Below are 113036 nucleotides of genomic sequence, written 5' to 3'. Positions count from 1 at the left end.
CGGACGGCGTCAACGACCAGTCGCAGATCCTCTACGACCGCGACCCGGTCCAGCGCGTCCAGAAGGTCGCGCCGTACCTGACGCTCGACTCGGACGCCTACCCGACCGTCGTCGACGGCCGCGTCGTCTGGGTGGTCGACGGCTACACCACCTCCGCGGACTACCCGTACTCGGAGGTGCAGAGCCTCTCGCAGGCGATCGCCGACACCAACACGCAGCAGCAGTTCCCGACCGACGACGTCAACTACATCCGCAACTCGGTCAAGGCGACGGTCGACGCCTACGACGGCAGCGTGACGCTCTACGCCTGGGACACCGAGGACCCGATCCTGCAGACCTGGCAGAAGATCTTTCCGAGCACCGTGGAGCCGATCAGCGAGATGTCGGCCGGCCTGCTCAGCCACGTCCGCTACCCGGAGGACCTCTTCAAGGTGCAGCGCGCCGTGCTCGGCACCTACCACGTGACCGACGCCGGCTCGTTCTACTCCCGCGAGGCCGCCTGGTCCACGCCGAACGACCCGACCTCCGGTGGAGCGAGCACGGCCGCCGTCGGCGGCGGGGACACGCTGCAGCCGCCGTACTACCTGACGCTGCAGACGCCCGACGTCGAGACGCCGTCGTACTCGCTGTACTCCACGTACATCCCGGCGAGCACACCCGGCAGCGCGGCGAGCCGCAACGTGCTCACCGGCTACCTCGTCGCCGACTCGGACGCGGGCTCGACGGAGGGCGCGGTGGCCGACGGCTACGGCACGCTCCGGCTGCTCGAGCTGCCGAGCGACGACACGGTGCCCGGCCCCGGTCAGGTGCAGAACGCGTTCAACACCGACCCGACCGTCGCGAACCAGCTGGCACTGCTCCAGCGCGGCGACACGACGGTGACCCGGGGCAACCTGCTCACCCTGCCCGTCGGCGGCGGTCTGCTCTACGTGCAGCCGATCTACGTCAGCTCGAACGGAGACACGAGCTTCCCGCTCCTGCAGAAGGTGCTCGTCGCCTTCGGGGACGACATCGCCTTCGAGGACACCCTCGACGCCGCCCTCGACAGCCTCTTCGGCGGCGACTCGGGAGCGGACGCGGGTGACACCGGCACGGTGGTCACTCCGACCCCGACGCCGACCGACACGGCGGATCCGGGCACGGGCGGCACCGGGACCGGCGACACGGGCACCGGCGGGACGGCTCCGACCGGCGACCAGACCGAGCTCCAGGCCGCGCTGAGCGACGCGAGCACGGCTCTCGCCGCCCGCGAGACCGCCCTGAAGGCCGGTGACCTGACCGCCTTCGCGGCGGCGGACGAGCAGCTCACCGAGGCGCTCCAGCGGGCGCTGGCGGCCGAGGGGCAGCAGTAGGCCGATGGTCCAGGTCGATCGTGGCGAGCACCTGCGTGCAGGGGAGTGGCTCGATCCGAACCGGGAGTACTGGGAGGGGCGTGCCGGCGACGGCGCGCCCCTCCGGGCGTTCGGGGCGACGGTGCCGACCGGGGCGCGGGTCCTGCACCTGCAGTGCGGTGTCGGGGGCGACGCGCTCCTGCTCGCCGAGCGGGGCGAGGACGTCATCGGCGTCGACTTCTCGATGCCGGCGATCCGGCTGGCCCGCGAGGCGGCGCGCGAGCGCGGTCTCGCCGAGCGGACCCGCTTCGTCTGCGCCAACCTCTACGAGCTGCGGCACATGCTGCCCGAGCCCGACGCCTTCGACGCCGTCGTGACGACCCTGGACGCGGTCGCCTGGCTCCCCGATCTCGAGGAGTGGGCGCGGATCGTCGAGTGGTTCGTCGCACCGGGTGGGACCGCGGTGATCGGCGCACAGGCGCGGCCGCGCGTCGACGACCCGGCGGTGCGCACCTGGGAGCGCTCGGCGGATCAGGTCGCGGAGGCTCTCCGGGCGACCGGTCTCGAGGTCGCCGCGAGCGCCCTCGACGGTGTCGCGTGGACGGCGACGAAGCCCGTCTGAGCCGCCGAGCACGGCACTGCCCGCTCCGGATGCCCGCTCGATTTGCATCGGTCCTGATCCCCGTGTAGTGTCTCTTCTTGTGCCGCGGGGTGGAGCAGTTCGGTAGCTCGCTGGGCTCATAACCCAGAGGTCGTAGGTTCAAATCCTGCCCCCGCAACAAGAAGACGGAAGCCGGTCGCGAAAGCGGCCGGCTTTCGTCGTTAACGGCGGCGTCCCACGGCGCTACGAGGCCGCGCCGATGACGCTCAGCACGTTGCCCGACGGGTCGCGGAACCAGGCGATCGTCGGTCCCCGCCCGCGCATCACGCCGTTCTCGTCGGTCGGCATCTCGCTGTCCGAGTAGATCTTGGTGACGACGCCGGAGTCGTTGAGCGCTGCGACCGCCGCGTCGACGTCCTCGACGGCGAAGTTGAGGATCGTGAACTCGGCCGGCACGTGGCTCGGCTTCGGGTAGGCGATGGCGCTCCCGCCGCCGGGCAGGGCGATGTCGAGGATCCCCATCGCGTTGACCGACACGTCCAGCCCGAGGACGTCGCCGTAGAACGCCCTCGCCGCCTCGACGTCCCGCACGCTGAACCCGCTGAAGGCCCGCTCGCTCCGGATCATGACCGCACTCCCGTCCGCGCAGCGCCGTCGCCGCGTCCTGCGCGCGACGCTACTCCGCCGGTCGGTGGATCACGAGGAGCACGCTGCACTGCGACTGCGACTGCATGCTGGTCGAATAGCCCCGCAGGGGCGTATCGAGACCCACCGTCGCCAGCAGTACAGCCCTGCAGACGCATCCTTCTGACGCCGGTGGATCTCGATACGCCCGCTCCGCGGGCTACTCGATCAGCATGAGGGGCCCGCTGCGCGGGCTACTCGATCAGCATGAGGGGCCCGCTGCGCGGGCTACTCGATCAGCATGAGGGGCCCGCTGCGCGGGCTACTCGATCAGCAGGAGCGGCCCGCTCCGCGGGCTGCTCGATCCGAGTGTGCCGGAGGCGCGTCCGCCCCGCATGCTGGTCGAGTAGCCCGCAGGGCGTATCGAGACCCACCATCGCCCCGCCGCCGCGTCGACCCCGAGTCGCTCGGTGTGTCGGCCCGGGGCGCACGCTATCCTCGTCCGGGATGCGAAGGGTGCTGGTGTGAGCGACGAACAGGTGGACGAGACCGCAGGAGCGACCCGGGACGGGTCCCCGAGCGAGGGGATCCACCTCACCCGCCGGAGCCGGCGGGACGCCGAATCCGCCGCACAAGCTCAGCGTCCGACCCCCCGCACCCGGCCGGTGCCCGTCGCCCCCGTCGCGGTGCGCACACCCGTCCTCGCGACGGTGGCGCCCGTCCGTCGGCGCCGCGGTCGCGTCCTCCGCACGACGGTCAGCACGGTCGCGGCCGCCGCCATCGCCGGCATGGTCGCCGTGATGGCCCTTCCCGCCTACTCCTTCGACCCCGCCCCCGACTCGCAGGCCGCGATCGAGGCCGCCGCCCGCATCCAGGCGCTCGGCAACCAGAAGCTCACGGTCGCGTCGACCGCCGTGCAGGAGCAGGTCATCCGCGACTCCTTCACCGCCCCCACCCAGGCGCAGCTCGACGAGGCCGCCGCGCAGGCGCGCGCCCTGGCCGCCGCCGCGGAGAAGGCCGCCGCCGATGCCGCGGCTGCCGCCGCCGCCGCAGCCGCCGAGGAGGCCTCCGGCACGTCCTCGGCCGCCGCTTCCCCGACCCGCTCGGGCGGCACCAGCAGCTCCGTCACCCCCCGCGAGGAGGGTGATGACTACCCCTGGCGCGACGCGCTGACCGACGACCAGGGCGGCGGCCTCTCGCCGCTGCGCTACTACTACCGCGAGTGCGTCGACTTCGTCGCCTGGCGCCTCAACCGCGACCAGGGCTCCACCGGCGCACCGTTCAAGTGGACCTGGGGCAATCTGACCCCCGGTGGCGGCAGCGCCTACGCCTGGGCCGGCCAGTGGGCCTCGCACGGCTGGGAGACCAGCACGACGCCCGTCCCCGGCGCCGTCGCCTGGTTCAACGGCAACCACGTCGCCTACGTGCAGTCCGTGAACGGCGACGGCACCGTCTCACTCGAGGAGTACAACTGGGGCAACGACCACGCGTACCACGCGCGGACGATCCCGGCCTCGAGCGTCCCGCTCTTCCTCTACCCGCCGAGCTGATGGCGGCGCAGCGCAGAGCCTCGACGCGCAAGGCCGCCCAGCCCGCGAGTGCGGCGGCCGTCGGCTTCGCCGTCGCGCAGTTCGCTCCGACCGACGACCGGGCGGCGAACCTCGCGGTGATCCGCCGCCTCGCCGGCGTCGCCGCTCAGCGCGGTGCGAGCGTCGTGGTCCTGCCCGAGTACAGCTCGTTCTTCGTCGATCCGCTCGGCCCCGAGCTCGTCGCCGCGGGCGAGGCGCTCGACGGCCCGTTCGTTCAGGGACTCGGCGAGATCGCGCGCGAGCTCGGCGTCCACCTGGTGGCGGGCATGGTCGAGTCCGTCGACCACGGCAAGCGGATCGCCAACACCCTCGTCGCGGTCGAGCCCGGGGGAACGGTCGTCGCCACCTACCGCAAGCTGCACCTCTACGACGCCTTCGGTCAGACCGAGTCCGACTGGGTCGCGCCGGGCGAGATCGGCGTGCCGCAGACCTTCGAGGTGGGCGGCCTCGTCGTCGGCCTGCAGACCTGCTACGACCTGCGCTTCCCGGAGGTGACCCGCTGGCTCGTCGACGCGGGCGCCGACGTGGTCGCAGCCCCCGCCGAATGGGTCCGCGGCCCGCTCAAGGAGGCGCACTGGCGCACCCTCGTCACCGCCCGCGCGCTGGAGAACACGATCTACCTCGTCGCGGCCGACCAGACCCCGCCGATCGGCGTCGGGACGAGCATGATCGTCGACCCCATGGGCGTCGAGATCGCCACGCTCGGCGAGGTCGAGGACGTCGCGGTCGCCTGGCTCTCGCAGGAGCGCATCGCCGCGGCCCGGGAGAGGAACCCCGCGCTCGCGCTGCGGCGCTTCGAGGTCCGCCCCGTCCGGGCCGGCCGCCGGTCAGCCGCGGCGCGCGAGTCCCGCTAGCCGCTCGGCCGCGCTGTCGAGCACCTCGAAGCGCTTGCAGAACGCGAATCGCACCAGCGAGCGGTAGGCGTCCGCGTCCTCGGCGCTGCAGAACGCCGAGACCGGCACCGCCACCACTCCGGCGAGCCCGGGCAGCGCCCGGCAGAAGGCGACCCCGTCGTCCCAGCCGAGCGGAGCCGCATCCGCGACGACGAAGTACGACCCCGCCGACGGCGACACCGTGAAGCCGGCCGCCGCGAGTCCGGCGGAGAGCACGTCGCGCTTGCGCTCCAGCGTCGCCGCGATGCCGGTGAAGAAGGAGTCGGGCAGCCCGAGGCCGACGGCGACCGCGCCCTGGAACGGCGACCCGCTGACATAGGTGAGGAACTGCTTCACCGCGAGCACCGCGGTGATCAGCGCGCGCGGCCCGGTGATCCAGCCGATCTTCCAGCCGGTGGTGCTGAAGGTCTTGCCCGCGGAGGAGACGGTGAGCGTGCGCTCCCGGGCGCCGGGCAGCGTCGCGATCGGCACATGGCCGCCGTCGAAGCGCAGGTGCTCGTAGACCTCGTCGGTGACGATCAGCGCGTCGTGCCGGTGCGCGAGCCGCACGATCAGCTCCCGGGTCTCGGCGGGCAGCACGGAGCCGGTCGGGTTGTGCGGGTCGTTGACGAGGACGACGCGGGTGCGGTCGGTGACGGCGGCCGTCAGCTCCTCGTGGTCGACGTGGAAATCCGTCCCCCGCAGCGGGACCGTGCGGTGCACACCGCCGGCCAGGGCGATCAGCGCGCCGTAGGCGTCGTAGTGCGGAGTGAAGGTGACGACCTCGTCACCGGGCTCGAGGAGCGCGAGCAGCGTCGCCGCGAGCGCCTCCGTGGCGCCGGTGGTGACCAGCACCTCGCCGTCCGGGTCGACCTCCAGCCCGTAGAAGCGGCGCTGGTGCGCGGAGACCGCCTCACGGAGCACCGGGAAGCCCGGCCCCGGCGGGTACTGGTTGAGGCCCGCGGAGATCGCCGCGCGCGCCGCCTCGAGCACCTCCTGCGGTCCGTCCTCGTCCGGGAAGCCCTGACCGAGGTTGATCGCCCCGGTGCGCGCGGCGAGCGCGCTCATCTCGCTGAAGACGGTGGCGGCGACCTCGCCGCTCGGGCCGAGAAGACCGGCGCCGGCGGCGGCGCGGGTCCAGGATCCGTGGATGCTCACCCCGCCAGTCTGGCGGCTGGAGCCCCCGCGGGCGCGTCGGCGGGCATTGGCGTGCCGCTCGCAGGCGCGTCATAAGGAACGCACAGGTTCTCTGGTCAAGCTATCCCCGCTTGGAAGGAGCACCACCCATGACCGAGAGTCACGACGGTCCTCGTCAGCCGGAGGATCCCCGCACGCCGGAGGATCGCCGCCACGAGGCGAACCAGCCCATCTCCGGCGAGCACACCCCCGGACAGCCCACCACCCCGCTGGGCACCGGAGAGCCGTCGTCGTCCACCGGGCCCACCGAGCCCCTCCCGTCCTACACGTCGAACTCGGCGGAGGGGAACCAGGCACAGCCGGTCCCGCCGACCCCGCGCTACGGCCAGTTCGCCCCTCCCGCCGCGCACACCGTGCAGAGCACCGAGCAGCCGCCCGTCGGCGAGCAGGGCTCGTTCGGCGGCGGCCAGCCCCCGGTCGGCCCACCCACCGCCACCAAGCGCCGCGCCGGTGTCGGCGTCGTCGCGGCCCTCGCCATCGGCGCGGTCGTCGGCGGAGTAGCCGGGGCCGGCGTCTTCGGCCTCTGGTCCGCCTCCAACGGAGCCGGCACCCGCGTCGTCTCCTCGAGCGGCTCGCAGACCATCACGGTGAACAACGCCGAGGACGCGACCACCGCGACCGCCGTTGCCGCGAAGGCCACCCCGAGCGTCGTGACGATCGCCGTCGCCGGCAGCTCCTCGTCCGGCACCGGCTCGGGCATCGTGCTCTCGAAGGACGGCTACGTCCTCACCAACACCCACGTCGTGACCCTCGACGGCCAGATCTCGGACGGCGCGGTCACCGTGACCACGCAGGACGGCCGCATCTTCACCGCGACCATCGTGGGCACCGACCCGACACTCGATCTCGCCGTCATCAAGCTGGCCGACGCGACCGACCTGGTCCCGATGACCTTCGCCGACTCGACCGAGGTCAACGTCGGCGACACGGCCGTCGCGATCGGCGCGCCGCTGGGTCTCTCCGGCACCGTCACCGACGGCATCGTGAGCGCGCTCAACCGGAGCATCCAGGTCGCCTCCTCCGCCGCCCCCGACGACTCGGGCGACAGCTCGAGCGGCAGCACCGAGAGCCCGTTCAACTTCGACATCCCCGGCCAGACCCAGCAGACGCCGGCGACCAGCACCATCTCGCTGCCCGTCATCCAGACGGACGCGGCGATCAACCCCGGCAACTCGGGCGGCGCGCTGCTCGACAGCGACGGCGAGCTGATCGGCGTCAACGTGGCGATCGCGAGCGCGGGGCAGTCCTCGAGCTCGAGCGGGCAGTCCGGCAACATCGGCGTCGGCTTCGCGATCCCGAGTGCCATCGCCGAGCGCGTCGCGAAGGAGATCATCGCGAACGGCTCCGCCACCCACGGCCTGCTCGGCGCGAGCGTCTCGGACTCCACCCAGGACGTCCTCGGCGCGAAGATCCAGGAGGTGACCAGCGGCGGTGCCGCGCAGGCCGCCGGCCTGGCCGCAGGCGACATCGTGACCGGAGTGGCCGGGACGCCGATCACGAGCGCCTCGGACCTCACCGCCCAGGTGCGCGCGCAGGCCGCGAACGCCGACGTGAAGCTGACCTACGTGCGCAACGGCAAGACCTTCGAGGTCGACGTCACGCTCGGCACCATGGCCACCAGCTGACTCCTTCCGCAGTGAGCGGCAGCCCCCGGGGATCCGTCCCCGGGGGCTGCTCCGCGTCCGCGGGGCGGTGCGCGACCCGCTGGTAGTGTGGGGCGCCCGCGTCCGGCCAGGACGCCCGGCCCCGCCTCACGAACTGGACCCATGCAGCCCGAGACCCCGACGGACGACCTCCCCGATCTGCCCGGCGTCTCCTACGTGATGCCCGTGCTCAACGAGGTCACACACGTGCGGGCAGCGGTCGACTCCCTGCTGGCTCAGGACTACACCGGGCCCTTCGACGTCGTCCTCGCGCTCGCGCCCAGCATCGACGGCACCGAGCGGCTCGTCGCCGAGCTCAGCGCGGCCGACGAGCGGATCCGCGTCGTGGCGAATCCCGTCGGCTCGACGCCGGCCGGACTGAACGCCGCGATCCGCGCCTCGCGGCACCCCGTCGTCGTCCGCGTCGACGCGCACTCCGTCCTGCCGCCCGAGTACGCGCGGATCGCCGTCGAGGCGCTGCAGCGCTCGGGCGCCGCGAACGTCGGCGGAGTGATGGCGGCCGAGGGGCTGACGCCGTTCCAGCGCGCCGTCGCCCGCGCCTACGGCTCGCGGATCGGCCTCGGCGGCACCCCGCACCACGTCGGCGGCGAGGAGGGCCCGGCCGACACGGTCTACCTCGGCGTCTTCCGCCGCTCCGCCCTCGAGCGCGCCGGGCTCTTCGACGAGCGCTTCAAGCGCGGCCAGGACTGGGAGCTCAACCGTCGGCTGCGCGAGGCGGGCGGACTCGTCTGGTTCACCCCGCGGCTCACCGTCACCTACCGGCCCCGGCCGTCGATGCGGGCGCTGCTGCGGCAGTTCCTCTCCACCGGGATGTGGCGGGGCGAGCTGACCCGGCTGTTCCCGGCCTCGCGGTCCCTGCGCTACTTCGCACCCCCCGTCCTCGTGGCGCTGCTCGCCCTCGGCCTGCTCGCCGGGGTCGCCGGAGCGCTGCAGGCGCTGCTCGGCGCAGCGCCGTGGCTCCTGCTCGGGCTCGTCGTCCCGGTCGGCTACCTCGCGCTCGTCGCGGCGGCCACGATCGCCGTCGCCCGCGTCGACGGACCGCGCGCCATGCTGTGGTTCCTCGTCGTGATCCCCGCCATCCACGTGGCCTGGGGCACCGGCTTCGTGCTCGGCTTCGCGGGCCTCACCAGCAACATCGCGGCGCACCGCCACCACCCCGCGGCCGACTCCGCCGCCGACTCCGCGAGGGACGCATGACCAGCACCGCCAGACCGCGATCGATCGCCGAGCTCCGCGCGGTCGCCCAGCCGCCCGAGGTCCGCGGACGGCGCAACGCCGAGCACTGGACGGCGTCGCTCTACCTGCGCCGCTTCTCGCCGTACCTGACCATGCAGCTGCTGCGCACCTCGATCTCGGCCAACGGCGTGACCGGGCTGATGATCCTCGTGGGCTGGAGCGCGGCCGCGGCGCTGCTGATCCCCGGGATCGGCGGCGCCGCCCTCGCGCTGATCCTCGGCCAGCTGCAGATGCTCGTCGACTGCTGCGACGGCGAGGTCGCGCGCTGGCGCCGCACCTCGTCGCCCGCCGGCGTCTTCCTCGACAAGGTCGGCCACTACACGACCGAGTCGCTGATCCCGATCGCGCTCGGGCTGCGCGCCGCCGGGATCCCCTTCGACGCCCCCGAGGACTTCCTCTGGACCTCGATCGGCCTCGCGCTCGCGCTGGTGATCGTGCTGAACAAGGCGCTCAACGACATGGTGCACGTCGCCCGGGCGAACGCCGGGCTGACGAAGCTCGCCGACACGAAGGGGGAGGCGACGCCGTCCTCCTCCGCTCTCGCACGCCTGCGCCGTGCCGCGCGGTTCGTGCCGTTCCACCGGCTGTACCACTCGGTCGAGCTGACCATGCTGGCCTTCGCCGCGAGCCTGGTCGGGCTGGTCGTCGGCGCCGGAACGGCCGACCGGGTGCTGGTGTCGGCGCTGCTGCCGCTCGCGCTCCTCGCGCTCGTCGGCCACTTCGTCGCGATCATGGCGTCCAAGCGTGTCCGGTCCTGAGCCGGGCGCGCTGCCGCGCGTCGGCGTCGTCGTCCTGACCCAGGGCACGCGGCCCGACGACCTCGCGGCCGGGCTCGCGAGCGTCCTCGCCCAGGAGGGCGTCGAGCTCGACGTCGTCTGCGTCGGCAACGGCTGGGCACCCGAGGGACTGCCCGAGGGGGTCCGCGCGCTCGCCCTCCCGGAGAACCTCGGCATCCCGGCCGGCCGCAACGCCGGCGTGCCGGCCGTCGCGGGGGAGTACCTGTTCTTCCTCGACGACGACGCGCGCGTGCCGTCGCCGAGCTTCCTCCGCGACGCGATCGCGCTGCTCGCCTCGCCCCGCCGGATCGGCATGGTGCAACCGCGGGTCGACAGCATCGACGGCACGCCCGCGCCCCGGCGCTGGACCCCGCGCATCCTCAAGGGCGACCCGCGCCGCTCCGGACCCGTCTTCTCGGTCTGGGAGGGCGCGGTGGTGCTGCGCCGCGACGTCTTCGAGCGGACCGGCGGCTGGGCCGCTCCCTTCTTCTACGCGCACGAGGGCATCGAGCTGGCCTGGCGGGTCTGGGACACCGGGCGCAGCACCTGGTACGCGGGCGAGCTCGTCGCCCAGCACCCGGTGATCCAGCCGACCCGGCACGCCGACTACTACCGGCTGAACGCCCGCAACCGGGTGTGGCTCGCCCGCCGCTCGCTGCCGGCTCCGCTCGCGCTCGCCTACGTCGGCTCGTGGACCGCGATCCAGTGCCTCCGCTGGCGGAACGACCGTCCGGCGCTCCGGTCCTGGTTCGCCGGCTGGCGCGAGGGCTGGACCGCCGACCCCGGGGAGCGCCGCATTCTGGCAGGCCGGACGCTGCTGCGCATGACGGTCGCCGGGCGTCCCCCGATCGTCTAGCATCGGGGAATCCGCCCCCCGCCGGGCGGACGCCCCTCGGAAGGACGACGGTGTTCGATTCGACGCAACTCCCCTCGACAGTTCTGCCCGGTGCAGTGCTGGCCGAGCCGGTACCCACCCCCGACGACCTGATCGCGGCCGTGCGCTCCCGCGTGGACGCCCTCGGCGGACCGGTCGAGGATCCGGAGTTCCAGTCTCGCCTGGACGCCCGCCTCCCGCGGCTGGTCGACCTGCTCGCCGCGGTCTACGCGCATCGCGACGACCTCGTCGAGCAGATCGTCGCCCTGGTCGAGCTCGCCGCGACCTCCTGGCAGGAGCGCCCGGAGGACCTGCGCGCGCTCGATCGTGCCCGCGGGCAGCACCCGGACTGGTTCCTCTCCAACAAGGCCCTCGGCGGCGTCTGCTACGTCGACCGCTTCGCCGGCGACCTCGCGGGTCTGCGCGCCGAGATCCCGTACTTCCGCCAGATCGGGCTCAACTACCTGCACCTGATGCCGGTCTTCGACGCTCCGGAGGGCGAGTCCGACGGCGGCTACGCGGTGTCCAGCTACCGCCGCGTGCGCCCGGACCTCGGCGACATGGACGATCTGCGCCTGCTCGCGGCCGAGCTGCGCGAGCACGGCATCGCGCTGGTCGTCGACTTCGTCTTCAACCACACCTCGAACGAGCACGAGTGGGCGCGGAAGGCGCTCGCGGGCGAGCAGCGCTACGAGGACTACTACTGGATCTACCCCGACCGCGAGCAGCCGGACGCCTTCGAGCGCACGACCCGAGAGATCTTCCCGGACGACCACCCCGGCTCCTTCGTGCAGCTCGAGGACGGCCGCTGGGTGTGGGCGACGTTCCACCGCTACCAGTGGGACCTCAACTACTCGAACCCCGAGGTCTTCCGCGCGATGGCCGGCGAGATGCTCTTCCTCGCCAACCAGGGCGTCGATGCGCTGCGGATGGACGCGGTCGCCTTCATCTGGAAGGAGCTCGGCACCACCTGCGAGTCCCAGCCCGAGGCGCACCTGCTGCTGCGCGCCTTCAACGAGGTCTGCCGGCTCGCCGCGCCGTCGCTGCTGTTCAAGTCCGAGGCGATCGTGCACCCCGACGAGGTGATCGAGTACATCGACCTCGAGGAGTGCCAGCTCTCCTACAACCCGCTGCAGATGGCGCTGACCTGGGAGGCGCTCGCGACCCGCGACGTCCGGCTGCTCGCCCAGGCGCTCGAGCGGCGGCACGCGCTGCCGGCCGGGACGGCGTGGGTCAACTACGTCCGCGGGCACGACGACATCGGCTGGACCTTCGCCGACGAGGACGCCGCCGAGCTCGGCATCGACGCGGCCGGGCACCGGCGCTTCCTCAACGACTTCTACACCGACCGCTTCGAGGGGACGTTCGCGCGCGGCGTGCCGTTCCAGGAGAACCCGCGTACGGGCGACCGGCGAGTGTCCGGGACGACGGCCTCGCTCGCGGGCGTCGAGGCGGGCGACCCCTACGGGATCGACCGGGTGCTGCTCGCGCACTCCCTCGCCCTCAGCACCGGCGGTCTGCCGCTGCTCTACCTCGGAGACGAGGTGGGACAGCTGAACGACCACGGCTATCTGGACGATCCGAGCACCGCGGGCGACTCCCGCTGGGTGAACCGCCCGCGGCGGCCCGCGGAGCGCTACGCCGAGCGCGAGACCCCGGGGGCCGACGCCGCCGAGATCTTCGGCGGGCTCCTGCACCTGATCGCGGTGCGCAAGCGGACCGACCTCTTCGCGGGCAACGCGCTCACGGTCTTCGACGCGGTCAACGACCACGTTCTCGGCTACCAGCGCCCCGGCGACGGCGAGGCCGTGCTCGTCCTGGCCAACGTCTCCGACGAGGCGCAGGAGGTCGCGCCGGAGCGCTTCGGCGGCTTCGCCCCCGAGGCGGTCGACCTGGTCACCGAGATCGCCGTCGACCTCCGCGAGGGCTTCCGCCTCGCCCCCCTGCAGTTCGTCTGGCTGCGCGTGACGCCGGCGTCCACCTCGCCGACCGAGTAGAGCGCAGAGCCGTGCTGGTCGAGCGGCCCCGCAGATCCACGCTGGTCGAGTAGCCCCGCAGGGGCGTATCGAGACCCACCGTCCGCCAGCTCGCGGTGCCATCCATGCTGGTCGAGTAGCCCCGCAGGGGCGTACCGAGACCCACGGTCGCACGGACTCCGGTGTGCAGAGCCGGCCTTCAGGCCACGGTGGATCTCGATACGCCCGCTGCGCGGGCTACTCGATCAGCATGGTGGTCGCTGCGCGGGCTGCACGATCAGCATGCTGGACACCGCTCCGGCTGCTCGATCGGCATGCTGAACCCCGGCTTGTAGCCTGGAGCGATGACACTCGCACCCCGCGCCGTCCTCTCCCGCCTGCTCCGGGACGCGACGCTGGCGCGCGGAGTGGCCCGCGATCTGCTCACCGCACGGCGGGCCCGCCGCGACGTCGCCCGCGAGCTCGCGGCCCGCGCGCCGCTGACACCCGGCGTGTTCGAGATCGGCGTCTACTTCGCCGACGGCGACATCAACCTCTACCAGCTGCGCCAGTGGTACGCGCCGCTGCAGGAGCTCGCGAAGACCCATCCGGTCGTCCTCCTCTCCCGGAACGCCACCGCCACCCGGGCGCTGCTGCGCGAGAGCCCGATCCCGGTCGCGCACGTGCGCTCCGTCGCCGACCTCGAGACCGCCATCGACGAGCAGCCGCTGCGGATCGTCCTCTACGTCAACCAGAACGCCCGCAACTTCCAGATGATGCGCTACGGGCGCCGCTGGCACGTCTTCGTCAACCACGGCGAGAGCGACAAGATGTACATGACGACCAACCAGTTCAAGGCCTACGACTACAGCTTCATCGCCGGCGACGCCGCGCTCGCGCGCCTGCGCCGCGTGCTCTGGGACTTCGACTTCGACAAGCGCGCCCTCGCCATCGGCCGCCCGCAGGCCGACCACGTCTCCGGCCGCACCCCGTACCCCGCGGACGAGCGGCGCGTCGTCCTCTACGCGCCCACCTGGGAGGGCGACCGCCCTGCCGCCGGCTACGGCTCGATCCGCACCCACGGCGTCGCGCTCACCCGCGCCCTGCTGGCCGACCCCGGCTACCGCCTGGTCTACCGGCCGCACCCGCGCAGCGGCGCCGTGGACCCGGCCTACGGGGCGGCCGACCGTGAGATCGTCGCGCTGATCGCGGCGGCGAACGCAGCGGATCCGGCGGCCCGGCACGTGCACGACACCTCCGCCGAGCTCGGCTGGCAGCTCACCGCCGACATCGCGGTGCTGGACGTCTCGGCCATGGTCTACGACCGGCTCGCGACCGGCCGCCCGCTGCTGGTCACCCGGCCGATCAGCCCGGCGGCCGAGGTCGACGAGTCCGGCTACCTCGGCGACGCGGAGTGGCTGCGCGCCGAGGACGCGACCGCGATCGTCGCCCGGCTCAAGAGCGTCGAGCACGACGAGGCGGCGGTCGAGCGCCTCGAGCGCTGGGTCGCCCACTACTTCGGCGACACGAGCCCCGGAGCCGCGACCGCCCGCTTCCACGCGGCGATCGAGCAGCTGCTCGCCGAGTGGGACCGGCACGCCGAGCTGCACCGCGACGACGCCGCCGTCGACGAGCACGATCCCGAGCGCTGAGCGGGCCGCCGGCCACCTCTCCGGCGCCCGTCCGTCAAGCCTTCTCCCGCGGCGCGGGCGGCCGTCCGCGCCCCGCTACGCTCGACGCATGATCACCCCGCGCGCCTTCGCCCGCTCCCGCCGGCGTGCCGCCGCGCCGGCCCAGCCCGTCGTCGAACCCGACATCGTGGTGTCGAGCGACCCGGAGCGACCGCAGTTCACCATCCGCTCGTTCCGGATCGGCCTGTTCGGCGGTCTCGGCGTGCTCGTCGCCCTCGTGGTCGGCGGGCTCGTCGTCTCGCTGAGCACGGTGCTCACCTACGTCTTCGTCGCGCTGTTCTTCGCCCTCGGCCTCGACCCGCTCGTCTCCTGGCTGGAGAGCAAGAGGATCCCGCGCGCGCTGGCGATCACGATCGTGCTGGCCTCGGTGCTGCTGATCTTCGCCGGGCTGCTCCTCTACATCATCCCGATCCTGATCGAGCAGCTCACCATCTTCGTGACGAGCGCTCCCCGGATCGTCTCCGACATCGCCTCGCAGCCGTGGGTGCTCGACCTGGAGCGGCAGCTCAGCGGCGTCGTCGACGTCGACTCGCTCATCGGCAACGTGCAGAGCTTCATCGGCAACCCGAACAACCTGCTCTCGCTCGGCGGCGGCATCCTCGCGGTCGGCAGCGGCATCGCGAGCGGCGTCACCGGCGCGATCATCGTGCTGATCCTCACCCTCTACTTCCTCGCCTCGCTGCGCTCGATGAAGTCGGTCGCGTACCGCTTCGCGCCCGCCTCCCACCGCCCGAAGGCGCGCGAGGTCGGCGAGGAGATCACCGGCGCGGTCGGCCGCTACGTCGTCGGCCAGGTCTCGCTCGCGGCGGTCAACGGCGTGCTGACCTTCATCCTGCTGCTGATCATCGGCGGCCCGGTGCCGGCGCTGCTGGCCTGCGTGGCCTTCCTCGGCTCGCTGATCCCGCTCGTCGGGACGATCTCGGGCGCCGTCATCATCTCGCTCGCCTGCCTGCTCGCCTCGCCGGTGACGGCGCTCGTCGCGGCGATCTACTATCTCGTCTACATGCAGGTCGAGGCGTACGTCCTCAGCCCGCGGATCATGAACCGCGCCGTGTCCGTGCCCGGCGCCGTCGTCGTCATCGCGGCGGTCGCGGGCGGCACGCTCGCGGGCGTGCTGGGGGCCCTCGTGGCGATCCCCGTGGCGGCGTCGGTGATCATCGTGGTGCAGAAGGTCGTGTTCCCGAGGCAGGACACCAAGTAGGTCCGTCCCGGGGCAGGACTGCGCGTCGCTTCGCGACGGCGCGGGGGCGGCTCGGGGCGCGTCGCTGCGCGACGGCGCGGGTGCGGTACCTCGTCGCGGCTCCTTCCCGCGCGCCTGCGGCGCGCCCGCCAGACCCGAGCCAGGAGCCGCGACGAGGCACCGCACCCGCGCCTCGTGCTCGGTCGGACGGGAGCGCAGCGTCGGCATGCCGGTCGGGCGGCCCCGCAGGGGCCCGTCCATGCTGGTCGAGCAGCCCCGGAGGGGCGTATCGAGACCCGCCGTCGTCAACCGGGAGGATCTGCAGACTCGCCTGCTAACGAAGGTGGATCTCGATAGGCCCGCTGCGCGGGCTACTCGATCAGCATGACGGCGCCGCATCCATGCTGGTCGAGTAGCCCCGGAGGGGCCCATCCATGCTGGTCGAGTAGCCCCGGAGGGGCGTATCGAGACCCGCCGTCCTCTGTGGCGCGGGTCTGCAGATTCGTCCTCCTATGTCGGTGCGGGGTCAGCGGAAGGGCGGCACCGTGCTGTCGACCGTGCTGGTGAAGGCGGTCGCCGACGCCGGGAGATCGGACACGGACCCGGGGGCCGGCACCGCGGGAAGGGTGCGGGTGACCAGGGGGACGGTGCCCGCCCAGACGCCGGGGGTCTGAGCGTCGTCGTCGGACGGGCCGGCGGCGCGGATCTTGAGGCTCGCCTCGGCGAGGGGAAGGCGGAGGACGAGGGTGGCGGCGATCTCGCGCGGGGTGCTCGGGCGGATCTCGGCGGAGCGGCCGGGGAGGAAGCGCTCGGTGAGCAGATCGAGGGCGCGAGCCTTGCCGGGGCCCTCGACGGCCTCGGCGCGGCCGAGGATCATCGCGGAGCGGTAGTTCATCGAGCTGTCGAAGGCGGAGCGGGCGACGACGAGGCCGTCGACCAGGGTCACGGCGACGGTGAGCATCGAGCCGCGCGCGGCCTCGCGCAGGAGGCCGCCGCCGCTGGAGCCGTGCAGGAGGAGGTCGTCGCCGTCGCGGGCGAAGAGGATCGGCAGCACGATCGCGGCGCCGTCGCGAACGACGGCGACGTGCGCGATCAGCGCTTCGTCGAGCAGGGCGTCCAGGGCGCCGCGGTCGAGGACCTGGCGGTCGCGGAGCCGGGTGACGCGGGTGCGGTCGGTGGTGTCGAGGGTGTCCATGGTCCGAGGATCGCGTCTGCACTGGATCTGCGAGAATGCCAGGGAGCCACGGGTCGAGTGGTCCAGAACGGGGGAGTCCATGGCGTCCGGTGATCTCGAGGTGCCGCTGCTGCTGCGGGCGCCGGAGCGCGGAGCGGTCCGCTCCGGGCTGGCCGAGGCGCTGCGGGCGGCGGTGCTCGACGGGCGCTACGGGGCCGGCGACGCCATCCCGTCCAGCCGAGTGCTGGCGCAGCAGCTCGGGGTCTCGCGCGGGTCGGTCGTCGCCGCGGTGGACCAGCTGGTCGGCGAGGGCTACCTCGTGGCGCACCCGCGCGCAGCGGTGACGGTGGCGGCCGACGGGGTGGTCGTGCCGATCCGGTCCCGGGTCGAGCGGGCGGAGGCGGCGGTGATGCCGGCGACGGTCCGGCTGGATCTGAGGCCGGGGCGCCCGGACACGCGCGATCTGGACGGGCCGGAGTGGCGGGCCGCCTGGCGGCCGGCGCTCTCGGCTCCGCCCTCGGAGCTGCCGTCGGCAGCGGGGCACGCGGGTCTGCGGAGGCGGATCGCCGAGCAGCTGCGGCGCTCGCGCGGGATCGACGTCGAGGCGGAGGACGTCCTCGTGACGAGCGGGACCGCGGACGCCGTCGCGCTGCTGGTGCGGGCGGCGGTCGCCGCGCTCGGCCGTCCGGTGCGGGTGGCGGTGGAGGACCCGGGCTACCCGGCGGTGCGGCGGCGGCTGCGCGCGGAGGGCCACGAGCTCGTGGGGGTGCCGGTCGATGCGGACGGCATCGATCTAGACGCGCTCGCGACGAGCGGCGCGGACGTCGTGGTCGTCACGCCCTCGCACCAGTACCCGACCGGAGGGCGTCTGGCGCTCGCCGCCCGGCTCGAGCTGGTGCGCCGCGCGGCGACGGAGCGGCTGCTGGTGATCGAGGACGACTACGACAGCGAGTTCCGCTACGTCGGCGCACCGCTGCCGGCGCTCGCGTCGCTCGATGGCGGCGGGGGAGTGGCGCACGTCGGCTCGTTCTCGAAGACGGTGTCGCCGTGGCTGCGGGTGGCGTACCTGGCGCTGCCGCCGTCGTCGTGGCTGCACGGGGCGGTGCGGGAGGTCGACGCCGAGCGCGACGCCTCGGTCTCGGGCCCCACGCAGGAGGCGCTCGCCGCGTTCATGGCGGGCGGCGGCTTCCGGCGGCACCTCACCCGCTCGCGGCGCCGCTACGCGCACCGTCGCGGGCTGGTCCGCGACTTCTCCGAGGCGATCGACTGGGGCTCGGCGCGCGGACTCGACGGCGGGCTGCACGTCGTGCTCGGGCTGCCCGCGCCGCTCACGGCGAGGGCGGTGGTGGCGGCGCTCACGGCGGAGGGGCTCCTCGTCGCTCCGCTCGACGACTACGCCCTGGCCGACCGCGCGGAGGAGGAGGCGCTGGTCCTCGGCTACGGCAGCGCGAGCGATCTCGAGCTGACCGCCGCGCTGAGCACGATCGACCGCACCGTCCGTGCACTGCTCGGCGGCGGTCCCGCCGTCCGTGGTATCCCTGGAGGATGACCGCCGACTCCGCCCTGCACATCACCGACGACGCCGACGCCGACGCGCTGCTCACCCGCGACCCGCTCGCCCTGCTGATCGGCATGCTGCTGGATCAGCAGGTCGCGATGGAGACGGCGTTCTCGGGGCCGCTGAAGCTCGAGCAGCGCCTGGCCGAGGAGGGGTCGTCCTTCGACGCGGCGGCGATCGCGGACTTCGACGAGGACCGCTTCTCGGAGCTGTCCCGGACGCCCCCGGCGATCCACCGCTACCCGGCGAACATGGCCGGCCGGGTGCAGACCCTCTGCCGCGCGATCGTCGACGACTGGGACGGCGACGCCTCGGCCATCTGGACCCGCGACGACCCCGACGGCCGCGAGGTGCTCGCCCGTCTCAAGGCGCTGCCCGGCTTCGGCGACCAGAAGGCCCGCATCTTCGTCGCCCTGCTCGGCAAGCGCCGCGGCTTCGAGGGCGCGGGCTGGCGCGAGGCCGCCGGCGCCTACGGCGAGGAGGACTCGTTCCGCTCGGTCGCCGACATCGTCTCCCCCGAGTCCCTGACCAAGGTCCGCGCCACGAAGCAGGCCGCCAAGGCCGCCGCCAAGGCCAAGAAGTAGAACGCGCGCGGCTCGCGGCTCGTGCTGGTCGAGTAGCCGTGCCGCGGCGAAGCCGCTTTGTGTCTCCGTGGTGGGGGAGAGGACGCGGCTGCGCCCCGTCATGCTGGTCGAGTAGCCCCGCAGGGGCGTATCGAGACCCACCATCACCAGCAGGACGGGTCTGCAGACTCGCCTTCCGACGACGGTGGATCTCGATACGCCCGCTGCGCGGGCTACTCGATCAGCAGGGCTTTCCCCATACGAACCAGGTGATGTCTTCTCGGAGACCCGCGATCGTCTGGAGGCTGAATCTCGAGACGCGCCCTGAGGCCGCTACTCGATCAGCAGGGATGCGGCGGCTCCGCGCTCTGCTGCCGGGCTCGACCGGTGAGATCGAGGACTCGACGTGATGCAGCTGCTCTCCGTGCCGATCCCCGCGCCCCCTGGTCCGAACCGCTCGGCGTTGGTTACCATGTCGTGTCTCCTTCCGGATCTCGCGATCCGGTCGGATGACTTCACCGGGCCGGGTGGACACGACTGAACGGTCGTCGGACAGTGTCCTTTCAGGTCACGTCCCCCACCCGGTCCGGCCCTCCGATCCCTCTGGACGCAGAGCGGAGCAGCCGCGGGCGGCGGCGTATCGAGACAGGCGGGAGCGTGCCGTGCCGGTAGCGTGGCGTTGATGCTGCCGTTCGACACCGCACGACTCCGGTTCCGCGAGATGACCGCGGCGGACGTCGATCTCCTGGCCGGATTGCTCGGCGACGCGGAAGTGATGCGCTACTACCCGGCCTCGAAGACCCGCGCTGAGGCCGCCGACTGGATCGCCTGGAACCGGCGCAACTACGAGCGCGACGGCTTCGGGCTGTGGGTCATCGAGACCATGGACCGCGAGTTCGTGGGGGACTGTGGCCTGACCTGGCAGAGCGTCAACGGCGTCCCCGAGCTGGAGGTCGGCTACCACGTCCGCTCCTCCCTGCAGGGGCGGGGCTACGCCACGGAGGCCGCGGCCGCCTGTCTCGAGCTGGCTCGACGGTGCGGCCTCGCGGAACGCCTCGTGGCGATCATCCATCCCGAGAACAGCGCCTCCCAGCGCGTCGCCGAGAAGATCGGGCTCCGCATCGCCGGTGAGGACCGTTGTCATGATCTGCCGGTCAGGACCGTCCTTACGACGCCTCTCCGCGGTGTTCGATCTGCGCTCGATCGAGGCTGAGCCGGTTCGAGTGAGTGAGGAGCCGCGAAGCGGCACGGCGAGCCCCTGCATCGTTCGGTGGGTGGATCTCGATACGCGCCCTGCGGGCGCTACTCGATCAGCATGTTGCGGAGGCGGACGCTCAGCCCCCCCCCATGCTGGTCGAGTAGCCGCGCAGCGGCGTATCGAGACCCGGGGAACCGGATCGCCTCGGCGATCCCGCTCGGCGGAGGTCGAGATCAGAGGCGGTCGGCGAGGGCCGCGATGAGGGCCGCGCGGTCGTCGCGGAGGATCGAGGCGCCCGCGCCGGGGACCGTGCGGACCTCCGCACCGTGGTCGGCGAGGACGTCGCCGAGCGAGGAGTGGCCCAGCGGGTCCTCCGGCAGCACGGCGAGCGTCGGCACCGGGAAGGCGTCGGGCGCGTCGGCCGCTCCGCGCGCCGTCAGTCCGGCCGCGGACTCCGGGTCCCAGAGCGCGTGGGCCGAGACGTCGAGCTCGATCTGCTCGTCGGTCCAGATCGGGTGGCGGTGGCGCAGGTCGTCGGCGTCGCCTTTCTCGACGTGCGCGATCGAGCCGCCGCGGCGCAGGGCGCTGCCGAGCCCCTTCGCGTCGGAGAAGGCGGGGTCGAGCAGGATCAGCCGCTCGGCGCGGTACTCCGGGGCGAGCCGCGCGGCGACGACGGCGCCGAGGCCGTGCCCGATCACCAGGTCGGGCGACTGCAGCACCGAGGCGCGCACGTCCTCCGCCCAGTGGTCGACGGAGTAGGCGGGCGACTTCGGCGAGCCGCCGTGCCCCGCGAGGTCCGGCGCGACGACGCGGTAGCCGTGCTCGTGCAGCGTCGGCACCAGCGCGTACCAGACGCGCGAGTCCGTGCCGAGCCCGTGCAGCAGCAGGGCGACCTTCTCGCCGGTTCCGCCGTAGTCGCGCACGTGCAGCTCGAGCGGCTCGGCACCGGCCGCGAGCGCCTTCCGCTCCGCCTTGGTCGGGGGGAGCACGAAGGTGTTGCCGAACTCGCGCGGGGCCGGCCCGAAGGCGTCGCGCGCGCTCTGCACGACCTTGCGGCCGAGCATCGCGTTGCCGACCCCGCCCAGCGCGGCGCCGATCCCGAACGGCATCGCCCGCCCCAGCAGCCCCGCACCCTGCTGCGCGAGGAAGTGCTTCGCGAACGACTTCTTCGCCCGGTCGGCCAGCTCGCCCACGAGGAACGACGGCAGCCCCTTGGTCACCACCGAGCCCCAGTACTGGTTCATCCCGGCGCTGGTCCCGGTCGCGTGCCCGGCGACCTGGCGCACCAGCTCGCTGCCGGAGGAGCCCATCATCAGCGTGAGCACCAGGGCGCGGGCGCGGTCCGGGTCCTCGAGGCGGATGCCGTGCACCTCGGTGACCGACTGCGCGAAGAGGGCGCTCGCCTCGAGGAAGCCGATCGCACCGGCGCCGGAGAGCGCGACGGACGCGGCGGTGCCGATCCCGGGGACGACCGCGGTCGCTCCGATGGCCGCGCCACCGGCGGCGACGCTCGAGAGGTACTGGCGCTCGAGCGAGGTGATCAGCTGCTCGGGAGTCGCGTTCGGCCGGCGGCGCCGCAGCGCGCGGATGTTCGCGAGGACCGCGGGCCGCTGGACGGCGAGGACGCGGTCCAGGACCCGGGCCAGCTGCGCGTTCTCGACGTCGGCGGTGCCGGCCTGCTCGAGCTCGTCGCGGTCCTTGCGGTCCTTCTTCGAGGACATGTCTGCACTCCTGCGTCGTGAGGACCCGCGCGTCGCGCTGTCGCGGCGAGCACCGGGCCGTGCGGCTCGGACTGCCGGTCACTCCGCGGCGGGCTGCGCTTTCGGCGCGTAGTCCTCAGAATACCGGGCGAGAACCTGATCGATCGGTGCGTCGAGCACCAGCGCGCCCTTGTCCAGGTAGAGCCCGCGGGTGCAGAAGCGGCGGAGGTCGCGCTCGTTGTGCGAGACGAAGAAGAGCGTCCGGCCGGCCGCGAGCAGCTCCTCGATCCGGGCGTAGCACTTCTCGCGGAAGGCCTTGTCGCCCACCGCGAGCACCTCGTCGACCAGGATGATCGGCTCCTCGAGCCGCGACACCACCGAGAACGCGATCCGCACCTTCATCCCGCTGGAGAGGTGCTTGTACGGGGTGTCCAGGAAGTCGCCGATCTCGGCGAAGTCGATGATCGAGTCGAACCGGTCGTCGACCTCGCGCTTGGACATGCCGTGCAGCCCCGCGGTCAGGTAGACGTTCTCCCGGACGCTGAGGTCGGCGACGAAGCCGCCGGTGATCTCGATCAGCGGAGCGACCCCGCCGTGGACCTCGACCACGCCCTCGTCCGGCAGCACGACGCCGGCGACGAGCTTCAGCAGCGTCGACTTGCCCTGGCCGTTCCGGCCGACGACCCCGATCGCCTCGCCCGCGTGCACCCGGACGTCGAGGCCGCGCAGCGCCCAGAACTCGCCGGGCCGCGAGCGCCGCGTCCCGCGCGAGAAGAGGTCCTTGAAGGAGCGACGGCCGCGGCGGTTCCGCCGGAACCGGATCCCGAGGCCCCGGCACTCGATCACGACGGGGGCGTCGCCGGCGGGGCGCTCGTCAGCGGAGGACACGCTCACAGCTCCTTCAGCACCGCGCGCTCGGAGCGGCGGAAGACGATCAGGCCGAGGCCGAGCACGAGGAACGAGATCAGCACGGAGGTGAGGATGAGCGGCAGGTCGAGCTCGCTCGCGAAGAAGGTGGAGCGGTAGAGCGCGAAGATCCCGCTGAGCGGGTTGAGCGCGGCCCACGGCCGGATCGCGTCGGGCAGGTTCGCCGTCGAGTAGATGATCGGCGAGGCGTAGAAGAGGAAGCGCAGCACCAGCTTGATCGCGCGCTCGAGGTCGCGGAAGAAGACCACGAGCGGGGCGACCAGCAGGCCGACGCCGAGGGTGAGCACGCCCTGCAGCAGGATCGCGAGCGGGAAGAGCAGGATCGCCGGCGTCACTCCCGCGCCCGCGACGACCGCGAAGAGCACGAGCACCGGCAGACTTGCCACGAACTCGATGCCCTTGGAGAGCACGATCCGGCCGACCCAGATGGTGCGCGGGATCGACGTGGAGCGCACGAGCTTCGCCTCGCGGAGGAAGGCCCGCGTCGCATCCGACGTCGCCTGGTTGAACCACATCCACGGCAGCAGGCCCGCGAGCAGGAAGACGATGTACGGGTCCTCGCCGACGGTGCGCTGGAACACCACGGTGAAGACGAAGTAGTAGATGCCCGACATCACCAGCGGGTCGAGCACCGACCAGACGTAGCCGAGCGCGCTGGTGGCGTAGCGGACCGTGAGGTCGCGCTTGGTCAGCAGCCAGAGCGAGTGCCGATAGCGCCAGGCCCGCGAGCGGTGCGGGCGCAGGGCGGTCGCGCCGGCGTCGACGCGTGCGGGACTGCTCACGGCAGGCGACTCCTCTCGACCGGCTCGGATCGAGCCGGACGAGACGCGAGCCTCAGACGAAGAGGTTCGCCCGCTCGAGATCCTCGGCGAAGTCCACCTCGACGGCGTAGAGGTCGGAGATGTCCATCGGCTCGACGAGCAGTCTGTCCTGCTCGATCGCCAACTCTATTCCACGCTCGAAGTAGTCCTGGGCGTCGACCCGGGCCAGCTGGCGGATGAGCGCCGGCTTGTCCGCGGCCGAGACGTAGTTGATCCCGACGGCCTCGCCGAGACCGCCCTTGACGGTCTTGGACAGCTCGTCGATGTAGCCCTCGGCGCTGGTCGTGTACTTGACCTCCTCGTCGGACACCTTCGCGGTGTTGACGGTGACGAAGGAGACGTCCTTCGCGATGAGGTCCGCGGTGCGGTCGAGGATGCGCGGGTCGAAGACGACGTCGCCGTTCATCCAGAGCACGCCGCCCTGGCCGGAGGCCTGCAGCGCGCGGAGGAGGCTCTTCGAGGTGTTGGTCTGGTCGTACTGCTCGTTGTAGACGAACGTCGCCGAGGGGAACGCCTCGATGATGTGCTCGAGCTTGTAGCCGACGACGATGCTCACCGGCACCTTCGTGCCGAAGGCGTGGTGGATGTTGTCGAACTGCTGCTGCATGATCGTGCGGCCGTCGCTCAGCGGCGTCAGCGGCTTCGGCAGGGAGCGGCCGAGCCGGCTGCCCATGCCTGCGGCGAGGATGACGACGGAGGCGGGCACACCGGTGGAGCCGCCGGTGGGGGCGGTCGGGAAGGGCTTGCTCGTCATGTGTTCTCCTCGCGTCGATCGCCGCGGAGCGATGAGTTCACCGCCGCGTAGCGATCATTAACCGGCGTGCAGCGACCTGATCGCTTCCTGGGTCGACACTTAGTGTACAGTGCACGCCTTCGAAGGCCAGGGGTTGCCAGGAGCCGTGTCGGCGAGACGGATCGGACGCTCCTCTCCACAGGCCCCGGCGCGCCCCGTCCCCGTCCTGAGCGACTTGGTACCGTAGCCGGATGACGTCCGCGACGAACGCCGAGGAATCCGAGCGCGACGGCGCTCCGCCCGCCGAGTCGCCGACTCCCGCAGAATCTGTCGCGACGGAGACCGCTAATCCGGCCGCTCCCGCGCAGACGGCCGACCCCGCGCAGACGGCCGACCCCGCGCAGACGGCCGACCCCGCGCAGCAGCCCGAGACCGCCCAGCCCGCCGACCCCGAGCACCCCGTCGTCTTCGAGCTGCACGCCCTCACCCGCACCTTCGGGCGCACGGTGGCGGTCGACCGCATCGACCTCGCCGTCCGCGCCGGCACCTTCTACGGGATCATCGGCCCGAACGGCGCGGGCAAGACCACGACCCTGTCGATGATGACCGGCCTCCTCCGCCCCGACACCGGCCGCGTGCTCGTGCACGGCGTCGACGTCTGGAAGGACCCGCGCGCCGCGAAGCCGCTGATCGGCGTGCTGCCCGACCGCCTGCGCCTGTTCGACCGCCTCACCGGCGCGCAGTTCCTCTACTACTCCGCCGCGCTGCGCGGGATCGACCGGAAGACCGCCAAGCAGCGCACCGTGGAGCTCGCCGAGGCGCTCGGCCTGACCGACGCGCTCGAGCGGCTGATCTCCGACTACTCGGCCGGCATGGCCAAGAAGGTCGCGCTCGCCGGCGCCATGATCCACGCGCCCCGCGTCCTGGTGCTCGACGAGCCGTTCGAGTCGGTCGACCCGGTCTCCTCGGCCGCCGTGATCACCGTCCTGCGCCGCTTCGTCGCGGGCGGCGGCACGGTCGTGCTCTCCAGCCACGGCCTCGACTTCATCGAGCGCGTCTGCGACGACGTCGCCGTGATCGTGGGCGGCAAGGTCCTCGCCGCCGGGTCCGTCGAGGAGGTCGCGGGCACCGCGACGCTCGAGGAGCGCTTCCTCGAGCTCGCGGGCGGCAAGCAGATCGCCGAGGGGCTGCAGTGGCTGCACGACTTCTCCGGCTGAGGCTCGACGTCCTGCTCGGCGCCTTCCGCTCGGGCGCCCGGCACACGGGCGGCGCCCTGCTCGGAGTGCTCGTCGTCGTCGTGGCGACCGCCGCGCTCCTGGCAGGTCTCGGCACGCTCGAGCCCGGCTCCTGGCTCGCGGACGACGCCGTCGTCGCCGGGGGAGCGGTCGTCACGCTCGGCTTCCTGGTGCTCCCGTTCCTGCTCGGACCGAAGGATCCGATGGACCCGCGGGCGTTCCGGCTCTTCGGCATCCCGAGCGGCCGGCTCGCGGCCGCCCTCGCGCTGGCCGGGCTCGTCTCCCTCCCCGTGCTCGCGCTCGTCGTCCTCGGCGCGGCGACGATCCGGCTGTTCCCCGCCGCCGGCCTCCTGGCCGTGGTCGGTCCGCTGCTCGGCGTCCTCACCGCGGCGCTCCTGGGCCGGATCGGCCTCGCCGCCTCGTCGGCGCTGGTGCCCTCCCGTACGGCGCGGGAGCTGCTCGCGGTGCTCGGCCTCGTCCTCCTGCTCACCGCGCCGGTCGCGCTCGTGCTGACCACCGGACTCGACTGGGGCGGCGAGGGCTCCGAGGCGCTGGAGCGGCTCGCCGCCGTCCTCGCGCCGACCCCCTTCGGCGCCGCCTGGGCGATCGCGCCGAGCGCGGCCTCCGGGGCGGTCGCCGGCCCGCTGCTGACCGCGCTGCTCACCCTCGTCGTCGCCGGGGCGCTCTGGTGGCTGGTCGTCCGCGCGCTGACCGTCCGCCCCGAGCGCACCTCCCGGCCGCCGCGCGGACTCCGCCTGGGCTGGTTCGACGTCCTCGGCGGCAGCCGCACCGGTGCCATCGCCGCGCGCAGCACGACCTACTGGCTCCGGGACCCCCGCTACCAGGCGTCGCTCGTCGCGGTCCCGCTGCTCCCGGTGCTCGCCGTGGTGCTCCTGGCGCTGGTGGGAGTGCCGTTCCCGCTGCTCTCGCTGCTGCCCGTCCCGCTCGTCGCGCTGTTCCTCGGCTGGTTCCTGCACAACGACGTCGCCTACGACGGCTCGGCCTTCTGGCTGCACGCCGCCGCCGGGGTGCGCGGCTGGTCGGACCGGCTCGGCCGCGCCTTCCCGACGCTGCTGCTCGGCCTGCCGGTCGTCGTGCTCGGCTCGCTCGTCAGCAGCGCCACCTCCGGCCTCGACGATGCGCTGCCGGTCCTGCTCGCGGTGAACGCCGCGCTGCTCCTGGTGCCCGCGGGGGTCGCGAGCGCCCTCTCCGCGCGGCTCGCCTACCCGGCGCCGCGTCCCGGCGACAGCGCCTTCGTCCAGCCGCAGGCACCGGGAGCGAGCGGGGCCGGCTCGCAGGCGCTCGCCTTCGGCCTCGGGCTGCTTCTGTCAGCGCCGGCCGTCGTGCTGGCGGTGCAGACCCTGTTCTTCGAGGGCGACCGGGACCAGGCGATCCTCGCGGGCCTCGGCAGCGCGGTCGGCGTCTTCTTCCTCGGCGTGCTGCTCGGCGGCGTCCTCTTCGACCGCCGCGCGGCCGAGCTGGTCTCTTTCACCAGCCGCTACTGAGCCTCACGGAGCCCCGCCCGCTCCCGCGCTCCGAGCGTAGGATCGGAGGCATGACGTCCCGATTCGAGAACAGCAGCACCGACCCCCTCGAGGGAGGCGGAGGAACCGCCACCCTCGACCGCGAACTCGAGGAGCTCCTCAACCAGGAGACGATCGAGCCGGGCGACCACGAGCGCTTCTCCCACTACGTCCCGAAGGACAAGATCCTCGAGAGCGCGATGACCGGCAAGCCCGTCCGCGCCCTCTGCGGCAAGAAGTGGCTGCCGGGCCGCGACCCGGAGAAGTTCCCGGTCTGCCCCTCCTGCAAGGAGATCTACGCCCGGATGAAGTAGGGCGCGCGGCCCGGCCCCCTCGGGAGCCGGGCCGGTCCCGTTCTGGGACCGTTCCGCTCAGGGACCGGTCCGCTCAGGCGTAGCGGGTCGGGATCACCGGGTCGCCGCGGCCGAGACGCAGCGCGTCCTGCGGCAGCTCGAGCACGGCGTTCGCCCGGTGCTCGCGCGCAGTGACGACACCCGCCGCACCCAAGTACTCCTCGCGGATCCGGCCGTCCTCGATCAGCGGGACCAGCAGCGCGCGCTCGTCCTCGCCGACCGCGCCCTCGGGCCCGGCGCCCACGTGCACGACCTCCTCGACGGCGACGCCGTCCTCGGTCAGACGCCGCCCTGCGGACTTGCGTCCGCCGATGGAGGCCTTCGCCGCCGACTTCTTGGCGACCGAGACCCACTCGCCCGCGTCGTCCTCGTGCGCGACGAGTTTGTAGACCATGCCCGCGGTGGGGTGGCCGGAGCCGGTCGCGACCGAGGTGCCCACGCCGTAGGAGTCGACGGGGGAGGCGGCCAGCGCCGCGATGCCGTACTCGTCCAGGTCGTTGGTGACGGTGATCTTCGTGCCGGTGGCACCGAGCCCGTCCAGCTGGGCGCGGACCGCGGCGACCTGCTGGGGGAGGTCGCCCGAGTCGATTCGCACGGCGCCGAGCGAGGTGCCCGCGACGCGGACCGCGAGGTCCACGGCGGCGGTGACGTCGTAGGTGTCGACGAGGAGGGTCGTGCCCGGTCCGAGCGCGGCGACCTGCGCGCGGAAGGCGTCCTCCTCGGAGTCGTGCAGCAGCGTGAACGCGTGCGCGGAGGTGCCCATCGTCGGCACGCCCCAGCTGCGGCCCGCCTCGAGGTTCGAGGTCGCGCCGAAGCCCGCGATGTGCGCCGCGCGCGCAGCGGCGACCGCCGAGCGCTCGCCGGCCCGGCGCGAGCCCATCTCGGCCAGCGGCCGGCCGTCGGCGGCCGAGACCATCCGGGCCGCGGCGCTCGCCACGGCGCTGTCGTGGTTGAGCACGCTCAGCACCAGCGTCTCGAGCAGCACGCCCTCGGCGAAGGGCGCCTCGACGATCAGCACGGGAGAGCCGGGGAGGTAGACCTCGCCCTCGCGGTAGCCCCACATGTCGCCCTGGAAGCGGTAGTCGGCCAGCCAGTCCAGCGTGCGGGCGTCGACGACGCGGTTCTCCCGCAGCCAGTCGAGCTCGGCGTCGCCGAAGCGGAAGCGGGAGATCAGCTCGAGCAGGCGGCCGGTGCCGGCGAGGATCCCGTAGCGGCGGCCCGGCGGGAGGCTCCGCGCGAACACCTCGAACATGCAGCGCCGGTCGGCGGTGCCGCTGCCGAGAGCGCCCTCGACCATCGTCAGCTCGTAGCGGTCGGTGAGGAAGGCCGTCGCGTCCATCCGACCAGTGTTCCATGCACCGTTCCCCGCACGGGGCACCCTCCCCGGGCGCGGGTAGGCTCTTCCTCCGTGACGGACGCACCCCTCGGCATCTTCGACTCCGGCGTCGGCGGACTCACCGTCGCCCGCGCCGTGATCGACCAGCTGCAGAACGAGTCGATCGTCTACCTCGGCGACACCGCGCACTCGCCCTACGGGCCCAAGCCCCTCGCCGACGTCCGCGCCTACGCCCTGGACACCCTCGACACGCTGGTCGACCAGGGCGCGAAGCTGCTGGTGATCGCCTGCAACACCGCCTCGGCCGCGATGATGCGGGACGCGCGCGAGCGCTACACGATCGGCCGCGGCATCCCGGTGATCGAGGTCATCCAGCCCGCCGTCCGCAGCGCCGTCCGCGACACCCGCAACCGCAGGGTCGGCGTGATCGGGACCGTCGGCACGATCCGCTCGCGCGCCTACGACGACGCGTTCGTCGCCGCACCGGACCTCGAGCTGGTCACCGCCGCCTGCCCGCGCTTCGTCGAATTCGTCGAGGCCGGCGTCACCTGGAGCGACGAGCTGCTGGCGCTCGCCGAGGAGTACCTCGCGCCGATGAAGCAGGCGGGCGTCGACACCCTCGTGCTCGGCTGCACGCACTACCCGCTGCTGCGTGGCGCCATCGCCTACGTGATGGGCCCCGACGTCCGGCTGGTCTCGAGCGCCGAGGAGACCGCGCTCGACGTCTACCGCACACTGGTGGCGCACGGCCTGCAGCGCACCGCCGCCGCCCCGCCGACCTACCGCTGGGAGGAGACCGGATCGAGCGATTTCGTCCGCCTCGCCCGGCGCTTCCTCGGCCCCGAGGTCTCGAGCGTCGACCTCGTCGAGACCGGCACGATCAACCTGCGCGAGCTCGACCGGGCCGCGCGCCGCACGACTCCAGGGAGACCCGAGTGACCGACAGCACCGCCGCCCAGCCCGCCGCCGCCCAGCCCACCGTCAAGCGCAAGGACGGCCGCGCGCCCGACGAGCTGCGCGCGATCACCATCGAGCGCGGCTGGAGCACCCAGGCCGAGGGCTCCGCGCTGATCTCCTACGGGAACACCAAGGTGCTCTGCACGGCGTCCTTCACCAACGGCGTCCCGCGCTGGCTGCAGGGCAAGGGCAAGGGCTGGGTCACCGCGGAGTACGCGATGCTGCCCCGCGCCACCAACTCCCGGATGGACCGCGAGGCCGTCAAGGGCAAGGTCGGCGGGCGCACCCACGAGATCTCCCGGCTGATCGGCCGCAGCCTGCGCGCCGTCGTCGACACCAAGGCCCTCGGCGAGAACACGATCGTGATCGACTGCGACGTCCTCCAGGCCGACGGCGGCACCCGCACCGCGGCGATCACCGGCGCCTACGTGGCGATGGTCGACGCGATCGAGTGGGCCCGCGGCAAGAAGTACGTCGGCCAGAAGGCGCAACCGCTGATCGACAGCCTGTCGGCCGTCTCCGTCGGCATCATCGACGGCGTCCCGATGCTCGACCTGGCCTACGTCGAGGACGTGCGCGCGGAGACCGACATGAACGTCGTCGTCACCGGCCGCGGCCTCTTCGTCGAGGTGCAGGGCACCGCCGAGGGCGCCCCCTTCGACCGCCGCGAGCTCGACGCGCTGCTCGACCTCGCGGTCGGCGGCGCGGCCGACCTGGCCCGCTTCCAGACCGAGGCGCTCGCCGCGGGGCAGGACGCGTGAGCCTCGACCTCGTTCTCGCCACCCACAACGCGGGCAAGGTCGAGGAGTTCCGGGCGATGCTGGCCGGCGCGGTGCCGGGCGTCGGCGTCCGCGCCTACGACGGGCCGGAGCCGGTCGAGGACGGCGTCTCCTTCACCGAGAACGCGCTGATCAAGGCGCGGGCCGCGGCGGCGCACACCGGCCTCGTCTCGCTCGCCGACGACTCCGGCCTCTGCGTCGACGTGCTCGGCGGCTCGCCCGGAATCTTCTCGGCCCGCTGGTCGGGACGCCCGCACGACGCGGTCGCCAACTACGAGCTGCTGCTCGCGCAGCTGGCCGATGTGAAGCCGGAGCACCGCGGCGCGCACTTCGTCTGCACGATCGCGCTGGTCGTCCCCGAGTCGGTCCTGCCCGGCGGCCGCGAGATCGTGGTCGAGGGCCGCTGGGACGGCGCCATCGCCGCCGGCCCGCGCGGCACCAACGGCCACGGCTACGACCCGGTCTTCGTCCCTGCCGGCTCGGCCCTCTCGGCCGCCGAGATCGCCCCCGCCGAGAAGAACGCCCGCAGCCACCGCGCCCGGGCCTTCACGGCCCTCCGAGCCGAGCTGACCGCCCTGGCGACCACCCTCTCCTGATCGGGGGGCGCAGCCTCCCGACCGCGAGATGCCACTTGTGCACGCGACACGCCGTGTCGAGCGTGCACAAGTGGCATCTCGCGGAAGGGGTCAGTGCTTGCGGTGCTTGTCGTCGACGGCGGTGGGGTCGAGGACGAGGGCGCTCGCCTCCGACGCGTCGGTCTCCTTGTCGGCCGCGAGGCGGGCCTTGCGGCGCTGCTGGAGCAGGTGGAACACCGTCGGGATGATCGCGAGGGCCACGGCGCCGATCAGGATCACGTCGATGTAGTGCGAGACGAAGTCGGCGACGGGCGGGATGAAGGCGAGGAGCCAGCCGATCAGCGTCACGCCGCTGCCCCAGATCAGGGCGCCGATGGCGTTGTAGAGGCTGTACTTGCGGTAGTTCATGTGGGCGACGCCGGCGGCGATCGGCGCGAAGGTGCGGACGATCGGCACGAATCGCGCGAGGATCACCGCGAGGCCGCCGAAGCGCTCGAAGAAGGCGTTGGTGCGCTTGACGTTCTCGATGCTGAAGAGGCCCGACTCCTTGCGCTCGAAGATGCGCGGGCCGGCCTTGTGCCCGATCAGGTAGCCGACCTCGCCGCCGAGGAACGCCGAGAAGCCGACCGCGAGGCAGATCAGCCAGATCGGGACGCCCAGCCCGCCGTTGGAGGCGTTCTCGTGAGCCAGCAGGCCCGTGATGATCAGCAGGGTGTCGCCGGGGAAGAGGAAGCCGATCAGCAGGCCGGTCTCGGCGAAGACGATCAGGCAGACGACCAGCACGCCCCACGGACCGAACGAGGTGAGGATCGTCTCCGGGTCCAGCCAGGGGATCAGGGCGGCGTGGTTCAACGGTTCTCCAGTCGATCAGTGCCGTGCGGCCGGCCGACGCCGCAGCCGATCCTCGGTCTGCGGCGGCTCGACCGCGCTCACTGTACCGGCGAAACCGGGAAGACGGCCGGGGCGGCCCCCGAAGGTGGCGTGCCACGCCGGTCACTCCGAGCGCCCCTGGTGCGGAAGGTGGGACTCGAACCCACATGCCTCTCGGCACAGGAACCTAAATCCTGCGTGTCTGCCATTCCACCACTCCCGCGTGCGCGCTCCAGTGTAGGAGGGGAGCGCGAGCAGGGGCCCGCGCGGAGACCGCGTGGCCGCCAGGCGTGCTGCGGGTCAGGTGCGCGGGCGCCGGTAAGGCAGGTACCGCGGGATCCAGCGCGAGAGCGCAGCGGCACCGGCCAGCCCGAGCACGCCCATCGCTCCCGCAGCGAACGGCAGCGAGACCGCCGCGGTCAGCGCGGACACCGCGATCGGCGCCGCGGCGTTGCCCGCGTCGCCGGTGAAGCGGAACGCCCCGAGGAAGGGCGCCGGATCCTTCGGCGGTGCGAGATCCGCGGCGATCGTCATCAGGATGCCCGAGCCGATCCCGTTCGCCACCGCGAGGACGCAGGCCACCGCGATGAACCAGGGCACCGGATCGGCGGCGAGGAGTGTCGCCACCAGCAGAAGGTGCCCGACCCCGAGGCCGATCATCGACGGGATCGCCGTGGCGCCGCGGCCGAAGCGGTCCATCACCTGTCCGCCCGCGTAGAAGAGGGCGAAGTCGAGGGCCCCGGCGATGCCGATGATGATCGCCGTGTCGGTCTCGGCGAGGCCGAGGCTGACCGCCCAGAGCGGGAGGATCAGCGTCCGGCTCGCGCGCAGGGCGCCGATCACGGCGGCGCCGGAGCCCATCCGCGCGAGCACGCCGCGGTGCGAGCGGAGGGTGCGGACCAGGCCGGGGGAGGACTCCGGCACGGCCGCGGCCTCGGCGGCGGCGTCGAGTGCGGGGTCGGCGGCGGCGGAGGCGGCCGCCGCGCGGCGCAGCACCGTCGCCGGGTCGGGCACCAGCAGCAGCACGACCACCGCGGCCACGCAGCAGGCGATGTGCACCCAGAAGATCGACTCGACCGAGCCGCTGAGGTGCACGACCCCCGCCGCGAGGAACGGACCGATCAGCCAGCCCGCGCGGAACACCCCCGCGAGCGAGGACAGCGCCCGGGCCCGGTGGCTGATCGGCACGAACGAGGTCATGAAGGCGTGCCGGGCGAGCGCGAAGACCGCCGTCGCGAGGCCGATCAGGAAGACGCCCACGGTCAGCGTCACCCACGAGGTGGAGACGAGGCAGATCACCAGGCCGAGGATCGAGGCGGCCGAGGCGCCGAGCATCGCGCCGCGCTCGCCGATCCGCGAGACGATCCAGCCGCTCGGGATGTCGCCCGCGAGCTCGCCGATCATGATCATTCCCGCGACGAGGCCGGCGATCGCCAGCGTCGCCCCGAGGTCGCCGGCGACGGCGGGGAGGAGGGGGATGATCGCGCCCTCGCCGACCGAGAAGAGCAGCGTCGGCAGGAAGGTCGAGAGCAGGAGGGGCCCGACGGGGAAGGGGCGCTCGGCGGTGCTGCTCACCAGCCCCATCCTAAGCGCCGCCCGGGCGGCCGCCCGCGGTGACCCCCGGCGCCCCCGGTAGTCTGGAGCCACCATGCTGGACAACGACTTCACCGAGCAGATCACTGCTCTCCGCTCCACCTTCTCCGACATCCTCGCCGTCATCGACGTCGACGAGCTCCGCGCGAAGATCGAGGAGCTGAACGAGCAGGCGGGCGTCCCCGACCTCTGGGACGACACCGACAACGCGCAGAAGGTGACCAGCGCGCTGAGCCACCGCCAGTCCGAGCTCGCCCGGATCACCGCGATCGAGCGGCGCCTGGACGACCTCGAGGTCCTGGTCGAGATGGCCAACGAGGCCGACGACGCCGAGTCCGAGCAGGAGGCGATCGCCGAGCTCGACGCCCTGCAGAAGACCATGGGCGAGCTCGAGGTGCAGACCCTCCTCGACGGCGAGTACGACGACCGCCCCGCCGTCATCACCATCCGCGCGGGAGCCGGCGGTGTCGACGCCTCCGACTTCGCCGAGATGCTGATGCGGATGTACCTCCGCTGGGCCGAGAAGCACAAGTACCCCGCGACCGTGATGGACGCGAGCTACGCGGAGGAGGCCGGCATCAAGTCCGCCACCTTCCAGATCGACGCGCCCTACGCCTTCGGCACCCTCTCCGTCGAGGCCGGCACCCACCGCCTCGTGCGGATGAGCCCCTTCGGCGCCGCGGGCAAGCGCCAGACGTCCTTCGCCGCGGTCGAGGTCATCCCGCTGATGGAGGAGGCCGGCGCGATCGAGATCCCGGACAACGACATCCGCGTCGACGTCTTCCGCTCCTCCGGCCCCGGCGGCCAGTCGGTCAACACGACCGACTCCGCGGTGCGCCTGACCCACCTCCCCACCGGCCTCGTCGTCTCGATGCAGAACGAGAAGAGCCAGATCCAAAACCGCGCGGCCGCCATGCGCGTGCTGCAGTCGCGCCTGCTGCTGCTGCAGAAGGAGCAGGAGGCCGCGACCAAGAAGGAGCTGGCCGGCAACATCACCGCGAGCTGGGGCGACCAGATGCGCAGCTACGTCCTCGCGCCGTACCAGATGGTCAAGGACCTCCGCACCGACCACGAGGTCGGCAACCCCTCGCACGTCTTCGACGGCGACCTCGACGGCTTCATCGCCGCCGGCATCCGCTGGCGCAAGTCCGCCTGACCCGGAGGGCGCCGAAGGCGGCGACGAGCGGTCAGCTCGGCGCGCCGGGCGGCCGGACGGGTCACTCTCCGGAATCGTCGCTTACCCTCGTACCGACATGATTCGCTTCGACAACGTCTCCAAGCAGTATCGGGGTGGCACGAGACCCGCCCTCAACGCCATCGATCTCGAGATCCTCCGGGGCGAGTTCGTCTTCCTCGTCGGCGCCTCCGGGTCCGGCAAGTCCAGCTGCCTCCGCCTGATCCTCAAGGAGGAGCGGCCCTCCTCCGGCTCGATCCACGTTCTCGGGCAGAACCTGGGCAAGATCTCGAGCCGCAAGGTCCCCTACTTCCGCCGCAACATGGGCGTGGTGTTCCAGGACTTCCGGCTCCTCCCGAACAAGTCGGTCTTCGACAACGTCGCCTTCAGCCTCCAGGTGATCGGCAAGTCGAAGGGCTACATCCAGGAGGCGGTCCCCGACACGCTCAAGATGGTGGGCCTCGCCGGCAAGGCCGCGCGCCTGCCGCACGAGCTCTCCGGCGGCGAGCAGCAGCGCGTCGCCATCGCCCGCGCCGTGGTCAACAAGCCCGCGGTCCTCCTCGCCGACGAGCCGACCGGAAACCTCGACCCGACGACCAGCGCCGGCATCATGGCGCTGCTCGAGCGGATCAACGCCGGTGGCACGACCGTGATCATGGCCACCCACGAGGCCGGCATCGTCGACCAGATGAAGCGCCGCGTCATCGAGCTCTCGGCGGGCAGCATCGTCCGCGACGAGAGCCGGGGCGGCTACGGCCAGACGGAGAGCATCACCGTCGTGCACGACGGCGTCGTGGTCGTCGCGGCCGACGACCACCCGACCACCACGTCCTCGATCGCCGTCCCCGTGATCACCGAGAGTGCGCTCGCGCCCGCCGAGGTCCCGGAGGTCGACCTGCGCCGCGCGCCGGCGCCCACCGCCGCCGCTCCGGAGCTCCCCGAGCACGGCGCCGCGTTCGCGCGCCCGCGCCTGCAGCAGACCGCGCCGCAGCCCCGCGTCCCGGAGGGCCGCCGCTCGGCCGCCGCCCCCGAGACCCATGTCGCTCCGGCGCGCCCCACCACCCGGTCGAACCCGGTCGTCCCGCCGCCGCCCCCCGCCCCGACCGAGGCGCCCGCCTCGCCGCGCGTGGTCGAGCTGCAGAGCCAGACCGGCCCGATCTACCTCCCCGCCGACACCGGGGCCCTCCCCGAGGAGTCGCTCGCGGCCCGCCTCGGGCTGCGCGCCCACGCGGGCGAGGGCGACGAGTCCGGGGACGACCAGCAGGATGTAGGACCCGTCAAGTGAGATACGCACTGATCTGGTCGGAGGTCTCCAGCGGCCTCCGGCGCAACGTCTCCATGGTCGTCTCGGTGATCCTGGTGACCTTCATCTCGCTCACCTTCGTCGGCACCGCGATCCTGCTGCAGATGCAGATCGGCCAGATGAAGAACTTCTGGTACGACAAGGCCCAGGTCGCGGTGTACATGTGCACCGCCACCTCCGGCGGCGCCAACTGCAGCGGCTCCGACGCGACGCAGGAGCAGATCGACACCGTCGAGTCGCAGCTCGCGGGCGCGACGCTCGCCCCGTACATCGACCGCTCCTACTTCGAGGACCACGACCAGGCCTACGCGAACTTCCAGGAGCAGTTCGCCGGGAACCCGGTCGCCGAGTACGTCACGCCCGACCTGCTCAACCAGACCTTCTGGATCAACCTGAAGGACCCGACACAGTCGGACGTGCTCGTGGAGAGCCTGTCCAGCGTCTCGGGGGTCGAGAGCGTCACGGACCAGAAGCAGTACCTCGACCAGATCTTCTCGATCCTCAACGCGGCCAGCTACACGGCCATCGGCATCGCGGTGCTGATGCTCGTGGCGGCGGTGCTGCTGATCGCGACGACGATCCGATTGTCGGCGTTCTCGAGGAGACGGGAGCTGGGCATCATGCGGCTCGTGGGCGCCTCGAACCGGTTCATCCAGACCCCCTTCATCCTCGAGGGCGTGTTCGCGGCGCTGCTCGGCTCGATCCTCGCGGGGGTCGCGGTCGTGGCGATCGTGGTCTTCTTCGTGCAGGGGTTCCTCGCGTACCGGATCCCGCTGACGTCGTTCGTGGGCGTCGACGACGCGCTGATCGTGGTGCCGATCCTGATCGTGGTGGGGATCGTCCTGGCGGCGATCTCGGCGAACGTGGCGATCGCGCGGTACCTGCGGGTCTAGACTGCCCGGCGCTCTCGGCCGCGTGCGGCCGTATACTGGTGGGCTGCCCCGATCGGGGCGGCCCACCATCGCTCTCGGACCGAAGGAGCAGCCGTGCCCAGGGAACAGGGACAGAAGGTCGTCGCGACCAATCGCAAGGCGCGCCACGACTACCTCATCGAGGACACCTACGAGGCGGGACTCGTGCTCTCGGGCACCGAGGTCAAGTCGCTCCGCAACGGCCGCGCGTCGCTGGTCGACGGCTATGCCTTCGTCGACGGCGGTGAGGCGTGGCTCGACGCCGTGCACATCAACGAGTGGGCCCAGGGCACCTGGACGAACCACCCGCCGCGCCGGAAGCGCAAGCTGCTGCTGCACAAGGCGCAGATCCTCAAGATCCACAACAAGGTGAAGGAGGGCGGGTACACGCTGATCCCGCTCTCGCTCTACTTCAGCGACGGCAAGGCCAAGGTCGAGCTCGCGGTCGCGAAGGGCAAGAAGGACTACGACAAGCGCCAGGTGCTCCGCGAGCGCCAGGACCGCCGCGAGGCCGACCGCGCCATGTCCACCCGCCGCCGCATGGGCGAGTAGGCCGTCCGCGCCGATGTCCCGCAAGCGGGGGAGGCGCGCGCTCCGGTCCTGAGAGACTGAAGGACGTGACCTCTCCCGACAGTGCCCCCGACGCGCCGCCCACTGCCGCGGAGGAGAGGACGCGCTGGCGGGCCTTCGCGGTCGCGGTGTCGGTCGCCGCCTTCACGATCCTCGACCTCTCGAAGGTCAACGTCGGGCTGCCCTCGATCGAGAAGTCGCTCTCGGCCGATCCGAGCCAGCTGCAGCTGATCGTCGCCGGCTACGCGCTCGCGTTCGGTCTCTCGCTCGTTCCCTCCGGACGGCTCGGCGACATCAAGTCGCGGCGCCTGCTGTTCCTCGTCGGTCTCACCGCATTCACGCTCGCGAGCCTGCTCTGCGCCGTCGCGCCGACGATCGAGCTCCTCGTCGTCGCCCGCTTCGTCCAGGGCATCGCCGCCGGCATCCAGATGCCGCAGGTGCTCGGCCTGGTGCAGCAGCTGTTCACCGGGGCTGCACGGGCCCGCGCCTTCGGCGTCTTCGGCGCCGTGATCGGCCTCTCCACGGCGTTCGGGCCGACCCTGGGCGGCCTGCTCATCGCGATCGGTGGCGAGCAGGACGGCTGGCGGCTGCTGTTCTGGATGAACATCCCGCTCGGCATCGCCGCGCTGGTCTTCGCCTGGAAGCTGCTGCCGAAGGTGCAGCGCACACCGCAGGGCGACACCTCGCTCGACCCGGTCGGCCTGCTGCTGCTGGGCGTGACGATCTTCGCCTTCATGCTGCCGTTCCTGCTGACCACCGGTGCCTCGACGGACTCGCCGTTCCGCTGGTTCTGGCTGCTGCTGGCGGTCGTCGCCGCGTACGCCTTCGTGAAGTGGGAGGCGCACTACGCCGCGAAGGACCGCACCCCGGTCATCGACTTCCGGATCTTCCGCACCAGCTCGTACCGCAACGGGATCCTGGTCGCGACCTCCTACTTCGCGGCCATCCCGGCGACCTTCCTGCTGACGACGCTCTTCCTCCAGCAGGGCCTCGGCCTCGCGCCGGTGTTCGCGGGAATGGTCAGCATCCCGTTCGCGCTGACCTCGGCGGTGACCGCCTGGTACGGCGGCAAGCTCGTCCAGCGCTACGGGCGCGCGCTCGTCGTGCTGGGCATCGTGCTCGTCGTCATCGGCTTCACGCTGGTGCTGCTGGCGGCCGAGCTGCTGCCGGCCGAGACGGCCGCCTACGGGATGGGCGCGGCGATGCTCGTCGCCGGCGCGGGCGGCGGCTTCGTCGTCTCGCCGAACCAGACGCTGACGCTCGCCGAGATCTCGCCCGAGCAGGGCGGCGTGGCGGGCTCGGTCGGCCAGCTCGGTCAGCGCGTCGGCACCGCGGTCGGCACGGCCTGCGCCTCGGCGATCTTCTTCGCCACCCTCGCCAGCGAGGCGGGGATGGCGGAGGGGCTCGACCGGTACCACGACGCCTTCCGCAACGGCTACTTCGTCACCCTCGGGCTGATCGCACTCGCCCTCGTGCTCGGACTGCTCGATCTGCGCCGTCGACGGGTCACCGCCCGCGCGACGAGGTAGACTCTTCTCTCGTAACTCCACAGTGTGCGACGACGACCCACTCCACCCGGCCCAGTGTCGGCCAAGGCTCAGTGCCGGTGAGTGCTCGCGGGGATGATCGGTTTCGACATTGCCTGCGAAACTGCGAGAAGCGGGTCGAGGATTCAGGGTTATCTCGTTAACGATCTCTGAAAAACACAGGTGCCGAACAGAAGCGCACCGACTTCGCTCTCGCTGCCTAAGCCAGAGTAGATAGTCCGTCAGCCCGTGGGTGCGTCCTCGCCCCGGATCCTGGCGTCATCTAGAGGACTTGCTGCGTCGTTACGCCTGAGGGCGACGCGGGACTTGCACTCGGGCTGGGCCCGTCGACCGATGCGCCAGTGGTAACGGTCGGGGCCGAGTAGAACGCTCTCACTGGCTACACCCGTAGAAGGCGCAGAATCACAGCGATGGACGGGGGTTCGATTCCCCCCATCTCCACCACCGGTCGTCGTCGCACACAGGAGCTGCCGCTCCGAGCCGCTGCCGCTCCGAGCCGTCACTCCGGACGCACGTCCAGCTGGCGGACGCGGCCGTAGAGGGTCAGCAGCGCGAGGCGCTCGTCGTCGTCGCGCTCCGCGCCGTTCTCCGGACCCTGGAGCGTCTCGGGAGGCGTCCACGCGCGGTAGAGGTTCTCGGGCGTGACGACCGTCGCCATCGCTCCCTCCGGGTAGTGCGCGTGGGCATCGAGGGGCAGCTCGGCGAATCCGCTCGGGAGCATCCGCGCGAGTGCCTGCGTGAGCGGTGCGAGGCGCTCGGCGCGCTCGTCGTCGACGGTCAGCGTCACCGCGTTCATCGCCGCGAGAGCGGCAGCCAGGTGCTCGACGGCATGGTCGTCCGCGCACTCCTCCGTGACCAGGAGGGCGACGACGCCGCGGGGCTTCAGCCAGCCCAGCACGGCCTCCTCGGCGCCGCCGTGCACCGACACGACCCGGTCCGAGGTCAGCGCGTAGTCGTGGATCAGCCGGGACCAGCGCCGGACGGAGTCCTCGGCCGAGTCCGCCAGCGTCTCCGCCGCCGAGAGCAGCGCGCACTGCTGCTGCAGCCGGGTGAAGAGGCTGTCCGCCGGCCGGAGCTCGTGCTCCGCCGTCGCCGAGCGCTCCGGCTCCGCGCTCTCCGGAACGTCTCCTGCGTGCTCGTGCATCTTCGACTCCTGCAGCGCTTCGCGGCACCCCCGAGCCGTTCGCCGATCGTGTGTGATCGTCCTCCCACAGTGCGCGTGCGCCGCGAACCTGTCAATCGAGGCGCGGAGGGGATTGACCCGGACGGCGGGCGTCCGGGCTGGTCGTCAGCGCGCGGCGCCGAAGAGGCTGCCCGTGGTCTCGCCGGTCGCAGGGTCGAAGACGGCGCAGAGCACGGCGCGGTCGCCGTGGCGCCAGCTGACCTCGGACGGGACGAAGCTGCGGTACTCGAGGGCGGAGTCGCCGTAGGCGATGCCCATCACCGCGCTGAACTCGGGCTCGCAGCCGGCGTCCGCCTGCGCCAGCAGGGTGTTGCGGCTGGTGTAGTCGTCGCCGGGCTGCGCGAAGACGTGGAAGACCTCGAGGTCGTGGCTGTCCGCGCAGGGGACGGCCTCGAAGTCGGCGACGCGGTCGTCGTCCGGCTCCCGGAGGCAGTCGCCCTTCGCCACCGAGAAGGCGTCGACGACGCCCGCGGTGGTGACCGTGCCGCCCTCGTCGCGGAGCGCTGCCGGATCGTCGGAGCCGACGACGGACGAGCACGCCGCGAGCGGGAGCACGGCGGTGAGGAGTGCCGCCGCGAGGAGCGCCGAGCGCCGGCTCATCGGCGGGCGGCGATCGCGAGGACCTCGTCGTGCAGGAGGCCGTTGGTCGCGACGGCGCTGCCGTGCCAGGGGCCGTCCTCGCCGTCGGCGGAGGTGAAGCGGCCGCCCGCCTCCTGGACGATCGGGACCAGGGCGGCGAGGTCGTAGGGCTTCACGTCGAACTCGCCCGCGCCGTCGATGAGGCCCTCGGCGACCAGCATGTAGGGCCAGGCGTCGCCGTAGGCCCGGTCGCGCCAGACCGTGCGCGCGAGCTCCAGCAGCTGCTCGAGCCGGCCGGCGCCGTCCCACTGCTGGATGCTGTTGTAGCTGAAGGTGGCGTCGGCGAGGGACGCGACGCCGGAGACCTGGAGCCGGCGCGGCTCCTCGGCGGCCGGGGCGACCAGGACGCCGCGCAGGCCGTCCGGCAGGTCGAGGCTGCCCAGGGGAGCGCGGCTCTCGTCCACCCAGGCGCCGGCGCCCCGGGAGGCCCACCAGCGCTTGCCGAGGGCGGGCGCCGAAACGACGCCGACCACCGGGACGCCGTCGATCGCCAGCGCGATCAGGGTCGCCCAGATCGGGACGCCGCGGACGAAGTGCGCCGTGCCGTCGATCGGGTCGAGGATCCACTGGCGAGAGGCCTCGCCGGAGGTGCCGAACTCCTCGCCGAGGATCGCGTCGTCGGGGCGCTCGGCGGCGAGGAGCGAGCGGATCGCCTCCTCGACGGCGCGGTCCGCGTCCGAGACGGGCGTGCTGTCGGGCTTGGTGTCCACGACGAGGTCGAGGGCGAGGAAGCGCTCGCGCGAGATCGCGTCGGCGGCGTCGGCGAGGCGGAGGGCGAGGCGGAGGTCGTCGTCGAGGGTCACGCGTCCACGATACTGAGCGCCCCTGGCGGAGGGGCGCACTGCATGCTGGTCGAGTAGCGCCCAACGCGTATCGAGACCCGCCCCTCGGAGCACGGTGGATCTCGATACGCCCGTTGCGCGGGCTACTCGATCAGCATGGCGCGAGTGTCGATTTGACGAAACGGGGGTGGGCGCTGGTAATGTGATCCCTCGGTTCGGCACGCACGATTCGCCGGTCGCCACGCACCTCTAGCTCAATCGGCAGAGCAACTGACTCTTAATCAGTGGGTTCTCGGTTCAAGTCCGAGGGGGTGCACCACATCGAGACGCCCGCCACTCCGGCGGGCGTTTCGTCGTTTCCGGAGCGTCCGACGTCGTCGCGCTCCGCCTGGGCATCCCCGCAACGTGCGGCGTCGCCCCGTGCGCTCCCCGCCGTGTCCGTGGGAGGCTGCCCTCTTCGTCCGATCCGCTCGATGGTGCGCGCCCCTTCCCCCATTCGAAAGGACCGCCGTGCCCGAAGACGCCCTGCAAGAAGTCGGCTCCATCGCCCTCGCCGTGCTGATCGCCGTCGTGATCGCCGTCGTCGTGACCGCGGTCGTGGCGCTGATCATCCGCTCGATCGGCAAGCGCAAGACGTGGGCCCGGCTGCTGATCCGCCGGGTGCGCATCCCGTTCCGCGTGCTGCTGCTCACGATCGCCGTCTGGGCCGCGCTCGCCGCCACCGTCTCCGGTGACACCTGGCCGGGGCTCGTCGACCGGATCTTCCAGATCGCCACGATCGGCGCCGCCGCCTGGCTGGTCGGTGCGACCTTCGTCTTCCTCGAGGACCTGGGCGCCGAGCGCTACCGCACCGACACCGCCGACAACCGGCGGGCCCGCCGCCTGCGCACGCAGATGACGATCATCCGGCGGGTGGCCGTCGCGGCCGTCGTCGTGATCGCGATCGGCGCCTCGCTCCTGACCTTCCCCGAGGCACGGACGGCCGGGGCGTCCCTGCTGGCCTCGGCCGGTGTGCTCTCGATCGTCGCCGGTCTCGCCGCGCAGTCGAGCCTGACCAACATCTTCGCGGGGATGCAGCTCGCCTTCAGCGATGCGATCCGACTGGACGACGTGGTCATCGTCGAGAACGAGTGGGGCCGGATCGAGGAGATCACCCTGACCTACGTGGTCGTCCACCTCTGGGACGACCGCCGCCTGGTGCTGCCGACCAACTACTTCACCACCCAGCCCTTCCAGAACTGGACCCGCACCGGCTCCGAGCTGCTCGGCGCCGTCGAGCTCGATCTGGACTGGCGCGTGCGCCCCGACGAGATGCGCACCGAGCTGCACCGGATCCTCGAGGAGACCGACCTCTGGGACCAGCGGGTCAGCGTCCTGCAGGTCACCGACGCGGTCGGCGGCTACGTCCGGATCCGCGTGCTCGTCACCGCGAAGGACGCTCCGACGCTCTTCGACCTGCGCTGCTACGTCCGCGAGGGGCTGGTGAGCTGGCTGCACGAGAGCGACCCGATCGCCCTGCCGCGCCAGCGCGTCGAGATGCAGCACGAGGAGGCGGGTACCGCCCCCGCACCGCGCAGCCGCACGAAGTCGGCGCCGGACAACCTGTTCTCGGGCGACCAGCAGTCGAACGAGCGCGGTGCGCTCTTCACCGGGTTGATCGACCTGCGCGAGACGACGGACCGTGACGGCCGTCGGCACGACTGACCGCGACCGCGACCGGCGGTCCGGCGCTGCACGTGCCGGAAGCGGCGAGAGCCCGTGGCGGAACCCGTAGCGGAACCCGTCCGGAGCCGGTCACGGGTCGCAGCGATGATCACCGAGCAGTGAGCCGGATCCGATCGGCGGCGAGAAGGCGGTCCTCGGTCGCGATGCGGTCGAGGGCGGCGGCGTAGTCCGGACCCGCTCGATGGGTGAACGCGTGACCGGCCATCGTTCGGGCGTCTACGACGAGCTGCTCGAGCAGGGGCAGCAGGTCGGCCTGCAGGAGGCCGGCGAGACGGGCATGCGCGAGATCGTCGTGGAGATCGTCCAGCCAGCGGCGGGCGAGGGCCGGCGTCGGGGGATTCAGCCGTCCGATCTCGACCGCTTGGGCCGCGCCGTCCAGCCGGCTCTCTTCGGGTCCACGGTTCTCGTCGTAGAGCGTCTGGCCGGCTCGGTTGCAGATCGTGATCCGGTCCACGGCGTCGGAGCTCTCTGCGGCCGCGATCGTCTGCGGTGTTCCGCTGTACCCGCGCTCGTGTGCCTCGAGCGGAGTCCAGCGGGCGTCGCCTCCGAGGCGGGCGTCGGTGACGGCACGGTGCAGGATCGAGTTCCGGCTGACCGCAGCAGGGACGGAGAGCGCCACGATCCGCGTCGCGTACCCGGCACCGTGGAAGGCAGCGGCCTCCGCGAGCGTCACTGTGGGCCGGCGAAAGGTGCCCTCGATCAGGACGCTGTACCGGTGCCGGCGGGCATGGTCGATGGCCATCCGCATCCACTCGCCGACCGTTGCGTTCGTCGCTCGCGTCATGTTCGCGGGGTCATCGGAGAGGAGCTCGAGATAGGCGGGATGGAACGCTCGGAGTTCGTCGACGCCGAGGGGGAGCGGTGCGGCACCCGGGTACTCGAGCAGGACCTCCTCCGACGCGCGGGTCTTGCCAGCGCCGGGCTGCCCTCCGAGGAGGACGGCGACCGGGCCCGCCGCGGTGACCGCCCCGTCGAACAGGAGCGGCTCGATGACGTCGCGGAAGAGGCGACGGCGTTCGGAATGCGGGAGCTCGTATCGGCTCTCGTCGATCACCTCGCGCGCAGCTCCTGCAGCTCGCGATCGAAGCGAACCGTCGCGGCGGCGATCTCTTCCGCGTCTCGGGTCGGCACGGCCCGCGCCGCACGTCGGACAGCGACCATGCGCTGCATTCCGGCGTGATGCTCGGGATCGGACGAGTCCGCGGGGAGACGCGCGGCGTACTCGCCCACGAGGCGAAGGGCCGTCTCACGCATGGCGTCGTACTCGGCGACGGTGTCGTGGTCGACGGCGGCTGACGATGTCGTTGTTCCGGTCACCGGTGTCATCTGCGCCTCATCTCTCGTGGTTCGAGTCTACCCAGCGGCGCGTCGAGCGGCGGAGGACGTTCTCCTGCGTGACGTTCGCGTCCCGCGGCGCCTGCTCTCTCGAACCGGGACCTCTCGCTCGTCGGTGCAGGGCTGCTCGAACTGCTCGGACCTGTGCGCCGAGGCGACGCAGGCCCGGTCCCGGCTCAGCCGCGCTCGCTCGCGAAGGCGAGCAGCGCCTCGGCGATCTGCGCGTCGGCCTCCTCGTGGCTGATCGTGGCGGTGCCGTCGCCCGGCTGCGGGCCGTACCAGCCGAAGTCGGCGTGGTTCGACCCGTCGATCTCGACGAAGCTCGCGTCGGCGGGCAGCCGGTCGCTCGCCGCGGCGACCTTCTCCGGGGTGCTCAGGCCGTCCTCCGAGCCGCTCACGCTCAGCACGGGCAGTCCCGACGCGGAGAGGTCGTTCGCGCAGTAGCTGCCGAAGAGCACGAGACCCCTGACCTCGGGGTCCTCGCCCCACTGGCAGGCCTTCACGCCGCCGAGGGAGTGCCCGCCGACCAGCCACTCGTCGACGCCGTCGGCCTGCGCCGTGAAGCTCTCGAGCGAGCGCAGGTCGAAGAACGCCAGATTGAGGATCGGCCGGGTGATCACGACGCTCGCGCCCTCCTCGACGAGCGGCGCGAGGGTCGCCTCGTAGGAGGCCGCATCGACCTTGGCGCCGGGGACGAAGACGAGGCCGACGCCGTCGAGGTCGGTGCCCGCGTCGTCCGTCGGGGTGAGCACGATCGCGGTGTCGGTGCGCTCGACGGCGACCGCGGGGTCCGCGTCGACGCGGGCGAGCGCCTCCGGATCGGGGCCCATCACGATCGAGGACCAGGTCAGGAAGCCGAGGACCGCGACCGCGAGGAGCGCGCCCAGGCTCAGGAGGACGATCCGGAGCGGACGGCGGCGCCTTCGCGGGGAGGCTGCGCGCGCGGCCCGGGCGCTCATCGGTGCCGCGCGATCGCGTCGGCGGCCTGGACCAGCGCGAGGTGCGAGAGCGCCTGCGGGGTGTTGCCCGCGTGGCGCCGGTTCTCGACGTCGTACTCCTCCGAGAGCAGGCCGACGTCGTTGCAGAGCCCGACGAGGCGGTCCATCAGCGTGCGGGCGTCGTCGAGACGGCCGGAGTCGGCGTACTGCCGGACCAGCCAGAACGAGCAGGCCAGGAAGGGATGCTCACCGCCGGCCAGGCCGTCGACCGAGGACTCCGTGCGGTAGCGGTGCAGCAGGCCGTCGTGCATCAGCGCGCGCTCGAGCTCGGCGACCGTGCCGAGCATCCGCGGGTCGTCAGCGGCGACGAAGCCGACCATCGGCAGCACGAGCAGCGAGGCGTCCACCTCGGTGGAGCCGTAGGACTGCACGTAGTGGCCGCGCTCGGAGTCGAAGCCCCGCTCCTCGATCTCGGCGCGGACGGTGTCGCGCAGCCGCTCCCAGGTCTCGACCGGGCCGTCGAGCCCGTGCTCGCGGACGGCGCGGACGCCGCGGTCCAGCGCCGCCCAGACCATGACCCGGGAGTGGGTGAAGTGCCTCGGCTCGCCGCGGATCTCCCAGATGCCGTTGTCGGGCCGCTGCCAGTTGCTCTCGACGAAGCCGAGCAGCGCGCGCTGCAGCGGCCAGGAGAACTCGGTCTCGTCCACTCCGGCCACGCGCGCCTCGTGCAGCGCCACCATCACCTCGCCGATCACGTCGGCCTGGTACTGGTCGACGGCCGCGTTGCCGATCCGGACGGGGGAGGCGCCGTCGTAGCCGGGCAGGCTCGGCATCTCCCGCTCGGCCAGGTCGCGCTCGCCGGCGAGGCCGTACATGATCTGCACGTCCTCCGGCGAGCCGGCGACCGCCCGGAGCAGCCAGGCGCGCCACTTCTGCGCCTCCTTCTCGAAGCCGTGCGCGAGCAGGGCCTCGAGGGTGAGGGACGCGTCGCGGAGCCAGACGTAGCGGTAGTCCCAGTTGCGGCTGCCACCGAACTCCTCGGGGAGGGAGGTGGTCGCGGCGGCGACGATGCCGCCGGTCTGGTCGTCGGTCAGTGCGCGCAGCGTGAGCAGCGAGCGGACCACGGCGTCACGGTGCGGGCCGTCGTAGCGGATGGCGCCGGCCCAGTCCGTCCACCAGCGGACGGTGCGCTCGATCGCCTTGTCGACGTCGAGCACCTTCGGGGCGCGCTGGTGCGAGGGGAACCAGGCCATCGAGAGGTCGACCGTCTCGCCGGGCGCGACGTCGAACTCGGCGGAGTGCACGTGGTCGGTCGCCGAGAGGCGCACGCCGCGGACGACGACCGCATCCGGGCCGGCGACGGCGACGAGCAGCGGATCCTCGTCCGTGCCCTCCTGGCGCACCCACGGCATCGTGCGGGCGTAGTCGAACCGGATCCGCAGCTCCTGGCGCATCCGCACCGAGCCGGAGACCCCCTTCACGCGGCGGACCAGCTCGGCGCGGTCGTCACGCAGCGGCATCACGTCGGTGACCTCGGCGACGCCGGTCGCGGTGGTCCAGGTGGTGACGAGGGCGAGGGTGTCGCCGAGGTAGTGCCGCTCCACGGTGGCGTCCGCGTCCACCGGCCGGAGCGACCAGCGGCCCTGGTCGTCACCGCCGAGGAGCGCGCCGAAGATCGAGGCGGAGTCGAAGCGGGGGAGGCAGAGCCAGTCGATGCCGCCGTCACGGGAGACGAGAGCGGCGGTGCGGCAGTCGGAGAGGACGGCGTAGTCCTCGATCGGGGAGACCATGCGCTGATCCTGGCAGCAGAACGCTGGGCGCTCCTGCGAGCTCCGCGGACCGCCGACCCGGGCACGCCGCCGTCAAGGCCGGGAAACGGTCGGCGGGGGCGCCGTAGGGTGTGGCGCATGCCTCAGTCGGTCCACACGCTGCTCATCCTCGGTGCGACGGGCGACCTGTCCGCCCGCCTCCTCCTCCCCGCTGTCGGTCAGCTCCTGACCCGCGAGCCCGATCGCCGCCTGCACCTCGTCGGCGCCGGTCAGGAGGACTGGACGCAGGAGCACTGGCACGAGGTGGTGTCCACGTCGTTCGCCACGGAGACCGCCTCGGGCGCCGGCATCGACGCCCTGGTCTCGGGCACGCGCTACCAGCAGGTGGACGTGACGGATCCGGAGGCGCTCGCCGCGCTGCTCGCGAGCTGCGAGGGACCCGTCGCGATCTACTTCGCCCTGCCGCCCGCCGTCGCCGCGAAGGCCTGCGACGCGCTCGCCGCGCACGAGCTGCCGGAGGGGACGGTCCTCGCGCTCGAGAAGCCGTTCGGCACCGACGAGAAGAGCGCTCGGGACCTGAACGCGCGCGTCGCGGCGCTCGTCCCCGAGGACCGCGTGCACCGCGTCGACCACTTCCTCGGCCGTGCGACCGTCATGAACCTGCTCGGGTTGCGCTTCGCGAACCGGATCCTCGAGCCGCTGTGGTCCGCGGAGCACATCGAGAGCGTCGCGATCGTCTACGACGAGCAGCTGGGCCTCGAGGGGCGCGCGGGCTACTACGACGGCGCGGGTGCGCTGATCGACATGATCCAGAGCCACCTGCTGCAGGTGCTGGCGGTCGTCGCGATGGAGCCGCCGTCGACGCTGGGCGCGGCGGACCTGCGCGACGCCAAGGGCATCGTGCTGCGGGCGACGCGGCTGCACGGCGAGGACCTGAGTGCGAACTCGCGTCGGGCGCGCTACACCGCCGGCTCTGTGGACGGGCGCGAGCTCCCCGCCTACACGGATGAGAAGGGCGTCGACCCGTCGCGCAAGACCGAGACGCTGGCCGAGCTGATCGTCGAGATCGACACCTGGCGCTGGGCGGGCGTGCCGTTCACGCTGCGCTCGGGCAAGGCGCTGGGCGAGCGGCGGCGCGAGATCGTCATCCGCTTCAAGCCGGTGCCGCACCTGCCGGCCGGCTTCCACGGGACGGCCGAGGCGTCGGTGCTGCGGTTGTTCCTCGCGCCGGACCAGATGGCGCTCGAGTTGAACATCAACGGCCCCGGCGACCCGTACACGCTCGAGCGCGCATCGCTCGAGGCGACCTTCGGCGCGGGGGAGCTGCTGGCCTACGGCGAGGTCATCTCGGGGATCCTCGACGACGACCCGTCGCTCTCGGTCCGCGGCGACGCGGCCGAGGAGTGCTGGCGCATCGTCCAGCCCGCGATCGACGCCTGGCGCGCCGACGACGTGCCGCTGGACGAGTACCCGGCCGGCAGCGAGGGCCCGGAGAGCTGGCCGACGGTCTGAGCGCGGACGTGCGGGAGGGGCCGCTGGGTCGCGCGCCCCTTGCTGGTCGAGTAGCCGCGGAGCGGCGTATCGAGACCCGGCGTGCTCAGCGGGGTGGATCTCGATACGCGCTCTGCGAGCGCTACTCGATCAGCATGAAGCGGAGACGCCTTCTGCAGTGCTGACCGATCAGCAGGGGGGTCATGCTGGTCGAGTAGCCGCGGAGCGGCGTATCGAGACCCCGGCGGTGACCGCGCAGGGCGTTTCGCGCCACAGCACTGCCGGGCTCCGCTCCGACCTACTGTGATCGGCGACCGGTGCCGAGTACGAGCCGGTCTCCGGTTCGAGGGAGTCTCCGTGGTCGTCGTCCTGTCCCCACTCGCCGGGCGCGCCGTGCCCCTCTCAGCCGTCCCCGATCAGCTCTTCGCGGCCGGCGTGATGGGAGCGGGGATGGCGATCGAGCCTCCCGCGGAGCGCGTCGAGGTCCTCTCGCCGGTCCGCGGCGTCCTGCTCCAGGTGCTGCCGCACGCGTTCGTGGTCGTCGCGGACAGCGGACGAGCGGTGCTCGTCCACCTCGGGATCGACACGGTGGGGCTGAAGGGCGCCGGCTTCACGGTCCTCGCCGCCAAGGGCGACCGCGTCGAAGCCGGGACCCCGGTCCTGGAGTACGACGTCCCGGCGGTCCTCGCCGCGGGACTCCCGACGGTGGTGCCCGTGGTCGTGCTGGAGCGGACCGCGGACCACGTCGACGCCCTCGCGGAGGACGGCGCATCCGTCCTCGCCGGTGATCCTCTGCTCTCCACATGACCACCCGTCCTCGGAGCACGCCCGCCTCCCGCCGTCGCCTCGTCCTCCCGGGCTTCGCGGGTCTGCAGCGCCTCGGCAAGAGCCTCATGCTCCCGATCGCGGTGCTCCCCGCCGCAGGGCTCCTCCTCCGGATCGGACAGCCCGACCTGCTCGGGCGGATCGATCTGCCCGTCCTCGGTCCGTTCTTCCAGGCGATGAGCGCGGCGGGCGGCGCGCTCTTCGAGAACCTGGCGCTGCTGTTCGCCGTCGGTGTCGCCATCGGCTTCACCAGGAAGCCGGACGGCTCGACCGCCCTCGCGGCCGTCGTCGGCCACCTCGTGCTCGCGAAGGTCTTCACCGTCCTGTCACCGATCGTCCTGGCGGGGCGGACGACGGCCGCCGGCGACCAGGCGCAGATCGACTACAGCGTCTTCGGCGGGATCGTGGTCGGTCTGCTCACGGCCGTGCTGTTCGACCGGTTCCACACCATCGAGCTCCCCGCCTACCTCGGGTTCTTCAGCGGCCGGCGGTTCGTCCCGATCGTCGTCTCACTCGCGTGCCTCGTCGTCGGCTTCGGTCTGAGCTGGTTCTATCCGGTCTTCGAGTCCGGCCTCACCGGTCTCGGCGCCTTCATCGGCGGCACCGGGGCGCTCGGCGCCTTCATCTACGGCTTCGCCAACCGCATGCTGATCCCGCTGGGGCTGCACCACATCCTCAACTCGTACGTCTGGTTCCTCCAGGGCTCGTACACGAACGCCGACGGCGGCGTCGTCACGGGGGAGCTGACCCGGTTCGCCGCGGGCGACCCGACGGCCGGCGCGCTCACCTCGGGCTTCTACCCGGTGCTCATGTTCGGACTCCCGGCGGCGGCGCTGGCGATGATCCACGTGTCGAACCGCTCGCAGCGCGCGGCCGCGATCGGAATCCTCGGTGCGGCCGGGCTGACCGCCTTCCTCACCGGCATCACGGAGCCGCTGGAGTTCGCGTTCATGTTCGCGGCGTTCCCGCTCTACGTCGTGCACGCCGTGCTGACCGGGCTGTCCCTCGCGATCGCTGACCTCCTCGACATCCATCTCGGCTTCTCGTTCTCCGCCGGGCTCGTCGACCTGCTTCTCTACGGCACGGCGCCGGCTGCGAAGAACGTCGGGCTGCTCGTGGTGATGGGCGTCGTGTACTTCGCCGTGTACTACCTGCTGTTCCGGGTGGTGATCAGGAGGTGGAACCTGCGCACACCGGGGCGGGAGGAGGTCGTCTCCGGAGTGGACGAGGGTGAACCCGTCGCGGTCGCGGCGGAGCCGATCTCCGCGGCGGACGCTCCGCCGGAGTCCGAGGCCGAGTCGCTCATCGCGGCCTTCGGCGGGCGCGGCAACCTCGTCCACGTCGACGCGTGCATCACGCGGCTGCGCGTCCAGGTCGGCGACCGGGCGCTGGTCGATCCCGCGCGGCTGAAGGCTCTCGGCGCGGCCGGCGTGCTGGAGGTCGGCGAGAGCGTGCAGGCGGTCTTCGGCCCCCGCGCGGAGGCGCTGAAGAACGACATCCTCGACCTGCTCTGACGGGCGCGGGATCTCGATACGCCCCCTGCGAGGGCTACTCGATCAGCATGAGTGGCGCCCTCTGCGAGGGCTACTCGATCAGCATGAGTGGCGCCCTCTGCGAGGGCCACCCGATCAGCATGGGTCGGAGCATGCCGGCGACGCGGCGGCATTCCATGCTGGTCGAGTAGCCGCGGAGCGGCGTATCGAGACCCGCCGGGTCAGCGAGTGGCGTCGGCCGGGGTCGCGACGGAGGCGGCGTCGGGCTCGGCCCAGACGGCGATCGGCTTGGGGTCCCAGGTGAGGGCGGCGGGCTCGGCGACAGGAGCGGCCGGCTCCGCGGTGACGGGGGGAGTGGAGGCGCGCATGACGGGGATGGCGGAGGTGACCGGGTTGGCGGTGGCCTCGACGCCGGCGCGGAGCTGCTCGGCCTGGATGGCGGCGGACAGCTCGTGGGCGAGCGAGCGGGCGAGCATCCCGTGGAAGATCGGGTCGCGGTCGTCGTGGCTGCGCCGGGTGACGACCCAGGCGCCCTCGGCGCCGACGAAGGCGGAGAGGCGCTCGTGCACGACGGCGAAGAGCTCGTCCTGCGTGAGCGCGGGGGCCGCGACGACCTCGGGGGCCGGCTGACGGCGCCTCAGACGAAACCTCATGACGAACCCCGTTTCCCGTGCCGCGTGCTGGACCTCCAGTGTCCAGGGGCGACGGTGCCGGAGCGCGCTGACACGCCGCGGCCGATGGCGCGCGGCGTGTCAGAAGGCGGTCAGCGGTCGCGCTTCTTGCCGTTCTGCTCCTTGACGAGCTCCTTCGAGTCGTAGGAGACCGAGCCGATGGCGACCGCGAGAGCGATCGCCCAGCTGACCCACTGCAGGGCCAGCCGCCAGTCGCGCGGACCCTTGCGCGTCGTCTGCAGGATGGACCAGCCTCCGACGATCGCGCTGATGACGCTGGAATTGAGGATGAACTTGCGCATCGATTGCCTCCTGTGTTCACCACGACGCTAGTGGCCCGGCCCCGTTCTCTCCCAACGGTTGACACCGCCGACGGCCAGCGGACGGCTCCGTCGTCGATCCCGCCCGCTACGGTGAACCGCTGCTCGCCGCCGGGCCGCGGCAGGGACCGAGGAGAACGGATACGAGATGCGCACGGCTGTGATCGGGGCGGTGCTCCTCGTGCTCGGCGTGATCGCCGCTCTCACCGGGGTCCTGCCGATGGACGCGCTGGGCGAGCTGGTCGAGCGCACCGCGCCGATCCTCGCCTTCGTGGTCGCCGTCACCGTGGTGGCGGAGCTGGCCTCCGAGGCCGGAGTCTTCACGGTCGTGGCCGAGCGGGCGGCGACTTGGGGCCGAGGACGGACGGCTCTGCTCTGGCTCCTGGTGGTCGCGATGGCGATCGTCAGCACCGTCTTCCTCTCCCTCGACACCACCGCCGTGCTGCTCACGCCGGTCGTCGTGCTGCTCGCCACGCACGTCCGGGTGTCGCCGCTGCCGTTCGCGATGGCGACCGTCTGGCTCGCCAATTGCGCCTCCCTGCTGCTCCCTGTGTCGAACCTCACCAACCTCCTGGCAGAGAGGCGGCTCGGCGTCGACGGGCCGCTCGCCTTCGCCGCGCTGACCGCCGCGCCCGCGCTCGTCGCCGCCGTGATCCCGGTCCTCGTGCTCGCGATCCGCTACCGCCGCGAGCTGGCCGGCCGCTACCGGACGGGGGAGCGGACCCCGGTCGAGGACCGCGTCCTGCTGATCGGCGCCGGCGTCGTCGTCGCGCTGCTGCTGCCCGCCCTCGTCTCCGGGCTCGAGGTGTGGATCCCGGCGGCCGTCGCGGCGCTCGCCCTCGTCGTGCTCTTCGCGGTGCGGCGGCCGTCCGCGCTGAAGGTCTCGCTCCTGCCGTGGCAGCTGGTCGTCTTCGCCTCCGGTCTCTTCGTCGTGATGGAGGCGGCGCACCAGCTCGGCCTCGGAGCGGCGCTCGCCGTGGTCGCGGGCGACGGGAGCGGCGTGGGCGAGCTGCTCCGGCTCGCGGGCTCCGGTGTCGTCGCCGCGAACCTCGTCGACAACCTGCCCGCCTACCTCGCGCTCGAGCCGGTCGCCGCCGACCCGGTGCGCCTGGTCGCCCTGCTGATCGGCGTGAACGCCGGTCCGCTGATCACCCCGTGGGCCTCGCTCGCCACCCTGCTCTGGCACCAGCGGCTGACCGCGCTCGGCGTGACCATCTCCTGGCGGCAGTACGCGCTGCTCGGTGCCGTCGCGGTGGTGCCGACCGTCGGCGGCGCGGTGCTCGCGCTCGCCCTCGCCCAGGGCTGAGCCCGGCCCCCGTTCGAGTGCGGCTGGTAGCCTCGGCGGGTACGAAGACGGGCACGACCGACGATCGGGACCACCATTCCTCCGCACTCCGCCTCCGCCCCCGCACCCCTCGAGGACAGCGCCGACGGGACGACTCCAGCCGCCGCCGACCACACCGCCGGAGCGCGCAACGCGTTCGTCGTCGTCTCCAACCGCCTCCCCGTCGACCGCGTCGTCGACGCCGACGGCACGGCCTCGTGGAAGACCTCGCCCGGCGGGCTGGTCACCGCGCTCGAGCCCGTGATGCGGGCCAACGAGGGCGCCTGGGTCGGCTGGCCCGGAGTCGCGGACGAGGAGGTCGCGCCGTTCGAGAACGACGGCGTGCTGATCGTCCCGGTCGCCCTCAGCGCCCAGGAGCTCGAGGACTACTACGAGGGCTTCTCCAACGACACCCTCTGGCCGCTGTACCACGACGTGATCGCGCCGCCCACCTACCACCGCGAGTGGTGGGACGCCTACGTGCGGGTGAACCGCCGCTTCGCCGAGGCCGCCGCCGCGGTCACCGAGCAGGACGGCGTGGTCTGGGTGCAGGACTACCAGCTGCAGCTGGTGCCGAAGATGCTCCGCGAGCTGCGGCCGGACGTCACGATCGGCTTCTTCAACCACATCCCGTTCCCGCCCTACGGCATCTTCGCCCAGCTCCCGTGGCGCAAGCAGATCGTCGAGGGCCTCCTCGGTGCCGACGTGATCGGCTTCCAGCGCCAGGGCGACGCGGGCAGCTTCCTCCGCGCGGTCCGCCGCCTGCTCGGCTACGACACCCGCAGCACCGTCGTCGAGGTGCCGGTCGAGGACGACGCGGTCGACGGCACCCGGCGGGTCAACCGCTCGCGCCGCGGCGCCAGCGTCCGCCCGGTCGTCGCCCGGCACTTCCCGATCTCGATCGACTCCGCCGCCTTCGAGGCGATGGCGCGCACCCCGGAGATTCAGGAGCGGGCGCGCCAGATCCGCTCCGACCTGGGCGATCCCGAGACCGTCATGCTCGGCGTCGACCGCCTCGATTACACCAAGGGCATCGGCCACCGGCTGAAGGCGTTCGGCGAGCTGCTCGCCGACGGGCGGCTCAGCACCAAGGACGCGGTGCTCGTGCAGGTCGCGAGCCCGAGCCGCGAGCGGGTCGAGACCTACAAGCAGCTGCGGGACGACATCGAGCTGCAGGTCGGCCGGATCAACGGCGACTACGGCACGATCGGCAATCCGGCGATCAGCTATCTGCACCACGGCTACCCGCGCGAGGAGATGGTCGCCCTCTACCTCGCCGCCGACGTGATGCTGGTGACGGCGCTGCGCGACGGGATGAACCTGGTCGCGAAGGAGTACGTCGCCTCCCGCTTCGACAACGACGGCGTGCTCGTGCTGAGCGAGTTCACCGGAGCGGCCGACGAGCTCAAGCAGGCCGTTCAGATCAACCCGCACGACATCTCCGGCCTCAAGGACGCCATCGAGAACGCGGCTCGCATGCCGCGGGCCGAGCGCACCCGCCGGATGCGGGCGCTGCGCCGCCGCGTGCTCGAGAACGACGTGTCGCGCTGGTCGGCGAGCTTCCTCGATGCGCTGAGCGAGCACGCCGCGGGTCAGCAGCTCGACGTGCACCCGGCCGCGCGCGGCCAGGAGGCGCCGCTCGGCCAGGAGGCGGAGCACCACGAGGACGGCGTCCGCGGACGCGCCGCCGAGGACGCGCACCACCAGGACGCCCGCCGCGACGAGGCGGAGGCGTCGCGATGACCGCCGTCATGCCGACCCCCGGCGAGCACCTGCCCGGAGTGCCCGACCGCCTCGTCGCCGCGCTGCACGAGCTGGCGGCGACCGGACGCCTGCTGGTGGCCCTGGACTTCGACGGGACGCTCGCACCCGAGGTCGACGACCCGGCGCACGCCCGCGCCCTGCCCGAGGCGCGCGAGGCGGTCCTCCGACTGCTCGCACTGCCCGGCACCCGCGTCGCGCTGGTCTCCGGCCGCGCCCTCGGGAGCCTCGAGGAGGTCGCGCAGCTGCCGGACGAGGCGCTGCTGGTCGGCTCGCACGGCATCGAGATCCGCCTGGACCCGGGCGACGACGCCGTCCGCCTCGACGAGACCGAGCTGGAGAAGGTCGGCGTCCTCGAGGACGTCCTGAAGGGCATCGCCCGCGGGATCGACAACGTCTGGATCGAGGACAAGCCGGCCGGCTTCGCCCTGCACACGCGCCTGGCCACCGACCGGCACAGCCGTGTCGCGCACGTCGTCGCCCTGTCGGAGGCGCGCGCCGAGGTCGAGGGCGTCACCGTTCGCGAGGGCAAGAACGTCCTGGAGTTCTCGGTCCGCTCGACCACCAAGGGCGAGGCCGTGCAGCACCTGCGCCGCTACACCGGCGCGACCGCCGTGCTCTACGCGGGCGACGACGTCACCGACGAGGACGCCTTCGCGGTGCTCGGCACCGGTGACGTCGGCGTCAAGAGCGGTCCCGGCACGACCTCGGCCGCCTACCGCGTCCGCGGCCCCGAGCAGATCGCCCACGTGCTGTCGATCCTCGCCGACTTCCGCGCCACCGCGGACTGACCAGCGCCGGTCGATCCGTCACGAACGGTCGGTGCGCGGCTGACGACACGACCATCCGTGACGGATCGAGGCTCCGGAGGTGACCGTTCGCGACGGATCGGGGCGCGCTCCGGAGCGCCGGAGCACCGCGCGCGAGGCGGTAGCCTCGTCACATGCCGGAAATCGATTGGAAGCCTCGTTCGCGCACCGTCACGGACGGCATCGAGGCGACGACGTCGCGCGGGATGCTGCGTGCCGTGGGAATGGGTGATGACGACTGGGAGAAGCCCCAGATCGGCATCGCGTCGTCCTGGAACGAGATCACCCCCTGCAACCTCTCGCTGGAGCGCCTCGCGCGCAGCGCGAAGGAGGGCGTGCACTCGGGCGGCGGCTACCCGCTGCAGTTCGGCACCATCTCCGTCTCGGACGGCATCTCGATGGGCCACGAGGGCATGCACTTCTCGCTCGTCTCGCGCGAGGTCATCGCCGACTCCGTCGAGACCGTGATGATGGCCGAGCGCCTCGACGGCACCGTCATGCTGGCCGGCTGCGACAAGTCGCTGCCCGGCATGCTGATGGCCGCCGCGCGGCTCGACCTCGCCGCCGTCTTCGTCTACGCCGGATCGATCGCGCCGGGCTGGGTCAAGCTGTCCGACGGCACCGAGAAGGACATCACGATCATCGACTCCTTCGAGGCGGTCGGCGGCGTCAAAGCCGGGATCATGTCCGAGGAGGACGCCAAGCGCATCGAGTGCGCCTTCGCCCCGGGCGAGGGCTCGTGCGGCGGCATGTACACCGCGAACACGATGGCCAGCGTCGCCGAGGCGCTCGGGATGAGCCTTCCCGGCTCCGCGTCGCCCGCCGCGGCCGACCGCCGCCGCGACTACTTCGCCCGCAAGTCGGGGGAGGCGGTCGTCGAGCTGCTGCGCAACGGCACCACCGCGCGCGACATCCTGACCAAGGAGGCGTTCGAGAACGCGATCGCCGTGGCCATGGCCTTCGGCGGCTCGACCAACGTCATCCTGCACCTGCTCGCGATCGCCAACGAGGCCGAGGTCGACCTCACGATCGACGACTTCAACCGCATCGGCGACACGATCCCGCACATCGGCGACCTCAAGCCGTTCGGCAAGTACGTCATGAACGACGTCGACCGCCACGGCGGCGTCCCCGCCGTGATGAAGGCCCTGCTCGACGCGGGCCTGCTGCACGGCGACTGCCTCACCGTCACCGGCAGGACCGTCGCCGAGAACCTCGCGGCGATGGACATCGCGCCGCTGGACGGCGAGGTCATCCGCACCCTCGACAACCCGATCCACGCCACCGGCGGGCTGACCGTGCTCAAGGGCTCGCTCGCCCCCGAGGGCGCGGTCGTCAAGACGGCCGGCTTCGACGCCTCCGTGTTCGAGGGTCCCGCGCGGGTGTTCGAGCGCGAGCGCGCCGCGATGGACGCCCTCACCGACGGCGAGATCACGAAGGGCGACGTGGTGGTCATCCGCTACGAGGGCCCCAAGGGCGGCCCGGGCATGCGCGAGATGCTGGCCATCACGGCCGCCATCAAGGGGGCCGGCCTCGGAAAAGATGTACTACTGTTGACCGACGGACGATTCTCAGGCGGCACAACCGGCCTGTGCATCGGCCACATAGCTCCCGAATCGGTGGACGCAGGTCCCATCGCATTCGTTCGCGACGGAGACCCGATTCGGGTCGACATCGCCGCTCGATCGATCGACCTACTCGTCGACGAATCCGAGCTCGCCGCCCGCCGAGAAGGCTGGGCGCCCCTCCCTCCGCGCTACACCCGCGGTGTCCTCGCCAAGTACGCCAAGCTCGTCCGCTCGGCCGCCGAGGGCGCCACCACGGGTTGATCCCGGCCCGCTCGGGCCGGCCGCGCACTCGCGCCTCCCGGGCACCGCTCGCTCGCACTCCGAGCCCCCGGTGCCCGCCGCCGCACACCGCTTCGAAGGAATCGACACCCGCATGACCCCGGACCCGTCCGCCGCGCCTCCCGCCCCGACCCCCCAGCCACCCCGCTCCGCCGCGTCCGCGCCGGCGGTCGCTCCCGTCGTCGAGTCGCTCACCGGAGCGCAGGCGGTCGTCCGCTCGCTCGAGATGCTCGGGATCGAGGACGTCTTCGGTCTGCCCGGCGGCGCGATCCTGCCCGTCTACGACCCGCTGATGGACTCGTCGAAGATCCGCCACATCCTGGTCCGCCACGAGCAGGGCGCCGGCCACGCGGCCGAGGGCTACGCCGCGGCGACCGGCAAGCTCGGCGTCTGCATCGCGACCTCCGGGCCCGGCGCGACCAACCTCGTCACGGCGATCGCGGACGCCTACATGGACTCCGTGCCGATGCTCGCGATCACCGGTCAGGTCTTCTCGACGCTGATGGGCACCGACGCCTTCCAGGAGGCGGACATCGTCGGCATCACGATGCCGATCACCAAGCACTCGATCCTGGTCACGCGCCCCGAGGACATCCCCTCGGCGCTCGCCTCCGCCGTGCTGATCGCGACGACCGGCCGCCCCGGCCCCGTGCTCGTCGACATCACCAAGGACGCGCAGCAGGACGCCGCGCCGTTCAGCTGGCCGCCGAAGATCGACCTGCCCGGCTACCGCCCGGTGACGAAGGCCCACGGCAAGCAGATCCAGGCCGCGGCGCAGCTGCTGGCCGAGGCGAAGAAGCCGGTGCTCTACGTCGGCGGCGGCATCATCCGCGCCCGTGCGGCGGCGGAGCTCCTGGCGTTCGCCGAGGCCTGCGGCGCTCCCGTCGTCACGACGCTGATGGCGCGCGGCGCGTTCCCCGACTCGCACGAGCAGCAGCTGGGCATGCCCGGCATGCACGGCACCGTCCCCGCGGTGCTCGCGCTGCAGGAGTCGGACCTGATCCTGGCGCTCGGCTCGCGCTTCGACGACCGGGTAACCGGCAAGGCGGCGCTCTTCGCGCCGAACGCCAAGGTCGTGCACGTGGACATCGATCCGGCCGAGATCTCCAAGATCCGCACGGCCGACGTGCCGATCGTGGGCGACCTCAAGGACGTCCTGCCGGACCTCACCGACGCGTTCGCGAAGGCGATCGACGGTGCCGCGCCCGACACGGCCGACTGGTGGACCTACCTCAAGGGCCTGCAGGAGGAGTTCCCGCTCGGCTACACCGAGCCGGTCGACGGCCTGCTGTCTCCGCAGTACGTGATCAAGCGGATCGGCGAGATCACCGGTCCCGAGGGCGTCTTCGCCTCGGGTGTCGGCCAGCACCAGATGTGGGCGGCGCAGTTCATCAAGTACGAGCGCCCCAACTCCTGGCTCAACTCCGGCGGCGCCGGCACGATGGGCTACTCCGTGCCCGCGGCGATGGGCGCCAAGGTCGGCGAGCCCGACCGCACGGTCTGGGCGATCGACGGCGACGGCTGCTTCCAGATGACCAATCAGGAGCTCGCCACCTGCACGATCAACGACATCCCGATCAAGGTCGCGGTGATCAACAACTCCTCGCTCGGCATGGTCCGCCAGTGGCAGACCCTGTTCTACGAGGGCCGCTACTCGAACACCGACCTCAACACGGGGCACGACACCGTCCGGGTGCCGGACTTCGTGAAGCTCGCGGAGGCCTACGGCGCCCTGGGCATCCGGGTCACCAAGCCGGAGGAGATCGACGCGGCCATCGAGCTGGCGATCGCCACCAACGACCGGCCGGTCGTCATCGACTTCGTGGTCAGCCGCGACTCCATGGTGTGGCCGATGGTCCCGCAGGGCGTCTCGAACAGCTACGTCCAGTACGCCAGAGACCACAGCCCGACCTGGGACGACGAGGAGTAGACCGCATGACCCACCACGTTCTCTCCCTGCTCGTCGAGGACAAGCCGGGACTGCTCACCCGTGTCGCGGGGCTGTTCGCGCGCCGCGGCTTCAACATCGAGTCGCTGGCCGTCGGGCCGACCGAGCTCGAGGGGCTCTCGCGCATCACGGTCGCCGTGGATGTCGAGGACCTCCCGCTCGAGCAGGTGACCAAGCAGCTGAACAAGCTGATCAACGTCATCAAGATCGTCGAGCTCGACCCGGACCAGTCGGTGCACCGCGAGCACCTGCTCGTGAAGGTGCGCGTCGACAACGTCACCCGCTCGCAGGTGCTCGAGGCCGTGAACCTCTTCCGCGCCCGCGTGGTCGACGTCGCGACCGACGCCCTGGTCATCGAGGTCACCGGCGACTCCGGCAAGACCACCGCGTTCCTCCGGGTCATCGAGCCCTACGGGATCAAGGAGATCGCCCAGTCGGGCCTGCTGGCCATCGGCCGCGGCTCGAAGTCGATCACCGAGCGCGTCTTCAAGAACTGACGGCTCCGCGCCGTCCCCTCTGCTCCGCCCACTCCACAACCAGAAAAGGAAGCATCACGTGACCGAGCTCATCTACGACGCCGACGCCGATCTCTCCATCATCCAGTCCAAGAAGGTCGCGATCGTCGGCTACGGCTCGCAGGGCCACGCGCACGCGCAGAACCTCCGCGACTCCGGAGTCCAGGTCGCAATCGCTCTCAAGGAGGGGTCGAAGTCGACCGCCAAGGCCGAGGACGACGGGTTCGAGGTCAAGAGCGTCGCCGACGCCGCCGAGTGGGCCGACCTGATCATGATCCTCGCGCCGGACCAGCACCAGCGCGCCATCTACAGCGAGCAGATCGCGGACAAGCTGACCGAGGGCAAGACCCTCGCCTTCGCGCACGGCTTCAACATCCGCTTCGGCTACATCGAGGCCCCCGCGGGCGTCGACGTGATCCTGATCGCGCCGAAGGCCCCCGGCCACACCGTGCGCCGCGAGTTCGTCGCCGGCCGCGGCATCCCGGACATCATCGCCGTCGAGAACGACGCGACCGGCACCGCCTGGGAGACCGCGAAGTCGTACGCGAAGGCCATCGGCGGCACCCGCGCCGGCGTCATCAAGACGACCTTCACCGAGGAGACCGAGACCGACCTGTTCGGCGAGCAGGCCGTGCTCTGCGGCGGCACCTCGCAGCTCGTCCAGTACGGCTTCGAGACCCTCGTCGAGGCCGGCTACCAGCCCGAGATCGCCTACTTCGAGGTGCTCCACGAGCTCAAGCTGATCGTCGACCTGATGTGGGAGGGCGGCATCGCCAAGCAGCGCTGGTCGGTCTCCGACACCGCCGAGTACGGCGACTACGTGTCCGGCCCCCGCGTCATCGACCCCAGCGTCAAGCAGAACATGCAGGCGGTGCTCGGCGACATCCAGAGCGGTGCCTTCGCCAAGCGCTTCATCGCGGACCAGGACGCGGGAGCGCCCGAGTTCCAGGAGCTGCGCGCCAAGGGCGAGAAGCACCCGATCGAGGAGACCGGCCGCGAGCTGCGCAAGCTCTTCGCCTGGAAGCAGACGGACGAGGACTACACCGACGGCAGCGTCGCGCGCTAGTCGCCCGACTCCGACGACCTGGAGCCCCGGGCTGTCGACGGACACCGCTTCTGCGGTGGACGTCGGCGGGGCCGGGGCTCCGTCGCGTCCGGGGGGCCGTCGTTCTGGCGGGGGTGGATCTCGATACGCCCGCTGCGCGGGCTACTCGATCAGCATGCAAGGGGGCATTCCTCGGATGCGGTCCACCCATGGTGGTCGAGTAGCCCCGGAGGGGCGTATCGAGACCCGGCGTCGTCGGCGCGGGTTGTTTGCAGACCGTCGTGCGGGCGGGGTGTATCTCGATGCGCACGCGGCGCGGGCTGCTCGGGCTGCGGGCGCACCGCGGGGGAGCTCACGGGGCACGCGGGTAGCGTGGGGCGGATGGAGCGACGGGCACGGCGGCTGCGGCAGTGGGACGAGGGCGTGGCGGCGGCGCGGGACGGGCTGTCGTACGAGGTGTCGGCGGGGATCGTGCTGTGCGGGGTGGCCGGCGGCGGGCTCGCGGCGGCGCTCGCGCTGGCGTCCGGCGGGATCCTCGAGTCGGCGCCGGTGGCGCTGCGGACGGTGACGGCGCTCGCGCTCGCGCTGATCGCCGGCACGGTCCTCGTGGCGACCGCCACCGCCCTGCGGCGACGGACGGGGGCCGCGGGAGCCCGCTTCGCCCGGGCCGCCTGGCCGGTCCCCGCCGACCTCGGCCGGGACGGCCTCGTGGAGACCGCCGATCTGCCGTTCGACCTGCGACTGCCGGAGGACGCGCTGTCGCCGGCGGACCTCGCCGGCATCCTCGCGCCGTCGCGTGCGGCACGGGCCGAGGCGAGGAGGAGGGCGGCCACGCGGGATCTGCGGGCCCACTCCCTCCTGTTCTCGGCGCTCTCGCTCGTCGGCATCGTCCTCGCGCTCGTCGGCGTGCTGCTGATGATCGCGGTGATCGCCCTGCAGGGCTCGGAGGGGGCCGTGGTCACGGCGGCGGTCGTCGTCGCGGCCGGAGCGGCGGCCGGGATCGGCTCGTCCCAGGCGAACGGGCTGCCGCTGGCGGTGCTGCGCGCGTCCGACGCCGCCCTGGCGCGGAGCCGCGGGCTGCTGGTCGAGCGCTGGCCGGGGGATCTCGAGGAGGGACCGCTGTCGGTGCGCGGGGGAGTGGCCGCGATCGACCGCCGCCGGCTGACCGGACTCGCGCGGAGGCCGGCACCGTCGAGCACGGGCGCGGGACGGGTGGCGCCGATCGTGATGCTCGCGGTGGCGCTGCTGCTGGTGGCGGGGCTGCCGCTGGTGTCCTAGCGGCCGGCGCTTCGGGATCGGGCGGCTCGTCGCGCGGAACATCAGCGGAGAGTGCTGCTCATCGCCGATGGCCGATGACGAGTGCTCTCGGCTGATGTTCTGCGCGCGGATGCTCGTCAGCGGGCGGCGTCGCGGGCGAGGCGGCGCAGGCCGCCCTTGGGCGGGACGAGCACGGGATCCGGCCAGCGCGGGGAGAGGTGGTCGCCGAGGGTCACCCGGCGGATCTTCCGGCCGACGAGGGGGAGCACCCAGTCGTGCGCCCAGCGGTACTGGTCGCGGAGCAGCTCGCGCGGGGTGAGCGGCTCGGGCGGGTCCCACGGGCCGGTGGAGATGGTGTGCGGCACGCCGAGGACGTCCAGCACCTGGGCCGCGAGCACGCGGTGCCCGCGCTTGGAGAGGTGCATCCGGTCGCTCGACCACATCGCGGCGTCGCGGAACGCCTGCATCCGCCAGTAGTCGACGAGGACGGCGCCGCGCTCGCGGGCGATGCGGCGGACGGCGCTGTTGTAGACGCGGTTGCGCTTGACGAACATCCGCGGGGCGGGCAGGAAGGGGATGTCGAAGCCCGTGAAGAGCACGAGCGAGGCGCCCGTCGTCGCGAGGGCGTCGACGAGGTGCTCGTAGCCGTCGATGAGCACGCGCATGTCGGTGCCGAGGTCGAGGATGTCGTTGCCGCCGGCGTAGAGGGTGACGAGGGTCGGCCGCAGCTCGAGCGCGGGCGTCAGCTGCTCCGCGGTGATCTGGGCGAGCCGCTTGGAGCGGATCGCGAGGTTCGCGTACTCCCAGCCGGGCTCGGCGCGCGCGAGCCGGTCGGCGACGCGGTCGGCCCAGCCGCGGACGCCGTTGGGCAGGAGCCGGTGCGGGTCACCGACGCCCTCGGTGAAGGAGTCCCCGATCGCGACGTAGCGGCGCCGACCGCCCTCCATCGCGCGCTCGTCCGTCCCCGACTGCTCCGCCATCCTCGAAGGGTCGCCCGCCGGGGAGGCCGGGCGGTGACGCCGCGGTGGCGGGGAGGTGTCGGGGAGCTCCGAGCCGACGGCGAGGCCGCGCGGCTAGGGTGTTGCGGTGATCGACAGCAGGCCCGAGGACGACCGGGACGACGACGCGCTCAGCTGGGCGGGCGAGGGCGGCGACCCCACCCTGGTGGCGGGCGATGCTCCGGTGCGCCGCCGGACGCCCCGTGCGGTGCGCTCGGCTCCGGAGGTCCGCGCGGCGCGCGAGGGCGACGTCGACGAGCTGCCGGACGAGCTCCGCGAGGACGACGACGAGCTCGAGGACGACGACGAGCTGGAGGACGACGAGCGCGACGCGGCCGAGGCGGCGGCCGCCTCCTCCGTGCTGCTGGTCGCGATGGGCGTCGCCGCGGGTCTGTACCTGCTCTGGACGATCGGCTGGATGATCACCGCGACGCGGCAGAACGCCACGGTCGCCGGGACGTTCGCGGGCGACCCGCTCGGCGGCGGGCTCTACGGGCTCGGCCTCTGGCTCGCGGTCGCGGGGCCGGCGGCCTGGTTCGCCGCCGTGCTGCTCGGCACGCGGAGCGCCCGCACGCGCACCCGGGTGCTCTGGCTGATCGCCGGGCTGATCCTGCTGGCCCCTCTGCCGTTCCTGAAGGGGGCGTGATGAGCGACACCGCATCGACCGGCTCCGTCTCGAGCGGCTCCGCTGCGACCGGGAGCACGGTGAAGGCGACCCTCGGCGGGACCGGACACCGTGACGGCCGACGGAAGCGCCTCCTGCTCTCGGTGCTGATCGCCGCGGTCTTCGCGCTCTTCTTCGCCTGGGACGTCTGGGAGGGGATCGGCAACCTCGTCGGGCTGCGCACCTACGCCGCCACGCTCGGCACCGACCTGAACGGCACGGGCTGGACGGTGCTGCTGCTCGGGCTGGCGCTGCCCGTGGTCTGCTTCGTGCTGGCGCTGGTGCTCGGCCGTCGGCGCGGGCTCCTGGCGCGGACCGGGCTGCTGTTCGCGGCGCTCTGCCTCTCCGCGGCGCTGTCGCTCGACGTGCAGCTGATCCTCGGATTCGAGAGCCTCGTCTCGCTCTAGACGCGTCGTTCGCAACCGGGCGAGACCGGACGTCACACGGCCGGGGACGGCTGCGGCCCTCCGCTACAGTGGCGGGGGCTCCACCGGCCCTCGTGCTCGGTGCCCGCTCCGTCCCCTCCCCGAAGGAAGCGCCTCTCGTGACTAAGCCGGTCGTCCTGATCGCCGAAGAACTCTCGCCCGCCACCGTGGACGCCCTCGGTCCCGACTTCGAGATCCGCTCCGTGGACGGCACCGACCGCCCCGCGCTGCTCGAGGCGCTCGGCTCGGCCGACGCGATCCTGGTCCGCTCCGCGACGCAGGTCGACGCCGAGGCGATCGCCGCGGCGCCGTCGCTCAAGGTCGTCGCGCGCGCGGGCGTGGGCCTCGACAACGTCGACATCACCGCCGCGACCGCCGCCGGTGTCATGGTGGTGAACGCGCCGACCTCGAACATCATCTCGGCGGCCGAGCTCACCGTCGGCCACATCCTGAGCCTCGCCCGGCACATCCCGGCCGCGCACAGCGCGCTCGCGCAGGGCCTCTGGAAGCGCTCCAAGTACACCGGCGTCGAGCTCTACGAGAAGACCGTCGGCATCATCGGCCTCGGCCGCATCGGCGCGCTGATCACCGCGCGCCTGCAGGCCTTCGGCGTGAACGTCGTCGCCTACGACCCCTACGTCACCAGCGCCCGCGCGCAGCAGCTCGGCGTGACGCTCCTGCCGCTCGAGGAGCTCCTCGCGCAGAGCGACTTCATCACCATCCACATGCCGAAGACCCCGGAGACCACCGGGATGATCTCGGACGCGCAGCTCGCGCTGATGAAGCCAACGGCGTTCCTGGTGAACGTCGCCCGCGGCGGGCTGATCGACGAGGACGCGCTGCACCGCGCGCTCGTCGCGAAGACCATCGCCGGCGCCGGGCTCGACGTGTTCGTCAAGGAGCCGCCGACCGACTCGCCGCTGCTCGCCCTCGAGAACGTGGTCGTCACTCCGCACCTCGGCGCGTCGACGGACGAGGCGCAGGAGAAGGCGGGCGTCTCGGTCGCGAAGTCGGTGCGACTCGCGCTCTCGGGCGAGCTCGTGCCGGACGCGGTGAACGTGGCCGGCGGCGTCATCGACCCGTACGTCCGCCCGGGCATCCCGCTGGTGGAGAAGCTGGGCCAGGTCTTCTCCGGGCTCGCCTCCTCGCCGGTGACGTCGATCGACGTCGAGGTGCGCGGCGAGCTGGCCGGCTTCGACGTCAAGGTGCTCAAGCTCGCGGCGCTCAAGGGCGTCTTCAGTAACGTCGTCTCCGAGACGGTGTCGTACGTCAACGCCCCGGTGCTCGCGGAGCAGCGGGGCATCGAGGTGCGGCTGATCACGGACGCGGTCTCGGACGAGTACCGCAACGTGATCACGCTCCGCGGCGCCCTCTCGGACGGCTCGCAGATCTCGGTCTCGGGCACGCTGACCGGCACCAAGCAGGTCGAGAAGCTCGTCGCGATCAACGGCTACGACGTCGAGGTGCCGCTCGCGAAGCACCACGTGGTGATGAGCTACGTCGACCGTCCCGGGATCGTCGCGGTCTACGGCCGCGAGTTCGGCGAGGCCTCCGTCAACATCGCGGGCATGCAGATCGCGCGCACCGAGGCGGGCGGCAAGGCCCTCTCGGTGATCACCATCGACTCGCCGGCGCCGGACGGACTGCTGGAGAAGGTCCGCGTCGCGATCGACGCCGACCTGATGCAGGAGATCGACATCACCGAATAGGTCCGAGCGCGGCGGAGGAGACGGCAGCATGGAGCGCAGATTCGCCCAGGTCGACGTGTTCGGCGCGGAGCCGTTCCTCGGCAACCCGGTGGCGGTGGTCGTCGACGGCGACGGCGTGTCCGACGCTTCGATGGCCGCGTTCGCGCGCTGGACGAACCTGTCGGAGACGACGTTCCTGCTGCCGCCGACGTCGCCCGAGGCCGACTACCGGCTGCGGATCTTCACGCCGCGGCGCGAGCTGCCGTTCGCCGGGCACCCGACGCTCGGCAGCGCGCACGCGTGGCTGGCGGCCGGCGGAGTGCCGCGCGACGCCGGAGTGCTGGTGCAGGAGTGCGCGGCCGGGCTCGTGCGGCTCCGGGTGTCGGACGGGGCGATCGCGTTCGCGGCACCGCCGCGGCAGCGCACGGGGCCGGTGGACGAGCCGACGCTGGCGCGCGCCGCGGCGGCGCTGGGACTCGCCCGCGAGGAGATCCTCGGGCACGAGTGGGCCGACAACGGGCCCGGCTGGCTGGCGCTGCGGCTGGAGTCGGCGGAGCGGGTGCTCGCGATCCGACCGGAGTCGGCGCGGCTCGGCGGGCTCACCGTCGGCGTGGTCGGACCGCATCCGGCGGGGGCGGAGTGCGCTTTCGAGGTGCGGGCGTTCATCCCGGACGCGGGCGTGGCGGAGGACCCGGTGACGGGGAGTCTCAACGCGGGGATCGCGCAGTGGCTGATCGGGGCCGGGCTGGCGCCCGAGCGGTACGTTGCGGCGCAGGGGACCGCGATGGGGCGCGCGGGGCGCGTGCTCGTGGAGCGCGTCGGCGACGACGTGTGGATCGGCGGGGCGACGGCGACGCTGATCGAGGGGACCGTGCGGCTGTAGGGGGCGGGTCTCGATACGCCGGCCTGCGGCCGGCTACTCGACCAGCATGCTCCGCGTCCTTCGGGCTGGTGCTCCTCCGGGGTCAGCTCGGGAGGAGGCGGGCGATGACGGCGAGGACGTCGGCGGCCTCGCCGCGGGGGCTGTCGCCGGTGGGGAGCAGGGCGGAGTTGTAGTAGAGGCCGTCGCTCAGCAGGACGATGGCGCGGGCGACCAGGGGGTCGCCGACGGCCTCGGCGACGACGGCGTACCAGCTGTCGTGGATGCGCGCGAGGCCGGCGCTCGCGCGCTCGTCGTGGCCCTGGGCCACGCGCGAGACCGCGAGGATGGTGCGGTCGAAGGGGGTGTCCGCGGCGAACGAGGTGCGGATCAGGTACGGGACGACGCCCTCGTCGGAGGTGCGGATCCGGTCGATGTCCTCCGCGAGGCGGTCGTCCAGGCGGCCGACGAGTCCGTCGACGAGGGCGTCCTTCGAGGGGAAGTGGTAGAGCAGCCCGCCCTTGGAGACTCCGGCGGCCTTCGCCACGGCGTCGAGGGTGGCCGAGCGCTCGCCCTGCTCGATCAGCAGGGCCTCGAACGCGTCGAGGACGCGGTCGCGGGCGGGGGCGGCGGGCATGGGCTCCATCCTAGGGACGGATCCCGGTTCCGCCCCTGGCTACTGTACCGGCTGGACGGTATACTCGGTGGCGATCACCCCGTTCGAGAGAGAGCACCACTGTGTCCGCCCGCACCGCACCCGTCACCACCGTCACGACCCCCGGCCCCGCCTCGCGCGCCGCCGTCGAGCCCGACGGTCCCCGCGTCGGGCGCCGTGCCTGGTTCGCGCTGGCCGTGCTGATGCTGCCGGTGCTGCTCGTCTCGGTCGACAACACCGTCCTCAATTTCGCGCTGCCGCTGATCGCGGAGGACCTCGGTCCCTCCGGCACCGAGCTGCTCTGGATCGTCGACGCCTACCCGCTCGTGCTCGCCGGACTGCTGGTGGCGATGGGCAGCCTCGGCGACCGGGTCGGCCGGCGGAAGCTCCTGCTGATCGGCGCGGTCGGCTTCGCGGTGGTCTCCGTCGCGGCGGCCTTCGCTCCGACGGCCGGCGCCCTGATCGCTGCTCGCGCCGCGCTCGGTCTCTTCGGCGCCACCCTGATGCCCTCGACCCTCTCCCTCCTGCGCAGCCTCTTCCCGAACCGCGACCAGCGCCGGATGGCGATCGCGATCTGGGCGACCGGGTTCGCGGTCGGCTCGGCCGTCGGCCCGCTGGTCGGCGGCGTGCTGCTGGAGAACTTCCCCTGGGGCTCCGTGTTCCTGCTCGCGGTGCCGGTGCTGCTGCCGCTGGTGGTGCTCGCGCCGATCCTGGTGCCGGAGTCGCGTGACCCGAAGCCGGGCCCGGTCGACGTGGTCAGCATCGTGCTGTCGCTCGCGACGATGGCGCCGATCGTCTACGCGATCAAGTCGGCCGCCGAGCACGGGATCGACGCGGTCGCGGTGCTCTCGCTCGTCGTCGGCGTCGTGAGCGGCGTGCTCTTCGTGCGCCGGCAGCAGCGCCGCGAGGTGCCGATGCTCGACCTCTCGCTCTTCCGCCGCGGCTCGTTCAGCGCGGCCATCCTGGTCAACCTGCTCAGCGTCGTCGCGCTGGTCGGCGGGCTGTTCTTCGTCTCGCAGCACCTCCAGCTCGTCGTCGGCCTCTCGCCGCTCGAGGCGGGGCTCGTGCTGGTACCCGGACTCGTGGTGATGATCGGCGCGGGGCTCGGCGTGGTGCCGATCGCCCGGCGGATCTCGCCGCGGATCGTCGTGCCGGCCGGACTCGTGATCTCGGCGGTGGGCTACGCGCTGCTCGCGATCGGCAGTGCGGCTCCCGGCGGCGCCTCCGCGCTGACCGTCGCGGTCTCGTTCGCCTTCCTCGGGCTCGGGATCGGCGCGGCCGAGACGGTCTCCAACGAGCTGGTGCTCGCGAACGCGCCCGCCGACAAGGCCGGGTCCGCCTCGGCGGTGTCGGAGACGGCGTACGAGCTGGGCGCGGTGCTCGGCACGGCGACGCTCGGCACGGTGCTGACGGCCGCCTACCGGAGCGGCGTGGTGCTGCCCGACGGCCTCGACGCCGGCCAGGCGCAGCGCGCGGGGGAGACCCTGGGCGGGGCGGTCGCGGTCGCGGGCGAGATCCCGGCGGAGTCCGCATCGAGCCTGCTCGCCTCGGCCGGAGCCGCGTTCGACGCGGGCGTCGGCTGGTCGGCCTGGATCGGCGTCGGACTGGTGCTGCTCGCCGGCGTCGTGGCGGCCTGGCGCCTGCGCCGGAGCTGACGCGGCGCGACCGGCGCGGGCGGCGGCCCGAGAGTACGCTGGGCTGGTCTCCTGCCCCGCACGCTCGAGCGCTCCGCACGCCCAGTGCTCTGGACGCGCAGCACTCCGGCCCGTGCCCCCCGCACGTCTGAGGACCGCCATGACCCGCACCGTGAAGCTCGCCGTCATCCCCGGAGACGGGATCGGACCGGAGGTGATCGCCGAGGCCGTGAAGGTCCTCGACGCCGTCACCGCCGACTCCGACCTGGTGATCGAGAAGACGCCGTTCTCGCTCGGCGCCGGCCGCTTCCTGGAGACCGGCGACGTCCTGACCGACGAGGACCTCGCCTCGATCTCCGCGCACGACGCGATCCTGCTCGGCGCCGTCGGCGGCGTGCCCGGCGACCCGCGCCTCAAGGACGCGAACATCGAGCGCGGGCTGCTGCTGCGCCTGCGCTTCGCGCTCGACCACTACGTCAACCTCCGCCCGACCCGCCTCTACGCGGGCGTGCCGTCGCCGCTGTCGGCGCCCGGCGAGGTCGAGTTCGTCGTCGTCCGCGAGGGCACCGAGGGCCCGTACGTCGGCAACGGCGGGTCGATCCGCCAGGGGACGCCGCACGAGATCGCGAACGAGGTCTCGGTGAACACGGCCTACGGCGTCGAGCGCGTCGTCCGCCACGCCTTCGAGCTGGCCCGCAAGCGCCGCTCGAAGCTGACGCTGGTGCACAAGACGAACGTCCTGGTCTTCGCGGGCTCGCTCTGGAAGCGGCTCGTGGACGAGGTAGGGGCCACCTACGAGGACGTGGCCGTCGACTACCTCCACGTGGACGCGGCGACGATCTTCCTGGTGACCGATCCTGCTAGGTTCGACGTCATCGTCACCGACAACCTGTTCGGCGACATCCTGACCGATCTGGCCGGCGCGATCAGCGGCGGCATCGGACTCGCGGCCTCGGGCAACATCAACCCCGACGGCGCGTTCCCCAGCATGTTCGAGCCGGTCCACGGATCCGCGCCCGACATCGCCGGGAAGCAGCTCGCCGATCCGACCGCCGCGATCCTGTCGGTGGCGCTGCTGCTCGACCACCTGGGTCGCGGCGACGAGGCCGCCCGCGTGACGGCGGCCGTGACCGCCGACATCGAGTCGCGCGACGGCACTCCGCGCTCCACGGCCGCGATCGGCGACTCCGTCGTCTCGCGGCTCCGCTGACCCTCCTCTCCGGCCCCCGCCCCCGGGCCCCACGCCACTCCAGGAAGAACCCCTCATGACCGACACCCTCTCCGCGCAGGACCTCGCCTTCGAGGTGACCGCCAACCCCGCGCCCCGCTCCGACGAGGAGCGCGCCCGCATCCTCGCGAACCCCGGCTTCGGGGTCCACTTCACCGACCACATGGTCGACATCCGCTGGTCGCGCGCCGGCGGCTGGGACCAGGCGCGCGTCGAGCCCTACGGCCCGATCCAGCTCGACCCGGCCGCGGCCGTGCTGCACTACGCGCAGGAGATCTTCGAGGGGATGAAGGCCTACCGCCACGCGGACGGCTCGATCTGGACCTTCCGCCCCGAGGCGAACGCCGGCCGGCTGCAGCGCTCCGCCCGCCGGCTCGCGCTGCCCGAGCTGCCGACCGAGCTGTTCGTCGAGTCGCTCCGGCAGCTGATCGCGGCCGACGGCGCCTGGGTGCCGTCCGAGCCGGAGACGAGCCTGTACCTGCGGCCGTTCATGTTCGCCAAGGAGGCGTTCCTCGGCGTGCGCGCGGCCGAGGAGGTCGGCTACTACGTGATCGCGAGCCCGGCCGGCGCCTACTTCTCCGGCGGCGTGGCCCCGGTGTCGATCTGGCTGTCGACGTCCTTCGCCCGCGCGGGCAAGGGCGGCACCGGTGCGGCGAAGACCGGCGGCAACTACGCCTCGTCGCTGCTGCCGCAGCAGGAGGCGTACCAGCACGGCTGCGCGCAGGTGCTCTTCCTCGACTCGCAGGAGTCGCGCTGGATCGAGGAGCTCGGCGGCATGAACGTGGTGCTGGTGAAGAAGGACGGCACGCTCGTCACGCCGGAGTCGGACTCGATCCTCGAGGGGATCACCCGCGACAGCGTGCTGCAGCTCGCCGAGGACCGCGGTCACCGCGTGGAGCGCCGCCAGGTGTCGATCGACGAGTGGCGCGACGGGGTCGAGTCCGGCGATGTGGTGGAGGTGTTCGCCTGCGGGACCGCGGCGGTCATCACTCCGATCGCCGAGCTCAAGGGCGACGGCTTCTCGGTGGGCCACGAGGGCGCGCCGGCCGGCGCGCTGACGATGTCGCTGCGCGAGGAGCTGACCGACATCCAGTACGGACGTCGCGAGGACACGCACGGCTGGATGACGAGGTTGGACGCATGAAGATCGCACGATTCGCCACGCAGCGCTCCGGAGACAACGGGGGCGCGATCCACTTCGGGATCCTGGACGAGGACGACCTGGTCGTGCTCGCCGGCGACCCGATGTTCGCGGGCTTCGAGACCACGGGGGAGCGGATCCCGCTCGCCGAGGCGAAGCTGCTCGCGCCGGTGATCCCGCGCTCGAAGGTGATCGGAATCGGCAAGAACTACTCCGACCACGCGGCCGAGATGGGCGGCGACGCTCCGGCCGAGCCGCTGATGTTCCTGAAGCCGAACACCTCGGTGATCGGGCCGGACGAGCCGATCGTGCTGCCCGAGGACAGCCAGCAGGTGGAGTTCGAGGGCGAGCTCGCGGTCGTGATCGGTGCGATCGCGCGGAACGTCCGGGCGGAGGACTACGAGGACGTCGTCTTCGGCTACACGATCGCGAACGACGTCACGGCGCGCGACCTGCAGAAGTCGGACGGGCAGTGGGCCCGGGCGAAGGGCTACGACACGTTCTGCCCGATCGGGCCGGTCATCGAGACCGAGTTCGTCTGGAACGAGAGCGCGCTCGAGACGCGGGTGAACGGACGGCGGCTGCAGTCCGGCAACACGGGCGACATGATCCACGGGGTGCCCGAGATCATCGCCTACGTCTCGCGGGTGTTCACGCTGCTGCCGGGCGACATCATCCTGACCGGGACGCCCGCCGGTGTCGGGCCGATCGCCAACGGCGACACGGTCGCGATCGACATCGAGGGCATCGGCACGCTCTTCAGCCCGGTGGTGACCCGGGCCTGACCCTCGTCGCGAGATGCCACTTGTGCACGCTTTCCACGGCGTGTCGCGTACGCAAGTGGCATCTCGCGGAGGGGGTCAGTCCGTGGTGACGGGGGCGTCGGTGGCGTCGTCGTCGGGGAGGCCGGCGTCGCCCGAGACGGTGTCGCCTCCGCTGTCGGCGTCGGTGACGGTGTCGGAGACGCCGCGGTCGATCGCGGTTCCGCCGGATGCGGCGCCCGCGGCGCTCGCGTCGGACGCGTCCTCGCCGGGCAGCACGGTCTGGGCGCCGCCGGTGTTCGGGGTCAGGTCGGACTCCTGCTCGGGCAGGTCCTCGTTCACGTTCTCGGGCACGGGGGCTCCTCTCGTCGGAGTGTCCATCGGAGCATGCGGGCGGCGGCGGGCGTCAGGGTCTTGACACCGTCGGGGAGCGGCCGGTCTCGATACGCCCCTGCGGCGCTACTGGACCAGCATGGTGGCGCTCCGGCGCTCCGGCGCTCTGCGACCGGCACGGGGCGGGGCGCTGGCTTCACCGTGCTCCCTGGAGCTGTCAAGTGGAGACGCTCGAAGAGGACGGAGTCGTAGCGTCGAAGCATGAGCTCGTCCCGCACGACCCGCCGTTCCGATACCACCGCCACGACGAAGAGCACTGCCACGAAGACCGCCGCCGCCGAGAAGAGCCGCGCGAAGAAGACCGCAGCGACGACCGCCGCGGCGGAGAAAAGCGCTGCGAAGAAGGCCACTGCGAAGAAGGCCACCGCGAAGGTCGCTCCGGCGAAGAAGACCACCGCGAAGAAGGCCACCGCGACGAAGAGCGCTGCGAAGACGTCCGGCGTGAAGGCGAGCGCTGCGAAGACGACCGGCGCGAAGGCCGCTCCCGCGAAGAAGACCGCGGCGGCGAAGAGCACGCGCGGCACCATCGACCGCATCGCGCGCGAGGACTTCGGCTGGACGTCGCTGCTGCCGGGGCAGCGCGAGGCCATCGAGTCGGCCGCCGCGGGCCGGGACACGCTGCTCGTGCTCGCCACGGGCGGCGGCAAGTCCGCCGTGTATCAGATCGCCGGCGCCGAGCGCGGGGGCGTCGTGCTCGTCGTCTCGCCGCTCGTCGCGCTGCAGGCCGACCAGCTCGCCTCGATCGAGGCCGCGCCGGCCGCGCCGCCCGCCGTCGCCATCAACTCCGCGCAGGGCGCCGCCGCCGTCGCGCGGGCCTGGGAGCGCATCGACGAGGGCGGCCCGCTGTACGTGCTGCTCGCTCCGGAGCAGCTGGCCAAGGAGGAGAACGTCGCCCGGCTCGCCGCGGCCGGCGTCTCGCTCCTGGTCGTCGACGAGGCGCACTGCGTCTCCTCCTGGGGCCACGACTTCCGCCCGGACTACCTGCGGCTGAAGGACGTCCGCAGCGCACTGGGCGATCCGCCGGTGCTCGCGATGACGGCCACCGCCTCTCGGCCCGTGCGCGAGGAGATCATCGACCGGCTCGGCATGACCGACCCCGAGGTGCAGGTGCACGGCGTCGACCGCCCCGAGATCCGTCTCGTGGTGCACCGCCACGAGAGCGAGAACGAGAAGCGCGCGGCCGTCGTCGAGGAGGCGCGCAGCTGGACGGCGCCGGGGCTCGTCTACGTCGCCACGCGCAAGGAGACCGAGACCTATGCGGCGGAGATCGCTGCCTCGGGCCGGAGCGTCGCGGCCTATCACGCCGGGCTCAAGACGAGCGAGCGGCGCGAGGTGCACGAGCGCTGGCGCGACGGCGAGCTCGACGTGGTGATCGCCACCTCCGCCTTCGGGATGGGGATCGACCGCGCCGACGTGCGCTACGTGCTGCACGCGACGACGACAGAGTCGCTGGACGCCTACTACCAGGAGATCGGACGCTCGGGGCGAGACGGCGAGCCCGCGACCGGTGCGCTGCACTACCGGCTCGAGGACCTCGGGCTGCGCCGCTTCTTCGCCAAGCGCCGGGTCGAGCCGGCCGCGCTGCGCGTGGTGTGGGCGGCCGTGTCGGACAAGCCGGGCGTGCAGGTCGACGAGCTGGCGGCGGCGCTGGGCAAGTCGCCGCGCACCGTCGCGCGGCTGGTGAACGATCTCGCCGAGGCCGACCTGCTCGAGACCGAGGGCGGCCTGCGGGCCGTGAGCGACGCGAGCGGCGACGACGCCGTCCGCGCGGTGAAGGAGGAGCTCTCCTCCCGCGAGCGCATCGCGGAGTCGCGGCTGTCGATGATGCGGGCCTATGCGGAGACCTCGCAGTGCCGGCGGCGCGTGCTGCTCGACTACTTCGGCGTCGAGGGGCCGGAGTGGTGCGGCAACTGCGACGGCTGCGAGCGGCACGAGGCGCGCCAGGAGGCGGCCGACGAAGCGGCGTCCGCTGCTCCCTCCGAGGCACCGCTGAGCGTCGACGAGGCCGTCGAGCACCGCGAGTGGGGTGCGGGGACCGTCATGAGCGTCGAGGACGACCGCGCGACGATCTTCTTCGAGTCCGAGGGCTACAAGGTGCTCTCGTTCGCGGCGCTGGAGTCGGGGGTGCTGAAGGAGCGGGAGGCCGTCTCGGCCTAGGCGCCGGCGGGGCGGGGTCTCGATACGCCGTCCTGCGGACCGCTGCTCGACCAGCATGAAGGGGCGGGCCTCTTCCGCGAGGGCCGCTCGTCCGACTGGGGGCCCTCATGCTGATCGAGTAGCCCGCGCAGCGGGCGTATCGAGATCCACCTGCGTCAGGAGACCGGTCTGCAGACCGTCGTGCTGAGGACGGTGGGTCTCGATACGCCCCTGCGGGGCTACTCGACCAGCATGAAGGGGCAGCCGCACCGCAGGTGCGACCTGCACGTGCGAGATGCCACTTGTGAGCGGGCGACACGGCGTGTCGTGCTCACAAGTGGCATCTCGCGGAGGGGGTCAGACGTTCGAGACGGCGGAGCTCACGTCGGTGGGCTTGTCGTAATCGCCCTCGGGGATGGCGCGGAGCGCGTCGAGGACGTCGCTGTCGGCGCCCTCCTTCTCGGCGGTCTCGACGATCGTGTCCTTCGAGGCCGGGTAGTCGATCCCGGCGAGGTACTTCTGGACCTGGATCGGGTTGGGTGCATCCATCGTGCTGTCCTTTCGTCGTTCGGTCAGTGCTGGTGCTCTTCGGTGAAGAGCCGGTCGAAGGCGTCCACGCGCCGGTCGGTGACCGTCGTGGGCGTCTCGAGGTGCACGGCGCCGCTGGGGACGAGCCCCGCGCCACCGAAGCGCTCCATGACGCGCCACTGCGCGGCGACGTCCTCGCCGCTGTGCTCCGGGGGCAGCTGCTCCCAGAAGTCGAAGCCGCCGCAGGCGACGAGCGCCTCGCGACGGTAGAGCACGCACGCGCCGAGCCAGGCGACGCGGTAGGCGCGCCAGGCGCCCTCCGGCACGTCGAGGCGGGCGGCGACGTGGGTGAGGTTCGCGGCGTTGTGCAGCGGCCAGCGCTCGAACTCCGGCGTCCCGCGCCGGATCCGCTCGGGCTGCACGCCGTCGTCCCAGGGCTCGAAGGCGGTCTGCTCGTGCGGCCGCTCGTCGCCGAGGTAGGACAGCCCCTGCACGGCCGAGCCGACGAAGCCGCAGCCGAGGCGCGCGAGCGCCTCGTGCAGCCGCGCCAGGGTGCCCGGCTCGAGCCAGACGTCGTCGTCGAGGTAGAGGACCGCGGGGGCGGTCGCGAGCGAGAGAAGGTAGTGCCGCTGCTCCGCGAGGCCGCGGCGGGGGAGGTGCCGGCGCACCAGCGGAGCGCGGCCCTGCGCGGCGAGGATCCGCAGCATCGAGACGACGGTCGGGTCCGTCTCCGTCACCGCGGCGTCCGACTGGTCGCTGACGATCACGCGGAACGGCGGGTCGTCCTGCGCCGCGAGGCCCGCGAGGGTCGCCGCCAGCTCGGCCGAGCGGCCGGCCGTCGGGATCAGGACGTCGACGGCCGGGGACTCCGGGTGCAGGTCGCGCCCCCAGAGCCCGGACCAGCGCCGGCTGCTCACGGCGCCGACGACGAGCGGATGCGCTGGACCATCTCGGTCGTCGAGTGCTCGGAGACGTAGCCCACGGTGGTGACGGTCCCGCCGTAGGAGCGGACGACCACCGCCTCCGCGAGCATGTCGGGGGCGTAGTCGCCGCCCTTCACGTAGACGTCGGGCTGCACGCGCTCGAGCAGCGGGATCGGGGTGTCACCGCTGAAGAGCGTCACGTAGTCGACGCAGCCCAACTCGGCGATGACGCCCGCGCGGTCGCCCTCGGGGTTGATCGGGCGGCCCTCGCCCTTCAGCCGGCGGACGGAGTCGTCGTCGTTCACGGCGACGACCAGCACGTCGCCGAGCTCGCGCGCCTGGCGGAGGTAGGCGGTGTGGCCGCGGTGCAGGACGTCGAAGCAGCCGTTGGTGAAGACGATGCGGCGACCGCGGCGGGCCTCCTCGGCGAGCACCTCGACCAGTCCGTCCTCGCCGAGCACGACCGCGCCGGGCGCGGCGAGCGAGGCGAGCAGGTCGTCCGCGGTGCAGACGGACGTGCCGGGGCGCTGCACGACGACGTCCGCGGCGGCCTGCGCCAGGTCGACGGCGGTCGCCAGCGAGCGGCCGGCGGCGAGGGCGAGGGTCGCGGTGGCGGCGAAGGTGTCGCCGGCGCCCGAGGCCTGCTTCTCCTCGGCCGGCTGGGCGAAGGTGCGGCTGACGGTTCCGTCGGCGTCGAGGGCGGTCGAGCCGTCGCGGTCGAGGGTGACCACGACGTGGCGGGCGCCGGAGCGCTCGCGGAGCCTCTGGGCCGCGGCGCGGACGGCGGCGGCGCGCTCGGTGCCGCGGCCGAGCGGGGTGCCGAGGAGTCGCTCCGCCTCCTTCGCGTTCGGGGTGACCAGGTCGGGCGCCGCGAAGGCCCAGTCGGCGAGCTCGTGCGCGTCGATCACGAGGAGGCCGGGGCGCTGCACGGCGAGCACACGCTCGACGGCGTCGCGGAGGATCCCGGAGCCGTAGTCGCAGACCAGCACGGCGTCGGCGCCGTCGGCCGCGCGCACGGCGGCCTCGGCGAGCTCGGCGAGCTCGAGGTCGGACGGGCGGTGCGGGCCGGAGTCGACGCGCAGCATCACGCTGTCGCCGCCGACGACGCGGGTCTTGATCGTGGTCGCGGCGTCGCTCCGGACGATCGCACCGGTGTCCAGGCCCGCGCGCTCGAGCGCGGCGAGGAGGCGGTCGCCCTCGGGGTCGCGGCCGGCGACTCCGACCGTGCGGACCACGGCGCCGAGCGCGCAGAGGTTCGCCGCGGTGTTGGCCGCGCCCCCGGCGACGTCGACGACGTCCTCGAGGCGCAGCACCGGGGCGGGCGCCTCGCGGGTCACCCGCTCGGCCTCGCCGAGCCACCACGAGTCGAGGATGAGGTCGCCGACCACGGCGACGACCGGCGGCCGCTCGCGCACGTGCGCGACCAGCGCGCTCGCCCGCTGGAGCGCGGAGCCCTCGAGGCTCATCGCCCGGCGCCGGGGAGGACGGGGAGGCCGAAGTGCACGACCGTGGTGGTGGTCATCTCGTCGAGCAGCTCCGGGCCGTAGCCGAAGCCCGAGCCGCTGGTGCCGCGCGGCTGAGCGCTGCCGCCGGGGGCGCCACCGAAGACGCCGTTGATCTTGACGGTGCCGACCGGGAGGGTCGCCGCGGCGCGGTGCGCGTGCTCCATGTCGGCGGTGAGGACGGTGGCGGCGAGGCCGTAGGGACCGGCGGCGGCGCGGGTGAGCGCCTCGTCGAAGTCGTCGACGACGAGGACGGGGGCGACGGGGCCGAAGGTCTCCTCGGTCATCACCAGCATCTCGTCGGTGCAGTCGGCGAGGACGGTGGCGGGGTAGAAGGTGCCGTCGCCGGGCTCGCCGCCGGTGAGGACGCGGGCGCCGTCGCGGACGGCGGAGGTGACGTGCTCGTGCACGGCGTCGCGCATCCGCGCGTCGACCAGGCGGGGGAGCGGGCCGTCGCGCCAGCGCTCGGCCTCGACGACCAGCGCGGCGGTGAAGGCCTCGGCGACATCGCGGTGCACGTAGATCCGCTCGACGGAGGTGCAGATCTGGCCCGCGTTGGCGAAGGCGCCGAGGGCGGCCTGCTCGGCGGCCCAGACCGGGTCGACGTCGCGGTCGACGACGAGCGCGTCGTTGCCGCCGTTCTCGAGGATGGTGTGCGCGCCGGTGACGGCGGCGATCCGGGCCAGGGCGCGGCCGGTGGCGGTCGAGCCGACGTGCGCGAGGACGTCGACGCCGTCGGTGCGGGCCAGGGCGTCGCCCACGGCGCCGTCGCCCTCGACGAGGGTCAGCACGCCCTCGGGCAGGGCCTCGGCGAGCAGCCGGGTGAAGAGCGCGCCGGTGCCGGGGCTGCGCTCGCTGGGCTTGTGCACGACGACGTCGCCGGAGACGATCGCGGCGCCGAGCATGCCGGCGGCGACGGCGACCGGGTCGTTCCAGGGGGTGAGCGCGAGGACCACGCCGCGCGGGTGCGGCAGGGCGAGGTCGACGTTGAGGGCGCCGCCGCGCAGGCTCTTGCCGCGGTGCAGGGGGCCGAGCTCGGCGTTCTGCAGCAGGGTGTCGACGCCGGCGCGGACGCCGCCGAGGGCGTCGCCGGCGGGCTTGCCGGTCTCCTCGGTGTTGAGGTCGGCGAGCTCCTGCTCGCGGGCGGCCACGCGGTGGGCGGCGGCGCGCAGCAGGGCGCCGCGCTCGGCGGGCGCGGTGGCGGCCCAGGCGGGGAAGGCGGCGCGGGCGCGGGAGACGGCGTCGGCGGCGAGATCGGCGTTGGCGCCGGTCGTGCCGGCGGCGGGGGTCGCGGTGTCGATGGTCACGGTCACCTCTCGGTCGGAGGCGTCCGCAGGGGTCGCGGACGCTGATGCCCTCCTCCGGTACCCGCGCTGTGGCGGCTCAAACGGATACCGCCGCAGAACATCAGCTGAGAAGGGTGGGCCTCCTCTGTCAGCCGAGGCCGACCACTCTCAGCTGATGTTGTGCGCTGACCGCGGTGGTCAGGCGGGGCCGAGGCGGGTGACGGCGGAGGTGATCGCGGGGGTGATCTCGCCGTCGGGCCAGCGGAGGGTGACGCCCTCGCCGGGGACGACGCGACCGATGGCGGCGGTCGTCGTGTGCGGCGTGCCCATGCGGGAGGCGTCGGGGCGGTCGACGGTGAGCATCGCGAAGCCGGGGAAGCAGGAGAGCCAGTCGGCGAGGCCCGCGGCGGCGGGGCGGGGGATCGCGGCGACCTCGAGCTCGGCGCCCGCGCCGGACGCCTCGGCGAGCATGCCGACGGTGCCGACCAGGCCGGCCATGCTGACGTCCTTCGCGCCGTCGGGCGCGCCGGCGCCGACACTCGCCGCGAGCGCCCGCAGCACCTCCGGTGAGCGGCCCGAGGTCGAGTCCCACTGCAGTCCCGCGTAGCCCGGGCGCCAGCCGCCGGCGAGGTCGGCGGTCAGGCTCAGCTCGTGGCCGACCGGGGCGCTGCCGGGGACCGGGCGCGCGGTGCGGCCGAGGCCGGTGACGGAGAGTGCGGCCGGGACGCCGAGCTGGGTGTGCCCGCCGAGCAGCGGGACGCCCCACGCTTCGGCGCCGGCGCGCAGTCCGCGGAGGATGCGGGCGGCGAAGGAGGCGTCGCGCGCGCCGACCGCGTCGAGCAGGCCGACCGGATCCGCGCCCATCGCCGTGAGGTCGTTGATGTTGACGAGCACCGAGCACCAGCCCGCCCACTCCGGGTCGCGCTCGACCATCGAGGGGACGATCGCGTCGCAGACGGCGACGAGGTCGGAGCCGGGGACGGGTGCGCCGTCGTCGCCGCGGAAGCCCGGGCCGCCGAGCTGCCCGGCGAAGGCGTCGAGCAGCGGACCGAGCGCGGCCTTCGCGCCGCGGGCGAGGCGGTCGAACCGGTCGATCGGCCAGCGCATCCGCACGTGGGGCGCACCCGCGACCTCGACGGCGCCGAGCCGGTCCCAGCCGAGCCGGCTGAAGAGCACCTCGTTCTGCATCTGGACCGTCGCCTCGAAGCGGATCACGCCGCGCGCCTCGGCCTCGGCGCAGGCGGCGCGCACCAGCGCGGCGCCGATCCCGGCCCCGCCGCGGGCGCTGCGGCGGACGACGAGGCGGCTGCCGGTCCACCAGCCGAGGTCCTGCTCGAGAGCGGGCGCGATCCGCACGCCGCCGAGCACGCCGTCGGACGAGCGGGCGACCAGCACGACGGTGCGCGGATCCTCGTCGAGCGCGTCGCGGTCGTCGGCGTCGAAGAGGCCCTGCTCGCCGACGAAGACCTCGCGGCGCATCGCGCGGTAGGCGGCCACCTCGGCCGGGTCCGCGACGACGACCACGAAGGCCTCGCGGGCGGCCGGCGCGACCGCGCGGACCCCCTCGAGGATCGAGAGCTCCATCAGGCGCCGGCGGTCTTCAGCACGCCGCAGGCACCGCAGGCCGCGCAGCCCGCCTTCTGCCCGGAGGAGAGCATCCCGGCGGCGATCAGCAGCGCGGCGACCTGCTCGCTGACCTTCTCCAGCAGTGAGCCGGCCGGCGGCAGGACGTGGTCCACCTCCGTCGCGAGCGTGCCCTTGAGCGGCCGGAACGGCACCACGAACGGGTAGATCCCGCGCTCGATCAGCTCGCCGGCGCTGGCGACCAGCTCGTCCGGGTCCTCGCCGAGGCCGACGAGGAGGTACGTCGAGACCTGGTTGCGGCCGAAGATCCGCACCGCCTCGTCCCAGGCCTCCCAGTACTTCGCCGTCGAGACGCGCGCCTTGCCGGGGGTCCAGCGGCGGCGGATGTCGTCGTCCATCGACTCGATGTGGATGCCGATGGAGAGGGCGCCGGCGTCCTTGAGCTCCTGCAGGGCGGCGAGGTCCTCCGGCGGCTCGCACTGCACCTGGATCGGCAGCCCGGGGACGGCCTGCAGCACCGCGCGGACGCAGCGGGCGAGGTGCCGTGCCCCGCGGTCGCGGCCCTTGGAGGTGCCGGTGGTCATCACCATCTGGCGGATGCCGTCGAGCCGGGCGGCCGCCTCGGCGACCTCGGCGAGCTGCGCGGGGGTCTTCACCGCGATGGTGGAGTCGTTGGCGAGCGAGGCCTCGATCGCGCAGAAGCGGCAGCGCTCGGCCTCGTCGTAGCGCATGCAGGTCTGCACGACGGTGGTGGCGAGGATGTTCCGGCCGTGCAGGCGGGCGATCTTCTCGTAGGAGACGCCGTCGGCGGTGCTGAGGTCGTAGAAGCGCGGGCGCTTCACCGGCTCCACGTCGAGGCCGATGTCGGCGCCGTCGAGCAGGAGGCGGCCGTTGGTGACGGCGTAGGGGCTCTTCGGGTTCACCGGGATGGCGGCGCCGAGCCCGCCGAGCATCACGTGGCCGTCGTCGCTCGGACCGGCGCCAGCCTCGCGGTGCACGGGGGCGTCGACGCGGATGCCCTGCAGGGCGATGTCGACGCGGGTGCGCAGGGCGGAGGAGCCGGCGCGGCGGACGGGGGCCGAGCCGCAGGCGTCGGGGCCGCAGGAGGAGTCGGCGGAGTCGGAGGGGGAGACTGGTGCGGGATCGGCGGTGCGGAGGCGGGGCGTCTGCAGATCGGTCATGGTGCTCCTCGGAGTCTCGAGTCGAGCGGTGCGCGACGGCGGAGTCCGACGTCGTGAGCCTCCATTAGGTCAACGCGGTGTTTCGGAGCGATGACATCGGGAACGCGATCGTGTTACATCCGGAGGCGGCCCCGGCGCCCGCCCGATACCCGCCCGGCGTCACGCAGGCTTCTTCTGGCCGAAACCACTCCGAAACACGAGCGGCCTTGACTGGACGCAGTCGGGACGAACGCTCCCGACCCGGCCCCGTCGCTCCGCTCGTCCTCGCACCGCCCCGAGCGACGCCGGCCTCTGCATCACAGCACCGCCCGTTCCACCCGGCACTCCTGTCCCTGCACCACTCGCTCGCGCCCCGCCCGGCGCGCTCCTCACCGAACCCCGGAGGTTCTCATGACCGACGACCAGACCACTCCCGCCGACCACAGCACCGACGACCAGGCCGCGATCGAGGAGCAGATCAGCGCCAACATCGAGAAGTCGCGCTCCGAGATCGCGCACCCCTCGCTGCCCAAGGGCAGCAACCTCTACGGCTCCACCAAGGTCTTCCCCGACTACCAGGCCGAGCCCGGGCAGTCCTACTTCACCCTCGTGCACGGCATCGCGCACGAGTCCTCGGTCAGCTTCGTCGCGATCCTGCAGGCGACCCGCGCGGCTCGCAAGGGCTTCGAGTCGGCCGTCTACTTCTACGGCCCCGGCACGATCAACGCGATGGCCACCCGCGGCTTCCCGACGGTCGGCGACTCCGGCTTCCCGGGCGAGCAGAACATCAACGACGCCCTGAAGACCTTCATCGACGAGGGCAACCGCGTCTTCGTCTGCCGCTTCGGCATGGCGCTGCACGGCCTGCGCGAGGAGGACCTGATCGAGGGCACCATTCCCTGCCACCCGCTCGACGTCCAGGACGCCGTCATCCACTACGCCCGCAAGGGCGCCATCATCAACTCGACCTACAACCTCTAGGCGCGCGCCATGACCGTCGTCGGATCGGTCGCGGCGAACTTCACCCGCGACCTCGATCAGAACTACGCGCTCATCGCCGCGCTGGCCGAGGAGGCCCGCGAGAAGCGGGTCGAGTTCCTCGTCCTGCCCGAGGCCGCGATCGGCGGCTACCTCTCCTCGCTCGGCAACCACGGCGACACGGTCAAGACGACCACGCGCTCGATGCCCCCGGCGATCGCGCTGGACGGACCGGAGCTGCGCCGGGTGCAGGAGATCGCCGGCGACCTGCTGGTCGCGATCGGCTTCTGCGAGCTCGACGCCGACGGCGAGACCCGCTACAACGCGGCCGCCCTGCTCGACGGCGGGCAGATCTACGGCAGCTACCGCAAGGTGCACCAGCCGCTCGGCGAGCACATGTCGTACTCGCCCGGGCCCGGCTACTCGGTCTTCGAGACGCCGGTCGGCCGGGTCGGGCTGCAGATTTGCTACGACAAGGCCTTCCCGGAGGCGGCACGCTCGATGGCGCTGGACGGGGCGGAGATCATCGCCTCGCTCTCGGCCTGGCCGGCCGCGCGGACGGCGACGGCGGAGAACCTGCAGGAGGACCGCTGGACCTACCGCTTCAACCAGTTCGACATCGCGCGGGCCCTGGACAACCAGGTGTTCTGGCTGGCGTCGAACCAGTCGGGCACCTTCGGGTCGCTCCGCTACGTGGGCAACGCGAAGGTCGTCGATCCGGGCGGCAACATCCTGGCGACGACGCTGCTCGGCTCGGGCATGGCGGTCGCCGACATCGACGTGCGCGGCACCTTCGAGGCGATGCGCGGCGGGATGTTCCACCTCCGCGACCGCCGGCCGGACGCCTACGACATCGACCGCGTCTGGAGCGGAGGGCTGGTCCATGCCTGAGATGACCTTCCACGTCCGCTGGCCGGACGGCGTCGAGGAGCGCTGCTACTCGCCGAGCCTGGTGATGCACGACTACCTCGCCGAGGGCGAGAGCTACCCGATCGAGGACTTCGTCGGCCGCTCGACCGAGGCTCTGCGGCTGGCGAGCGAGCGGGTGCGCGCGAAGTTCGGCTTCGCCTGCACCTCCGCGCTGCAGCAGGAGTCGGAGATCCTCGCGGCCGCCGCGCGCTTCGACGGCGGGCGGGTGCGGGTGCTGGCGATGGATCCGCCACTGCCTCCCGCCTCCCTCCCCGCGTCCGCGCAGGGGGCGCGCGCATGACCGCGCTCGAGAACGGCCGGCATCTCCCGGTCGCCGTGATCGGCGCCGGCCAGGCCGGGCTGTCGATCAGCCGCCTGCTCACGGACCAGGGCGTCGAGCACCTCGTGATCGAGCGCGACACCATCGCGCACGACTGGATCGACCGCCGCTGGGACAACTTCACGCTCGTCACGCCGAACTGGCAGTGCCGGCTGCCGGGCTACCCCTACGACGGCGACGACCCCGACGGCTTCATGACCCGCGCCGAGGTGCACGCCTGGGTGCGGCGCTATGCGGAGTCGTTCGACGCTCCCGTCGCCGAGGACACCGAGGTGCTCCGGATGCGCGAGAGCGCGGACGGGGCGTTCGAGATCGTCACCTCGCGCGGCACGATCACCGCCGATCAGGTCGTCGTCGCCACCGGCGGCTACCACCGGCCGGTGCTGCCGGCGGTCGCGCACCGCATCCCGGACGCGATCGTGCAGCTGCACTCGGCCGACTACCGCTCGGCCGCGGCGCTGCCCGAGGGCGGGGTGCTCGTGGTCGGCTCCGGCCAGTCCGGCGCGCAGATCGCGGAGGACCTCTTCCTCGAGGGACGCGACGTGCACCTGGCGCTGGGGACGGCTCCGCGGGTCGCCCGGTTCTACCGCGGTCGCGACTGCGTCGCCTGGCTCGCCGACATGGGCGTCTACGACGTGCCGGTGCACGCGCAGGTGGGCGGGCTCTCCAAGCGGGAGTCGACCAACCACTACGTCACCGGGCGCGGCGGCGGCCGCGACATCGACCTCCGCGCGTTCGCCCGGGACGGGATGACGCTCTACGGCCGGCTGCAGCAGGTCGACGGCGGGTCGCTCCGCTTCGCGCCGACGGCGGAGGCGTCGCTCGACTACGCGGACTCGGTGGCCGAGTCGATCAAGAACGACATCGACGCCTACATCGAGCGCTCGGGTGTCTCGGCGCCGACCGAGGCCCGGTACGCGCCGGTCTGGCGGCCGGAGCGCGAGATCGAGGAGCTCGATCTGGCGGCCGCCGGGATCACCAGCATCGTCTGGGCGGTCGGCTTCCGCTCCGACTACTCCTGGATGCAGATCGGCGTCTTCGACGGCGCCGGGCACCCCACCCACCGGCGCGGCGCGACCGCCGTGCCCGGGCTGCACTTCCTCGGGCTGCCGTGGCTGAACACCTGGGGCTCCGGGCGGTTCGAGGCGATCGCGCGCGACGCGGAGCACGTGGCGGAGCAGCTGCTCGGCGGCGTGCGGATGGACCGGCTCGAGGGCGCCGCGGTACGGTGACGGCCACGCGCTCGGCCCGAGCGCACCGCTCTGCCGCGCGGGGCGGAGGAGAGCGGAGGCTCTCCCTCCGCCCCGGCGCACCGTCCGCCCGCAGAGGGCGGGAGAGAAGGACCATGTCGACGATCACGATGGCCGCGGTCGCGGCGCACTTCGGCCGCGACATCGAGCGCACCCTCGTCAAGCTGCCCGGCATGATCGCGAGCGCGCAGGAGCGCGGGATCGACCTGCTGGTGCTGCCGGACGCGACCCTCGGCGGCTACCTCCTCGACATGCACCACCCCGGCCCCGACGACCTGCCGCAGGCCGTGGAGGTGGACGGGCCGGAGGTGGCGGCCGTCGCGGCGATGGCGGGGGACACCACGGTGTGCTTCGGCATCGCGGAGCGCGCGCTGGAGGGCGGTGAGGTGCGGCGCTACAACTCGGCGGTCTGCGTGCAGGGCGGCGAGGTGATCGGGACGCACCGCAAGGTGCACCTGCCGTTGGGCGAGTCGGAGGCGTACGCGGCGGGTGCCTCCTTCCGCTCGTTCGACTCGTCGGTGGGGCGGATCGGGATGATGATCGACTTCGACAAGACCTTCCCCGAGTCGGCGCGCTCGCTCGCGCTCGACGGGGCCGAGATCCTCTGCTGCCTCAGCGCCTGGCCGGCGAGCGTCACCGACCGCTCCGACCGGATCCGCAACGACCGCCAGGCGCACCTGTTCGACCTCTACGACTGCGCGCGCGCCGCGGAGAACCAGGTCTACCTGGTCTCCTCGAACCAGACCGGCGTGCTCGGCGGGCTGCGCTTCCTCGGGCAGGCGAAGGTCGTCGATCCGGCCGGCGAGATCCTCGCGAAGACCTGGGCGAAGGGCGGGCTGGCGGTCGCGACCGACGACGTCTCGGCCTCCGTCGCCCGCGCCCGCCGCAGCATGGACCACCTGCGCGACCGCGCCGAGCACGCGTACCACCGCGCGGCTCCCACCGTCTGAACCCGGGCCGCCCGACCGACCGGTGCCGCCCGTGGGCGCCGCCCCGCCTGAAGGAGACCCCGTGCGGATTGCGCAGCTGACCTACTCCACGAAGCCCCGCGGCGGCGTGGTGCACACGCTCGCGCTCTCGGAGGCGCTGGCCCGGCGCGGGCACGAGGTCACCGTCTGGACGCTCGGGCGCGGCGGCGACTCCGCCTTCTTCCGCGCGGTCGACCCGGCGGTGGCGGTGCGCGTGGTGCCGTTCGCGGCGCGCGACGGGGAGGACGTCGGCGACCGGATCGTCCGCTCGCTCGACGCGCTGGCCGTCGCGCTGGGGGAGGACGGCGGGGAGTGGGACGTCGTGCACGCGCAGGACTGCATCTCGGCGAACGCCGCGCTCGACGCCGGCTTCGCGGGGGCCGGCGGACTGCTCCGCACGGTGCACCACCTGGACGCCTTCACCACGCCGGCGCTGATCGCCTGCCACGAGCGCGCGATCACCGGGCCGGCCGGGCTGCTCGCGGTGTCGCGGGCGGTCGCCGACGAGGTGGCGGCGGGCTGGGGGCGGACGCCGGTGGTGATCCCGAACGGCGTCGACGCCGCGCGGTTCGCGGCCGCGGCCGGCGGTGCCGCGGCGGGGGAGTGGCGGGCCGAGCTCGGCCGCTACGTGCTCGCGCTCGGCGGCATCGAGCCGCGGAAGGGCAGCATCGACCTGCTGGAGGCGTTCGCGGGGCTATCTCCGGGGACCGCGCTCGTCTTCGGCGGCGGGGAGACGCTGTTCGACTACCGGGGCTACCGCGAGGAGTTCGAGCGCCGGGCGGCCGAGCTGGGCGTCGTGCCGGTCGTGCTCGGCACGGTGCCGGAGGAGCGGCTCGCGGCGCTCGTCGCTGGTGCGGCGGTGCTCGGCTTCGTCTCGACCAAGGAGGGCTTCGGGCTGGCGGCGATGGAGGCGCTCGCCGCGGGGGTGCCGGTCGTCGCGCGCGATCTGCCGGTGCTGCGCGAGGTTTTCGGGGGGACGGTGGCGTACGGGAGCGACGTGGCGGGGATCCGGGGTGCGCTCGCCGCGGCGCTCGCGGGGGCTGCGGCGGAGCCCGGGCCCGGGCGGGCGCTGGCGTTCTCGCACTCGTGGGACGACGTCGCGGCGAGTCACGAGGCGCTGTACCTCTCGCACGTCGGCGGCGCTTGATGCGGCGGTCGTTCTCGCGCTGCTTCTCGGCGCTCGCCGAGCGGGACCCCGAGCGCGTCGTGGTCGTCGCGGACGACGCGACCCTCACCGCGGGCGCCCTGGACCGGGCCTCGAACCGGCTCGCGCGCGCCTACGCGGCGCGGGGCGTCACTCCGGACTCGCTCGTCGCGGTCTCGCTGCCGAACAGCGCCGAGCTGGTGCTGGCCTGCGCCGCGATCTGGAAGGCGGGCGCGACGCCGCAGCCGCTCTCGCGCGGGCTGTCGGTGCGGGAGCTCGCCGAGGTCGGCGCGCTCGGGCGGCCGTCGCTGAGCATCGGCGTGGAGCTGGAGGGCGTGCCCTTCGTGCCCGCCGGCTTCGTGCCCGACGCGGCTCTGCCGGACGACGAGCTGCCGGATCTCTGGGCGTCGTCCTGGAAGGCGCCCGCCTCCTCCGGCAGCACCGGGCGGCCGAAGATCGTGCTCGCGGCGGCGCCCGCGCTGATGGATCCGACGCAGCCGGTCGCGGCGTTCCTGCCGCGGGAGGGGGTGCAGCTGGTGGCCGGGCCGCTCACCCACTCCGCGACCTTCACCTACGCCTTCCGCGGGCTGCTGACCGGGCAGCGGCTGGTGATCCTGCCGCGCTTCGACGAGGCGCGGGTGCTCGCGGCGATCGCGGAGCACCGGGTGACCTGGGCGCTGCTGGTGCCGACGATGATCCACCGGCTGCTGCGGACGCCCGGGCACCGGGACGCGGACGTGTCGTCGCTCGAGACGGTGCTGCACCTCGGCTCGCCGTGCCCGCCGGCGGACAAGCGCGCGCTGATCGAGTGGATCGGTGCCGAGCGGGTCGTGGAGGTCTACGCCGGGAGCGAGTCGAACGGGCTGACGATGATCCGCGGCGACGAGTGGCTCGAGCGGCCCGGCAGCGTCGGCCGGCCGATCGGTGGGACGGAGCTGCGGGTGCTGCGGTCGGACGGGTCGGAGTGCGGGCCGGGCGAGCCCGGACTCGTGCAGCTGCGCCGTGGGGAGGCGACCTACCGCTATCTCGGCGGGGAGTCGAAGCGGACCGACGACGGCTGGGACACCCTCGGCGACCTCGGCTCCGTCGATGCCGACGGCTTCCTGACGGTGCTCGACCGAGCGGACGACCTGATCCTGCGCGGCGGCGTGAACGTCTACCCGGCGGAGATCGAGCGGGCGCTGGAGGAGCACCCGGCGGTGCGCGGCGCGGTCGCCTTCGGCGTCCCGGACGCCGAGCTCGGCCAGGCGGTGGAGGCGGTGACGGACATCGCGGAGAGCGACGTGACGGAGGAGGAGCTGCTCGCCTTCGCGCGCGAGCACCTCGGCTCGCGGGCACCGCGGGCGCTGCGACTCCAGCGGACCCCGCTGCGCGACGACGCGGGCAAGATCCGCCGCGGGGCGCTCGCCGACGACTGAGCAGCCGCGCAGGCGGGCCCGCGCGGGGCCGTCGCCCGAAGGTCGCCGCACAACATCAGCTGAGAGGGGGGTCCCTCCCTCCACAGCGGAGGCCCTCCCATTTCAGCTGATGTTGTGCGGGGCTCGACGGCTGCCTCCGGTTTCGGATCGCCCCCGACGGGGAAGAGGAGGAGTGCCCCTTCCCCGGAGCCGCCGCGCGCGACTCCGCCCCACCGAGAGGAACGACCGTGGTCGCCATCGCCCCGCTCCGAGACCGCTTCGACGGAGTCGAGAGGATCGCCGTGCTGCGCGGCGGCGGACTCGGCGACCTGCTGTTCGCGCTGCCCGCCGTGGACGCGCTCGCCGCCGCCTACCCGGGCGCCGAGATCGTGCTGCTCGGCACTCCGGCGCACCGCGTACTGCTGCAGGGCGTGGAGTCGCCGGTGAGCGACGTCGAGATCCTGCCGGTGGCGCAGGGCGTCCGCGACGGCGAGGGCGAGGACCCGCGGGTCGTCGAGGACTTCACCGAGCGGATGCGCGCGCGCCGCTTCGATCTCGCGGTGCAGCTGCACGGCGGCGGGCGCTACTCCAACCCGTTCCTGCAGCGCCTCGGCGCGCGGCACACGATCGGCTCGCGCACCGACGATGCGGCCGAGCTGGAGCGCACGATCCCCTACGTCTACTACCAGCACGAGATGCTGCGCGCGCTCGAGATCGTCGGGCTCGCCGGGGCGCCCGCCGTCCGGCTCGAGCCGTCGCTGCAGGTCGACCCGGAGCGCCGCGACCGCCTCGCCGCCGCGCTGCCCGCCGGCGGGCCGCTGGTGCTGATCCACCCGGGGGCGACCGACGTCCGGCGCCGCTGGAGCTCGGACAACTTCGCCGAGGTGGCCCGCGCGCTGCTGGCCGACGGGGCGCGAGTGCTCGTCGTGGGCGACGCCTCCGACGCCCCCGCGGCCGAGGCGATCGTGGCGGCGGCCCCGGGCGCGGTGTCCTGGGCGGACGCGGTCGACCTGCCGGACCTCGCTCCGCTGCTCTCGCTCGCCGACCTCGTGCTCGGCAACGACAGCGGGCCGCGGCACCTCGCGGCGGCGGTCGGCGCGCCCACGGTCGGGATCTTCTGGGTCGGCAACGCGATCAACGCTCAGCCGCTCGGCCGGCAGCGCCACCGCCTCCAGCTCAGCTGGACCACGCGCTGCCCGGTCTGCGGTGTCGACGTCACCCAGGTCGGCTGGACCGCCGAGCGCTGCGAGCACGAGCTGTCCTTCGTCGACGACGTCCCCGTTGCCCGCGTCCTCGAGGACGTCCGCGGCGTCCTCGCCTCCACCCGCTGACGCCTGCCCCCCCCCAACCGCGAGATGCCACTTGAGTACGCGACACGCCGAGGCGTGCGTGCTCAAGTGGCATCTCGCGGAGCCCCGACGGGGGCGTCAGCTCACGGCCAGGAGGGCTCCTCCTCGTGGGTGATGACGAGCTCGCGGACCTCGCAGCCGCGGGGCTGGCCGAGGACGAACATCACGGCGTTCGCGACGTTCTCCGGGTCGTTGAGGAGCGCGTCGGGGCCCGGCTTGTACTGGGCGTCGCGGTCGTCGAAGAAGCGCGTCTTCATGCCGGAGGGGATCAGCGTCGTGACGCCGATCTCGCCCTTGGTCTCGGCCGCGAGCGCCCGGGTGAAGCCGAGCACGCCGAACTTCGACGCGCAGTAGGCGGTGGCGTCCGAGACGGCCTTGATCGCGAGTGAGGACGCGACGGTGACGACGCGGCCGTGGGTCTCGGTGAGGAACGGCAGCGCGGCGCGGACGACGGCGGCGGTGCCGAGCAGGTTGACCGAGATCACGCGCTCCCACTCCTCCGGCTCGACGTCGACGAGGCGGCCGCAGCGGTCGATGCCGGCCGCGGTGACGACGGCGTCGAGGCCGCCGTGCTCGCGGGCGATCTCGACGACGGCCTTCTCGGCCTCGCGGGTCCTGGCGACGTCCACCTGGTAGGCGGCGACGCCCTCCTGGACGTTCGAGACGTCGCGGTCGAGGACGATCGGGGTGCCGCCCGCGGCCGTGACGGCGGCGGCGACGGCGGCTCCGAGCCCGGAGGCGCCTCCGGTGATCAGGACGCGGCCGATGGGGGTGGGGGTGGTGGTCATGGGTGTCCCTTCCAGGATCCTCGTCGTCGGCGGGGCCGACGTGGTGGGGCGGCGGTCGGCGTGGCCGGCCGGGTCTGCGGTGGTCGGCCGGAGCCGACGCGGTCAGCCGACGCGCGCGAGCGCGGCGGCGAGATGGGTGGTCGAGCGGCCCGCGTGGTACGGCACCGTCAGGACGCGGCCGCCCCACTCGGCGACCGTCGCGGTCTCGGGCAGCGATTCGGCGGAGTAGTCGCCGCCCTTGACCCAGACGTCCGGGCGGATGCGGCGCAGCGCCTCGTCGGGGGTGTCCTCGCCGAAGACGAGCACCGCGTCGACGCACTCGAGCGCGAGCAGCAGGTCGACCCGGTCGTCCTCGGGGATGATCGGCCGAGCCGGTCCCTTGAGGCGCCGGACGGAGTCGTCGGAGTTGAGGCAGACGATCAGGCAGTCGCCCAGCGCCCGGGCGGCCGAGAGCGTGCGGGCGTGGCCGGCATGCAGCAGGTCAAAGCAGCCGCCGGTGGCGACCACGGTGCCGCCGGCGCCGCGGACGGCCTCGGCGACGCGCAGCGCGTCCACTCCGGACGCCCCGTGCAGGGCGGCGGTGTCCGCCGGAGCGCCGAGGGAGGAGACTCCGCCCGCGAGCAGGTAGGCCCCGGCCGCGGCGACGGCTGCGCCGACCGCCTCGGAGGGGGTGGCCCCGCCGGCCAGCGCGACGGCGGCGGAGGCGGCGAAGCGGTCGCCCGCCCCGCAGGGATCGGTCGGCGGCACGGCGGCGGCGGGGTGCACCACCGGCACGCCGGCGCCGCGCGAGCGGACCAGGGCGCCACCGGAGCCCATCGTCACGGCGACCGCGCCGCAGCCCCAGCGCTCGAGCAGCGTGGTGGCGGCGGTCTCCGCGAGGGTGACGCCGCGGCCACTCGCCCCGGAGAAGCCGGTCGCCTCGCCGAGGTTCGGCGTCGCGAGGGTCGTCCCGGCGACGGGCGCCGTCCCGCGCGGGTGCGGATCCCAGACCAGCGGCACGGTGAGCGCGTCGAGGGCGGCGCGGAGCGAGGCGTCCTCGGTGAGCCGGCGGCCGTAGTCCGCGACCACGACCGCGTCGACCTCGCCGAGGGCGGCGAGCATCTCCTCGGTCACGGTCGGCACCGGCGGGCGCTCGCAGCCGCGGTCGAAGCGGACGACCGCCTGGCCGGAGGCGGCGACGCGCGTCTTCACGGGCGTCGGCGCGCCGGAGGGCCCGGCGACCACGCGCACACCGTCGAGGGCGGCGAGCAGCTCGGCCGCATCGGGATCGGCGGCGTCGGCCAGTGCCGTCACCAGCACGATCTCGTGCCCGTCGCGCACCAGCATCCGCGCGACCAGCCCGGCACCGCCGGCGCGCACCCCGCGGGTCGACACGTCGACCACGGGCACCGGCGCGTCCGGGCTCAGCCGCTCGGCCGGCCCGGAGAGGTCGACGTCGAGCATCACGTCGCCGACCACGGCGATCCGCAGGCGGCTCACGCGGCCGCCCCCGTCCGCACGCGGATCCGGTGCTCGAACGCCCGGCAGAGCGCGTGCACCAGCACGAGCTGCGCCTCCTGCACGTTCGAGCCGTGGCCCTCGAGCGCGATCGACTCGTCGCAGGCCTCGGTCAGCGGGTTGGGCCCGTCGCCGGTGAGCGCCCAGGTGCGGGCGCCGGCGGCGCGGGCCGCCTCGGCCGCGTGCAGCAGATTGGCGCTGCGGCCGCTGGTCGAGAGCAGCACGACGACGTCGCCGGTGCGGGCGTGCGCGGTGACCTGGCGGGCGAAGACGTGGTCGAAGCCGTAGTCGTTGCCGATCGCGGTGAGGCTCGAGGTCTCGGAGTGCAGCGAGATCGCGGAGAAGGGGATGCGGTCGCCGTCGAAGCGGCCGACCAGCTCCGCGGTGAGGTGCTGCGCCTCCGCCGCCGAGCCGCCGTTGCCGGCCGCGAGCAGCCGCGCCCCGGAGTGCAGGCGGTCCGCCAGCTCGACGCCCCAGGCGACGATCCGGTCGGAGTGCCGCTCCAGCTGCGCGACGACGTCGAGCGCGCGGGCGACGTGGTCGTCGACGAGGCGCCGGGCGGCGTCCGCCGGGGTGTCGGACGGCGTGTCCGTCGGGGTGTCCAGAACGGTGTCGATGCTCATCTGCGCGGGGCCGCCTTCCGGGGGGTGGAGGAGAGGGAGGTGCGAGCGGTGCCGCTCATGGCGGCATCGCCGTCGCCGAGTCCGGCGAGGGTGGTCAGGTAGGCGCGCTCGGTGTCCGCGGCGACGCGGTCCCAGGAGTAGCGGGACTCGACGCGGGCGCGGCCGGCGGCTCCGTAGGCGCGGGCGCGCTCCGGGTCGGCGATCAGCGCGGCGAGGGCCTCGGCGAGCGCGGCGGGGTCGCGCGGCGGCACGTGCACGCCGGTGACGTCCTCGACGACCGTGTCGATCAGCCCGCCGACGGAGGAGGCGACCACCGGCACGCCGCAGGCCATCGCCTCCAGCGGGGTGATGCCGAACGGCTCGTACCAGGGCGCGCAGATCACGATGTCGGCGGAGCGGAGCATCGCCGGCATCTCGGTCTGCGAGAGCTGGCCGGCGAAGACGACGCGGTCGGCGACTCCGAGGCCCTCGGCCACCGCGTGCAGGCGCTGGTACTCCGGGTCGGCGGCGAGCGCGTCGCCCGATCCGGAGCCGCCGACGACGACCAGCTCGGCGTCGCAGCCGTCGGCGACCAGGCGGGCGAGCGCCTCGATCGCGTGGCCCATGCCCTTGCGGGGCACGAGGCGGCCGATGCTCATCAGGCGCAGCCGCCCGGTGCGCTCGGCGACGGGTCCGTCGGGCGTGAAGCGCTCGAGATCGACGCCGCAGGGCACCACCGAGATGCTCGAGGTCGGCACGCCGAGGCCCTTCAGCTCGAAGGCCTCGTCGGAGCAGGTGGCGACGACACCGTCCGCCCGCTGGCCGACGCCGGGCTCGAGCCAGGCGCGCTCCTCGGGGCTGGTGTCGAGCGCGCCCTGCTGACGGCGCTTGACCACGCCGAGCGCGTGGAAGGTGTGGAAGACGGGCACACGGCGCCCGGTGGCGCGCTCCACCCGCTCGGAGGCGTCGAGCGCGGCGACCCCGGACATCCAGAAGTGGCTGTGCACCAGGTCGGGCCGGGAGTCGAGCCAGTCGTTCGCGAGGTCGACGGCGAAGTCGCCCATGAAGGGCAGCAGCTCGTCCTTGGAGACCTTGGCGGCCGGGCCGGCGTCGATGTGCACGACCTCGACGCCGGAGGTGAAGGGCACCCGGCGGGGGAGCGACGCGTCGTCGCGCCGGGTGTAGACGGTGACGCGGTGACCGCGGCGCGCGAGCGCGTCGGCGAGCGCCGCGACGTGCACGTTCTGGCCGCCGGCGTCGACGCCGCCGAGCGTCGCCAGCGGGCTGGCGTGCTCGGAGACCATCGCGATCGAGAGGGGACGCGGAGTGCTCATCGGGTGCTCCCTTCGCGGGTTCCGGCGGTGGAGAGGGTGGGCGGGGCGGCGGCGAGGTCGCCGAGCAGCTCGTCCCAGTCGCGGTGGAAGCGGCCGAGGCTGTAGCGCGCGAGCGCGGCCTCGCGGGCGACCGCTCCGGCGACGGCGGCCCGCTCCGGATCCTCGATCAGCGCGCGGGCGGCTGCCGCCAGCGCGTCGAGGTCGTTCGAGATCGCGCCGGCCTCAGGCGGCACGGCGCGGCCGGCCTCGGTGGTCTCCAGCGCGACGACCGGCATGCCCAGGTGCATCGCCTCGAGCAGCGCGAGGCCGAGCGAGGTCCAGCGGAACGGGTGCAGGTAGACCCGGCGGCGGGCGAGCTCCGCGTGCATCGCGCCGGTCTTCACGTCGCCGAGGACGTCGAGGCGCTCGGCGGGCAGCCCGGGCGTGCCGACGAGGCCCTCGGTCTTCATCCCGAAGACGTCGAGCGGAGCGACCGCGGCGAAGCGCGGCAGCAGATCCGTGCCGGTCACCCGCTGCCGGCGCACCGGCTCGTTGATGACGACGCCGAAGCGCGCGAGCTCGCCGGTGTAAAGGGGGCCGGGGTCGTTGATCCCGTGCTCGATCACCGTGGTGCGCGTCGACCCGGTGTCCCACATCAGCGCGTTGAAGTGCGTGACGTGCACGAGGAGGAGGTCGTCGCGGTCGGCGAGCGGGTGGCGGTTGTCGGGCACGTCGCCGCGGGGCGTGTTGTGCTCGACGTAGACCGCCGGGATCTCGCGGCCGAGCCGGCGGCCGAGCAGGCGCTCCGCCTCCGCGAGCTCGTCCGGGCGCTGCAGGAGGACGACGTCGACGTCGGCGTCGCGCAGCTCCTCCGGGGCGATCTCGACGGTGTTCGGCCAGTCACGGCCGCCGGTGCCGAGGCCCCAGCCGTCGCGGACCGGGGTCGTCGGGAGCAGGTACTCGTGGTCGCCGCGGACGAACGCGTCCGCCCAGCCGCCGTGCACGTGCCAGAGCAGGATCCTCATGCGAGCGCCTCCGAGGGTGTCGTCGTGGATGTCGTGGAGTCGCGCCGCGGGAGCGCGCGGAGCCGGTGGGCGGCGGCGACCGCCTCCTCGGCGCTCACCCCCGCGAGGCAGGGGTGGCCGGGGACGGGGCAGACGCGGGCGCGCGAGCCGGCGCAGGCGGCCTGCTGGTCGCCGAGCAGCTCGACCGGCACGCCGTAGGGCGCCCAGCGGATCGCCGGGACGACGGGCGCGAACAGGCTGACCACCGGCGTGCCGACGGCCGCCGCGAGGTGCGCCGGGCCGGTGTTGCCGCTGATGACGACCTCGGCGCGAGCGAGCACCTCGGCCGCGCCGGCGAAGTCGGTCGCTCCGCCGAGGTCGATGCCGCGGCTGCCCGCGACCTGCGCGGTGAGCGCGCGCTCGCCCGGCCCGCCGGTGACGGCGACCGCGAGTCCGGAGTCGGCGAGCAGCTCGACCGCGCGCGCCGCGTTCTCGGCCGGCCAGGCCCGCGCGGGCACGGCGGCTCCCGGGTGCACGACGACGTACGGTCCGACGCCCTCGAGCGCGGCCGGAAGGACGCCGCCGCGGTCGACCCGCAGCAGCCCGTCGTCGCCCTCCGGCAGCGCGAAGCCCGCGGCCGCCGCGATGGCGAGGGCGCGCTCCGGCTCCGGCTGGTCCTCCTCGAGCGTCTCGCCCGGGACGAGCCGCACGTCGAGCAGAGCACCGGCGAAGTCGACCGAGGCCCCGGAGATCCGCGCGACGCCGGACAGGCGCAGCAGCAGCGCCAGCGGCAGCGGCGACTGGTGGAAGGAGGTGAGGATCACGGCCTCGTCCGGAGCGAACTCCTCGACGATCGATCGCAGCTCCGCCACGAGGGCGGCGTCGACGGGCTTCGTGGCGTCGCCGATCCACGGGCAGGACCAGGTGCGCACGGCCGCAGGCCCCGGCAGCAGCGCCGCAGCGGGCGCGCCCTGCGGCCCGGCGAGCAGCAGCACCTCGGCGTCGGCGGCGATCGCCCGCACGGCAGGCCCGCAGAGCAGCACGTCGCCCGCGCTGTCCAGGCGCGCCACCAGCACGCGGCGGGTCACTCGGCGTCCTCGTCCGGCTGCATCGCCAGCAGCAGCTCGACGGCCTCGAGGAGCGTCGCCGCGCGCAGCGGAGCGGCGGCCACCTCCTCGGCCCGGGTGATCGGGGTGGGCACGAGCACGCCGCGGGCACCCGCGGCGGCGGCCGCGCCGACGTCGGCGCCGATGTCGCCGATCACCGCGAGGGAGTCGGCGGGCAGCCCGAGGGTCTGCGCGGCGTCGAGCACCATGCCCGGCGCGGGCTTGCGGCAGGCGCAGCCGTCCTCCGGGCCGTGCGGGCAGAGCATCCACGCGTCGAAGCCGCCGAACAGCTCGTCGACGCGGCGGTTCACGGCGTCGGCCTGCGCGCGGTCGATGATGCCGCGGGCGATGCCGGACTGGTTCGTGACGACGCCGAGCTTCAGTCCCGCCTCGCGGGCCCGCTCGACCGCGTCCAGCGCGGTGGGCATCGGCTCGACGCGCGCCGGGTCGCCGTTGTAGGGCACGTCGACCACGAGCGTCGCGTCGCGGTCGAAGAGGATTCCGCGCAGGCGCGCGGCGCGCGGGGCGGGGGCGTCCTCCGCGGTGCGGTGCGCGGAGCCCGGCTGGATCGAGTCGTTCACCTCTCCCTCGTACCCCCCTCGTCCGGGTTCCAAACGCGGGGGAGGAGAAGTGGTGCGCTCGGGCGCGTCGGAGCCGCGGGGCCGGCCGGGCGAGATCCGCGCGTCTGAGGTCGCCGGAGCGGGGTACGGGACCTCCGACAGGAAGGAGGCGCCGTGCGCGCTCTCACCGACCCGGACGGAACCCCGGAGATCCTCGCCCTGCGAGCCCTCAAGCTCGGCGACATCCTCGTGGCCGTCCCCGCCCTCAAGGCGCTGCGCCGCGGCTTCCCCGAGCACCGGCTGATCCTCGCGACCACGCCCTGGCTGGAGCCGATCGTCGACCTGATCGACGGCCTCGACGCCCTGGTGCCGACCCTGCGCGGGCTGGACGATCCGCTGCCGGTCGCGCCCGGTCGCATCGAGCTCGCCGTCAACCTGCACGGCAACGGCCCGGAGTCCCGCGACGCCCTGATCGCGCTCGAGCCCGAGCGCCGCCTCGAGTTCCGCGTCCCCGCCCTCGACCCCGACGCGAGCCACGACGACCCGCGCCCACTCTGGCTCGACGGCGAGCTGGAGCGCGCCCGCTGGGCCCGCCTGGTCAACTCCATCGGTCTCGACGCCGACCCCGAGGACGTCGGCATCGCCGTCCCGGCCGTGCCCGCGCCCGTCGACGGCGCGGCGATCGTGCACATCGGCGCGTTCTACGGCTCGCGCGAGTGGCCGGAGGAGCGCTTCGCCGCGGTCGCGCGGTCGCTGGCCGCCGAGGGGCACCGCGTCGTCTACACCGGAGGCGCGAACGAGGCCGACCGCGCCCACCGCGTCGCCGAGCTGGCCGGAACGGGCGAGGTGCTCGCCGGCGCGATCGATCTGAGTGGATTCGCCGTCGTCGTCGCCGCGGCCGAGGTGCTCGTCACGGTGGACACCGGTGCCGCGCACCTGGCGTCCGCCTACGGCATCCCGTCGGTCGTGATCTTCGGACCGGCGCCGCCCGAGGCCTGGGGCCCGCCGGTCAGCGGACCGCACGTCGTGCTGACCGACGCGTCGCTGCGCCGCGGGGACGTCTTCTCCTCCGAGCCCGATCCGGCGCTGCTCGCGGTGCAGACCGAGCACGTCCTCGACGCGCTCGCCACCCTGCCCTCGCGCGCCGACGCGCACCTCAGGCGGTCCGCAGCCGCGCCGCAGGGTGGACGGGAGTGACGGTTGCGACCCCGCTCCGGGGCGCCTTCGGCTGATGTCCGCGAGACGGGGCGCCGAGGCGGTCGGCGAGCTGCGCGAGGATCCGGCGCTGCAGCCGCGAGACCTGCATCTGCGTGGTGCCGAGCGCGTCGGCGATCTGCTGCTGCGTCATCTCCTCGACGAAGCGCATCCGGAGCAGCTCGCGCTGGCCGTTCTCGAGCTCGGCGAGCGCCCGGGCCAGGCCGTGGCGGCGGTCGATCGCCGCGAGGTCCTCGTCCTCCCCGCCGATCGTCTCGGCCAGCCGGACCCCGGTCTCGCCGACGGTCTCGTCGAGGGAGAGCGGATGCCCGGCCGCGCGCGCGTCGGCGACCTCGGCCGGCTCGACGCCGAGCCGCGCGGCGATCTCCCGATCGCTCGGGTGGCGGCCGAGCTCCTGCGCGAGCTCGTCGGCGACGACGGCCGAGCGGCGGTGCAGCTCCTGCACGCCGCGGGGCGGGCGGATCATCCAGCCGAGGTCGCGCAGGTGGCGCTTGAGCTCGCCGGTGATGGTAGGCACCGCGAAGGCGGCGAAGCTGTCGCCGCGCTCCGGCGTGAAGCGGCGGGCGGCCTTGACCAGCCCCACGTAGGCGACCTGGCGGAGGTCCGCGCGGTCGCCGCCGGCGCGGGACACCCGATTCGCCATCGCCTCGGCCAGCCCGAGATGGTCGAGCACGATCCGCTCCCGGATCCGCGCGCCCTCGGCGTCGTCGGCGGTCGCCGCCGCGTGGAAGAGCGAGAGGGTGCGGGCGTCCTTCTCCTCGCGCGGCGAGGCGGACTCGCTCGGCGAGTCGGTCGCAGGGGCGAGCGCTGAGTGGGCGGTGTCGAGAACGACCGTGCTCATCGGGACCCCTTTCCGGGCATGCTGGCGCGTCCGGGGCGGCAGGGTGCGACGCGCTCGTCGTCGAGCGGCCCCGGGGGAGAAGCGGTAGCCACAGGCCACCACTGCTCCTCCCGTTCGAGAAGTCCGTTGACTCGGAGCACTGCTTCGCGCTAAGCGTCTCCATCGCGCCCCCCACCGCGCTCCCGGCCGCGCCGTCCTCCGCCGCACCTCCGGCTCGCGATTCCACCTCCGGCTCGCAGAATCACGCGCTTCCCACGAGCCTCAGCCGTTTCCGCGTGCTGAGCGTCCACTCGCGTCACCTCCGGCTCGCGAATCCACTCCCGGCTCGCCGGATCGGCCGCTTCCTGCGTGCCGAGGCCGTTTCCGCGAGCCGAACGTCGACCCGCCGTCACCTCCGGCTCGCGATTCCGCCTCCGGCTCGCCGGATCGGCCGCTTCCTGCGAGCCGAACCGGATTCCGCGAGCCGGACATCCACCCGAGCGGGCCCCCTGTCCAGTCCGGGCGCCGATCCCCGCCCCGCCGCTAGAATCGCCCCGTATGTCTGAGCTCACCCCGCCCTCCGATCGCGCCCACGACGCGCACCCGTTCACGACCGCGACCGGGAGCGACGTCCGCGTCCGCTTCTGCCCGTCCCCGACCGGGACGCCGCACGTCGGCCTCATCCGCACCGCTCTGTTCAACTGGGCCTACGCGCGGCACACCGGAGGCACCTTCGTCTTCCGGATCGAGGACACCGACGCGGCCCGCGACAGCGAGGAGAGCTACGAGCAGCTCATCGACGCGCTCCGCTGGCTGAAGCTCGACTGGGACGAGGGTGTCGGCGTCGGCGGCCCGCACGGCCCGTACCGCCAGTCCGAGCGCAGCGACGTCTACACCGACGTCATCCAGCGCCTGCTCGCCTCCGGCCACCTCTACGAGAGCTACTCGAACGCCGAGGAGATCGACGCCCGCAACGAGGCGGCCGGTCGCGCCAAGCAGCACGGCTACGACAACTTCGACCGCGGTCTCACCGAGGAGCAGCGCGCCGCCTTCCGCGCCGAGGGCCGGAGCCCGGCGCTGCGCCTGCGCGTCCCGGACGCCGACCTCTCCTTCGACGACCTCGTCCGCGGCGAGATCACCTTCCCGGCCGGCTCCTTCAGCGACTTCGTCGTCGTCCGCCCCAACGGCCAGCCGCTCTACACGCTGGTGAACCCGGTCGACGACGCGCTGATGCAGATCACCCACGTCCTCCGCGGCGAGGACATCCTGCCCTCCACCGCGCGCCAGATCGCGCTGTACCACGCGCTGATCGACATCGGACTGACAACGTTCGTCCCGCGCTTCGGCCACCTGCCCTACGTGATGGGCGAGGGCAACAAGAAGCTCTCCAAGCGCGACCCCTCCGCCAACCTCTTCCACCACCGCGACCGCGGCTTCATCCCCGAGGGCCTGGTCAACTACCTCGCCCTGCTCGGCTGGTCGCTCACCCACGACCGCGACGTCTTCTCGATCGACGAGATGATCGCCGCCTTCGACGTCGCCGACGTGAACCCCAACCCGGCCCGCTTCGACCTCAAGAAGGCCGAGTCGATCAACGGCGACCACATCCGCCTGCTCGCGGTCGACGACTTCACCGAGCGGACGATCCCCTACCTGATCGCCGCCGGCGTCCTCTCCGCCGAGCCGACCGCCGACCAGCGCGCCGTCCTCGACGCCGCCGCCCCGCTCGTCCAGGAGCGCATCGGCCTGCTCGGCGAGGCGCCCGGCATGCTCGGCTTCCTCTTCACCACGGCCGACGCCCTCTCCTACGACGAGGACGCGCTCAAGGGCCTGCCCGCGAACGCCGGCGAGGTCCTCGCCGCGTCGATCGGCGCCCTCGAGCTCGTGCCCGAGGGGGAGTGGCTGACGGCCTCGATCCAGGAGGCGCTCGCCGGCGCGCTGATCGAGGGCCTCGGCCTCAAGCCCCGCATCGCCTACGGGCCGCTGCGCACCGCGATCTCGGGCCGCCGCGTCTCGCCGCCGCTGTTCGAGTCGATGGAGATCCTCGGCAAGTCCGAGTCGATCGCCCGTCTCGCCCGCCTCGCCGACACCCGGAGCTGATCGTGGCGGAGGTGCAGGGCGGCCACTACGACGTCGTGATCATCGGCGCCGGTCCCGCGGGGCTCTCGGCGGGGCTGAACCTCGTCCGCGCGCGCCGCAGCGTGCTGCTGCTCGACAGCAACCGCCCGCGCAACGCGGCGACCCTCCACTCGCACGGCTTTCTCACCCGCGACGGCGTCTCGCCGCTGGAGCTGCGCCGCCTCGGCCGCGCCGAGCTCGAGCAGTACGAGGAGGCCCAGGTGCACAACGCGATGGTCACCTCGGTCGAGCGCTCCGGCGGCGAGTTCGTCGTCACCGCGAAGGGCGTCCGCGGCTCGGCCGACCGCTCGGTGCTGGCGACCGCGGTCGTCGTCGCGGGCGGCCTCTCCGAGCGCCTCCCGACGCTCCCCAGCCTCCGCGCCTACTACGGCACCGCCGTGCACAGCTGCATGGAGTGCGACGGCTACGAGAAGGCGGGGGAGCCGCTCGCCCTTATCGGCGAGACCGCCGACCTCGCCGAGCGCGCCATGCTGCTCTCCCAGTGGTCGACCGACCTCATCGTCTTCACCAACGGCGTCGGAACGGTCAGCGACACCGACGAGTCGCTCCTGAACTCGATCGGGATCCGCATCGAGCGCCGCCCCGTCGCGGACCTGGTGGGGGAGCGCGCCGTGATGACCGGCGTCGCCCTCGCCGACGGCGACGTGATCCCGCGCGCCGGCGCCTTCGTCCGCCCGGTCTGGGTCCCCGTCCTGGACTACCTCGACCCGGCCGGCCCCGAGGTCGACCCCGACGGCTTCCTCCGCGTCGACGCCGGTGGCCGCACCTCCGTGCCGGGCCTCTACGCTGCGGGCGAGGTCACCGCGCCCGGACCGCAGCAGCTGATCGTCGCCGCCGGCTCCGGCGCGCAGGTCGCCTCGGCGATCAACCGCGACCTCGTCCGTGCCCGCCTCGGCGAGGCCGCCCCCGAGTCGGAGGCCCCCGCCGTGCACGATCGGGGCGCCGATTTGAGCGGCGTGCGTCCGTAGGGTACTGTCGTCTCTTGGCGCCGGGTTCGACTCCGGCCGCCGCCTGGTCCCGGCCTCACCGCCGGATGACCATTGGGGTATGGTGTAATTGGCAACACGACTGATTCTGGTTCAGTTGTTCTTGGTTCGAGTCCAGGTACCCCAGCACTGAAGTGCTCGCGAGAGTCGAAGCATCACCCGGCGTTCGTCGCCGCTGCGCCTCCTCCCGCTGGGCCTCCTCCGGCTGTGCCTCCTCCCGCTGCGATCCGGCTCGTCGCCCGGCGTCCCGACCGCGGTCCTGCTCTCCGTCCGGCACCTGCGCGCGTCCCGCTCGAACCAGCACGCATCCGCCGTCCGGCCGACGCCCGGGAACCCCGTCCATGCCACGATGAACCTGTACATCGCTCAGAAACCCGCCCTCCGCGGGTTCCGAGAAGGGGGTCCCTCGTCCATGAATTCTGATCTGCTCTGGGTCGTCGGCGCCGGCATCGTCGTCGGTGTCGTGCTGCTGCTCGCCATCATCGGCTTCTTCATCTTCCGCGCCTGGTACCAGGTGCCGCAGGCCGACGAGGCGATCGTGATCGTCGGAAAGAAGCAGAAGGGCGACGACGGGCTGACGTCCAACATGACCGTCATCACCGGCGGCGGCGCGTTCGTCAACAAGCTGACCCAGCGCTCCGACCGCATCTCGCTGCGGTCGCGGCAGATCAAGATGGAGCCGGTCGCGCAGACCAAGAACGGCGTCACGATCCACCTCGCGGGCGTCGCCCTCGTCAAGATCGGCTCGACGCCCGACCAGGTGCGCGCCGCCGCCGAGCGGTTCGCCTCGCAGGACCAGTCGATCGACGTCTTCACCACCGAGCAGCTCGAGGGCGCGCTGCGCGGTGTCGTCGCGAAGCTCAGCGTCGAGGAGGTCATGCAGGACCGCCAGAAGCTCGGCGACGAGATCGCCGAGGGCATCAAGGGCGACCTGCTCGCCCAGGGGCTCGTCCTCGACTCCTTCGCGATCCAGGGCGTCACCGACCGCAACGGCTACATCGAGGCGCTCGGTGCGCAGGAGATCGAGCGCGTCCGCCGCGAGGCCGACGTCGCCCGGATCAACGCGGCCCGCGAGGTCAAGGCTCGTCAACTCGCCACCGACGAGGCGAACCTGATCGAGCAGACCGCCTTCGACAAGAACACCGCCGCCTCGAAGTCCGAGGTCGGCCGCGCCAACGCCGAGGCGGAGCAGGCCGAGAACCTGGCCCGCGCCGAGCGCGAGCAGGCCGTGCTCGTCCAGCGCGCCGAGAACCGGCAGGCCGAGCTCGACGCCGACGTCAAGCGCGTGGCCGACGCCGAGAAGTACCGGCGCCAGACCGAGGCCGACGCCGACGCCTACGGCCGCGCGAAGAAGGCCGAGACCGACCGCCAGGTCGCGCAGCAGGTGTCCGACGCCGAGGCCTACGCCGTCCAGCGCCAGGCGGAGGCCCGTCAGGCGTCCGCCGCGGCCGAGGCGGCAGCGGTCAGTGCCCGCGCCGAGGCGGAGGCCCACGCTCTGCGCGCCAAGGCCGGCGCCGAGGCCGAGGCACTGCGCGCGAACGCCTCCGCCGAGGCGGAGGCCATCCGCACCAAGGGTGAGGCGAGCGCGGCCGCGATCCAGGCCGAGGCGGAGGCGCTCCGCGAGAACCAGGAGGCGATCCTGGGCCGCGAGCTCATCGGTCAGCTGCCGTCCCTGATGGCGGAGTTCGCGAAGGGCTACCAGAACGTCGGCACCATCACCCTGATCGGAGGCGACACCGCGGCCACGCACATCGCCCGCGAGCAGGCGGCGAGCCTCTCGGCCACGTTCGACAGCGTCAAGTCCGCGACCGGCGTCGACCTCGGAGCGATCCTGCAGGGCCAGGCCTTCGGCCGGGGCGTGGCCTCGACCTCGGCCGCCCAGCCCGCCGATCCCGGCAAGCGCACGGATCCCACCGCCGTCGCCTCGACGAGCTGACGACCCGGGGCCGCCCGCCCGCGACGCGGGCGGCCCGGACGTCCTGCCGGCAGGTGCGGCCCCGGACTTGTCGCCGCCGCATCGATCCGTCACCAACGGCTGCCTCGACGGCTCCTACACGACCCTCCGCGCCGGATCGACGCGCCCCCTCGCGCGCCGAGCACGCGGAGGCCGATCCGTCCACTCCCCGTGCGCTCTGCAGCCGGAACGTACGCTGACCGAATGAGACAGGGTCGGATACGCGGGGCGGGCGCCGCGGCGCTGGCCCTGACCGCGGTCCTCCTGCTGGCCGGTTGCAGCGGCGACTCCTTCCGCGCCGACTTCGCGCGCACCTTCGGCAGCGACGAGGCGGTCGCCGACCTCGAGCTCTCCGCCGTCGAGGACATGCCGTTCACCGGCGGAGTCAGCGCCGAGATCGTGGCCCGCGAGGACCTCTCCGACGCCGACGTGACGTCCCTCGCCGACCGGTTGGCCGCCTTCGCTGCGAAGCGCCCGACCGGAGACGTGCGGATCCTCCTCGACGCCGACGACCTCACCCTGCCCGTGTCCGGCGACGAGGACCTCACGTCCGGCCGGATCGCGGCGGCGCTCGCGCTGCGCGAGGACCCGCGAGTTGAATCCCTCGCCCTCTCCGCCGACGACAGCGAGGACCGCGTGAGCGGCCTGAGCCTCTTCCTGGCGGAGCAGGCGACCGCCGACGACGCCTTCGCACTCGCCCGCGACGCCCCCGCGCTCCTCCCCGACGCCCCGCCCCTGCACGTGAGCGTCCAGAGCGCCGACCGCTCGCTGCTCGTCACCGGCACCCCGGGCCCCTGGCTCGATGACGCCGAGCGCCTCTGGACCGCGATCTCGGCCGCCGTCCCCACCGCGGGCTTCCGCGCCGACCCCGACCACCTCGACGTGACCCTGACGAGCGACGCCGACCGCCCCGCGGCGACACTCGCGGCCGCCGCCGTCCCCAGCGGCTCGACCGCCGTCACGTTCTCCGGCCCCTGATCGCGTCCGGCGACACCGCCTTCGAGCGCAGGCTGGTGCAGCCTCGTCGTTCCGGATCCCCGCGCTGGTCAGCAGCGCGGCCTCACCGTCACTCCCAGGTCGCGACGACAGGATTCCACCGACCTGGCACGGCGGCGGACAGCACCGGGTCGGCGAAGCGCGCGACCGCGCCGAGCAGGTCGCCGAACGCCTCGGGGAGCTCGCCGTCTCGGTGCGAGCGGGTACGCCAGGCGCGGTACTTCTGCTGTGCTCGTTCGCTCATGGGCGCGAGCGCGGGCAGGAGGGGCGCCAGCGCGACCCCGCGGTACTCGGCGACAGCGGTCATCGAGGTGCGGAGCTCTCCTGCATCCACCGAGTGGAGTCGTGTGAGCACGGAGACGTCTGCGAAATCACGCCATCGAGTGTTGGCGACACCGCGGTCGATGGCAGTGATGATCTTCTCGGCGATCACCATCGTCAGCGGGTACCCGAGCACCGTCACGGGTGGGAGGCCGAGAGGAACGACCCGCGGCAGGTCGATGAGGCGCGGCGCGGGCCAGATCGGGTCGCCGAAGTTCACGTCCATCCCGATGGTCAACCGCGCAGATCCGAGCCGCGCGGTCAGTCTCACTCGCACGCCCGCGTACTCGTCCTCGTCGCGGATCGTCGTCGCGGTGACGGCGGAGGAGTCGAAGACGAGGCCGTCCGCGCACCCCAGCGCCGCGATCGCTCGAACACGCTCCGCGACCTCCTCGGGGTCACTGTCGAGTCCGGTCGCCTGGAGGTCGATGTCCTTCGTCGGGCGGCGCGCAGCGAACGCGGCGAGCAGCACACCGCCCTTGAGAACGAAGTCCTCGCGGTACTCGGAGAGCGCGATCCGCGCCAGCAGGCCCTCGAGCGCGTACAGCGTCATCAGCTCCTGCACGTCCGCGCCGGACTGTCGGGCGAAGGCGCGGATGGCGAGAATCGCGTCTCCTGCCGGGGTGCCGTGCTGCGGACCAGGGCTCACAGAAGAACCTCCAGGGCCTGCTGGAGTGCGGGACGCGCCATCGGGAAGTCCTCGGCCATCGCGAGCAGCGCACCCGGGCTGCTGCCCCGCCTGCGGAGCCACTGCTTGAGCGCGCCGAGCGCGAGGTCGGCGCCCCAGACGTGCCGCAGCCGGAAGACGTCGATCACGGTGCGCTCGGCCGAGTAGAGGCCGATCGACATCCCGCCGGGGAGTGCGTGTTCACCGCGACCGACGCCGAACGTGCCGGCGTCGAACCGGTGCCAGGAGAGGAGGGCGTGATGCACGGTGACCGTCTGAGTGCCGCGTGGAACAGCGACGTCGCTTCGAGAAGGGATCTCGTCGGTCAGCTCGTGCAGCGAGAGCGCCGTCAGAAGGCACAGCGTGGCGTCGGCGTTCTTCGCCGCGATCGCGATCCACGCCGCCGTCGTGTCGTCGGCGAGCCCCGATCGGAGGAACAGGCCGGGAGCGATGCGCTCGAATTCGCCGGTACGGATCAGGTGGTCGAGGCCGTACCGGGTGAGGCCTTGCGCAGCCAGACCGCGGTAGTCGAGCAGGTCCGGTACGGTCGCTGCGTCCATGCTCGCCCTCTCGTCAGCAGGATGCGGTACAGGTCCAGTATACCTGTACTGCTTTTCGTCGCGTCTTCCGACTCCTGACGTCTGCGGCTCCGCGATGCCCCGCTCAGAAGTAGCGCGCCAGGTGCTCGCGGAGTGCTTCGTCGCAGACGTACACGTACGTCCCCCGGATGCCGCGCGTGAGCAGCACCGTGTAGATGTTGCGGACGTACGCGAGCAGGTCCTCGTCGCTGTAGGTGATTCCGAGCTTCTTGTTGTTCTCGCGGCCCTTCTTGTCGAAGGAGTGCGCGCGGTCGAAGACGATGCGGCCCGAGGCGGTGTCGTAGCGCAGGTCCCGGCCGATGATCACTCCGGCGTAGTTCAGGTCGTACCCCTGCACCGTGTGGATCGAGCCGACCTCGTCGATCGCGCCGGGGGAGTTGATCCAGTCCCGCTGCGTCTGATTCCAGCGGAGGGACTCGTCGCCGATCACGATGTCGAAGGCGCCCTTGTCCGTCTTCGTGACCCACTTCCACGCGTAGCCGGCGACCAGGCGCGAGAGGCCGTGCTCCCGGTCGCGCTGCACCACGGCACGCCGCAGCTCGCCCGGATCATCGAAGAAGCGCAGGTCGTACCCGCCGAAGTCCTCCCGATCACGGGGAGGCTCGTCCGACAGCACGGCGCGCACGTAGCCGACGTAGTCCTTGTCCGCGGCGATGCGCATCTGCGAGCGGAGCGGGTAGAGCCGACCCGCGGCCGACGCCTCGGCCAGCACCGCTCGGGTGACGGTGGCGGGCAGGTCCGCCGGGCGGACGGTCTGCGCGGTGTCCAGCATCAGGATCGTGTGCCGGCTCTGCGCGCGGATCCAGTCGAGCTGCGTGTGCTCCAGCGAGTCCGCGCCGAAAAGACGCTCGTTGATGTCGATGAACTTCCGGTTCAGCGGTCCCGACGGCTGATTCGCGCGCTGGCTCAGCCGGTGCGCCTCGTCGACGAGCAGGAGGTCGAAGGGATCGTCGCTCTCGCCGACCTGGAACGGCGTCAGCACGAGGTCCTTCGACAGCCCCGGCGTGAGCGTGAAGACCCGCGAGATCGACCCGCGCAGCGACTGCTGCGGCACGACGAGGCCGACCCGCAGGGTCGACAGCAGCTCGGCGTGCCCCGGGGTGAAGAACTCGCTGAAGACGGAGTCGGCGTCCAGCGGCTCCTCCGGATCGTGCCGGCGGATGTCCTGCAGCAGCTTCAGCAGGTAGATGGCGACGACGGTCTTCCCGGTGCCCGGGTCGCCCTGCACGACGACGGTGCTCCGCTCGCCGGACTCGAGGTCGGCGAACAGCCCCTCCAGGATGTCCTCGACGGCGACGGCCTGGTCGTGGTTGAGCGCCTTGAACGGCGACAGCTTGAAGAGGTCGCTGTTGACGATCTCCGGGAGGGTCCGCTGGAAGAGGTGCTCCTGGGTGCGGAGCACCTCGAAGACCTCGTCGAAGGTCTCGCGGTACGACGCGCGGTCGAAGTAGTCGGCATCGGTGATGCCGGCGTTCTGATTGAGGACGGTCAGACGTCCCTCGCCGGCGAGCATCCGCAGGAGGAACGACTCGAGATCGAGGCAGGCCGACTTGTTGAACGTGTCGTCGAAGACCACCCGCACGCGCTCGAGTCGGCTCTTCGCCGGCGAGTCCAGGTGCTGGCGCAGCCGCGCCTCGGCGTTCAGCGACTCGCCGACGTAGACCTCGGAGGCGCTGTCGAGGACGTACACGACGGGCCAGTTGCGGTGGCGGGGATCGGCGGCTCCCCAGGCGCGCACCCGGTCCTCGTCGAAGGGCAGGCGCTCGAGCTCAAAGCCGGTCATGCTTCTCGCTCCGGCCGCGCGCCTTCTCCACCGGGTACTTCGCGCGCGTCTTCTCGAGCTTGTCGAGGACGACCGCGCCGGGATCGACTCCGAGCCTGTCGGCGAGGAGGAAGCAGTACGTCAGCACGTCCGCGAGCTCCTCGACCGCCGCCGGCAGGTCGCCCTCACCCCACTGGAAGCACTCGAGCAGCTCGCCCGACTCGATGCTGATGCTCTTCGCGAGGTTCTCCGGCGAGTGGAACTGCGCCCACTCCCGCTCCCGGACGAAGGCGCGGAGGGCGTCGAGGACGTCGTCATCGGGCATGGCTGCCAACCTACAGCGGCGGTGCCGATACCCCCTTCCTCCGACGAGAGGTGTCCCGCCGCCGCCCCGGTCCTCGGACCGTTGTGGCCCCGTTCCGCGTCCACTCGACTCTCGGTCCGTCGCCGACCGGACCCGAACGGGGCCCCGCGGCGACGCCGGGCCCCGTTCCGCGTCCGGTCAGCCGAGCTCCTTGCGCATCTGGATCGACGTCGGCTCGTAGCCGAGCGACTCGTACAGCCCGCGTGCCGCGGTGTTGAAGCCGAAGACGTTCAGCGCGAGCGCCCGGTAGCCGCGCGAGCGGGCGTGCTCCTCCGCCAGCAGCATCGCCGCGCGGCCGAACCCGCGGCCGCGCTCCGACGGGTCGACCACCACGTCCCAGATGTAGGCGACGCCCTCGAGCTCCTGCGGGTGCGGACCGACCCAGATCACGCCGACCGGGCGCCCGTCGTCGAGGACCCGCAGCAGATCGTGGTCCGGCGCGAGCACTCCGCCAGGGAACAGCCGCTCGTCGTTCGCGTCCGCGTTCCGCAGCGCCGCCGCTTCGTCGTCGCCCGCGCGCATCCGGTCCGCGACGTAGGACGCGCGCTGGACGGACATCCACTCGGCGAGTTCGGCGGGCGGGAACGGCGCGAGGGAGACGGGCATGCTTCACCGTCCCACACCTGCGCTGACTTCATCAGCCGGCATGGAGATCACGTCTGCAGTCGTCCGCTCCGCGTCGTCGGAGGCTGCTCGCCGGACTGTGCAGGGAAGTCGTCGACCCGGTCGTTGCGTATTACGATAATCCGCATGAACGATGAGGAGACGATCGCCGGGCGACCGGTGACGGAGGAGCAGATCGCATCCTGGGCCGCCGAGGCGGAACGCGGGTACGACGTCGATGCGCTCAAGGCGAGAGGACGGGGACGCCCGGGACGGGGCGCGCAGCCCTCGCAGGTCGTCGCTGTGCGGCTGACGCTCGAGGAGCTCGCCGCGCTCGACGAACGCGCCGCCAGAGAGCACAAGACCCGCTCCGAGGTCGTCCGGGAGGCGCTCGCCTCCGCCGCGGCGTGAGAGTCCACATCTCTGCTCTGAGGCACGGCATCTCCGAGGAGGACGCCGTTCACGCGGCGGGTCTGGCGCTCTGGGTCGAGGACCTGGACGAGGACTCTCCGGCCCGTCAGCTGCGCCTCGGCTTCGACACCCACGGTCGCCTTCTCGAGACGGTCGTCCTGGTCTTCGACAGCGGGAACGAACTCGTCATCCACGCCATGAAAGCCCGCCCGGGAATGATCGACCTCCTGCCCTGACCAGCACCCGTCGGGCGTTCTGCGCCGCCCCTGCGGACGTTCGCGCCGTCGAGGGCACCCTGCCGCCGGTCACTGATCAGGAGCGGTCCGCGCCCTCGCTCTCCGCCGCCCCGACCTGCTCCGCGTGCTTCTTCTTGCCGAAGCGCGTCGCCAGGAACAGCAGCGTGCCGACGACCACGTAGCCGGCGGTCCCGAGCCACACCACGCCGGTCTGCTGCGTCAGCAGCACGACGCTCGCGATGATCGCGAGGATCGGGACGACCCGCGGCACCGAGAAGTGCGGGTGGTCGACGCGGTCCTTCTTCAGCACCAGCACCGAGATGTTCGCCGAGATGAAGACCAGGAGCAGCAGGAGCACGGTCGTCTCGGCCAGCGTGCCGACGTCGCCGATCAGGCTGAGCAGCATGGTGACGCCGCCGACGACGACGATCGAGACCCAGGGGGTGCGGCGGTTCGGCAGCACGCGGCCGAAGGCGCTGGGCAGCAGACCGGAGGACGCCAGTCCGAATCCGACCCGGCTCGCCATCACCATGAACAGCAGCGCGCCGTTCGCGATCGCGATGAGCGCGATCAGGCCGAACAGCCACGGCGGCACCGCCACGCCGCTGGCCGCGACGACATCGAGCAGCGGGCCGGTCGACTCCGCGAGCTCCTCGTTGGGCAGCACGATCACCGCGCCGAGGGCGATCAGCAGGTAGACCACGGCGGCGGTGATCAGCGCGCCGAACAGCGCCCGCGGGTAGACCTTCGAGGGGTTGCGGACCTCCTCGGCCATGTTCGCTGCGGCCTCGAAGCCGAGGAAGGAGAAGAAGGCGACGATGGAGGCTGCGAACGCGCCCTGCAGCGGCGCGACCTCCGGGTTGAACTCCAGGACGCGGCCGGCGTCGCCGTTGCCCCCGCCGAAGAAGATCGCCGCGCAGACGATCACGATCACGAGTCCGCTCACCTCGATCACCGAGGCGACCAGGTTCGCGGTGAGCGACTCCTTCACCCCGCGCAGGTTGATCAGCGTGAGCACGGCGATGAAGACGATCGCGGTCGGCACGGGCGGCACGTCGAGCAGCGCGCCGAGGTAGTCGCCGGCGAAGGCGTTGGCGAGCGAGGCGGCGGTGGTGATCCCGGAGGCCATCATCAGGAAGCCGACCAGGAACGACAGGTACGGCTTGCCGAACGCCCGGTCCACGTAGCGGGCGGCGCCGCCGGCGTGCGGGTACTTGGTGATCAGCTCGGCGTAGGTGCCGGCCGTCAGCAGCGCGATGACGAGCGCGATCAGCAGCGGCAGCCAGATCACGCCGCCGACGTCGGCGGCCATCGTGCCGACGAGCGTGTAGATGCCGGCACCGAGGGTGTCGCCGACGATGAAGGCGAAGAGCAGCGGGCCGGTGATGACCTTCTTCAGCGACCCTCCGCCCTTCGCGGGGGCACTGGCGGCGGCGTTCGTCGTCTCGGTCATCCCGCGATTCCAACGAGAACCTGGCCAGAGCGCAACCCCCGCCGCGAGATCGCTTCGGGATTTCTCACGATCGAAACACGCGTGCGTCCTCGTGCCGGCAGCTCTCGGGGTCGCGCTCCGGGGTTCCGTATCGACGGGGCGGATCCGCGCCCGGAGGCGCCGGGTGTAGGTTCGACGACCGTGGAAACGCTGACGACGGACCCCCGGGACTCCCACGACGTCCGGGACCGCGTCCTCGCCGATCTGCGGGCGCTGCTCGGCGACCGCGTCCTCACCGACCACGACGTCCTCGAGGCCTACCGCCACGACGACGCCGAGTGGGCGCCCTCCGGGCTGCCGCTGGCGGTCGTCCTCGCCGAGAGCGCGGAGGACGTCGCGCACGCCGTCCGCATCGCCGCCCGCGCGGGTCTGAGCGTCGTCCCGCGCGGAGCCGGCACCGGCCTCTCCGGCGGCGCGAACGCGCTCGCCGGCTGCCTGGTCGTCTCGCTCGAGCGGATGGACGCCGTCCTCGAGATCGACGCGGACGAGCGCTTCGTCGTCGCCCAGCCCGGCGTGATCAACGACGCGCTGCGGGCGGCCGTCGCCGAGGCCGGACTCTGGTACCCGCCGGACCCGGCCAGCTCCGCCATCTCGACCATCGGGGGCAACGCCGCCACCAACGCCGGCGGCATCTGCTGCGTGAAGTACGGCGTCACCCGCGACTACGTGCTCGGGATGAAGGTCGTCCTCGCCGACGGCTCGCTCGTCAGCCTCGGCCGCCGCACCGCGAAGGGCGTCGTCGGCTACGACCTCACCGGCCTGATGGTCGGCTCGGAGGGCACACTCGGCATCATCGTCGAGCTGACGCTCCGCCTGCTCCCGCTCGCGGGCCGTGAGCAGCGCGCGATCGTCGGCTCCTTCGGCTCGCTCGAGGACGCCGGAGTCGCGGTCGCCGCGATCTCGGCCGCCGGCATCATCCCCTCCGCCCTCGAGATCATCGACAGCACCTGCCTGCGCGCCGTCGACGACTGGCAGCACCTCGGCCTGCCGCACGGCGTCGACACGCTGCTGCTCGCCAAGGTCGACGAGCCGGG

General features: G+C 72.8%; 104 protein-coding genes, 4 tRNA genes and 1 other RNA gene (2 of these 109 cut by a window edge). 66 read left to right on the top strand and 43 right to left on the bottom strand.

All coding sequences use genetic code 11. The features are described from left to right. From EDF22_RS11595 to EDF22_RS11585, 3 genes are all read left to right on the top strand, one after another. On the top strand, positions 1–1352 hold the end of the coding sequence (locus EDF22_RS11595; RefSeq protein ID WP_260303430.1) for a UPF0182 family protein. 1609 nt of this gene lie to the left of the window's left edge; the window shows 1352 of its 2961 coding nt (coding positions 1610–2961); its start codon lies off the left edge, out of view; the stop codon is at positions 1350–1352. 4 nt (positions 1353–1356) lie between these two features. Next, positions 1357–1953: a bifunctional 2-polyprenyl-6-hydroxyphenol methylase/3-demethylubiquinol 3-O-methyltransferase UbiG gene (locus EDF22_RS11590; RefSeq protein WP_123705097.1), complete on the top strand. Its 597-nt coding sequence runs from the start codon at positions 1357–1359 to the stop codon at positions 1951–1953. A gap of 83 nt (positions 1954–2036) precedes the next feature. Beyond that, positions 2037–2110: transfer RNA gene (locus EDF22_RS11585), tRNA-Met, on the top strand. A 65-nt stretch (positions 2111–2175) separates the two neighbouring features. On the opposite strand, the gene EDF22_RS11580 is transcribed toward EDF22_RS11585, so the two are convergent. Continuing rightward, positions 2176–2559, bottom strand: a complete 384-nt coding sequence (locus tag EDF22_RS11580) for a VOC family protein (protein WP_123705096.1) — start codon at positions 2557–2559, stop codon at positions 2176–2178. Between the two features lie 521 nt (positions 2560–3080). Between EDF22_RS11580 and EDF22_RS11575 the strand changes: the two genes are divergently transcribed. Together EDF22_RS11575 and EDF22_RS11570 are read left to right on the top strand one after the other, a co-directional pair. Further along, on the top strand, positions 3081–4106 hold the full coding sequence (locus tag EDF22_RS11575) for a CHAP domain-containing protein (RefSeq protein ID WP_148059181.1): 1026 nt from the start codon (positions 3081–3083) through the stop codon (positions 4104–4106). Then, positions 4106–4999 (top strand): carbon-nitrogen hydrolase family protein, encoded by an 894-nt coding sequence (locus tag EDF22_RS11570; protein WP_123705094.1) that lies wholly within the window; start codon positions 4106–4108, stop codon positions 4997–4999. Before EDF22_RS11575 ends, EDF22_RS11570 begins: the two co-directional genes overlap by 1 nt. On the opposite strand, the gene EDF22_RS11565 is transcribed toward EDF22_RS11570, so the two are convergent. Then, positions 4973–6175, bottom strand: a complete 1203-nt coding sequence (locus EDF22_RS11565) for a pyridoxal phosphate-dependent aminotransferase (RefSeq protein ID WP_123705093.1) — start codon at positions 6173–6175, stop codon at positions 4973–4975. The genes EDF22_RS11570 and EDF22_RS11565 overlap by 27 nt on opposite strands. A gap of 128 nt (positions 6176–6303) precedes the next feature. On the opposite strand from EDF22_RS11565, the gene EDF22_RS11560 reads away from it, so the two are divergent. The 7 genes from EDF22_RS11560 to EDF22_RS11530 all read left to right on the top strand — a co-directional run bounded on the left by EDF22_RS11560 (position 6304) and on the right by EDF22_RS11530 (position 15611). Beyond that, a complete protein-coding gene (locus EDF22_RS11560) occupies positions 6304–7839 on the top strand; it encodes a S1C family serine protease (RefSeq protein WP_123705092.1) in 1536 nt (511 codons plus the stop codon). Between the two features lie 141 nt (positions 7840–7980). Then, on the top strand, positions 7981–9075 hold the full coding sequence (locus tag EDF22_RS11555; RefSeq protein ID WP_123705091.1) for a glycosyltransferase family 2 protein: 1095 nt from the start codon (positions 7981–7983) through the stop codon (positions 9073–9075). Next, positions 9072–9872 carry a CDP-alcohol phosphatidyltransferase family protein gene (locus EDF22_RS11550; protein WP_123705090.1) on the top strand — a complete coding sequence of 267 codons (801 nt, stop codon included), beginning with the start codon at positions 9072–9074 and terminating at the stop codon, positions 9870–9872. The genes EDF22_RS11555 and EDF22_RS11550 overlap by 4 nt, the downstream gene beginning before the upstream one ends. Next, positions 9859–10746 (top strand): glycosyltransferase family 2 protein, encoded by an 888-nt coding sequence (locus EDF22_RS11545; protein ID WP_123705089.1) that lies wholly within the window; start codon positions 9859–9861, stop codon positions 10744–10746. Before EDF22_RS11550 ends, EDF22_RS11545 begins: the two co-directional genes overlap by 14 nt. A 140-nt stretch (positions 10747–10886) precedes the next feature. Beyond that, positions 10887–12761 carry an amylosucrase gene (locus tag EDF22_RS11540; RefSeq protein ID WP_397460166.1) on the top strand — a complete coding sequence of 625 codons (1875 nt, stop codon included), beginning with the start codon at positions 10887–10889 and terminating at the stop codon, positions 12759–12761. 323 nt (positions 12762–13084) lie between these two features. Further along, complete coding sequence (locus EDF22_RS11535) at positions 13085–14371, top strand: hypothetical protein (RefSeq protein ID WP_260303428.1); 1287 nt, start codon at positions 13085–13087, stop codon at positions 14369–14371. Positions 14372–14459: 88 nt separating this feature from the next. Beyond that, positions 14460–15611: an AI-2E family transporter gene (locus EDF22_RS11530; protein WP_123705088.1), complete on the top strand. Its 1152-nt coding sequence runs from the start codon at positions 14460–14462 to the stop codon at positions 15609–15611. A gap of 505 nt (positions 15612–16116) precedes the next feature. On the opposite strand, the gene EDF22_RS11525 is transcribed toward EDF22_RS11530, so the two are convergent. Further along, entirely contained in the window at positions 16117–16785 is a 669-nt protein-coding gene (locus tag EDF22_RS11525; protein WP_123705087.1) for a pyridoxamine 5'-phosphate oxidase family protein, read from the bottom strand. Between the two features lie 79 nt (positions 16786–16864). Between EDF22_RS11525 and EDF22_RS11520 the strand changes: the two genes are divergently transcribed. The 3 genes from EDF22_RS11520 (at position 16865) to EDF22_RS11510 (ending at position 20098) form a co-directional block, all read left to right on the top strand. Further along, positions 16865–18313 carry a PLP-dependent aminotransferase family protein gene (locus EDF22_RS11520; protein ID WP_185038873.1) on the top strand — a complete coding sequence of 483 codons (1449 nt, stop codon included), beginning with the start codon at positions 16865–16867 and terminating at the stop codon, positions 18311–18313. Then, on the top strand, positions 18310–18906 hold the full coding sequence (locus EDF22_RS11515; RefSeq protein WP_123705085.1) for an HhH-GPD-type base excision DNA repair protein: 597 nt from the start codon (positions 18310–18312) through the stop codon (positions 18904–18906). The genes EDF22_RS11520 and EDF22_RS11515 overlap by 4 nt, the downstream gene beginning before the upstream one ends. Before the next feature lie 661 nt (positions 18907–19567). Continuing rightward, positions 19568–20098 carry a GNAT family N-acetyltransferase gene (locus tag EDF22_RS11510; protein WP_123705586.1) on the top strand — a complete coding sequence of 177 codons (531 nt, stop codon included), beginning with the start codon at positions 19568–19570 and terminating at the stop codon, positions 20096–20098. Positions 20099–20316: 218 nt separating this feature from the next. Here the strand turns inward: EDF22_RS11510 and EDF22_RS11505 are convergent, their stop codons facing one another. From EDF22_RS11505 to EDF22_RS11490, 4 genes are all read right to left on the bottom strand, one after another. After that, on the bottom strand, positions 20317–21804 hold the full coding sequence (locus tag EDF22_RS11505) for an alpha/beta fold hydrolase (protein WP_123705084.1): 1488 nt from the start codon (positions 21802–21804) through the stop codon (positions 20317–20319). 78 nt (positions 21805–21882) lie between these two features. Then, a complete protein-coding gene (locus EDF22_RS11500) occupies positions 21883–22671 on the bottom strand; it encodes an ABC transporter ATP-binding protein (protein ID WP_397460157.1) in 789 nt (262 codons plus the stop codon). Positions 22672–22673: 2 nt separating this feature from the next. Beyond that, complete coding sequence (locus tag EDF22_RS11495) at positions 22674–23492, bottom strand: ABC transporter permease (protein ID WP_397459915.1); 819 nt, start codon at positions 23490–23492, stop codon at positions 22674–22676. Positions 23493–23544: 52 nt separating this feature from the next. Further along, entirely contained in the window at positions 23545–24237 is a 693-nt protein-coding gene (locus EDF22_RS11490) for an NTP transferase domain-containing protein (protein ID WP_123705583.1), read from the bottom strand. 278 nt (positions 24238–24515) lie between these two features. On the opposite strand from EDF22_RS11490, the gene EDF22_RS11485 reads away from it, so the two are divergent. Genes EDF22_RS11485 through EDF22_RS11475 form a run of 3 tightly spaced genes read left to right on the top strand, consistent with a single transcriptional unit; the run spans position 24516 to position 27336 of the window. Next, positions 24516–25481, top strand: coding sequence for an ABC transporter ATP-binding protein (locus tag EDF22_RS11485; RefSeq protein WP_123705083.1), 966 nt, complete (start codon positions 24516–24518; stop codon positions 25479–25481). Beyond that, on the top strand, positions 25457–27004 hold the full coding sequence (locus tag EDF22_RS11480) for an ABC transporter permease (RefSeq protein WP_123705082.1): 1548 nt from the start codon (positions 25457–25459) through the stop codon (positions 27002–27004). Before EDF22_RS11485 ends, EDF22_RS11480 begins: the two co-directional genes overlap by 25 nt. Before the next feature lie 50 nt (positions 27005–27054). Then, the gene (locus tag EDF22_RS11475) at positions 27055–27336 is read left to right on the top strand and encodes a DUF3039 domain-containing protein (RefSeq protein ID WP_123448008.1); all 282 of its coding nucleotides are present in this window, start codon (positions 27055–27057) and stop codon (positions 27334–27336) included. A 73-nt stretch (positions 27337–27409) separates the two neighbouring features. Here EDF22_RS11475 and EDF22_RS11470 read toward each other — a convergent pair whose 3' ends face one another. After that, positions 27410–28714: a nicotinate phosphoribosyltransferase gene (locus EDF22_RS11470; RefSeq protein ID WP_123705081.1), complete on the bottom strand. Its 1305-nt coding sequence runs from the start codon at positions 28712–28714 to the stop codon at positions 27410–27412. 69 nt (positions 28715–28783) lie between these two features. On the opposite strand from EDF22_RS11470, the gene murI reads away from it, so the two are divergent. Genes murI through rdgB form a run of 3 tightly spaced genes read left to right on the top strand, consistent with a single transcriptional unit; the run spans position 28784 to position 31043 of the window. Beyond that, positions 28784–29650, top strand: coding sequence for a glutamate racemase (gene murI / locus EDF22_RS11465; RefSeq protein WP_123705080.1), 867 nt, complete (start codon positions 28784–28786; stop codon positions 29648–29650). Continuing rightward, a complete protein-coding gene (gene rph / locus EDF22_RS11460) occupies positions 29647–30429 on the top strand; it encodes a ribonuclease PH (RefSeq protein ID WP_123705079.1) in 783 nt (260 codons plus the stop codon). The genes murI and rph overlap by 4 nt, the downstream gene beginning before the upstream one ends. Continuing rightward, on the top strand, positions 30426–31043 hold the full coding sequence (gene rdgB / locus EDF22_RS11455) for an RdgB/HAM1 family non-canonical purine NTP pyrophosphatase (RefSeq protein WP_123705078.1): 618 nt from the start codon (positions 30426–30428) through the stop codon (positions 31041–31043). Before rph ends, rdgB begins: the two co-directional genes overlap by 4 nt. Positions 31044–31133: 90 nt before the next feature. Here the strand turns inward: rdgB and EDF22_RS11450 are convergent, their stop codons facing one another. The 3 genes from EDF22_RS11450 to EDF22_RS11440 form a co-directional block, all read right to left on the bottom strand. After that, entirely contained in the window at positions 31134–31874 is a 741-nt protein-coding gene (locus EDF22_RS11450) for a DedA family protein (protein WP_123705077.1), read from the bottom strand. A 157-nt stretch (positions 31875–32031) separates the two neighbouring features. Next, positions 32032–32115 (bottom strand) — tRNA-Leu (locus EDF22_RS11445). 77 nt (positions 32116–32192) lie between these two features. Beyond that, positions 32193–33467 carry an MFS transporter gene (locus tag EDF22_RS11440; protein WP_260303427.1) on the bottom strand — a complete coding sequence of 425 codons (1275 nt, stop codon included), beginning with the start codon at positions 33465–33467 and terminating at the stop codon, positions 32193–32195. A 73-nt stretch (positions 33468–33540) separates the two neighbouring features. Between EDF22_RS11440 and prfB the strand changes: the two genes are divergently transcribed. From prfB to ssrA, 6 genes are all read left to right on the top strand, one after another. Then, positions 33541–34641 (top strand): peptide chain release factor 2, encoded by a 1101-nt coding sequence (prfB, locus tag EDF22_RS11435; protein WP_123705075.1) that lies wholly within the window; start codon positions 33541–33543, stop codon positions 34639–34641. A gap of 97 nt (positions 34642–34738) precedes the next feature. Next, positions 34739–35944, top strand: coding sequence for a cell division ATP-binding protein FtsE (gene ftsE, locus EDF22_RS11430; protein WP_123705074.1), 1206 nt, complete (start codon positions 34739–34741; stop codon positions 35942–35944). Next, positions 35941–36855 carry a permease-like cell division protein FtsX gene (ftsX, locus tag EDF22_RS11425; RefSeq protein WP_123447997.1) on the top strand — a complete coding sequence of 305 codons (915 nt, stop codon included), beginning with the start codon at positions 35941–35943 and terminating at the stop codon, positions 36853–36855. The genes ftsE and ftsX overlap by 4 nt, the downstream gene beginning before the upstream one ends. A 93-nt stretch (positions 36856–36948) precedes the next feature. After that, entirely contained in the window at positions 36949–37425 is a 477-nt protein-coding gene (gene smpB / locus EDF22_RS11420; RefSeq protein WP_123447996.1) for an SsrA-binding protein SmpB, read from the top strand. Positions 37426–37490: 65 nt separating this feature from the next. Next, positions 37491–38972, top strand: a complete 1482-nt coding sequence (locus EDF22_RS11415; protein WP_311316356.1) for an MFS transporter — start codon at positions 37491–37493, stop codon at positions 38970–38972. 89 nt (positions 38973–39061) lie between these two features. Further along, positions 39062–39434, top strand: a transfer-messenger RNA (tmRNA) gene (gene ssrA, locus EDF22_RS11410). Between the two features lie 55 nt (positions 39435–39489). On the opposite strand, the gene EDF22_RS11405 is transcribed toward ssrA, so the two are convergent. The 3 genes from EDF22_RS11405 to EDF22_RS11395 form a co-directional block, all read right to left on the bottom strand. Beyond that, on the bottom strand, positions 39490–40134 hold the full coding sequence (locus EDF22_RS11405; protein ID WP_123705073.1) for a hypothetical protein: 645 nt from the start codon (positions 40132–40134) through the stop codon (positions 39490–39492). 144 nt (positions 40135–40278) lie between these two features. Beyond that, positions 40279–40773 (bottom strand): septum formation family protein, encoded by a 495-nt coding sequence (locus tag EDF22_RS11400; RefSeq protein ID WP_123705072.1) that lies wholly within the window; start codon positions 40771–40773, stop codon positions 40279–40281. Further along, entirely contained in the window at positions 40770–41615 is an 846-nt protein-coding gene (locus EDF22_RS11395; protein ID WP_123705071.1) for an inositol monophosphatase family protein, read from the bottom strand. The genes EDF22_RS11400 and EDF22_RS11395 overlap by 4 nt, the downstream gene beginning before the upstream one ends. Positions 41616–41837: 222 nt before the next feature. Here EDF22_RS11395 and EDF22_RS11390 point away from each other — a divergent pair. Continuing rightward, a tRNA-Lys gene (locus tag EDF22_RS11390) sits at positions 41838–41913 on the top strand. 191 nt (positions 41914–42104) lie between these two features. Then, positions 42105–43298: a mechanosensitive ion channel family protein gene (locus EDF22_RS11385; RefSeq protein WP_123705070.1), complete on the top strand. Its 1194-nt coding sequence runs from the start codon at positions 42105–42107 to the stop codon at positions 43296–43298. A 109-nt stretch (positions 43299–43407) separates the two neighbouring features. On the opposite strand, the gene EDF22_RS11380 is transcribed toward EDF22_RS11385, so the two are convergent. The 4 genes from EDF22_RS11380 to EDF22_RS11365 all read right to left on the bottom strand — a co-directional run bounded on the left by EDF22_RS11380 (position 43408) and on the right by EDF22_RS11365 (position 47382). After that, positions 43408–44373: a zeta toxin family protein gene (locus EDF22_RS11380; RefSeq protein WP_123705069.1), complete on the bottom strand. Its 966-nt coding sequence runs from the start codon at positions 44371–44373 to the stop codon at positions 43408–43410. Then, positions 44370–44645, bottom strand: a complete 276-nt coding sequence (locus EDF22_RS11375) for a hypothetical protein (protein WP_123705068.1) — start codon at positions 44643–44645, stop codon at positions 44370–44372. The genes EDF22_RS11380 and EDF22_RS11375 overlap by 4 nt, the downstream gene beginning before the upstream one ends. A 185-nt stretch (positions 44646–44830) precedes the next feature. Further along, positions 44831–45613 (bottom strand): alpha/beta hydrolase, encoded by a 783-nt coding sequence (locus EDF22_RS11370; RefSeq protein ID WP_123705067.1) that lies wholly within the window; start codon positions 45611–45613, stop codon positions 44831–44833. Beyond that, on the bottom strand, positions 45610–47382 hold the full coding sequence (locus EDF22_RS11365; RefSeq protein ID WP_123705066.1) for a glycoside hydrolase family 15 protein: 1773 nt from the start codon (positions 47380–47382) through the stop codon (positions 45610–45612). Before EDF22_RS11365 ends, EDF22_RS11370 begins: the two co-directional genes overlap by 4 nt. A gap of 117 nt (positions 47383–47499) precedes the next feature. Here EDF22_RS11365 and EDF22_RS11360 point away from each other — a divergent pair, with 117 nt between their 5' ends. The 3 genes from EDF22_RS11360 (at position 47500) to EDF22_RS11350 (ending at position 51191) form a co-directional block, all read left to right on the top strand. Further along, positions 47500–48873, top strand: coding sequence for a glucose-6-phosphate dehydrogenase (locus EDF22_RS11360; protein WP_185038872.1), 1374 nt, complete (start codon positions 47500–47502; stop codon positions 48871–48873). Between the two features lie 282 nt (positions 48874–49155). Then, positions 49156–49659 (top strand): PTS glucose transporter subunit IIA, encoded by a 504-nt coding sequence (locus tag EDF22_RS11355; protein WP_221180919.1) that lies wholly within the window; start codon positions 49156–49158, stop codon positions 49657–49659. Continuing rightward, positions 49656–51191: a PTS transporter subunit EIIC gene (locus EDF22_RS11350; protein ID WP_221180918.1), complete on the top strand. Its 1536-nt coding sequence runs from the start codon at positions 49656–49658 to the stop codon at positions 51189–51191. Before EDF22_RS11355 ends, EDF22_RS11350 begins: the two co-directional genes overlap by 4 nt. Positions 51192–51391: 200 nt before the next feature. Here the strand turns inward: EDF22_RS11350 and EDF22_RS11345 are convergent, their stop codons facing one another. Continuing rightward, positions 51392–51823 carry a hypothetical protein gene (locus EDF22_RS11345; RefSeq protein WP_123705063.1) on the bottom strand — a complete coding sequence of 144 codons (432 nt, stop codon included), beginning with the start codon at positions 51821–51823 and terminating at the stop codon, positions 51392–51394. Positions 51824–51933: 110 nt separating this feature from the next. Continuing rightward, positions 51934–52143 carry a hypothetical protein gene (locus EDF22_RS11340; protein WP_123447985.1) on the bottom strand — a complete coding sequence of 70 codons (210 nt, stop codon included), beginning with the start codon at positions 52141–52143 and terminating at the stop codon, positions 51934–51936. Between the two features lie 166 nt (positions 52144–52309). On the opposite strand from EDF22_RS11340, the gene EDF22_RS11335 reads away from it, so the two are divergent. The 8 genes from EDF22_RS11335 to EDF22_RS11300 all read left to right on the top strand — a co-directional run bounded on the left by EDF22_RS11335 (position 52310) and on the right by EDF22_RS11300 (position 62688). After that, positions 52310–53467 (top strand): SLC13 family permease, encoded by a 1158-nt coding sequence (locus EDF22_RS11335; RefSeq protein WP_123705062.1) that lies wholly within the window; start codon positions 52310–52312, stop codon positions 53465–53467. Positions 53468–53530: 63 nt separating this feature from the next. Further along, positions 53531–55228, top strand: a complete 1698-nt coding sequence (locus EDF22_RS11330; RefSeq protein ID WP_397460165.1) for a trehalose-6-phosphate synthase — start codon at positions 53531–53533, stop codon at positions 55226–55228. Beyond that, positions 55225–56037, top strand: a complete 813-nt coding sequence (otsB, locus tag EDF22_RS11325) for a trehalose-phosphatase (RefSeq protein ID WP_123705060.1) — start codon at positions 55225–55227, stop codon at positions 56035–56037. The genes EDF22_RS11330 and otsB overlap by 4 nt, the downstream gene beginning before the upstream one ends. Positions 56038–56189: 152 nt before the next feature. Next, positions 56190–57884, top strand: a complete 1695-nt coding sequence (gene ilvD / locus EDF22_RS11320) for a dihydroxy-acid dehydratase (RefSeq protein ID WP_123705059.1) — start codon at positions 56190–56192, stop codon at positions 57882–57884. 112 nt (positions 57885–57996) lie between these two features. Further along, positions 57997–59832 (top strand): acetolactate synthase large subunit, encoded by a 1836-nt coding sequence (locus tag EDF22_RS11315; protein ID WP_123705058.1) that lies wholly within the window; start codon positions 57997–57999, stop codon positions 59830–59832. A 5-nt stretch (positions 59833–59837) separates the two neighbouring features. Continuing rightward, the gene (ilvN, locus tag EDF22_RS11310) at positions 59838–60347 is read left to right on the top strand and encodes an acetolactate synthase small subunit (RefSeq protein ID WP_123447978.1); all 510 of its coding nucleotides are present in this window, start codon (positions 59838–59840) and stop codon (positions 60345–60347) included. Between the two features lie 58 nt (positions 60348–60405). Continuing rightward, positions 60406–61431, top strand: a complete 1026-nt coding sequence (gene ilvC / locus EDF22_RS11305; protein ID WP_123705057.1) for a ketol-acid reductoisomerase — start codon at positions 60406–60408, stop codon at positions 61429–61431. A 360-nt stretch (positions 61432–61791) separates the two neighbouring features. Continuing rightward, positions 61792–62688 (top strand): hypothetical protein, encoded by an 897-nt coding sequence (locus EDF22_RS11300; RefSeq protein ID WP_148059180.1) that lies wholly within the window; start codon positions 61792–61794, stop codon positions 62686–62688. A gap of 116 nt (positions 62689–62804) precedes the next feature. Here EDF22_RS11300 and EDF22_RS11295 read toward each other — a convergent pair whose 3' ends face one another. Continuing rightward, positions 62805–63647 carry an SGNH/GDSL hydrolase family protein gene (locus EDF22_RS11295; RefSeq protein ID WP_260303425.1) on the bottom strand — a complete coding sequence of 281 codons (843 nt, stop codon included), beginning with the start codon at positions 63645–63647 and terminating at the stop codon, positions 62805–62807. A gap of 106 nt (positions 63648–63753) precedes the next feature. On the opposite strand from EDF22_RS11295, the gene EDF22_RS11290 reads away from it, so the two are divergent. From EDF22_RS11290 to EDF22_RS11275, 4 genes are all read left to right on the top strand, one after another. Next, complete coding sequence (locus EDF22_RS11290) at positions 63754–64311, top strand: hypothetical protein (RefSeq protein ID WP_123705055.1); 558 nt, start codon at positions 63754–63756, stop codon at positions 64309–64311. Beyond that, positions 64311–64736, top strand: a complete 426-nt coding sequence (locus EDF22_RS11285) for a hypothetical protein (protein ID WP_123705054.1) — start codon at positions 64311–64313, stop codon at positions 64734–64736. The genes EDF22_RS11290 and EDF22_RS11285 overlap by 1 nt, the downstream gene beginning before the upstream one ends. 137 nt (positions 64737–64873) lie before the next feature. Next, positions 64874–66463: a phosphoglycerate dehydrogenase gene (gene serA / locus EDF22_RS11280; RefSeq protein ID WP_123705053.1), complete on the top strand. Its 1590-nt coding sequence runs from the start codon at positions 64874–64876 to the stop codon at positions 66461–66463. Between the two features lie 28 nt (positions 66464–66491). Further along, positions 66492–67325, top strand: a complete 834-nt coding sequence (locus tag EDF22_RS11275; RefSeq protein ID WP_123705052.1) for a PhzF family phenazine biosynthesis protein — start codon at positions 66492–66494, stop codon at positions 67323–67325. An 82-nt stretch (positions 67326–67407) separates the two neighbouring features. Here the strand turns inward: EDF22_RS11275 and EDF22_RS11270 are convergent, their stop codons facing one another. After that, the gene (locus tag EDF22_RS11270) at positions 67408–67938 is read right to left on the bottom strand and encodes a TetR/AcrR family transcriptional regulator (protein ID WP_123447970.1); all 531 of its coding nucleotides are present in this window, start codon (positions 67936–67938) and stop codon (positions 67408–67410) included. Between the two features lie 101 nt (positions 67939–68039). Here EDF22_RS11270 and EDF22_RS11265 point away from each other — a divergent pair, with 101 nt between their 5' ends. From EDF22_RS11265 to EDF22_RS11250, 4 genes are all read left to right on the top strand, one after another. Beyond that, positions 68040–69611 (top strand): MFS transporter, encoded by a 1572-nt coding sequence (locus EDF22_RS11265; RefSeq protein ID WP_260303423.1) that lies wholly within the window; start codon positions 68040–68042, stop codon positions 69609–69611. Positions 69612–69750: 139 nt separating this feature from the next. Continuing rightward, on the top strand, positions 69751–70800 hold the full coding sequence (locus EDF22_RS11260; RefSeq protein ID WP_123705051.1) for a 3-isopropylmalate dehydrogenase: 1050 nt from the start codon (positions 69751–69753) through the stop codon (positions 70798–70800). 55 nt (positions 70801–70855) lie between these two features. Next, positions 70856–71962 (top strand): branched-chain amino acid aminotransferase, encoded by a 1107-nt coding sequence (locus EDF22_RS11255; RefSeq protein WP_123705050.1) that lies wholly within the window; start codon positions 70856–70858, stop codon positions 71960–71962. After that, entirely contained in the window at positions 71959–72744 is a 786-nt protein-coding gene (locus tag EDF22_RS11250) for a fumarylacetoacetate hydrolase family protein (protein WP_123705049.1), read from the top strand. The genes EDF22_RS11255 and EDF22_RS11250 overlap by 4 nt, the downstream gene beginning before the upstream one ends. Positions 72745–72819: 75 nt before the next feature. Here the strand turns inward: EDF22_RS11250 and EDF22_RS11245 are convergent, their stop codons facing one another. Beyond that, complete coding sequence (locus tag EDF22_RS11245; RefSeq protein WP_123705048.1) at positions 72820–73074, bottom strand: hypothetical protein; 255 nt, start codon at positions 73072–73074, stop codon at positions 72820–72822. A gap of 240 nt (positions 73075–73314) precedes the next feature. On the opposite strand from EDF22_RS11245, the gene EDF22_RS11240 reads away from it, so the two are divergent. Continuing rightward, the gene (locus tag EDF22_RS11240) at positions 73315–75270 is read left to right on the top strand and encodes a RecQ family ATP-dependent DNA helicase (RefSeq protein ID WP_123705047.1); all 1956 of its coding nucleotides are present in this window, start codon (positions 73315–73317) and stop codon (positions 75268–75270) included. A 336-nt stretch (positions 75271–75606) separates the two neighbouring features. On the opposite strand, the gene EDF22_RS11235 is transcribed toward EDF22_RS11240, so the two are convergent. From EDF22_RS11235 to EDF22_RS11210, 6 genes are all read right to left on the bottom strand, one after another. After that, positions 75607–75798 carry a DUF2795 domain-containing protein gene (locus EDF22_RS11235; RefSeq protein WP_123705046.1) on the bottom strand — a complete coding sequence of 64 codons (192 nt, stop codon included), beginning with the start codon at positions 75796–75798 and terminating at the stop codon, positions 75607–75609. A 23-nt stretch (positions 75799–75821) separates the two neighbouring features. Continuing rightward, positions 75822–76694, bottom strand: coding sequence for a glycosyltransferase family 2 protein (locus EDF22_RS11230; RefSeq protein WP_221180917.1), 873 nt, complete (start codon positions 76692–76694; stop codon positions 75822–75824). Further along, positions 76691–78166, bottom strand: coding sequence for a D-glycero-beta-D-manno-heptose 1-phosphate adenylyltransferase (gene rfaE2, locus EDF22_RS11225; protein WP_123705045.1), 1476 nt, complete (start codon positions 78164–78166; stop codon positions 76691–76693). The genes EDF22_RS11230 and rfaE2 overlap by 4 nt, the downstream gene beginning before the upstream one ends. Next, a complete protein-coding gene (locus tag EDF22_RS11220; RefSeq protein ID WP_397460156.1) occupies positions 78163–79509 on the bottom strand; it encodes an aldehyde dehydrogenase in 1347 nt (448 codons plus the stop codon). Before EDF22_RS11220 ends, rfaE2 begins: the two co-directional genes overlap by 4 nt. Positions 79510–79686: 177 nt before the next feature. Then, positions 79687–81072: an MSMEG_0567/sll0787 family protein gene (locus EDF22_RS11215; RefSeq protein WP_123705043.1), complete on the bottom strand. Its 1386-nt coding sequence runs from the start codon at positions 81070–81072 to the stop codon at positions 79687–79689. Next, a complete protein-coding gene (locus tag EDF22_RS11210) occupies positions 81072–82253 on the bottom strand; it encodes an MSMEG_0568 family radical SAM protein (RefSeq protein ID WP_123705042.1) in 1182 nt (393 codons plus the stop codon). The genes EDF22_RS11215 and EDF22_RS11210 overlap by 1 nt, the downstream gene beginning before the upstream one ends. A 390-nt stretch (positions 82254–82643) precedes the next feature. Here EDF22_RS11210 and EDF22_RS11205 point away from each other — a divergent pair, with 390 nt between their 5' ends. The 8 genes from EDF22_RS11205 to EDF22_RS11170 all read left to right on the top strand — a co-directional run bounded on the left by EDF22_RS11205 (position 82644) and on the right by EDF22_RS11170 (position 90549). After that, a complete protein-coding gene (locus EDF22_RS11205; protein ID WP_123705041.1) occupies positions 82644–83213 on the top strand; it encodes an MSMEG_0572/Sll0783 family nitrogen starvation response protein in 570 nt (189 codons plus the stop codon). 9 nt (positions 83214–83222) lie between these two features. Then, complete coding sequence (locus tag EDF22_RS11200) at positions 83223–84101, top strand: carbon-nitrogen hydrolase family protein (RefSeq protein WP_123447958.1); 879 nt, start codon at positions 83223–83225, stop codon at positions 84099–84101. Next, positions 84094–84420, top strand: coding sequence for an MSMEG_0570 family nitrogen starvation response protein (locus EDF22_RS11195; RefSeq protein WP_123705040.1), 327 nt, complete (start codon positions 84094–84096; stop codon positions 84418–84420). Before EDF22_RS11200 ends, EDF22_RS11195 begins: the two co-directional genes overlap by 8 nt. Continuing rightward, positions 84417–85691 carry an MSMEG_0569 family flavin-dependent oxidoreductase gene (locus EDF22_RS11190; RefSeq protein ID WP_123705039.1) on the top strand — a complete coding sequence of 425 codons (1275 nt, stop codon included), beginning with the start codon at positions 84417–84419 and terminating at the stop codon, positions 85689–85691. The genes EDF22_RS11195 and EDF22_RS11190 overlap by 4 nt, the downstream gene beginning before the upstream one ends. Before the next feature lie 113 nt (positions 85692–85804). Further along, entirely contained in the window at positions 85805–86659 is an 855-nt protein-coding gene (locus EDF22_RS11185; protein ID WP_123705038.1) for a carbon-nitrogen hydrolase family protein, read from the top strand. A 61-nt stretch (positions 86660–86720) separates the two neighbouring features. Then, positions 86721–87824 carry an MSMEG_0565 family glycosyltransferase gene (locus EDF22_RS11180; protein ID WP_123705037.1) on the top strand — a complete coding sequence of 368 codons (1104 nt, stop codon included), beginning with the start codon at positions 86721–86723 and terminating at the stop codon, positions 87822–87824. Beyond that, entirely contained in the window at positions 87824–89239 is a 1416-nt protein-coding gene (locus EDF22_RS11175) for an AMP-binding protein (RefSeq protein ID WP_123705036.1), read from the top strand. Before EDF22_RS11180 ends, EDF22_RS11175 begins: the two co-directional genes overlap by 1 nt. A 227-nt stretch (positions 89240–89466) precedes the next feature. Then, positions 89467–90549: a glycosyltransferase family 9 protein gene (locus EDF22_RS11170; protein WP_123705035.1), complete on the top strand. Its 1083-nt coding sequence runs from the start codon at positions 89467–89469 to the stop codon at positions 90547–90549. A gap of 101 nt (positions 90550–90650) precedes the next feature. Here the strand turns inward: EDF22_RS11170 and EDF22_RS11165 are convergent, their stop codons facing one another. The 7 genes from EDF22_RS11165 to EDF22_RS11135 all read right to left on the bottom strand — a co-directional run bounded on the left by EDF22_RS11165 (position 90651) and on the right by EDF22_RS11135 (position 97458). Beyond that, positions 90651–91355 carry an SDR family oxidoreductase gene (locus EDF22_RS11165; RefSeq protein WP_123705034.1) on the bottom strand — a complete coding sequence of 235 codons (705 nt, stop codon included), beginning with the start codon at positions 91353–91355 and terminating at the stop codon, positions 90651–90653. A 102-nt stretch (positions 91356–91457) separates the two neighbouring features. Then, positions 91458–92825 (bottom strand): PfkB family carbohydrate kinase, encoded by a 1368-nt coding sequence (locus EDF22_RS11160; protein ID WP_123705577.1) that lies wholly within the window; start codon positions 92823–92825, stop codon positions 91458–91460. A 5-nt stretch (positions 92826–92830) separates the two neighbouring features. Continuing rightward, complete coding sequence (locus tag EDF22_RS11155) at positions 92831–93475, bottom strand: SIS domain-containing protein (protein ID WP_123705033.1); 645 nt, start codon at positions 93473–93475, stop codon at positions 92831–92833. Beyond that, entirely contained in the window at positions 93472–94788 is a 1317-nt protein-coding gene (locus EDF22_RS11150; protein ID WP_123705032.1) for a glycosyltransferase, read from the bottom strand. Before EDF22_RS11150 ends, EDF22_RS11155 begins: the two co-directional genes overlap by 4 nt. Beyond that, complete coding sequence (locus EDF22_RS11145; protein ID WP_123705031.1) at positions 94785–95792, bottom strand: glycosyltransferase; 1008 nt, start codon at positions 95790–95792, stop codon at positions 94785–94787. The genes EDF22_RS11150 and EDF22_RS11145 overlap by 4 nt, the downstream gene beginning before the upstream one ends. Then, positions 95789–96859 (bottom strand): glycosyltransferase family 9 protein, encoded by a 1071-nt coding sequence (locus EDF22_RS11140; protein WP_123705030.1) that lies wholly within the window; start codon positions 96857–96859, stop codon positions 95789–95791. Before EDF22_RS11140 ends, EDF22_RS11145 begins: the two co-directional genes overlap by 4 nt. Continuing rightward, on the bottom strand, positions 96856–97458 hold the full coding sequence (locus tag EDF22_RS11135; protein ID WP_311316355.1) for an HAD family hydrolase: 603 nt from the start codon (positions 97456–97458) through the stop codon (positions 96856–96858). Before EDF22_RS11135 ends, EDF22_RS11140 begins: the two co-directional genes overlap by 4 nt. Positions 97459–97611: 153 nt before the next feature. On the opposite strand from EDF22_RS11135, the gene EDF22_RS11130 reads away from it, so the two are divergent. Beyond that, positions 97612–98634 carry a glycosyltransferase family 9 protein gene (locus EDF22_RS11130; RefSeq protein ID WP_123705029.1) on the top strand — a complete coding sequence of 341 codons (1023 nt, stop codon included), beginning with the start codon at positions 97612–97614 and terminating at the stop codon, positions 98632–98634. Here EDF22_RS11130 and EDF22_RS11125 read toward each other — a convergent pair. Then, the gene (locus EDF22_RS11125) at positions 98594–99493 is read right to left on the bottom strand and encodes a sigma-70 family RNA polymerase sigma factor (RefSeq protein ID WP_123705028.1); all 900 of its coding nucleotides are present in this window, start codon (positions 99491–99493) and stop codon (positions 98594–98596) included. The two genes, EDF22_RS11130 and EDF22_RS11125, sit on opposite strands and share 41 nt — an antisense overlap. Positions 99494–100030: 537 nt before the next feature. Here EDF22_RS11125 and gltX point away from each other — a divergent pair. The 5 genes from gltX (at position 100031) to EDF22_RS11100 (ending at position 105529) form a co-directional block, all read left to right on the top strand. After that, a complete protein-coding gene (gene gltX, locus EDF22_RS11120; protein ID WP_123705027.1) occupies positions 100031–101572 on the top strand; it encodes a glutamate--tRNA ligase in 1542 nt (513 codons plus the stop codon). An 11-nt stretch (positions 101573–101583) separates the two neighbouring features. Next, complete coding sequence (locus EDF22_RS11115) at positions 101584–102579, top strand: NAD(P)/FAD-dependent oxidoreductase (protein ID WP_123705575.1); 996 nt, start codon at positions 101584–101586, stop codon at positions 102577–102579. A gap of 73 nt (positions 102580–102652) precedes the next feature. Next, positions 102653–102724 (top strand) — tRNA-Gln (locus EDF22_RS11110). A 285-nt stretch (positions 102725–103009) separates the two neighbouring features. Beyond that, positions 103010–104533, top strand: coding sequence for an SPFH domain-containing protein (locus tag EDF22_RS11105; protein WP_123705026.1), 1524 nt, complete (start codon positions 103010–103012; stop codon positions 104531–104533). A gap of 222 nt (positions 104534–104755) precedes the next feature. Beyond that, positions 104756–105529 (top strand): hypothetical protein, encoded by a 774-nt coding sequence (locus EDF22_RS11100; RefSeq protein ID WP_123705025.1) that lies wholly within the window; start codon positions 104756–104758, stop codon positions 105527–105529. An 88-nt stretch (positions 105530–105617) separates the two neighbouring features. Here EDF22_RS11100 and EDF22_RS11095 read toward each other — a convergent pair whose 3' ends face one another. From EDF22_RS11095 to EDF22_RS11075, 5 genes are all read right to left on the bottom strand, one after another. Continuing rightward, complete coding sequence (locus EDF22_RS11095) at positions 105618–106517, bottom strand: nucleotidyl transferase AbiEii/AbiGii toxin family protein (RefSeq protein WP_185038871.1); 900 nt, start codon at positions 106515–106517, stop codon at positions 105618–105620. Then, on the bottom strand, positions 106514–107095 hold the full coding sequence (locus EDF22_RS11090; protein ID WP_123705024.1) for a hypothetical protein: 582 nt from the start codon (positions 107093–107095) through the stop codon (positions 106514–106516). Before EDF22_RS11090 ends, EDF22_RS11095 begins: the two co-directional genes overlap by 4 nt. A 103-nt stretch (positions 107096–107198) precedes the next feature. Further along, positions 107199–108917, bottom strand: coding sequence for a DUF2075 domain-containing protein (locus EDF22_RS11085; protein ID WP_123705023.1), 1719 nt, complete (start codon positions 108915–108917; stop codon positions 107199–107201). Beyond that, positions 108904–109221: a nucleotide pyrophosphohydrolase gene (locus tag EDF22_RS11080; protein ID WP_123705022.1), complete on the bottom strand. Its 318-nt coding sequence runs from the start codon at positions 109219–109221 to the stop codon at positions 108904–108906. Before EDF22_RS11080 ends, EDF22_RS11085 begins: the two co-directional genes overlap by 14 nt. Positions 109222–109398: 177 nt before the next feature. Then, a complete protein-coding gene (locus EDF22_RS11075; protein WP_123705021.1) occupies positions 109399–109866 on the bottom strand; it encodes a GNAT family N-acetyltransferase in 468 nt (155 codons plus the stop codon). Between the two features lie 144 nt (positions 109867–110010). Here EDF22_RS11075 and EDF22_RS11070 point away from each other — a divergent pair, with 144 nt between their 5' ends. Both EDF22_RS11070 and EDF22_RS11065 read left to right on the top strand, forming a co-directional pair. Then, positions 110011–110274 carry a ribbon-helix-helix protein, CopG family gene (locus EDF22_RS11070; protein ID WP_123705020.1) on the top strand — a complete coding sequence of 88 codons (264 nt, stop codon included), beginning with the start codon at positions 110011–110013 and terminating at the stop codon, positions 110272–110274. Beyond that, positions 110271–110510, top strand: coding sequence for a toxin (locus tag EDF22_RS11065; protein ID WP_123705019.1), 240 nt, complete (start codon positions 110271–110273; stop codon positions 110508–110510). Before EDF22_RS11070 ends, EDF22_RS11065 begins: the two co-directional genes overlap by 4 nt. A gap of 76 nt (positions 110511–110586) precedes the next feature. Here the strand turns inward: EDF22_RS11065 and EDF22_RS11060 are convergent, their stop codons facing one another. Next, on the bottom strand, positions 110587–111963 hold the full coding sequence (locus EDF22_RS11060) for an APC family permease (RefSeq protein WP_123705018.1): 1377 nt from the start codon (positions 111961–111963) through the stop codon (positions 110587–110589). A gap of 180 nt (positions 111964–112143) precedes the next feature. On the opposite strand from EDF22_RS11060, the gene EDF22_RS11055 reads away from it, so the two are divergent. Then, positions 112144–113036: the 5' portion of an FAD-binding oxidoreductase gene (locus tag EDF22_RS11055; RefSeq protein WP_260303420.1), read on the top strand. The gene runs 526 nt beyond the window's last position; the window shows 893 of its 1419 coding nt (coding positions 1–893); the start codon lies at positions 112144–112146; the stop codon falls past the right edge of the window.

This window comes from Rathayibacter sp. PhB127 (assembly GCF_003751665.1).
Taxonomy (GTDB): domain Bacteria; phylum Actinomycetota; class Actinomycetes; order Actinomycetales; family Microbacteriaceae; genus Rathayibacter; species Rathayibacter festucae.
Note: the sequence above shows the minus strand (reverse complement) of the source record. Positions and strands in the feature narration are given on the sequence as shown.

Excerpts from the sequence above, each read along its gene's own strand:
- EDF22_RS11155 (WP_123705033.1), bottom strand. The coding sequence starts at position 93,475 with ATGAGCATCGACACCGTTCTGGACACCCCGACGGACACGCCGTCCGAC.
- EDF22_RS11470 (WP_123705081.1), bottom strand. The coding sequence starts at position 28,714 with ATGGACGCGACGGCCTTCCTCACCGACCGCTACGAGCTGACGATGGTC.
- EDF22_RS11235 (WP_123705046.1), bottom strand. The coding sequence starts at position 75,798 with ATGGATGCACCCAACCCGATCCAGGTCCAGAAGTACCTCGCCGGGATC.
- EDF22_RS11335 (WP_123705062.1), top strand. The coding sequence starts at position 52,310 with ATGCGCACGGCTGTGATCGGGGCGGTGCTCCTCGTGCTCGGCGTGATC.
- EDF22_RS11250 (WP_123705049.1), top strand. The coding sequence starts at position 71,959 with ATGAAGATCGCACGATTCGCCACGCAGCGCTCCGGAGACAACGGGGGC.
- EDF22_RS11145 (WP_123705031.1), bottom strand. The coding sequence starts at position 95,792 with ATGAGGATCCTGCTCTGGCACGTGCACGGCGGCTGGGCGGACGCGTTC.
- EDF22_RS11275 (WP_123705052.1), top strand. The coding sequence starts at position 66,492 with ATGGAGCGCAGATTCGCCCAGGTCGACGTGTTCGGCGCGGAGCCGTTC.
- ilvD (WP_123705059.1), top strand. The coding sequence starts at position 56,190 with ATGCCGGAAATCGATTGGAAGCCTCGTTCGCGCACCGTCACGGACGGC.
- EDF22_RS11510 (WP_123705586.1), top strand. The coding sequence starts at position 19,568 with ATGCTGCCGTTCGACACCGCACGACTCCGGTTCCGCGAGATGACCGCG.
- ftsE (WP_123705074.1), top strand. The coding sequence starts at position 34,739 with ATGATTCGCTTCGACAACGTCTCCAAGCAGTATCGGGGTGGCACGAGA.
- EDF22_RS11550 (WP_123705090.1), top strand. The coding sequence starts at position 9,072 with ATGACCAGCACCGCCAGACCGCGATCGATCGCCGAGCTCCGCGCGGTC.
- EDF22_RS11215 (WP_123705043.1), bottom strand. The coding sequence starts at position 81,072 with ATGGAGCTCTCGATCCTCGAGGGGGTCCGCGCGGTCGCGCCGGCCGCC.
- EDF22_RS11570 (WP_123705094.1), top strand. The coding sequence starts at position 4,106 with ATGGCGGCGCAGCGCAGAGCCTCGACGCGCAAGGCCGCCCAGCCCGCG.
- EDF22_RS11515 (WP_123705085.1), top strand. The coding sequence starts at position 18,310 with ATGACCGCCGACTCCGCCCTGCACATCACCGACGACGCCGACGCCGAC.
- EDF22_RS11350 (WP_221180918.1), top strand. The coding sequence starts at position 49,656 with ATGACCACCCGTCCTCGGAGCACGCCCGCCTCCCGCCGTCGCCTCGTC.
- EDF22_RS11360 (WP_185038872.1), top strand. The coding sequence starts at position 47,500 with ATGCCTCAGTCGGTCCACACGCTGCTCATCCTCGGTGCGACGGGCGAC.
- EDF22_RS11580 (WP_123705096.1), bottom strand. The coding sequence starts at position 2,559 with ATGATCCGGAGCGAGCGGGCCTTCAGCGGGTTCAGCGTGCGGGACGTC.
- EDF22_RS11340 (WP_123447985.1), bottom strand. The coding sequence starts at position 52,143 with ATGCGCAAGTTCATCCTCAATTCCAGCGTCATCAGCGCGATCGTCGGA.
- EDF22_RS11535 (WP_260303428.1), top strand. The coding sequence starts at position 13,085 with ATGACACTCGCACCCCGCGCCGTCCTCTCCCGCCTGCTCCGGGACGCG.
- EDF22_RS11300 (WP_148059180.1), top strand. The coding sequence starts at position 61,792 with ATGGAGCGACGGGCACGGCGGCTGCGGCAGTGGGACGAGGGCGTGGCG.
- EDF22_RS11270 (WP_123447970.1), bottom strand. The coding sequence starts at position 67,938 with ATGCCCGCCGCCCCCGCCCGCGACCGCGTCCTCGACGCGTTCGAGGCC.
- EDF22_RS11190 (WP_123705039.1), top strand. The coding sequence starts at position 84,417 with ATGACCGCGCTCGAGAACGGCCGGCATCTCCCGGTCGCCGTGATCGGC.
- EDF22_RS11505 (WP_123705084.1), bottom strand. The coding sequence starts at position 21,804 with ATGTCCTCGAAGAAGGACCGCAAGGACCGCGACGAGCTCGAGCAGGCC.
- EDF22_RS11345 (WP_123705063.1), bottom strand. The coding sequence starts at position 51,823 with ATGAGGTTTCGTCTGAGGCGCCGTCAGCCGGCCCCCGAGGTCGTCGCG.
- rfaE2 (WP_123705045.1), bottom strand. The coding sequence starts at position 78,166 with ATGAGCCTCGAGGGCTCCGCGCTCCAGCGGGCGAGCGCGCTGGTCGCG.
- prfB (WP_123705075.1), top strand. The coding sequence starts at position 33,541 with ATGCTGGACAACGACTTCACCGAGCAGATCACTGCTCTCCGCTCCACC.
- EDF22_RS11150 (WP_123705032.1), bottom strand. The coding sequence starts at position 94,788 with ATGAGCACTCCGCGTCCCCTCTCGATCGCGATGGTCTCCGAGCACGCC.
- EDF22_RS11260 (WP_123705051.1), top strand. The coding sequence starts at position 69,751 with ATGACCCGCACCGTGAAGCTCGCCGTCATCCCCGGAGACGGGATCGGA.
- gltX (WP_123705027.1), top strand. The coding sequence starts at position 100,031 with ATGTCTGAGCTCACCCCGCCCTCCGATCGCGCCCACGACGCGCACCCG.
- EDF22_RS11205 (WP_123705041.1), top strand. The coding sequence starts at position 82,644 with ATGACCGACGACCAGACCACTCCCGCCGACCACAGCACCGACGACCAG.
- EDF22_RS11555 (WP_123705091.1), top strand. The coding sequence starts at position 7,981 with ATGCAGCCCGAGACCCCGACGGACGACCTCCCCGATCTGCCCGGCGTC.
- EDF22_RS11070 (WP_123705020.1), top strand. The coding sequence starts at position 110,011 with ATGAACGATGAGGAGACGATCGCCGGGCGACCGGTGACGGAGGAGCAG.
- EDF22_RS11405 (WP_123705073.1), bottom strand. The coding sequence starts at position 40,134 with ATGCACGAGCACGCAGGAGACGTTCCGGAGAGCGCGGAGCCGGAGCGC.
- EDF22_RS11400 (WP_123705072.1), bottom strand. The coding sequence starts at position 40,773 with ATGAGCCGGCGCTCGGCGCTCCTCGCGGCGGCACTCCTCACCGCCGTG.
- EDF22_RS11475 (WP_123448008.1), top strand. The coding sequence starts at position 27,055 with ATGACGTCCCGATTCGAGAACAGCAGCACCGACCCCCTCGAGGGAGGC.
- EDF22_RS11255 (WP_123705050.1), top strand. The coding sequence starts at position 70,856 with ATGACCGACACCCTCTCCGCGCAGGACCTCGCCTTCGAGGTGACCGCC.
- EDF22_RS11105 (WP_123705026.1), top strand. The coding sequence starts at position 103,010 with ATGAATTCTGATCTGCTCTGGGTCGTCGGCGCCGGCATCGTCGTCGGT.
- EDF22_RS11240 (WP_123705047.1), top strand. The coding sequence starts at position 73,315 with ATGAGCTCGTCCCGCACGACCCGCCGTTCCGATACCACCGCCACGACG.
- EDF22_RS11485 (WP_123705083.1), top strand. The coding sequence starts at position 24,516 with ATGACGTCCGCGACGAACGCCGAGGAATCCGAGCGCGACGGCGCTCCG.
- EDF22_RS11175 (WP_123705036.1), top strand. The coding sequence starts at position 87,824 with ATGCGGCGGTCGTTCTCGCGCTGCTTCTCGGCGCTCGCCGAGCGGGAC.
- ilvN (WP_123447978.1), top strand. The coding sequence starts at position 59,838 with ATGACCCACCACGTTCTCTCCCTGCTCGTCGAGGACAAGCCGGGACTG.
- EDF22_RS11560 (WP_123705092.1), top strand. The coding sequence starts at position 6,304 with ATGACCGAGAGTCACGACGGTCCTCGTCAGCCGGAGGATCCCCGCACG.
- EDF22_RS11185 (WP_123705038.1), top strand. The coding sequence starts at position 85,805 with ATGTCGACGATCACGATGGCCGCGGTCGCGGCGCACTTCGGCCGCGAC.
- EDF22_RS11080 (WP_123705022.1), bottom strand. The coding sequence starts at position 109,221 with ATGCCCGATGACGACGTCCTCGACGCCCTCCGCGCCTTCGTCCGGGAG.
- EDF22_RS11315 (WP_123705058.1), top strand. The coding sequence starts at position 57,997 with ATGACCCCGGACCCGTCCGCCGCGCCTCCCGCCCCGACCCCCCAGCCA.
- EDF22_RS11520 (WP_185038873.1), top strand. The coding sequence starts at position 16,865 with ATGGCGTCCGGTGATCTCGAGGTGCCGCTGCTGCTGCGGGCGCCGGAG.
- EDF22_RS11085 (WP_123705023.1), bottom strand. The coding sequence starts at position 108,917 with ATGACCGGCTTTGAGCTCGAGCGCCTGCCCTTCGACGAGGACCGGGTG.
- EDF22_RS11090 (WP_123705024.1), bottom strand. The coding sequence starts at position 107,095 with ATGGACGCAGCGACCGTACCGGACCTGCTCGACTACCGCGGTCTGGCT.
- EDF22_RS11125 (WP_123705028.1), bottom strand. The coding sequence starts at position 99,493 with ATGAGCACGGTCGTTCTCGACACCGCCCACTCAGCGCTCGCCCCTGCG.
- otsB (WP_123705060.1), top strand. The coding sequence starts at position 55,225 with ATGACCGCCGTCATGCCGACCCCCGGCGAGCACCTGCCCGGAGTGCCC.
- EDF22_RS11075 (WP_123705021.1), bottom strand. The coding sequence starts at position 109,866 with ATGCCCGTCTCCCTCGCGCCGTTCCCGCCCGCCGAACTCGCCGAGTGG.
- EDF22_RS11365 (WP_123705066.1), bottom strand. The coding sequence starts at position 47,382 with ATGGTCTCCCCGATCGAGGACTACGCCGTCCTCTCCGACTGCCGCACC.
- EDF22_RS11210 (WP_123705042.1), bottom strand. The coding sequence starts at position 82,253 with ATGACCGATCTGCAGACGCCCCGCCTCCGCACCGCCGATCCCGCACCA.
- EDF22_RS11060 (WP_123705018.1), bottom strand. The coding sequence starts at position 111,963 with ATGACCGAGACGACGAACGCCGCCGCCAGTGCCCCCGCGAAGGGCGGA.
- EDF22_RS11375 (WP_123705068.1), bottom strand. The coding sequence starts at position 44,645 with ATGACACCGGTGACCGGAACAACGACATCGTCAGCCGCCGTCGACCAC.
- EDF22_RS11100 (WP_123705025.1), top strand. The coding sequence starts at position 104,756 with ATGAGACAGGGTCGGATACGCGGGGCGGGCGCCGCGGCGCTGGCCCTG.
- EDF22_RS11525 (WP_123705087.1), bottom strand. The coding sequence starts at position 16,785 with ATGGACACCCTCGACACCACCGACCGCACCCGCGTCACCCGGCTCCGC.
- EDF22_RS11195 (WP_123705040.1), top strand. The coding sequence starts at position 84,094 with ATGCCTGAGATGACCTTCCACGTCCGCTGGCCGGACGGCGTCGAGGAG.
- EDF22_RS11295 (WP_260303425.1), bottom strand. The coding sequence starts at position 63,647 with ATGGCGGAGCAGTCGGGGACGGACGAGCGCGCGATGGAGGGCGGTCGG.
- EDF22_RS11370 (WP_123705067.1), bottom strand. The coding sequence starts at position 45,613 with ATGAGCGCCCGGGCCGCGCGCGCAGCCTCCCCGCGAAGGCGCCGCCGT.
- EDF22_RS11165 (WP_123705034.1), bottom strand. The coding sequence starts at position 91,355 with ATGACCACCACCCCCACCCCCATCGGCCGCGTCCTGATCACCGGAGGC.
- EDF22_RS11285 (WP_123705054.1), top strand. The coding sequence starts at position 64,311 with ATGAGCGACACCGCATCGACCGGCTCCGTCTCGAGCGGCTCCGCTGCG.
- EDF22_RS11590 (WP_123705097.1), top strand. The coding sequence starts at position 1,357 with ATGGTCCAGGTCGATCGTGGCGAGCACCTGCGTGCAGGGGAGTGGCTC.
- EDF22_RS11200 (WP_123447958.1), top strand. The coding sequence starts at position 83,223 with ATGACCGTCGTCGGATCGGTCGCGGCGAACTTCACCCGCGACCTCGAT.
- EDF22_RS11530 (WP_123705088.1), top strand. The coding sequence starts at position 14,460 with ATGATCACCCCGCGCGCCTTCGCCCGCTCCCGCCGGCGTGCCGCCGCG.